This window comes from Streptomyces sp. Je 1-369 (assembly GCF_026810505.1).
Taxonomy (GTDB): Bacteria; Actinomycetota; Actinomycetes; order Streptomycetales; family Streptomycetaceae; genus Streptomyces.
In genome coordinates this window covers 680,716-796,058 of sequence record NZ_CP101750.1, presented here as the reverse complement: position 1 = coordinate 796,058, position 115,343 = coordinate 680,716, and the positions used below count along the sequence as shown (strand labels likewise).

The 115,343-nt window shown below is 69.4% G+C and carries 86 protein-coding genes and 2 pseudogenes (2 of these 88 only partly in view); 42 read left to right on the top strand and 46 right to left on the bottom strand.

The window, feature by feature from the left end; genetic code table 11:
* A protein-coding gene (locus NOO62_RS03550) for a hypothetical protein (protein WP_268769418.1) crosses the window boundary here: on the top strand, positions 1-545 show its final stretch. Its footprint begins 832 nt before the window's first position; the window shows 545 of its 1,377 coding nt (coding positions 833-1,377); its start codon lies beyond the left edge, outside the window; it ends in the stop codon at positions 543-545.
* Between the two features lie 443 nt (positions 546-988).
* Here NOO62_RS03550 and NOO62_RS03545 read toward each other — a convergent pair whose 3' ends face one another.
* The 3 genes from NOO62_RS03545 to NOO62_RS03535 form a co-directional block, all read right to left on the bottom strand.
* On the bottom strand, positions 989-1,369 hold the full coding sequence (locus NOO62_RS03545) for a glycosyltransferase family 2 protein (protein WP_268769417.1): 381 nt from the start codon (positions 1,367-1,369) through the stop codon (positions 989-991).
* 130 nt (positions 1,370-1,499) lie between these two features.
* Positions 1,500-1,676, bottom strand: a complete 177-nt coding sequence (locus tag NOO62_RS03540; protein ID WP_268769416.1) for a hypothetical protein — start codon at positions 1,674-1,676, stop codon at positions 1,500-1,502.
* A 386-nt stretch (positions 1,677-2,062) separates the two neighbouring features.
* Positions 2,063-3,082, bottom strand: coding sequence for a hypothetical protein (locus NOO62_RS03535; protein WP_268769415.1), 1,020 nt, complete (start codon positions 3,080-3,082; stop codon positions 2,063-2,065).
* 699 nt (positions 3,083-3,781) lie between these two features.
* Between NOO62_RS03535 and NOO62_RS03530 the strand changes: the two genes are divergently transcribed.
* The 7 genes from NOO62_RS03530 (at position 3,782) to NOO62_RS03500 (ending at position 17,664) form a co-directional block, all read left to right on the top strand.
* On the top strand, positions 3,782-5,749 hold the full coding sequence (locus NOO62_RS03530) for a hypothetical protein (protein ID WP_268769414.1): 1,968 nt from the start codon (positions 3,782-3,784) through the stop codon (positions 5,747-5,749).
* Positions 5,750-6,432: 683 nt separating this feature from the next.
* The gene (locus tag NOO62_RS03525; protein ID WP_268769413.1) at positions 6,433-7,251 is read left to right on the top strand and encodes a hypothetical protein; all 819 of its coding nucleotides are present in this window, start codon (positions 6,433-6,435) and stop codon (positions 7,249-7,251) included.
* A 797-nt stretch (positions 7,252-8,048) separates the two neighbouring features.
* On the top strand, positions 8,049-8,225 hold the full coding sequence (locus NOO62_RS03520) for a hypothetical protein (protein ID WP_268769412.1): 177 nt from the start codon (positions 8,049-8,051) through the stop codon (positions 8,223-8,225).
* 847 nt (positions 8,226-9,072) lie between these two features.
* Positions 9,073-10,659: a TIGR02677 family protein gene (locus NOO62_RS03515; RefSeq protein WP_268769411.1), complete on the top strand. Its 1,587-nt coding sequence runs from the start codon at positions 9,073-9,075 to the stop codon at positions 10,657-10,659.
* Complete coding sequence (locus NOO62_RS03510) at positions 10,659-12,095, top strand: DUF2398 family protein (RefSeq protein WP_268769410.1); 1,437 nt, start codon at positions 10,659-10,661, stop codon at positions 12,093-12,095. Before NOO62_RS03515 ends, NOO62_RS03510 begins: the two co-directional genes overlap by 1 nt.
* Entirely contained in the window at positions 12,095-16,402 is a 4,308-nt protein-coding gene (locus NOO62_RS03505) for a TIGR02680 family protein (RefSeq protein WP_268769409.1), read from the top strand. Before NOO62_RS03510 ends, NOO62_RS03505 begins: the two co-directional genes overlap by 1 nt.
* A complete protein-coding gene (locus NOO62_RS03500; protein ID WP_268769408.1) occupies positions 16,399-17,664 on the top strand; it encodes a TIGR02679 family protein in 1,266 nt (421 codons plus the stop codon). Before NOO62_RS03505 ends, NOO62_RS03500 begins: the two co-directional genes overlap by 4 nt.
* A gap of 195 nt (positions 17,665-17,859) precedes the next feature.
* On the opposite strand, the gene NOO62_RS03495 is transcribed toward NOO62_RS03500, so the two are convergent.
* On the bottom strand, positions 17,860-18,264 hold the full coding sequence (locus tag NOO62_RS03495) for a protein NO VEIN domain-containing protein (protein WP_268769407.1): 405 nt from the start codon (positions 18,262-18,264) through the stop codon (positions 17,860-17,862).
* Positions 18,182-23,107 (bottom strand): sacsin N-terminal ATP-binding-like domain-containing protein, encoded by a 4,926-nt coding sequence (locus tag NOO62_RS03490; RefSeq protein WP_268769406.1) that lies wholly within the window; start codon positions 23,105-23,107, stop codon positions 18,182-18,184. The genes NOO62_RS03495 and NOO62_RS03490 overlap by 83 nt, the downstream gene beginning before the upstream one ends.
* Before the next feature lie 533 nt (positions 23,108-23,640).
* On the opposite strand from NOO62_RS03490, the gene NOO62_RS03485 reads away from it, so the two are divergent.
* The 3 genes from NOO62_RS03485 to NOO62_RS03475 all read left to right on the top strand — a co-directional run bounded on the left by NOO62_RS03485 (position 23,641) and on the right by NOO62_RS03475 (position 30,792).
* The gene (locus tag NOO62_RS03485) at positions 23,641-26,814 is read left to right on the top strand and encodes a DEAD/DEAH box helicase (RefSeq protein ID WP_268769405.1); all 3,174 of its coding nucleotides are present in this window, start codon (positions 23,641-23,643) and stop codon (positions 26,812-26,814) included.
* 349 nt (positions 26,815-27,163) lie between these two features.
* A complete protein-coding gene (locus NOO62_RS03480; RefSeq protein ID WP_268769404.1) occupies positions 27,164-29,167 on the top strand; it encodes an ATP-dependent nuclease in 2,004 nt (667 codons plus the stop codon).
* Entirely contained in the window at positions 29,155-30,792 is a 1,638-nt protein-coding gene (locus NOO62_RS03475) for an ATP-dependent helicase (protein ID WP_268769403.1), read from the top strand. Before NOO62_RS03480 ends, NOO62_RS03475 begins: the two co-directional genes overlap by 13 nt.
* An 88-nt stretch (positions 30,793-30,880) precedes the next feature.
* Here NOO62_RS03475 and NOO62_RS03470 read toward each other — a convergent pair whose 3' ends face one another.
* The 8 genes and pseudogenes from NOO62_RS03470 to xylB form a co-directional block, all read right to left on the bottom strand.
* Entirely contained in the window at positions 30,881-31,627 is a 747-nt protein-coding gene (locus tag NOO62_RS03470) for a hypothetical protein (RefSeq protein WP_268769402.1), read from the bottom strand.
* Positions 31,628-31,667: 40 nt separating this feature from the next.
* Positions 31,668-33,149 (bottom strand): hypothetical protein, encoded by a 1,482-nt coding sequence (locus NOO62_RS03465; protein ID WP_268769401.1) that lies wholly within the window; start codon positions 33,147-33,149, stop codon positions 31,668-31,670.
* Between the two features lie 1,468 nt (positions 33,150-34,617).
* Positions 34,618-36,141: an aldehyde dehydrogenase family protein gene (locus NOO62_RS03460; protein WP_268769400.1), complete on the bottom strand. Its 1,524-nt coding sequence runs from the start codon at positions 36,139-36,141 to the stop codon at positions 34,618-34,620.
* 462 nt (positions 36,142-36,603) lie between these two features.
* A complete protein-coding gene (locus NOO62_RS03455; RefSeq protein WP_268769399.1) occupies positions 36,604-37,851 on the bottom strand; it encodes a GAF domain-containing protein in 1,248 nt (415 codons plus the stop codon).
* A gap of 148 nt (positions 37,852-37,999) precedes the next feature.
* Complete coding sequence (locus NOO62_RS03450; RefSeq protein ID WP_268769398.1) at positions 38,000-38,599, bottom strand: N-acetylmuramoyl-L-alanine amidase; 600 nt, start codon at positions 38,597-38,599, stop codon at positions 38,000-38,002.
* A 188-nt stretch (positions 38,600-38,787) separates the two neighbouring features.
* Positions 38,788-39,209: pseudogene (locus NOO62_RS03445) on the bottom strand (hypothetical protein).
* A gap of 292 nt (positions 39,210-39,501) precedes the next feature.
* Complete coding sequence (locus NOO62_RS03440) at positions 39,502-40,860, bottom strand: ROK family transcriptional regulator (RefSeq protein ID WP_268769397.1); 1,359 nt, start codon at positions 40,858-40,860, stop codon at positions 39,502-39,504.
* 14 nt (positions 40,861-40,874) lie between these two features.
* Positions 40,875-42,329, bottom strand: a complete 1,455-nt coding sequence (xylB, locus tag NOO62_RS03435; RefSeq protein WP_268769396.1) for a xylulokinase — start codon at positions 42,327-42,329, stop codon at positions 40,875-40,877.
* A 123-nt stretch (positions 42,330-42,452) separates the two neighbouring features.
* Here xylB and xylA point away from each other — a divergent pair, with 123 nt between their 5' ends.
* A complete protein-coding gene (gene xylA, locus NOO62_RS03430) occupies positions 42,453-43,619 on the top strand; it encodes a xylose isomerase (RefSeq protein ID WP_268769395.1) in 1,167 nt (388 codons plus the stop codon).
* 80 nt (positions 43,620-43,699) lie between these two features.
* Positions 43,700-44,494, top strand: coding sequence for a hypothetical protein (locus NOO62_RS03425; RefSeq protein ID WP_268769394.1), 795 nt, complete (start codon positions 43,700-43,702; stop codon positions 44,492-44,494).
* A gap of 5 nt (positions 44,495-44,499) precedes the next feature.
* Here the strand turns inward: NOO62_RS03425 and NOO62_RS03420 are convergent, their stop codons facing one another.
* The 3 genes from NOO62_RS03420 to NOO62_RS03410 all read right to left on the bottom strand — a co-directional run bounded on the left by NOO62_RS03420 (position 44,500) and on the right by NOO62_RS03410 (position 50,200).
* Entirely contained in the window at positions 44,500-45,849 is a 1,350-nt protein-coding gene (locus tag NOO62_RS03420) for an esterase-like activity of phytase family protein (RefSeq protein WP_268769393.1), read from the bottom strand.
* Positions 45,850-46,001: 152 nt separating this feature from the next.
* Positions 46,002-47,327 carry an SWF or SNF family helicase gene (locus tag NOO62_RS03415; RefSeq protein ID WP_268769392.1) on the bottom strand — a complete coding sequence of 442 codons (1,326 nt, stop codon included), beginning with the start codon at positions 47,325-47,327 and terminating at the stop codon, positions 46,002-46,004.
* Entirely contained in the window at positions 47,324-50,200 is a 2,877-nt protein-coding gene (locus tag NOO62_RS03410) for a DEAD/DEAH box helicase (protein ID WP_268769391.1), read from the bottom strand. Before NOO62_RS03410 ends, NOO62_RS03415 begins: the two co-directional genes overlap by 4 nt.
* 250 nt (positions 50,201-50,450) lie before the next feature.
* Between NOO62_RS03410 and NOO62_RS03405 the strand changes: the two genes are divergently transcribed.
* Positions 50,451-51,503 (top strand): fatty acid desaturase family protein, encoded by a 1,053-nt coding sequence (locus NOO62_RS03405; protein ID WP_268769390.1) that lies wholly within the window; start codon positions 50,451-50,453, stop codon positions 51,501-51,503.
* A gap of 119 nt (positions 51,504-51,622) precedes the next feature.
* A complete protein-coding gene (locus NOO62_RS03400; RefSeq protein WP_150164367.1) occupies positions 51,623-51,805 on the top strand; it encodes a hypothetical protein in 183 nt (60 codons plus the stop codon).
* Positions 51,806-51,869: 64 nt separating this feature from the next.
* Here the strand turns inward: NOO62_RS03400 and NOO62_RS03395 are convergent, their stop codons facing one another.
* Complete coding sequence (locus tag NOO62_RS03395; RefSeq protein ID WP_268769389.1) at positions 51,870-52,691, bottom strand: hypothetical protein; 822 nt, start codon at positions 52,689-52,691, stop codon at positions 51,870-51,872.
* 127 nt (positions 52,692-52,818) lie between these two features.
* Positions 52,819-53,124 carry a hypothetical protein gene (locus NOO62_RS03390; protein ID WP_268769388.1) on the bottom strand — a complete coding sequence of 102 codons (306 nt, stop codon included), beginning with the start codon at positions 53,122-53,124 and terminating at the stop codon, positions 52,819-52,821.
* Positions 53,125-53,225: 101 nt separating this feature from the next.
* Between NOO62_RS03390 and NOO62_RS03385 the strand changes: the two genes are divergently transcribed.
* Complete coding sequence (locus NOO62_RS03385; protein WP_268769387.1) at positions 53,226-54,131, top strand: oxygenase MpaB family protein; 906 nt, start codon at positions 53,226-53,228, stop codon at positions 54,129-54,131.
* On the opposite strand, the gene NOO62_RS03380 is transcribed toward NOO62_RS03385, so the two are convergent.
* Complete coding sequence (locus NOO62_RS03380) at positions 54,108-54,641, bottom strand: PadR family transcriptional regulator (protein WP_268769386.1); 534 nt, start codon at positions 54,639-54,641, stop codon at positions 54,108-54,110. The two genes, NOO62_RS03385 and NOO62_RS03380, sit on opposite strands and share 24 nt — an antisense overlap.
* 138 nt (positions 54,642-54,779) lie before the next feature.
* On the opposite strand from NOO62_RS03380, the gene NOO62_RS03375 reads away from it, so the two are divergent.
* On the top strand, positions 54,780-55,532 hold the full coding sequence (locus tag NOO62_RS03375) for an alpha/beta fold hydrolase (protein WP_268769385.1): 753 nt from the start codon (positions 54,780-54,782) through the stop codon (positions 55,530-55,532).
* Positions 55,533-55,570: 38 nt separating this feature from the next.
* On the opposite strand, the gene NOO62_RS03370 is transcribed toward NOO62_RS03375, so the two are convergent.
* Positions 55,571-56,170, bottom strand: a complete 600-nt coding sequence (locus NOO62_RS03370) for a class I SAM-dependent methyltransferase (protein ID WP_268769384.1) — start codon at positions 56,168-56,170, stop codon at positions 55,571-55,573.
* 152 nt (positions 56,171-56,322) lie between these two features.
* Here NOO62_RS03370 and NOO62_RS03365 point away from each other — a divergent pair, with 152 nt between their 5' ends.
* From NOO62_RS03365 to NOO62_RS03345, 5 genes are all read left to right on the top strand, one after another.
* On the top strand, positions 56,323-57,096 hold the full coding sequence (locus NOO62_RS03365) for an MHYT domain-containing protein (protein ID WP_268769383.1): 774 nt from the start codon (positions 56,323-56,325) through the stop codon (positions 57,094-57,096).
* 61 nt (positions 57,097-57,157) lie between these two features.
* Positions 57,158-59,803 carry a nitrate- and nitrite sensing domain-containing protein gene (locus NOO62_RS03360; protein WP_268769382.1) on the top strand — a complete coding sequence of 882 codons (2,646 nt, stop codon included), beginning with the start codon at positions 57,158-57,160 and terminating at the stop codon, positions 59,801-59,803.
* Complete coding sequence (locus NOO62_RS03355) at positions 59,800-60,234, top strand: roadblock/LC7 domain-containing protein (protein WP_268769381.1); 435 nt, start codon at positions 59,800-59,802, stop codon at positions 60,232-60,234. The genes NOO62_RS03360 and NOO62_RS03355 overlap by 4 nt, the downstream gene beginning before the upstream one ends.
* 18 nt (positions 60,235-60,252) lie before the next feature.
* Positions 60,253-60,666, top strand: a complete 414-nt coding sequence (locus NOO62_RS03350; protein WP_268769380.1) for a DUF742 domain-containing protein — start codon at positions 60,253-60,255, stop codon at positions 60,664-60,666.
* The gene (locus NOO62_RS03345; RefSeq protein ID WP_268769379.1) at positions 60,647-61,252 is read left to right on the top strand and encodes a GTP-binding protein; all 606 of its coding nucleotides are present in this window, start codon (positions 60,647-60,649) and stop codon (positions 61,250-61,252) included. The genes NOO62_RS03350 and NOO62_RS03345 overlap by 20 nt, the downstream gene beginning before the upstream one ends.
* A gap of 64 nt (positions 61,253-61,316) precedes the next feature.
* Here the strand turns inward: NOO62_RS03345 and NOO62_RS03340 are convergent, their stop codons facing one another.
* Positions 61,317-61,745 (bottom strand): PPOX class F420-dependent oxidoreductase, encoded by a 429-nt coding sequence (locus tag NOO62_RS03340; protein WP_268769378.1) that lies wholly within the window; start codon positions 61,743-61,745, stop codon positions 61,317-61,319.
* A gap of 103 nt (positions 61,746-61,848) precedes the next feature.
* On the opposite strand from NOO62_RS03340, the gene NOO62_RS03335 reads away from it, so the two are divergent.
* Positions 61,849-62,262 carry a roadblock/LC7 domain-containing protein gene (locus NOO62_RS03335; RefSeq protein WP_268769377.1) on the top strand — a complete coding sequence of 138 codons (414 nt, stop codon included), beginning with the start codon at positions 61,849-61,851 and terminating at the stop codon, positions 62,260-62,262.
* Between the two features lie 110 nt (positions 62,263-62,372).
* Entirely contained in the window at positions 62,373-63,368 is a 996-nt protein-coding gene (locus tag NOO62_RS03330; protein WP_268769376.1) for a DUF6397 family protein, read from the top strand.
* 36 nt (positions 63,369-63,404) lie between these two features.
* Here NOO62_RS03330 and NOO62_RS03325 read toward each other — a convergent pair whose 3' ends face one another.
* The 3 genes from NOO62_RS03325 to NOO62_RS03315 all read right to left on the bottom strand — a co-directional run bounded on the left by NOO62_RS03325 (position 63,405) and on the right by NOO62_RS03315 (position 67,608).
* The gene (locus tag NOO62_RS03325; RefSeq protein ID WP_321170552.1) at positions 63,405-63,869 is read right to left on the bottom strand and encodes a tetratricopeptide repeat protein; all 465 of its coding nucleotides are present in this window, start codon (positions 63,867-63,869) and stop codon (positions 63,405-63,407) included.
* A gap of 183 nt (positions 63,870-64,052) precedes the next feature.
* Positions 64,053-64,955 (bottom strand): acyl-CoA thioesterase, encoded by a 903-nt coding sequence (locus NOO62_RS03320; protein ID WP_268769374.1) that lies wholly within the window; start codon positions 64,953-64,955, stop codon positions 64,053-64,055.
* Between the two features lie 46 nt (positions 64,956-65,001).
* On the bottom strand, positions 65,002-67,608 hold the full coding sequence (locus tag NOO62_RS03315) for a DEAD/DEAH box helicase (RefSeq protein ID WP_398967978.1): 2,607 nt from the start codon (positions 67,606-67,608) through the stop codon (positions 65,002-65,004).
* Between the two features lie 28 nt (positions 67,609-67,636).
* Between NOO62_RS03315 and NOO62_RS03310 the strand changes: the two genes are divergently transcribed.
* Positions 67,637-68,431 carry a metal-dependent hydrolase gene (locus NOO62_RS03310; RefSeq protein WP_268769372.1) on the top strand — a complete coding sequence of 265 codons (795 nt, stop codon included), beginning with the start codon at positions 67,637-67,639 and terminating at the stop codon, positions 68,429-68,431.
* 59 nt (positions 68,432-68,490) lie between these two features.
* Here the strand turns inward: NOO62_RS03310 and NOO62_RS03305 are convergent, their stop codons facing one another.
* The 4 genes from NOO62_RS03305 to NOO62_RS03290 are packed head-to-tail and all read right to left on the bottom strand — an operon-like array spanning position 68,491 to position 75,877.
* Complete coding sequence (locus tag NOO62_RS03305; RefSeq protein ID WP_268769371.1) at positions 68,491-70,341, bottom strand: ABC transporter ATP-binding protein; 1,851 nt, start codon at positions 70,339-70,341, stop codon at positions 68,491-68,493.
* A complete protein-coding gene (locus NOO62_RS03300; protein ID WP_268769370.1) occupies positions 70,338-72,149 on the bottom strand; it encodes an ABC transporter ATP-binding protein in 1,812 nt (603 codons plus the stop codon). Before NOO62_RS03300 ends, NOO62_RS03305 begins: the two co-directional genes overlap by 4 nt.
* Positions 72,150-72,206: 57 nt before the next feature.
* The gene (locus NOO62_RS03295) at positions 72,207-73,988 is read right to left on the bottom strand and encodes an ABC transporter ATP-binding protein (RefSeq protein ID WP_268769369.1); all 1,782 of its coding nucleotides are present in this window, start codon (positions 73,986-73,988) and stop codon (positions 72,207-72,209) included.
* Positions 73,985-75,877 carry an ABC transporter transmembrane domain-containing protein gene (locus NOO62_RS03290; RefSeq protein ID WP_268769368.1) on the bottom strand — a complete coding sequence of 631 codons (1,893 nt, stop codon included), beginning with the start codon at positions 75,875-75,877 and terminating at the stop codon, positions 73,985-73,987. The genes NOO62_RS03295 and NOO62_RS03290 overlap by 4 nt, the downstream gene beginning before the upstream one ends.
* A 227-nt stretch (positions 75,878-76,104) precedes the next feature.
* On the opposite strand from NOO62_RS03290, the gene NOO62_RS03285 reads away from it, so the two are divergent.
* Both NOO62_RS03285 and NOO62_RS03280 read left to right on the top strand, forming a co-directional pair.
* Entirely contained in the window at positions 76,105-76,821 is a 717-nt protein-coding gene (locus NOO62_RS03285; protein ID WP_268775455.1) for a L,D-transpeptidase family protein, read from the top strand.
* Between the two features lie 80 nt (positions 76,822-76,901).
* A complete protein-coding gene (locus NOO62_RS03280; RefSeq protein WP_321170551.1) occupies positions 76,902-78,551 on the top strand; it encodes a peptide-N4-asparagine amidase in 1,650 nt (549 codons plus the stop codon).
* Positions 78,552-78,612: 61 nt separating this feature from the next.
* Here NOO62_RS03280 and NOO62_RS03275 read toward each other — a convergent pair whose 3' ends face one another.
* Positions 78,613-80,097, bottom strand: coding sequence for a Gfo/Idh/MocA family protein (locus NOO62_RS03275; RefSeq protein WP_268769366.1), 1,485 nt, complete (start codon positions 80,095-80,097; stop codon positions 78,613-78,615).
* 17 nt (positions 80,098-80,114) lie between these two features.
* Here NOO62_RS03275 and NOO62_RS39225 point away from each other — a divergent pair.
* Positions 80,115-80,315 (top strand): annotated as a pseudogene (locus NOO62_RS39225) (hypothetical protein); the annotation flags it as partial.
* Between the two features lie 13 nt (positions 80,316-80,328).
* On the opposite strand, the gene NOO62_RS03270 reads toward NOO62_RS39225, so the two are convergent.
* Both NOO62_RS03270 and NOO62_RS03265 read right to left on the bottom strand, forming a co-directional pair.
* On the bottom strand, positions 80,329-83,253 hold the full coding sequence (locus NOO62_RS03270; RefSeq protein WP_268769365.1) for an FAD-binding and (Fe-S)-binding domain-containing protein: 2,925 nt from the start codon (positions 83,251-83,253) through the stop codon (positions 80,329-80,331).
* Between the two features lie 75 nt (positions 83,254-83,328).
* Positions 83,329-83,772 carry a MarR family winged helix-turn-helix transcriptional regulator gene (locus NOO62_RS03265; RefSeq protein WP_268769364.1) on the bottom strand — a complete coding sequence of 148 codons (444 nt, stop codon included), beginning with the start codon at positions 83,770-83,772 and terminating at the stop codon, positions 83,329-83,331.
* A 94-nt stretch (positions 83,773-83,866) separates the two neighbouring features.
* Here NOO62_RS03265 and NOO62_RS03260 point away from each other — a divergent pair, with 94 nt between their 5' ends.
* The 4 genes from NOO62_RS03260 to NOO62_RS03245 all read left to right on the top strand — a co-directional run bounded on the left by NOO62_RS03260 (position 83,867) and on the right by NOO62_RS03245 (position 88,866).
* Complete coding sequence (locus tag NOO62_RS03260) at positions 83,867-85,675, top strand: ABC transporter ATP-binding protein (RefSeq protein ID WP_268769363.1); 1,809 nt, start codon at positions 83,867-83,869, stop codon at positions 85,673-85,675.
* A 43-nt stretch (positions 85,676-85,718) separates the two neighbouring features.
* Positions 85,719-86,531, top strand: coding sequence for an endolytic transglycosylase MltG (gene mltG / locus NOO62_RS03255; protein ID WP_268769362.1), 813 nt, complete (start codon positions 85,719-85,721; stop codon positions 86,529-86,531).
* Positions 86,532-86,665: 134 nt separating this feature from the next.
* On the top strand, positions 86,666-87,367 hold the full coding sequence (locus NOO62_RS03250; protein WP_268769361.1) for an antibiotic biosynthesis monooxygenase: 702 nt from the start codon (positions 86,666-86,668) through the stop codon (positions 87,365-87,367).
* Between the two features lie 245 nt (positions 87,368-87,612).
* Positions 87,613-88,866, top strand: a complete 1,254-nt coding sequence (locus tag NOO62_RS03245) for a S8 family peptidase (protein WP_414930969.1) — start codon at positions 87,613-87,615, stop codon at positions 88,864-88,866.
* Here the strand turns inward: NOO62_RS03245 and NOO62_RS03240 are convergent.
* The 6 genes from NOO62_RS03240 to NOO62_RS39220 all read right to left on the bottom strand — a co-directional run bounded on the left by NOO62_RS03240 (position 88,858) and on the right by NOO62_RS39220 (position 94,321).
* Complete coding sequence (locus tag NOO62_RS03240) at positions 88,858-89,946, bottom strand: NAD(P)-binding domain-containing protein (protein WP_268769359.1); 1,089 nt, start codon at positions 89,944-89,946, stop codon at positions 88,858-88,860. The two genes, NOO62_RS03245 and NOO62_RS03240, sit on opposite strands and share 9 nt — an antisense overlap.
* A gap of 80 nt (positions 89,947-90,026) precedes the next feature.
* On the bottom strand, positions 90,027-91,235 hold the full coding sequence (locus NOO62_RS03235) for an LLM class flavin-dependent oxidoreductase (protein ID WP_268769358.1): 1,209 nt from the start codon (positions 91,233-91,235) through the stop codon (positions 90,027-90,029).
* Between the two features lie 2 nt (positions 91,236-91,237).
* A complete protein-coding gene (locus NOO62_RS03230) occupies positions 91,238-92,287 on the bottom strand; it encodes an ABC transporter substrate-binding protein (RefSeq protein WP_268769357.1) in 1,050 nt (349 codons plus the stop codon).
* 86 nt (positions 92,288-92,373) lie between these two features.
* Positions 92,374-93,171: an ABC transporter ATP-binding protein gene (locus tag NOO62_RS03225; protein WP_268769356.1), complete on the bottom strand. Its 798-nt coding sequence runs from the start codon at positions 93,169-93,171 to the stop codon at positions 92,374-92,376.
* Complete coding sequence (locus NOO62_RS03220; RefSeq protein ID WP_268769355.1) at positions 93,144-94,031, bottom strand: ABC transporter permease; 888 nt, start codon at positions 94,029-94,031, stop codon at positions 93,144-93,146. Before NOO62_RS03220 ends, NOO62_RS03225 begins: the two co-directional genes overlap by 28 nt.
* A 206-nt stretch (positions 94,032-94,237) precedes the next feature.
* A complete protein-coding gene (locus NOO62_RS39220; RefSeq protein ID WP_355809829.1) occupies positions 94,238-94,321 on the bottom strand; it encodes a putative leader peptide in 84 nt (27 codons plus the stop codon).
* A gap of 102 nt (positions 94,322-94,423) precedes the next feature.
* Between NOO62_RS39220 and NOO62_RS03215 the strand changes: the two genes are divergently transcribed.
* A complete protein-coding gene (locus tag NOO62_RS03215; RefSeq protein WP_268769354.1) occupies positions 94,424-94,846 on the top strand; it encodes a secondary thiamine-phosphate synthase enzyme YjbQ in 423 nt (140 codons plus the stop codon).
* Between the two features lie 28 nt (positions 94,847-94,874).
* Here NOO62_RS03215 and NOO62_RS03210 read toward each other — a convergent pair whose 3' ends face one another.
* A complete protein-coding gene (locus NOO62_RS03210) occupies positions 94,875-95,291 on the bottom strand; it encodes a Fur family transcriptional regulator (protein ID WP_268769353.1) in 417 nt (138 codons plus the stop codon).
* A 253-nt stretch (positions 95,292-95,544) separates the two neighbouring features.
* On the opposite strand from NOO62_RS03210, the gene katG reads away from it, so the two are divergent.
* The gene (gene katG, locus NOO62_RS03205) at positions 95,545-97,770 is read left to right on the top strand and encodes a catalase/peroxidase HPI (RefSeq protein ID WP_268769352.1); all 2,226 of its coding nucleotides are present in this window, start codon (positions 95,545-95,547) and stop codon (positions 97,768-97,770) included.
* Between the two features lie 50 nt (positions 97,771-97,820).
* Here katG and NOO62_RS03200 read toward each other — a convergent pair whose 3' ends face one another.
* The 3 genes from NOO62_RS03200 to NOO62_RS03190 are packed head-to-tail and all read right to left on the bottom strand — an operon-like array spanning position 97,821 to position 101,668.
* Positions 97,821-99,056, bottom strand: coding sequence for a DUF2201 family putative metallopeptidase (locus NOO62_RS03200; protein ID WP_268769351.1), 1,236 nt, complete (start codon positions 99,054-99,056; stop codon positions 97,821-97,823).
* A complete protein-coding gene (locus NOO62_RS03195; protein ID WP_268769350.1) occupies positions 99,053-100,297 on the bottom strand; it encodes an AAA family ATPase in 1,245 nt (414 codons plus the stop codon). The genes NOO62_RS03200 and NOO62_RS03195 overlap by 4 nt, the downstream gene beginning before the upstream one ends.
* A 60-nt stretch (positions 100,298-100,357) precedes the next feature.
* Positions 100,358-101,668, bottom strand: a complete 1,311-nt coding sequence (locus NOO62_RS03190) for a hypothetical protein (RefSeq protein ID WP_268775454.1) — start codon at positions 101,666-101,668, stop codon at positions 100,358-100,360.
* Between the two features lie 324 nt (positions 101,669-101,992).
* Here NOO62_RS03190 and NOO62_RS03185 point away from each other — a divergent pair, with 324 nt between their 5' ends.
* The gene (locus NOO62_RS03185) at positions 101,993-102,625 is read left to right on the top strand and encodes a TOPRIM nucleotidyl transferase/hydrolase domain-containing protein (protein ID WP_268769349.1); all 633 of its coding nucleotides are present in this window, start codon (positions 101,993-101,995) and stop codon (positions 102,623-102,625) included.
* Positions 102,626-102,742: 117 nt separating this feature from the next.
* Positions 102,743-104,107, top strand: coding sequence for an FAD-dependent oxidoreductase (locus NOO62_RS03180; RefSeq protein WP_268769348.1), 1,365 nt, complete (start codon positions 102,743-102,745; stop codon positions 104,105-104,107).
* Positions 104,108-104,196: 89 nt separating this feature from the next.
* On the opposite strand, the gene NOO62_RS03175 is transcribed toward NOO62_RS03180, so the two are convergent.
* From NOO62_RS03175 to NOO62_RS03160, 4 genes are all read right to left on the bottom strand, one after another.
* The gene (locus NOO62_RS03175) at positions 104,197-105,540 is read right to left on the bottom strand and encodes an aldehyde dehydrogenase family protein (RefSeq protein ID WP_268769347.1); all 1,344 of its coding nucleotides are present in this window, start codon (positions 105,538-105,540) and stop codon (positions 104,197-104,199) included.
* Between the two features lie 122 nt (positions 105,541-105,662).
* Positions 105,663-106,229, bottom strand: coding sequence for a TetR/AcrR family transcriptional regulator (locus NOO62_RS03170; protein ID WP_268769346.1), 567 nt, complete (start codon positions 106,227-106,229; stop codon positions 105,663-105,665).
* A gap of 3 nt (positions 106,230-106,232) precedes the next feature.
* Positions 106,233-106,928 (bottom strand): type 1 glutamine amidotransferase domain-containing protein, encoded by a 696-nt coding sequence (locus tag NOO62_RS03165; RefSeq protein WP_268769345.1) that lies wholly within the window; start codon positions 106,926-106,928, stop codon positions 106,233-106,235.
* Positions 106,929-107,086: 158 nt separating this feature from the next.
* On the bottom strand, positions 107,087-107,674 hold the full coding sequence (locus NOO62_RS03160) for a TetR/AcrR family transcriptional regulator (RefSeq protein ID WP_268769344.1): 588 nt from the start codon (positions 107,672-107,674) through the stop codon (positions 107,087-107,089).
* 273 nt (positions 107,675-107,947) lie between these two features.
* Between NOO62_RS03160 and NOO62_RS03155 the strand changes: the two genes are divergently transcribed.
* The 6 genes from NOO62_RS03155 to NOO62_RS03130 are packed head-to-tail and all read left to right on the top strand — an operon-like array spanning position 107,948 to position 114,450.
* Complete coding sequence (locus NOO62_RS03155; protein ID WP_268769343.1) at positions 107,948-108,508, top strand: 2Fe-2S iron-sulfur cluster-binding protein; 561 nt, start codon at positions 107,948-107,950, stop codon at positions 108,506-108,508.
* Positions 108,505-109,497, top strand: a complete 993-nt coding sequence (locus tag NOO62_RS03150) for an FAD binding domain-containing protein (protein WP_268769342.1) — start codon at positions 108,505-108,507, stop codon at positions 109,495-109,497. The genes NOO62_RS03155 and NOO62_RS03150 overlap by 4 nt, the downstream gene beginning before the upstream one ends.
* The gene (locus NOO62_RS03145) at positions 109,494-111,632 is read left to right on the top strand and encodes a xanthine dehydrogenase family protein molybdopterin-binding subunit (protein WP_268769341.1); all 2,139 of its coding nucleotides are present in this window, start codon (positions 109,494-109,496) and stop codon (positions 111,630-111,632) included. Before NOO62_RS03150 ends, NOO62_RS03145 begins: the two co-directional genes overlap by 4 nt.
* Positions 111,625-112,791: an XdhC family protein gene (locus NOO62_RS03140; protein ID WP_268769340.1), complete on the top strand. Its 1,167-nt coding sequence runs from the start codon at positions 111,625-111,627 to the stop codon at positions 112,789-112,791. The genes NOO62_RS03145 and NOO62_RS03140 overlap by 8 nt, the downstream gene beginning before the upstream one ends.
* Positions 112,792-112,807: 16 nt before the next feature.
* Positions 112,808-113,182: a VOC family protein gene (locus NOO62_RS03135; protein ID WP_268769339.1), complete on the top strand. Its 375-nt coding sequence runs from the start codon at positions 112,808-112,810 to the stop codon at positions 113,180-113,182.
* 35 nt (positions 113,183-113,217) lie between these two features.
* Positions 113,218-114,450, top strand: a complete 1,233-nt coding sequence (locus tag NOO62_RS03130) for a carboxylesterase family protein (protein ID WP_268769338.1) — start codon at positions 113,218-113,220, stop codon at positions 114,448-114,450.
* Here the strand turns inward: NOO62_RS03130 and NOO62_RS03125 are convergent.
* On the bottom strand, positions 114,445-115,343 hold the 3' portion of the coding sequence (locus tag NOO62_RS03125) for an FAD-dependent oxidoreductase (protein WP_268769337.1). 652 nt of this gene lie beyond the right edge of the window; only the last 899 of its 1,551 coding nucleotides appear in the window; its start codon lies off the right edge, out of view; the stop codon is at positions 114,445-114,447. The two genes, NOO62_RS03130 and NOO62_RS03125, sit on opposite strands and share 6 nt — an antisense overlap.

The window sequence follows — 115,343 nt, the reverse complement described above, 5'->3', positions numbered from 1 at the left end:
GAGGTGCGGGCAGCACCCCGCTGCGGGTCAGCCAGCCCGCGGGCCTGAAGGTCGACGCGGTCCTGAACGTCACCGGGGCGAGCACGTTTGCCAACAGTGTCAGCCTCAGCAACACCGCCAAGGACCTGACGGTCGCCGGTTCGGTGCGAGGTGCGGGCAGCAACCCGCTGCGGGTCAGCCAGCCCGCGGGCCTGAAGGTCGACGCGGTCCTGAACGTCACCGGGGCAAGCACCTTCAACAACAGCATCACGACCATCAGAGACGTCACCGCCGCAGGCAATATCAAGGCCGGAGGAAATCGGGTGCTCCGGGAGGGCGACACGCTCCGCTTCGTAAGCCACACGAATAGGTACCTGCAGGAGGGTCCCGACTACGGTGGCGAAAAGGAGGTAGCCCAAACCTCTAGGACCCGCTACACAAACGCCCGTTGGAGGGCACAGCATTTCTCCTCTGCCAGCTCGTTTGGGGAGGAGCCGGAGGGAAAACAGGAGCCGGAAGACCGCGCACAGGATGAGCGGATTCTCACCGCAGACCCGGAACTCTGACCCGGCCGCTGGGGTGCGCCGGCGCAGCTCACGCATTGGCACCAGTCACCGTCACTTCTGCCGGCGCGGGCACCATTCTGGTCGGTGATGTGTAACAGTGGAGGCGTTCCGCCCCTCAGGCTATCGGCGCTCCTGGTCACAGGGCGTGCCGGGCTACAGCAACTGGTTCCTCGCGGACGCCCCCACTGACGGAATCCTGACCGGACACGTGAGGCGTGCGAGCGGCGTCTCCGGCACCAATGCCAGTCTGATTGTCGATAGCGTGGGCCGCTACAACTCCTTCACCCCTCCGGCGCTTCCCGGCATGGCATCGTTCTCGATTCCTCGAAGAGCAGGTCGTCGTCGAAGAGGACCGGCATCCGCTCACGGATCAACGGTTGAGGTGCCAGGTCCAACTTTCCCAACTGCGGACGAGAAGCTGATCATCTGCATGGCCGGAGGCCCTAGATATCCGACCGCAGATAGTGCAACAGGCTGTCACGGCCCACGCCCGGCCGGGATGAGGGAATGCGACACAGCCGTTGAGCGAAAACTTCGTCGTCGTCCATGTAGCACACCAGAGGGGTACGGACAGTGCGCAGGCCGAGGTTGCGGGCGGCGGCTGCGCCGACCGGGCGGGGCAGTTCGATCACGCGGATGCGGGCATCAGCGGCGAGAGGTTCCGGCAGCAGTGTGCGGTCGGCTCCGTCAAGGACGAGAACGGCCTCCCATAGCACGGTCTGCCGCATCAGGCTGGCGTGCAGTTCGACGAGGTAGCCCAGGCGTTCGGGCAGCAGCCGGGTGGCGATGACGACCGTGATGTCGGGGCGGGAGTGCGAGGACACAACGTTCTCCAGTGGCGAAAGGTGTGAGGGCTTCGGTGGGTGGTGGGCCGTGCGGCCGGGGAGGTGGGTGCCGGGGCGGCGGGCGCCAGTGTGGTGCGTGGCGGTCGTGTGGCGGGCACTGGAGCGCTGGTTACCGGCTGGGGGCCGACCCGGTGGGAGGGGAGTTCGAGGGAGCCGGGGGGAGAGCGGGCGCGGTGTTGGCCGGCGCCTCGGGCGCGGGCGCGGTGTCGTAGACGGTGCGCAGGATGGCCAGGTCGGCTCGGTGGGCGAGGACCAGCACGTCGAGGCTGCGGCTGGCTGCCGCCATCAGCATCTTGGGCGGCGACTGGGGCTCGGCTCCGGTTCTGGCCGCGCCATCGGGCTGCGGCCAGGAGGTAGTCGCTGATCGCCTGGAGCACGGGTTCGGCAGCGTCCAGGAGGTGCTGGGTAACGGCGCTGACCTGCACAGGTGTCTCGGCGGCGGCGAGTGCGCCGTGATACGGGGCGAGATCCGGGATTGGCAGAGGTGTGTCCGGCAGAGGGTGCTCGGCCACGAAGGGCTCGGCATCTCGCTTCGCCCAGCGCAGCAGGTCGCGGTCAGTGGCGATGCCGTAGCGGGCGGCGGCAATCTGGTCGGCGTCGCGGCCGGCGTTGTCGTACAGCTCGAAGTCGGGAGCGGGCAAAGAATGCTCCGGGGGGCGGGCGTGGGCTGCGCTACACGCGGGGCAGGGCCGCGGAGTTCACGGGCGGGCCGGAGGCGTCGGTGCGGGCGCAGGTGTAGGCCAGCAGCGTGGATGGTGCGGCCTTCGCGGGGACGGTGGCGGCGTCGTTGCAGACGAACGTGTACTGGATGTAGCGGCGGGGGATGTCGTGCAGCCAGGCGCGGTCACCCTTACCGGGGTTGAGCTGCAGCCCGGAGCGGGCGACCGCGTCGGTCTGGGTGTGAGTGTGGGAGAAGAAGACCAGCGCACCACCGGCGGTGGTCTTGAGCGCGTACGCGTCGCGGTAGCGGTTGGTGGCACCGGCGAACGTGCTGGTGCCCTGGCTGCCGTACTGCTTGCCGGTGTCACTGTGGATCTTGAGCTGCTGATTGCGCGCCTTGCTCGGAGCGAAGATCTTCTTCCCGGAGTTCTGGCCGTCGGTGGTGAAGTTGTCCAAGACACCGCTACGCAGCAGGTCGGCACCCGCCGCGACGTCCTTGTCGCCGTTGGCCGCGACGGCGGTGGCGTATCCGTCGGCGTCCAGGGCGACCTTGGGCAAGTCCTTGCCGTACATGTCGGCGACGGAGATCATCTCCCACCGCTTGTGCTGCGGCTGTTCGGCGAAGACGGCGAGCCGGTTGGGTGCCTTGCCCTTGGTGCCGGAGAGTGCAGCGGCGAACCAGCACGGCTGGCCGGGGGCGACCCGCGGGATGTACAGCTGGGAGTTCTGCGTGTCATACGCCCACGGCTTGTACGCCTTGCGTTCGGACTTGGTCAGGCCCTCGGTCTCCTTGTACTCGGAGAGCGACCTGGCATACAGCGGGCCGTCCTCGATGGTGTCGAGCAGGTCGCGGTCGCGGTCGGCGTTGGCATTGTTGTTGACGGTCGCGTACCGGTCGATCTCGGCGAGGGCCCGCTGCTTGGTGAGTGCGGGCGGCAGCTCCCGCTGCTTGTCGGCACTCGCGGCCGGAGCGGTGTTTTTGGCTTCGGGGCTGTCGTTGTCTCCGTTGCGGGCGGTGGCGGCCAGGGCCACGCAGGCGGTGGCTATGACCAGGGGGAGGCGATGGAGAGGGCGGCGGATGAGGTGCTCCTGAAAGAAGGGGGTGGTGGGTGATCCGCCTCTAGAGTCCGGGCAATCCCCGGTTTCGCTAACCGGGGATTGCCCGCTATTAAGCGGCCGGAGGAGTTGGCGCACGTTGGGCGCCGAGTGTCGATGCGATGAGCCGGTCGGCGTCCTGGTGCAGGTTGCCGGCCGCGCAGTTCAGGTGCGTATGGGCGCTGGCGAGCCTGTCGGTCAGGGGCGCGAGGGCGGTGCCGATCGCCATGGCCCGTTCGGGGGTTCGCGGACCGGAGCTGATTTCCTGGAGGTGGCCGATCTGCGCGACGGCTTCGCCCAGCTTGGCAAGAGCCCAGCCGAGGGGGTCTGCTGCACGCGCCGTCAGGGCGACCTTGCGGCGGGCTAGGTGTATGGACCCGCAGGGTTGTTGACGCGGCTGATCGGTGGGTGGCCGCCGAGTGCGGTGTGGCTGCGGTGATGGGTGCCGCTCTGCCATAAGGGTTGCCCATGGAGGCGGCACGCAATGCCACGGTTGGCGCCCTCTTGGCAGGGTCTCGCCGGGTTTTACTGTCCGTAAATGATCTATTGCGGTAGGTCACAGCGCTGGGAAGATCGCGGTGGCGTAGCTCGGTCCCGTGTGGAGGGCGGAGGCGTTTGTTGAGGGGGCTTTTCGTGGTGGCTGTGGTGTCTCAGGCGGAGCGTGTGGAGCGGTTGCGGGCGCAGCTGCAGGGGCGGCCCGCAACGGGCCGGGCCCGGCGGCTGGCGACGTCGTCGCGGGATTCGGGTCTGCTGTACGGGGTGGTGCTGCGGGCAGCGGCCCGGCGGGACGCGGGCCTGGAACTGACCGACCTGGAAGCGGGGTTGCTGCGCCCGCTGGAGTACGCACTGGACGAGCAGGAGATCCGTGAGCTGGGCCGGGTGTATGCCGAGGAGGCGTCCTCGCGCAGCCTGGAGGAGATATTCCCTGCGGCGCTGGCCGGGCGGCCGGTGGCCGAGGGGTACTCCGTGGCGGATCTGCTCAAGGACCTGCCGGAGATGGGCGACGCCTCCTCGCAGGCGAACGTGCACGTGGTGGACATCGGAACGGGCGAGGAGACGGAACCCTTCGACACCGAGGAGTTCCTCCAGGGGCAGAAGGAAGCCGGCTGGGGGATCACCCTGCTGACCTCCTCTGCGCATGCCCGGCAGACTGATGACCCGTTCTATGGGCGGATCATCCTGGACAAGTTCCACTGCGTGGACGACACCAACGAGGCCACCCGGGACGAGATCTACTGGGCCCTGAGCGCGGGCGCCGATGGTGGCGCAAGGACGTCGACCCGGACCAGGGAGTACGGCTCCATCACCCAGGACCACTGGGCGACCTTCCACTCCGATCAGAATGTCCTGTTCGACGGGACCATCCATCGCGCCGTGGGATTCCACATCGCCTGCTGGGAAGCCGACGACAGCACCACCGACTTCCTCATAGCGATGGACCGCAAGCTCCGCATCGTCTCCGACGAGCTGATGCATGCTGCCGACATCATCGGTGACTTTCCCGCAGGCCAGTGGGAAAACATGGAGCAGTGGATCCAGCTGGGTGCGATGATCGCGCGCCTCATCGCCGAGCTGCTCGCCTGGCTGCGCAACGAGGACGACTTCGTCCAGGAACGCACCGTCCTCCTCGACCGTGCGGCGCTCGCCCAGCTCGCCGCCCAGCCGGACCTGACCAACCCCTTCCGGTTCCAGGGCGACGGCGGCATCTTCGACCTTTACCTCAAGTGGGCCGGGGCCCGGCCCACCAACGCCGTGACCGCGGTCAAGAAGACCGCGACGGGCACCTGGGGTGCTCCCACCCGCCTCACTTCCACCGGCGCCACCCCCGACACCCCCGCCCTGGCCACCTTCAACGGCGTCCTGCACTGTGCCGTCCGCGGTGGGGCCTACGGCAACGAGATCTACATCAGCCGCCTCCAGGCGGGCCGGTGGAGCACCTTCTCCAAGGTGTCGCAGGTGACCACTCAGCACGCCCCGGCGCTGGCCGTTTTCAACAACACCCTGTACCTGGCCTACACCGGGCTGAACAACGAGCCGCTGCTGTGGTCCTCCACCAACGGCACCACCTGGTCCTCACGGATCCAGCTGCCCGGCAGCGCCTTCAGCGGTCCCGCCCTGGGCGTACGCGACGGCTACCTGCACTATGTCCGCAGTCTCATGGGGCATCTCTACTGCGACTTCTCCGCCGACGCCCGCACCTGGAACAACCTCCACCGGGTCCCCGGCGCAGTATCCGGCAGCTTCTTTCAGACCTTCAACCCTCCGGCGATGGCCACCCATCGCGGCAAGCTCTACCTGGCCTACCAGGACCACTCGTCAAACCGGGTCGTCATCATCCCCAACACATCCGCCGGCTGGGGCACCGCGTTCGTCCACAGCGGGACAACCCTCTCCGCGCCCTCCCTCAGCGTCAGCGGTGACACCCTCCACTGCACCGTCCGCGGCATGGGCAACGGGATCTATCACAGCACCCTCACCGGCGCCAGCACCACCTGGAGCCACTTCGTACGCATCGTCGAAGACCCCGCCACCCTCTCCGGCCCCGCCGTCGGCGCCCCCGACACCGGCGAACTCCACGTGGTCTACCGCGCCGTCGACTTCTGACCGAGGGCCCCAATCCCCCAGCCCGGGACACGCCGCGGCAGCACCCCCAGCGGAACCGAAGCAGAAGAAGACGAGGACATCGACTTCGGAGACATGTTCGGCTCACTAGGTGTCTTTGAACTCTGGCCGTGAGTCGGAGACGGCTGGATGATCTGTGGCGTGGGGGCTGGCGGGACGGCTCGGCGGTATTGCCGGGAGTGTGGTGATCCGTTGCCGGTGACGATGGCGGCGGCCGCGGCGGTGTTCTGCTCAAGTCGGTGCAGGTCGCGGCGGTGGCGGAGGATGCGGCGGACACGGTTGCGGGTGGCTGCGATACAGCGGGGTGAGCAGGCGGTGTGTCCGGTGTGCGGGCGGTCGTGGACGGTGGGGGTGGAGCCGGCGAGGTCGGCGGTGTACTGCTCCGAGCGGTGCCGGGTGCGGGCCTGCAGGCAGCGGCACGCGTCGCGTTTGGGCGTTGCGGAAACGCCGTAGGCGAACGCCTCGCCCGCGTCGTCAACGCCCATTGTTGTGCAGGGCAGTTGGGCCCCGGGGCAAGTGCTTCCAGTGCTCCCGGCTCGCGCTCTGTCTGCGCCGGGCGGGCCCGCGCGAGGGTGGTCGGTGACCGGGGCCGGTGCCCCTTTCGACCGGTCGCATTCTGGGTGGCCGGGCCGGGCCCCGGTGAGGGCGGTGGTCTCCATACCGAGGTGAAGGACCGGGTCGGGAACGTCACCCGGGAGCGTTACGAACAGCTCGTCTCACAGGCCAAGGACCTGATCGCACAGGTCGCCCGCGCCCAGTTCTCCCTCGGCGACATGGCCTTGGAGATCCAGCCGATGCGGCCGGTGGGCGGGTCGATGCCCAACGGCACGGACGACCTGTTCACCGTCTCGGAGTCGTTGCAGATCTTCGCTGACGACATCGGCGTGCAGCGGAGCACGGTGGAGGACTGGCGCTACACCGCCAACCGGTGGCCCAAGGACAAGCGCAAGGTCGCCCGCCTGCTCACGGCGGTCGCCGAGCTGCGTGGGCGCGGTCCTCACCTGGAGGCGTTCTTCGGCTGCATGTACTACGCGGCCATGCGACCGGCGGAGGTCATTCACCTTCGGCTCGAGCAGTGCCATCTGCCCGAGACCGGGTGGGGGATGCTTAACCTCGCACACATCGAACGTTTCGGTGTGGCGCCGGACGGGCGGCTGTTCCGGAACCAGGCTGGCAGCTACGTGGACGCCGCCGCGTACGGCACGACGTGGGCGCGGGCACGGAAGTGCGTCCTGACGCGCACGGAACTCGCCTCCGGGCTGGCCAAGCGGCCCTACGATCTGCGGCACGCCGGGATCTCGTTCTGGCTGTACTCCGGTGTGGACCCGGCCGAATGCGCTCGCCGCGCGGGTCAGAGCATCGAGGTCCTCTTCCGCCACTACGCCAAGTTCCTGGACGGCGTCCGGGAGCAGGCCAACCGCCTCATCGAGCAGTCCATGGCGGAGTGGGACCGCGTCAGCCAGGGCGGGGCGTCTGCCGGGTGAGCCGGGATCTGGACCGGAAATAGACCGGAAGAGCTGGTCAGGAACGCGATAGCAGAGGGAGAAACTGGGAGTTACAACGCAAACCGGGCTCCGCGCTGAGCGGGCCGAGTAGAAGGCGCCTGACGGGCAAACGTCCAGGTCAGGCGCCTTCTTTCGTCCTCCTAGAAGAAGCCGAGCTTCTTCGCCGAGTACGGCACCAACAGATTCTTCGTCTGCTGGTGGTACAGCCTTGCCAGGCTGCTGACCTGCCGAAAGCCTTGCGAAGGAGACAGTGAGTGGCTTCCTGGTCCGCGAATGGTCCGGATCTTGGATCGTCGGCCGCATTCGGAACAGGGGCTCCCGCGCCGGGGGCGGAGAAACGGCACGCCCCGGTTGCTCAGGGCGCTCGTCAGGGATGTCACTCGTGCCATCCGGGCCGCGCTGCCTCGGACAGAACCCGGCGTACAGCCCGACTCGTCTGCCGCTACCTGCGGCTTTGCCACGGAAAGGGCCTCTGAACTGCGTCGGAGGCCCTTTCCGGTCTTTCGGGGGCTTGCCGCGTTACGCGGCGGAAAGTCCCTCGGAAGTCCCTCAGGCAGGGCTGAAAGTCCCTGAAAAGTCCCTGGTGCAGAGGCGCGGGGGACGCCTCTGACCTGGACCAGATCATAGTTCCGTCGATCTGGGTGTGGGTCTCCGCGATGGCGGCGTGAGGCGGGAAGGGGCGTCCGTTGCAGTATGGGCCCGAAGGTGGCGGTTGCAGGCTCCCAATTCCGGGTGAACGCCAGCAGCGTCTTGCTGTGCCCAGTAGCCTCGGGCCCATGACTGAAGAGACGATCATCGCGCTGAAGAACTACGACTGGCTCGTTCGGAACAAGGGCTTGGACGAGGTTGAGTTGCACTGGGACAGCGACTCGCTCGTCTCGGGCGAAGGTGGCTACGAGATCTCGCTGTTGACCGATTCTGGGTTCACGCCGGCGACGCGGCAGGGATCCTGAAAAGCGATTTCGTTTGGCGTGGTCTTGCGATGAGCTGGCTTGGTGGTCACGCTTGATTGCTTCTGGCCCGTACGTTCAACGGCTTGTCCACCAGGCTGCCCCAGCTCCCGTGGCTGTGGTGACAGTTGTGACGAGCCACGTGCCTATCCGTCATATGAGCAAGTGCAGTCCACCGCAGCGGAGTTCGAACTGAGGCGGCGTGCTGGTCGTACTCTTCATCGGCGTCATGCATTCAGTGGAGTGCGAAGGGACGGCGGACAGTGGATCGTTTTCTCGGAGGTGTTGCGAGCTTCCTGTCATGCGCGTAGCAAAATATCCTTCCGGCACGGCGCATTGATCTTGGTGGATAATTCGGGGGTTGTGGATAATCAGTACTTGAATACCTTCCGCTTGCCGCGTGGGGCCCAGTGTGACGGCCATGACGACACCTCGTTCTTCGGTCCTGACGGCCGACTGTCGGGAGATGCATGTGAAACGTCGGCTTCAGCGGCGACAACGGCGAATCTTGGCCGTCAAGCGTGCGGCCTTCTCGCGCCAGCTTTGGACACCGCCCCGCCCGCCTGACCTGATCATCGACCGGTCGTCAATGGCGGACGCCACCGGGCCGCCGCAGCCAGCCCTCCAATGTGGCCGACGAGCGACGGCTATACGCGCTGTCGAGGATCCTCGAGTTCGATGTGCGACGGCCGACGGCCTGGAGCCCGAGTGGCGTCACGCGGCAGAAGGCCGGTCCGAAGCGGTTTGTGCTGCTCCGTTGAGGGCGAGTATCTGTCCGCCCGCTGTCGTAGGGGCGTGCCACAGTTGAAGCCGATGGTCGCCGGGGGCGCGGCTTGAGGGAGGGGCGCAGGTGCCGCAGTTAGATGGTTCCGGCACGCTGGGGTCATTCGATCTTGATGGCCTGGTAGTTGGCGATCGGCTAAGATTGTTCAATTTCACCCAGCGTGACGATGGTGCGTCGTATCTGTGGGTCTTGCGGGCGATGAACCAACTGCGGACGGTTCACCAGGTACAGGTGCACACGAGCGACGTGGCGGCAGTGCTGGGGGAGCTTGCTGCCAACCACGCTGATGTTCCTGCCATTGCGGATCTCAATTTGCGGGCGATGCTGGATGTCCTGTCCGGGGATCGGGACCGCGAGCGGGAGGGCGCCCGGGTGCTGTGCCGGGTGGAGGACGCCGCTCGGGCGGGAAGCCTGGCCGCGTATCGAAACCGGCAGTCTGTTTATCAGTTCACGGAGATCGGCTACCGGGCCTATATGGCGGTGGAGGATGTGCTCGGCGCGCGGGTGGAGGACGCGAATCTGTCCCGGCTGGTGTTCGCTGACATCCTGTCCGATCTGAAGGCCTTGGCCGCGGCGAACCTCAGTGCCGACCGGGAGGAGATCTACCGCAAGCTCTCCCGGCTGGACAGCGTGCTGGATGACATGGCCCGTCGGGCCGCACGGTTCTATCTGACGTTGAATGACGTGGCGCGGACTACGGACATCTCTCCGGAGACGTTCCTGCGGCACAAGCACGCCCTGCTGGCACACATGAGTGATTTCTCCGCCGAGCTGGAGCGGTACGCGCCGCGCCTGGCTGACGCGGTCCGCGCGGTGGAGGACAGCGGGATCGAGACGCTGCTGGAGCGGGCGGCGGAGGCGGATGAGCGGCCGATGATGCGGCCGGAGGCCCGCCAGGAGGACTGGCGGCGGCGCTGGGTGGGGCTTCACCAGTGGTTCTTGGCAAGTGAAGTGGCGGATTCGAAGGCGGAACAGTTGCAGGGGGCGACGCGTACGGCGATCTCGGGTGTGATCGCGTTGCTGCGGCAGGTCACCGAATCGCGGCGGAGCGGGGTGAGCCGCACGACGCAGCTGCGGCATCTGGCGGCCTGGGTCGCGGGGGCGCCGGACGAGCAGGCGGCGAACGCGCTGATCGCTGCGGCATTCGACCTGCGGTCGGCCCGGCATCTGGGCGGGGCCCATGACGATGGTGAGCAGATCTCGTCCCGTTCCACGTGGTGGGACGCTCCTGGCGTCGAGGTGAGCATCAGCTTGTTCCGGCATGGCAAGCGGCCCTCCCCTGGGGGGCCGCAGCCGATCCGTACGGAGCACGGGGCGCGCGCCCGGCTGCGGGAGAAACAGCGGGCAGTCCGGGCAGCTGAGCGGGCGGCGGCCGAGCAGCTGCTGGAGCACGGTCCCCATGAGCGGGTGCTGGACGAGGCCGAGACCCGGGCGGTGCTGAAGCTGCTCACCCGGGCGTTAGAGGCCCGGACCGCGGTCGCGGGGCAGCTGCGGTCGGCCACCGGGACGAGCGATGTGATGACGCTGCGGCTCATCCCCAGCCAGACCGGCAGTCGGCTGCGCACTGTGCACGGCACGCTGGTGCTGCCCGGCTTCACGCTGGAGCTCGCCCCCGCCGGACCAGTTCGGCGCGGCGCGGTAGAGGCGGGCTGATGGCCACCGTTCACCGGGTCGCTGCGGCGGTGGAGCCGGCGCAGCTGGGCTCGTACCAGGAGGCCGCCCGGCTGGTGTTGCTGCACAGTGTGATCAGCGAGGGCCACCCTCGCCCTGGGGCGCTGGCAGTCGTGCTGCGCTGGGCGGACGAGCTGGCTGAGGACTTCCGCTCGCTGTTCGGCTACACCCTGCACACCACCGCCCGGCACGCGAGGCTGATTCGGCGTCTGGATGTGTTCGATGGCAGCCAGGCGATCGTGGCGGCCAACAGCGGCCGGAGGCCGTTCGACCGGCGACGGTTGGCGTACCTGTGTCTGGTGCTGGCGTGCCTGCACGGTTCCCGAGTCGAGATCGCCCTCGCCGACCTGGTAAAGGACTTCAGTCCGCACGCCAACGCCATCGATCACCTCGGCTTCGACCCGACCGCCCCTGGGCACAAGGACGCCATCGTGGACGTCATCGACTGGCTGGTGCAGTACGGGGTGCTACGCGTCTCGGACGGTTCGACCCAAGCCTGGGCCCGCGATCCGGATCGCGGAGACGCCCTGTTCGACATCGACCATGAGCTGTGCAGCGCACTGTTCCGTCCCGGCAAGCCCCTGCAGCACCTGACGAGCGCCGCCGGATTGTTGGAGATCCCGGCCAGCGGTGTCGGCCGCGATGCCCGACGCCGGCACGGCGCGCAGCGGGCGCGCCGCGCCGTCATCGAGCATCCGGTGGTGTACTTCGCCGACGCCGATCCGGAGACCGCCGCCGCACTGCGGCAGCCCACACTGGCGGAGGATTTGGTGCGGCTGACGGGGTTGCAGATCGAGCGCCGGGCCGAGGGCATCATGCTCGTCGACACCACCGGTCACTTCACCGACAGGCGCTTCCCGGGCCGTGGCGGCGCGGTCAACCGTACGGCCGGGCTGCTCCTGGCCAAGATCGCCGACCTGCAGGAAGACCCCGACCGGTCCCGCGAGCTGAAGCGCATGCGACCGCCGGATCCCATGGAAGAGCACGCCGACCTGCTCGCCCGTATCGACCTGGCGCTGCCTCACGCCGGAACTCTGGACGCTCTCGCGCTGGACGCACCCACAGCCGACAGCGGCGCTTCGCCGGAAAGAGTCGAAGCCGATGACGCGGTGGCCGAGCCGCTCCGGGTCGTGGAGCTCCCCCTGGTCGAAGACGCCCGCCTGGTCGAGATGATCAACGCGCTTTATGAGGAGTTCGGTCCGGCCTCGTTCACCAACAAGTGGCAGGCCGACCCGCGTGGTCTGCTGACCGAGGCACTCGTCCTCCTCGCCGATCTGCGATTGGTGCACCCGGTGCCCGGCGGCGTGCTGGTCCGCCCGGCCGCCGGCCGCTACCGCAACATCACCGCCGTCCTGCCCCATCCGAAGAGCGACGGGCAGTTCGCATTCGACTTCTCCGCTGCGGAGGACACCTTCTGATGACGATGCTCGCCGAGCCCAGTCCGTCTGGCGACGCTCCGACCGTCCGCTTCAAGCCCACGCGCGCCGGGATCATCGGCCTGTGGGACTACCGGGACGAGGAGTTCGTCTTCGCCGACGGCCGTCTCGTCCTGCGCGGCCACAACGGGTCGGGCAAGACCAAGGCGCTGGAGGTGCTCTTCCCTCTGGTCCTCGACGGCAGCATCGACCCGCGCCGGCTGGATCCGTTCAGCGGCGAGGAACGCACGATGAAGTCCAACCTGCTCTACCGGGGCCAGGAATCGGCATACGGGTACGTGTGGATGGAGTTCACCCGAACCACCGCTGACGGCGAACTGCTGGAGGCGGTGACCGTCGGCCTCGGCTTGCTGGCTCAGAAGAGCAAGGAACGCCCGGGCCGCTTCTTCTTTGTCTCCGATGGCCGGATCGGCGTGGACTTCGGCCTGCTTACCGCCGACTCCCGCCCGCTTCGCAAGAAGGAACTGGAGAAGCTCCTCGGCCCGGACGCTGTCTGCAAGACGGCCACCGAGTACCGGGAGGCCATCGATGACCGCCTGTTCGGCCTGGGCCGTCAGCGCTATGCCCAGCTGATCAACCTGCTGCTCCAGCTGCGCCGCCCGTTGCTGGCCAAGGACCTCGACCCGGACAAGCTCTCCGACACCCTGACGGCCGGGCTGCGGCCAGTCGACGATGCCCTGATCGCGCAAGCCGCACGGGATTTCGAGAACCTCGCCGAAATCCAAGCCGTCCTGGACTCCCTGACCAAGGCCGACGGGGCCGTCCAGGACTTCCTGCGGGACTACACGGCCTACCTGCGGGCGCACGCCCGGGACCGCGTCGAGCAGATCAACGCACGCTGCGAAGCCACGACCGGTCACTGCGACAAGATCGCCACAGCTGCCCAGGACCGACGTGCGGCGGACGCGGCCCTCCAGGCCGCGAAGATAGACCGGGACGAGGCAGCGGCGAAGCGTAAGAAGCTCGGCGCCCACGTGGAAGGGCTGCGCAACCACGACGCGCTGAAGCAGGAGGTCGGGCTGCGAGAGCTCCGTGACCGCGTCCGTGGCGAGGGCAAGGACATCGCCGGCACCGAAAGTCGCCTGGAGAAGATGCGGCAGCGCGTGGCCCGTCTGACATCTGAGGCAGACGGGGTCGAGAAAGGGCTCGATCGGCTGCGTGGAGCTGCCGACCGGCACACGCAGACTCTGTTGTCGGCAGGGCAGGCCGCCAGTCTGGTCACCGACGACGACCCGCTGGACCTCACCGATGAGCTTCTGACCCACGTCGAGAGCCGGGCCACGGTACGCCGCCATGACATCGGTGAGGTACGCGGCTACCTGGACGCGGCCGAACGCGCTGCCCAGGACCAGCGCCGTGAACAGGACCGGTTCGACGCCGCCGACAAGGAGGTCACGGACTACGACATCGCCTGCACCCAGTCCGCCGACATTCTCGCCGCCGCCCGGTCCGATGCCGACGCCGAGCTGCGGAAGATGATCGACCGCTGGACGGGCACGGACCCGACCGCCGTCCTCATCCCCATGGACGCACCAACTCTCGTCGACGCGCTGGAAGCCGTCGGCGAGCCCGATGCGCCCGCGCTGCCCGAGGTCTTCCGTTCACTCACCGACGAACGCCGAACCAGCGCTCTTTCCCAGCAGGAATCCCTCAAGCGCCGCCATACCGAGACGCAGGGGCAGCTCGCGGCGGTCCGCGCCGAGCGCGCGCAAGTGGCCGCCGAACGAGATGACGCTCCTCCCGCCAGCGACTTGCGCCCGGCAGACCGTAGCGGTCGTGCCGGCGCCCCGCTGTGGCAACTCATCCGCTTCGCCGACCACGTGCCACAAGAGCAGGCCGCGGCGGTGGAAGGTGCCTTGTACGGGGCGGGGCTGCTCACAGCCTGGCTTCACCCCCACGCTGGCGCCACTGTGCAGGCCTTCACCGATAGCGAGTCCGACGGCTACCTGCTGCCACTGCCCGCTGCCCAGCGTCCCACCGGCCAGACCCTGGCGGATGTCCTCGTCCCTGAGGAACAGCCCCTCGTCCCGACCGAAGCCGTTGCCGCGGTCCTGGCCTCGATGCGTCTCACCGACGACCTTTCCCCCGACATCGGCGAGACTCCCGCGGTAAGCAGCCGAGCGCAGTTCACCCTGGGGATCCAGCTCGGCGCTCACCCGAAGGCTCGGCCCGAGTACATCGGCGCCACCGCTCGCGCCGCCCGGCGCCGCGAACGCCTGCACGCCTTGGACGAGACGATCAGCGCGCTGGAAGACGATCTCGCCGACCTGGTCGCCGCGCAGCAGGCCGCCGCCGAGACCGTGGCGGACTTCGACACTGCTCGCCAGCAACTGCCGCCCACGGCGTCGATCGCCAAAGCCGTTCGTGACGTCGAGGTCACCGCCGTCCAGCTCGCCGGCGCCCGGAAACGGAGGGACGCGGCACACCGGGCCCTCGATCTGGCCATCGCCAATACCCACGACAAAGAGCGCCAGTTGCGCCGCGCCGCCACAGCGACCGGCCTGCCCGCCCAGCGCGAAGCACTCGCCGACGTCGAACGCGCGGTCAACGATTTCGTCACCACCAGCAATGACCTCCACTCCACGCGATCCACCATCCGCGGCACCGAGAAAGATCTTGACGACCGCCGTGCGAGCATCGCCGAGCAAAGCCAGGACTATGCCGAACAAACAGAGGCGCTGAGCACTCGCAAAGCCGACCATGAGGCCTTGGTGGAACGCCTGCGCACCGAGGAAGCGCTACTGGACGCTCCCTTGCGCGATCTTCAAAGGCAGCTCGAGGAAGCCCAGAGCGCGCTGGAGGAAGCCAATACGGCCTACGACCAGGCCGACGCGGAGGCCCAGGCGCAGCAGACTCGCCTCACCACCGCCGAGAACGCCCTGGAGCACATCAGCGAAGCCCTCACCACAGCCCTGGACGAACAACTGCGCACCACGGCCGGCCTCAAGCCGTACACGCGCCCCGACCTGCTTCGGCTGCTGGAAGCCCCCACCGACACCCCCTGGACGCCCGTCAGCGCGTGGCCCACCGCCGAACAGGCCGCCGCCCAGGTGATCACCCTGCTCACCGCACACCCACCGCAGCTGTCCCCGGATGACGCCGCCCGCAGCGCCCTGCCGTCCACCACGGTCACGCTCCTGGACGCCGTCGATACCGCCACCCACGGCCGACGGGCCACCGAGAACGTTCTCAAGACCACCACCACGAAGATCTCGACCGCCCTGACCGACCTCGAAAACGCGCTCGCGGAATCCGATCAGGGCTACCACCTGGAGTGGGAACCGGACGGCGACATCATCCTCGCCCGCGTCTCCGACGCCGAAGGGCCCGACCCCGTCGCCGAGTTCGGTCGCCGCCTGGCCGAGCAGGTCGCCGACCAGCACATCCTGCTGGAAGACCGCGAACGCACCGTCATGGAAGACGCCCTGCTGACCGGACTGGCCCAGCAGATCCATTCCCGCACCATTGAGGCACGCAACCTGGTCAAGGCCATGGACGCCGACACCCGCGCCAAACCAATGTCCTCCGGCACCACCGTCGGCATCCGCTGGGTGCAGTCCGACGCGCTCACCGACGAACAGCGCGCCGTCAACCAGCTGCTGAAGAAGGACGCAGCCGCCCTGGGCCCCGCCGGACTGGCCGAACTGCGCTCCCTCCTACGCGCCCAGATCCGCGCCGGCAAAGCACGCGACCGCCGCAAGACGTACCAGCAGATCATCGCCGACGTCCTGGACTACCGCTCCTGGCGCACCTTCGAACTGCTGCTGTCCCGGCCCGGCGAGAAGGAGGAAAAACTCACCCGCTCCAAGCACAGCGAGATGTCCGGCGGCGAGAAATCCGCCTCCATCCACCTTCCGCTGTTCGCCGCCGCCCACGCCCAGTACGGCTCCGCCCACCCCACCTGCCCCCGACTGATCGCCCTCGACGAAGCCTTCGCTGGCATCGACGAGCAGTACCGCCCCGATCTGCTCGCCCTGACCGTCAAATTCGATCTCGACCTGTTCATGACCGGCCACGACCTGTGGGTCACCTATCCCACCGTTCCCCGTATCGCGCACTACGACATGAACTACGACAAGGCCAGCCACACCGTCTCCGCCATGCTCATGCTCTGGGACGGACAGCAGATCCTCGACGACCTCGGCTATCCCGGATCCGATGAACTGGCTGCCTCCCTTCTCGGCTTCACGCCCAGCCGGCATGCCCCCGCCGCTGACGGCCTGCTCGCCGGCCTGGACGACCACGCCGCCCCAGATGATCAGCCGGACGAAGAAGCGGACGAGGCATGACCACCCCTGTGACAGCCAGTGAGCGCTACCTGCAGCCCGAATACGCACGCCTGCTGGCAGCCGCACGCCGCTCACTGGAACGCACCGGCGGACGCCTCGACGGCACCATCAGCGTCAGCGCACCGAACGACGCCGAACGCGAAGCCCTCATCGGTCTCACCGGCACCTACCGCCCACCCGGCACCGCAAAGATCACTGTTCGGCTCGCCGGCCTCGACGCCGCCATCCGCACCGCCACCGAGGCCCCGCTCGCAGACCTTCTCACCCAGGCCGGCGGACCGCTGCGCAACCGCCCCGCTGAGAAGTCTGCCCTCCAGCACACCCGCACACAGATCCTCGCCCAAGCCGAGGCCAGCCCACTCCACGCCAGACACCCCTGGTACCGGGCCTGGTTGAGCGACCTGGCAACCGACGGAACAGTTACCACCCTGATCAACAAAGGCGACACACCAGCACTCGCCCGCGCCATCCGGGTCCTGGAACACCTCGATGCCCGCCCCGCCGACACCCCGCCGCTCATGCTGCCCGCCCTTGCCGAGACCGCTACCGGCGACACAAAAGCCCTCAACCACGGCCGCGGCCCTCTGCCCAACCTCGTCCTACGTGCCCTGACCCACGCCCACAGCGTCCCCCTACCGTCCACCGCCGAAGAACGCCGGGAACTCTGGGACGCCTTCGATGTCATCGTCGACGACCTCGCCAGCCGCGTCCTCGTCCTCAACCTCCCCGCCCACGGACAGGGTCTGGGCGAATGGCTCACCGGCGCCGCCACCTACGGAACCCCCTTCCACATCACCCTCCACCAACTGGTCACCCTGCCCATCACGGTCAACCTGCGCAGCGTCTACGCCTGCGAGAACCCAGCCGTCCTGCGCCGCGCCGCACAAGAACTCGGTCCCGACAGCCCGCCGCTAATCTGCGCAGAAGGCCGACCCTCCACCGCTTTTCATCGCCTCGCTCGCGCCATCACCTTCGGCGGCGGAACGCTGCTATACCACGGCGACTTCGACTGGCCCGGCATCGACATGACCAACCAGCTCATCACTCGCCACAACGCCCGCCCGTGGATGATGACCGCAGCCGACTACAACACCGGCATCGCCCAGGACGACGACCACATCCGGCTCCGGGGTAAGCCGCAGCCCACACCATGGGACCCGGAACTCGCAGCGGCCATGAAACACGCCGACCAGGCACTCTACGAAGAGGCGGTCGCCGATGCCCTACTCGATAGGCTGACTGTACGTAGGACTGGAAGGTGACCGTCGGCGTTACTGGTTCACTGGCAGGAGACACCAACGCCGGGGTCGTAGACGCCTTGGTGCCAAAGCGCGGTGATCACTCAGCACTGCCGCTCGTCTCGAGGCAGTCAGTGACCGGGCCTCGGGTGCCAGGCGCTGATCCGCCCGCTCTGCCTTTACCACACGAGGGCCCCGATTGTTCGTCCGCGCGTTCGCCTATGGGGATGGCACTAGTCGCCCAGGCGGCAGTTCGAACCGCAAGCGCATGGACGTGCCGACGACCCGGTAGCCGGCGAGGCCAGGGGCGCTGAACGGGTTGGGGAGAGGGGTGATGCGTCGGTGGGTGCTGTCGAGGACATGGGAGACGTAGACGATGGTGTACATCTCGTCCGGGCGGAGGTGACTTGCTCGTTCGACTTCGGACTCGCCAAGTTCGAACTCGCCCCGATCGCCGCTCGAGGCCTTCACCTCGTACAGGAGGGTGCGATCCCCGTCGTGGATGAGGAAGTCGTAGCCGAGGCTGTCGTCGCCCGAGCCGTCAGCGAAGACGTACTGGCGCAGCCCGGACTTCCAGGATTGCTCGCGAGGGACGCCGAACTGCCGCTCCAACCAGGCGGCCACAGCCACCTCTCCTGCGAGGCCAACGGCCCTGTCCTTCTGGGTGTCCCGGGGAACGGCCCGGTATCCCCCGCCGCGGCTGGCGTCCCCGGAGGTGGTTCGTTGTCTCGGCAGCGCGGGTGCCGACGGTGTGCCGGGCTCTGGGGAGGCGGCGAGTTGGTCGGGGGTGAGGTCGGCGGCGATCCGTCGAGCGAGATCGCGCAGGTCCTCTGGGCCGACCGGGAGCGCGCGGCCGTTGAGGAAAATCGACGGGCTCGGGGTGGTGGAGAGAGGTGTGCCGTCCCTGGGTGGTGTCGGTGTGAGCGGCGGGGGGGGCGTTCAGGCCCAGGTCGGCCGTCCGATCCGTCGCGGGCATACCCTCGGGCCAGTGGCCGTGGGTCTGAAGCCAGGCGATCAGCTTACGGACGCCGATCGGTTCGAAGTCGAGTAGGCCTTCGGCGTCCATCGCCGACGCGACTTCGGTGGCCGACGGCAGCGAGAGACCCTCGCGGCCCTGACGGTGGAGCCATGCCTCCATCCGGGCGCGCAGGCGGGGAAGGAGCGTGTGGACGGTGTCGACGCACTCCTCGTGGATCTCGGCCACCGGAAACTGCGGTTGCGATCGGGCCGGTGCCGCAGGCAGGCGGGTGGCGGCCCATGTCTCGGCGTGGGAGTCGAGCCGGTCGGGGGTGAGATCCCAGTGGGCGAGCCCCCAGCGGGGGTCTGGCTCCAGGCCGGGAAGCGACCTCAGCCGGACGTACTCCGTGAGGGGAGCGCCCGCCTTGTACGTCGTCACGTACGCGTCACGGACGCGGTCGGCCAGTTGGCCCCGGTTCTGCTGCAACCAGGCCTGGAACTGCCGTTGGTGGGTCTCCGAGTTGTCTACGGTCGGCAGGTCCAGCGTCTCCCAAGCCCGGTTGGCCTCGGACAGGGGCACTCCCAGGGCGGACAGCTTGCGCTGCCAGTCATTGTCGTCCACGAGTCCCAGGAGGTGATCAGCGCGGTCGAGATCGAGCTGGGACACGAGCCAGTCGTGGAGCTCTTTGCGGTCGTGGAGGTCTTCCTGTCCGCGCCGCAGTTCGTCGGCGAGGTCGGGGGCGACGCAGGCGAGCAGGGGGACGAGGCGGGCGCTGCCAGAGCGGATCGAGGCACGGTCGGCCAGGACGGCCTCCAGCCGCTGCGCTGGGACGCCAACCACGGCGGCGATGTCGGAGTCGGTGACGTCAGCGACGGAGCGGCCACGGCGCTCCAGTTCGATGAGTGCCAGCCGTACCGATGTGGCCAGGTACGAGGCGCCGGCCAAGGTGCTCAGGGCGGCGGAGGCGGTCTGGAGCACGTGCCAGTCGGAAGAGCCTGGTGCGCACACGATCACGACGCAGGGTTCCTCCTCGACGTGCAGGAGTGAGCGGTCGTCGCCGGGGTCGTCGAGGGTGTGTCCGGCTATGTGTGTGATGGCGGTCTGGGCGGACACCGCACTGCAGGTTTCCAACCGTCGTCGTACATGATGTGCCGTGGGGGCCTCGGGGCGGATGGAGCGATCGTCGTCGAATTCGACCAGCGCGGCCAGGAGGGTGTGCAGCCAGGGTCCGGCCAGGGTGAGCAATGGTGCGCGGGGGGCGTCAGCGATCGGCAGCAGGTCCACGCGGATGTCGACCTCTGCCTCGCTAGTTCCACGGACCGAGTGGTGTCCTTGTGCCGCCAGGTGGGCGTGGACGCGTTGGCCCAGCGCCCGGTCGTCGATGGGGAGGACGGGCACGGGCACCTGGTTGAGCAGCCTGCGGTTCTGGGTCCCTGCCACGTCGGGCACGTAGACCGGTTCGGTCTCGCGGCCGGTCGGGAAGGTGTCCAGAGTCCCGGTCCGGCTCACGAGGAGGTCGGGCAGGTCTCCGAGGTGACGGCCGGTTCCGGTCTCGTGCAGGGGCAGCAGATCAGACCAGGCCTGTTCGTAGGCCCTGCCGAGCAGATGCCCGAGGCGGCCCTGCCGGAGCCGCGGCATCCGGCGCAGCAGGGCGGGCAGGTGGCGCAGCCGCTCGCCAGCGGTCTCCGCGCTGTCCCAACGGCGTACTCCGAGCAGGCGCAGGCGCTTGAGGACGCGATCCGACTGCCGTCGGCGCAGCGCGGCGGAGGCGACGGAGAGGAAGGCGGGTGGCGCCTCTGCGGCAGCCCACCACCACGCCTGGCCGGCCGTGGTGAAGGCAGGGGCGTCCTCGTCGTCGCCCGTCTGGGGAATCCATGGCGCCTGGCTCAGGAAAGCCGCAAGAGGGGTGGGCCACGGTGTGCCCTGCCGGTCGGAGCCGCCCGCGAAGTGGAACTCAAGGGCGTTGGTGTGCCAGGTGTCCAGGCCGTGGACGATTAGTTCTGCGTAGAGTCGGCGGCTCTCTTCGTCGAACGCGGCGTACTCCCGTTGGCCGGGGAGCATGGCCACCTTCTTGCCGGTAGGGCGGTACTCGACGGTCTGGTACCGGACGCTGCGCCGGTTGGGCCAGCGCTCAGCGGTCGACCGCCACTGGGCCAGCTCGTCCGAGTTCAGGCTCAGTGCCCACAGTCTGGGAAAGACGTACGGGTGGTTGAGGAACTGCCCCTTCACGACCTGGGACGTTGCGGCGTAGGTCGGTAGCAGGCCATGGCGGACGCCCTGCTGATCGAGGAAGCGCCGCAGGGTCTGAGTGTCGGTCCGGGTGTCGGCGCAGATCTCCTGAGGGGGACGGACGACCCGGTCTGCGGCGGCTACCAGAGCCGTGGAAACCCCCTCGGTGTGATCGAGGAAGCGGGTCAGCGTCCGGTCGATCCCGCTGTGCGCGCCGGTCCAGCCGTCTCCGAACATGGCCTCGGTTGCGGGGACCCAGCCTTTGCGGCCTGGCACCAGAAGTCCCGTGATCACGGGTCCCTTGCCGTTCCGGTCCAGGGATGACGCCCACAGGGCGCAGGCGAACAGGAGGTGCTCGCGCAGGGCTTCGTCGTCGTCACGGTTCTCGCGCATCGCTTCGCCCAGCATGTCCAAGAGGGCTTGCGGACGGTAGTCACGCACCAGTCCCTGTTCCTCCAGCCAGGTGCGGCCGCGGGACCGCCGACTTGTCTTTCTTCCCATCCAGGCGATCTCCGCGTGGACGAAGGAGATGCTGTTCGCGAGTCCGGCCGGAAGGCCGGGCAGCGCTGCCCATGAACCGTCAGTGCCGCGGAAGAACAGTCCGGGACCTCCGGCCGGAGCCAGCTTCCCCTCGGCTGTGAGGACGATCTTTCTGCCCGTCAGCACCTCGCCGGTGCGGGGGAAGCAGAGCGAGAGGTCGTGGTAATAGTCCGCCCACTTCCCTGCGTCGAAATCCCGCTGGGCGTGGGCCGAAGCGACGCTCTCCGCCCAACCGGCGAGCACGGTGGCAGGCGGAAGGAGACTCAGTCCACGAGCCTCCCCCAGCGCGGTCAGCCGCGCGGCGCGCCGGGGATGGAGCTGTGGGTCGATGACATGCCGGACCCCGGCGGCTGCCACGGCCTCCGGTGTGAACACGCGAGCCTGGTCGGGGCCGCGCCACAGATAGCCGTAGCGGTACGAGGCGCGCGCGCCCGCGGGGTGCAGTACCGGCATGAACGGTACGTCGTCGAACTCACGGTCCTGTGCCTTGAAGGCCAGTTCCAGGCGCCGAACCTGGTCGTGCTCCCAGCACATCAGGTCGATGAGAGAGCCTGCGGGCAGCGCGACACGTCCCTCGTCGACCAGTACGGTCGCCTGTGCGCAGGCCTCGGCCGCGGTGTCGAGTAGCAGGTCGTTCCACTGCGTGGACTCCGCCATGGTGCGTCGGCCCACGTCCGTGTGGAAAGGGGCGTTGACGAACCCGCTTACCGGACAGGTCCGTTGTGCCCCCATGGGCAAGAACGTGTAGAGCCTGCCGCGCTCCAGAGGCTTGCCCGCGGGCACCGCCACGCTGACCACGGCCGAGTCGCCCAGTGCCTGCCAGCCGTCCTTCAACGGTCCCGATCCCAGGCCGGCGGCGATGGCCTCGTGTGCGCGCTCACTGTCCACGGCGGCCGTCACCATGATCAGGCGAGTGCGACGGCGCAGTGTGATCTGCTGGATCTTCAGGTCGCGAGAGGCGAAGAGGGTGTCCACTTTGCGCGTGTAGAGGCTGGGGCGCCCCCGGCCGCCCACTCGGTGTGTCACGGCCACCTTGCCGAGGCGCTCCAGAAAGAGTTCAAACGGCGCCCCGTCATCGGTCAGTTCGCGCAGCTGGCGCACCGCTTCCAGCCTCGCCTCGGCGGACCGCAGCGGGAGCCGGACCACAGTCACCAGCCCCCGCCGACGGAAGGACGCCACTGTGGCCGGGACGTCGTCCACCGGCACCGGGACCTTCAACGACGACAGGTTCGAGCGCAATTGGCCGGCGGCCTCCGGGCGGCCGGGCGCAACCTGGTCCGCCAACCAGTCGAAGTCGTCGTCCCGAGCGAAGCGGAAGCAGAACCCGTCGAAGGCCTTGGATGCGGAATCCCTGACGCTGTACATCTCCGGGGCGGAGGTGAGCTGAAGCACGCTCTTGAAGCCGACACCCTTGTGGCCGATGCCCTCATCGGGTCGCTTGCTCGACAGGCCGATGCTGCACAGCGCCTCGAAGTTCTTGTACCCGAGGGGCCTTCCTCCGTTCGCTACATAGAGGACGCCGTGTTCGCCCTCGTCCTCGTCGAGGACGACCTCGACGAGGCCGTCGGAGTGCCGGGCGAGGTGCGCGTCATGGGCGTTCTGAAGGAGCTCGACCAGTACGCGCCCCTTGTACTCGGGCGAGAGCATCTGCTCGGCGACTTCTTTGAGTTCCAGAGCGGCGCGGCGTCCGCGCTTCAAGTCGGCGAGACACCCTTCGGCCTCCATGACCGCCGTCGACACGACGCGCTTGCGCCTGGCTGAGCCGCCGGAACCCGTGGACCGCCTCGCTCGCCACTGCCCGTCGGTCACTGTTCCCCCTGGAGCCCTCTGAAGTTACTGGTGTCGACGATAGGGGTGACCGCTGACATTCGGATGCGCAACCCGAGGCGCCGACGAGGGCTAATTACCGCGCTGGTCGGTACGAGCCGCCCTCGAAGACCTCCTTTTCCGCCCGATCCACGAGGGTGTCGTTACATCCTCAAGCACGTCCCGCCGAGCGCTCGAATCGCCATCCGCTCCGCCTGCTACTTGGAGAGGTGAGAGCGCCTTCTATCGTCTAAGCGGTCTTGGCGACGTCACCGTAGCTTCCCCGGCGAGGGCCCGTCTCACCGAGGTCTGGAGCAGGTCGTCCGACATATGGGATGCGGTTACCGACTCGTGGGTGTATATCGGTTGAATCCATGCTGGCGTGCTGTGAGGGGCACGGGGGGTTGGGTGCGGGCACTGGGGCGACTGTGCTGCCAGTCCGGACTGGTGAAGGAACAGGAGCACGTGTGCACGTCGCGACCAGCAAGGTATGGGCCCAACAGATCGTCTTCGGCAACAATGCGGTGCGCCAACTACTGGTGCCGTCAGACACTTTGGATGTGGTGGAGGTTGCCACCGGACTGGAGGTGGCCAGCGTCCAGGGCCGATGGCCGGCGATACGAGCCGGAGGCAGCGAGCCTGAGCAGCTGACGGCTGTCATCCCCACCGTCAAATCAGGCGGGCGTGTGGGCTGGGTCGGCGACACGGCACTTCGCTCGCCGCAGACGGTGCTGGCGTCGTTCATCGACGGCATCGGGTTCCGCGACCACGCCGAAGCGCACGCGCTGCGGCGTCCCCAGATCGGTGCCCTGCACTCGGTGATCGGCTACTGGGCCTCGGGGGTGACCGCTCCAGGAATCGTCGTGATGCCCACCGGAACGGGTAAAACGGAGACAATGCTTGCGCTGCTCGTGGCCGCCCGACCCGAGCGGCTGCTCGTGCTGGTGCCGACCGCAACACTGCGTGATCAAATTGCGGCGAAGTTTGAGTCGCTCGGCATCCTGCACACACACCAGATTGTCACTCCGGGCGTGATGCGGCCCGTGGTGGGAAAACTCCAGCACGGGTTCCACTACGCCGCCGACGCTGAGGCATTCGCCTCTGCCTGCAACGTGGTGGTCGCGACCCCGCACGCTCTTCAGGCCTGCGAGCCGGAGTCTCGCCACGCGTTCCTGGCCGCGTTCAGTCACCTGGTGGTTGACGAGGCTCATCACGCGCCGGCGCCCACCTGGTCGCGCGTGGTCGATGCCTTCGCCGACCGGCGTGTCCTGCTGTTCACCGCCACTCCATTCAGAGAGGACGGGCGTCCTGTGCCCGGGCGGGCCATCTTTCGGTTCCCGTTGCGGGAGGCTCAACGGGATGGGTACTTCACTCCGATCAACTACCGAGCCGTGCTCAGTCTGGAGGACACTGACCGAGAGCTAGCGAAGCTGGCGGTTGGACGGCTGCGCGCGGACCGGGCTGCTGGGCTGGATCACATTGTGATGGTGCGGGCGAGGAGTATCGCGCGGGCCAAAGAGCTAGCTGAGCTATATCAGGCAATCGCGCCGGACCTGAATCCGGTGGTTCTGCACGAGAAGGTGGCGGCCAGAGCACGGCGTGCGGCGTTGGCCGCTCTGGAAGATCGGTCGTGCCGGATCGTGGTCTGCGTCGACATGCTCGGTGAAGGCTTCGACTTGCCGGCCCTGAAGATCGCCGCACTGCACGACGTGAAGAAGAGCCTGAGCCCGATGATCCAGTTCATCGGGCGGTTCACTCGGTCCACTTCCGCGGGCTCGACGATCGGGACAGCCTCCGTGTTTGTGGCCCGTGATCCGTCGGTAGCACTGTCGCCGCTGCGTGAACTGCTGCGCGAGGACGCTGACTGGGACACAATCATGCACGACATCACCGAACGTGCCACGGCGAGCGTGGAGGAGCTCAGCGACTTCGAGGCGTCCTTCACCGATGCCCCGGAAGAGGTGTCGGTCACGGTGCTGGAACCCAAGATGAGCGCTATCGCTCACCGTGCTCCCAGCCACACCTGGACTCCCGAGCGGGCCTTGGAGGTCTACGGCGAAGGACGGGTTCTGGACAGTACCATCGCGGTCAACACCACCTCCACCGTCGCCTGGTTCGTCGTGGAGAACCGCAGCGAAGTCCGCTGGGGCGCCCCGCAAGCCCTTGAGCAGGTCACGTACGAGCTGGTCGTCATGTACTTCAGCCGAATCCAAGGCCTGCTCTACATCCATGGATCGAACAACACCGGTGACTACCGGGAACTCGCACAGGCCGTCCTGGGCTTGGACTCCCGGCTGGTCACCGGTATGCCGACCTTCCGGGTGCTTGGTCACATGGAGCGCTTGATCCCCACCAATGTGGGCCTGCTGGATTCACGGGACCACTTCAACCGGTTCTCCATGCATGTGGGAAGCGATGTCTACGAGGCGCTTTCCACCGCCGACCGGCAGGGCAAGAGTCAGACCCACATCGCCGCCTCCGGATTCCGCAACGGGGAGAAGACCACCATCAGCGCCGCCTTGTCGGGACGGTTCTGGTCAATGCAGACCGCCCCCAATCTCAAGGCCTGGACCGACTGGTGTGACGAGCAGGGGGCCAAGCTCACCGACGCCAGCATCGACCTGGCCAGCGTCATGGACGGGTTCATCTTCCCGGAGGACCTCACCGAACGTCCCGAGGGCGTACTCATCGCTGCCGAATGGCCCTGGCCGCTGTTCACCGGCAACGGGCCCGGCCCGCAGATCACCTTCGCCGGCACCACCTACCCCGCCGTCGATGTCCCACTCCAGGTGGCAGACCACTCCACTACCGGCCCCTTCCGGATCCGCCTGACCACTCCTGCCTGGCATATCGGCTACAGCGCAGAATTCACCGACAACGGGCTGACCTACAGCCCCGACGCGTTGGACGGACATGTCCGCTCGGGAATCCACGAGTATTCGCTTGAGGAATGGATCAACCGGAACAAGCCCACCCTGTTCCTGGCAGGCGACAAGATGATCACCGCCGAGGATCGACTGCTTGCCCCTCGCAAAGACCTCGACCCCTTCGACCGCAGACGACTGACCATCCTCAACTGGGCCGGAGTGGACATCAAGAAGGAGTCACAGACCCCCACGCGTGAACCTGACTCCATCCAGGCCTACATCTCCGCCCACCTGCAACAGTCGCAGGAGTTCGACGTCCTCATCGACGACGACCGCGCTCGCCAAGCAGCCGACCTGGTCGGAATGAAGATCAACGGTGACGAACTCGTCGTCACCCTGGTGCACTGCAAGTACTCGTCCGAACCGACCCCCGGTGGCCGGGTGGCTGACTTGTACGAACTGTGCGGGCAGGCTGTCCGTGGCGCGAAGTGGCGGCAAGACCACCTGGGCCCGCTCCTGAACCATCTGGACCGACGCGCCAGAAGCTTCCGGGCCCGCACCGGAGTCTCACCCTTCGAAGTCGGCAGCATCGAGGAGCTCTACCAGGTCCGGGAACTTGCCCCGCAGTTGCGGCCTCGCGTCCATACTGTGCTCGCCCAGCCCGGGCTGTCCGCATCTGCGTGCACCGAGGAACACCTGCGGCTGCTGGCCGGCGCCGAGACCTACGTCCACGCCCTCACCCGCGGGACGTTCACCGTGTACTGCAGCGCCTGAACGCATGCAACGGGCCGACACCCTTGTCGCATCCGCACGAGCATGACCGGGCAGCCCCACCAACTGCCACTGCAGCCGCCCGCCACGCGGTGGCTTGTGTGTGCGGATCCCATGCCCCGGGCTGGGTAGGCAGTCCGGTCCACGCCGACTTCATCACCCGGCTTCTCGCGCGGGATCGATGACAGACGCTGATCAGCAATGATCGAAATGGACGCAACCCGTCACATCGCTGACCACTTGAGCCAAGTAGGCATCTCTGTCCCTTCCATATCAGATACTGCTCTGACTCTCGGTAGTCGCACGCGTATGCCGTCCCGGGAGCGGGGTTGGGGACGATGTCGGGAGTGAGATGCAGCTGACGCATGCCGAAGTGATCAACTTTCGTGCCCTGGAGAGGGTGGACGTCCGGGTTGATCCGAAGGCCACCCTCATCGTCGGGCGCAACAACAGCGGCAAGACGTCTTTCGTCAATCTCTTCGAGAAGTTTTTCGGTGAGGAGGACACGAGGTTCGTCCTGGAGGACTTCTCCACTTGCCGTATCGCCGACATCGAGCAGGCGCGGCAGATCTTCGGCGAGGCGCAGGCACATGCCGGCCGTGGAGACTCCGAGACGAGCGAGGACCTGCTGGCCAAGGCCTACGACCTCGTCCCAGCCATCCGGTTGGTCCTCACCATCGAGTACGCGGAAGACGACGACCTCGCTCCGCTCACGGGTGTGATCCTCGACCTGGACGACACCTGCTTCGAGGTCAAGATCGAGGCGGCACTTGAAGTTGCTCGCCCAAACGACTTCCTCAAGGACTTCTGGTCGGCCAGCCAGCGGGAGCAGTTCGATCGCATCAAGTGGCTGCGAAAGAACTTCTCGGACTACTTTGCCCCGGCTTATCGCGCGGTCAGTCCCTTGGACGAGGACGTCCGCAAGGAGATCAAGCGCGGTGCCGCCGAGTCCATCCTGTCGGTCAAGTTCGTCTACGCGCAGACCAAGATGGATGACACACCGAGCGACAAGGCCCGCACGTTGTCGAAGACGTTCGAGGCCTACTACAAGGTCAACAGTGGGCAGGAGGACCGTCATCAGAGCATCGAGCAGATCGAGACCGCATTGGCGTCCGCCTCGCAGCAGCTCGACGACAACTACGCCACGCTATTCGACCCGATCTTCGAGGACCTGCGTACCTTCGGGGTGGGCACGATCACTCCGGTCCAGAAGCCCCGCATCGTCTCCCTCATCGAGGCCTCCGGCATTCTCCGCGGCAGTACCCGTATCCAGTATCCGTCCGGGGATGACGACTTCCATCTGCCCGAAGGTCACAACGGGCTGGGCTACAGCAAGCTGATCTTTACGATCCTGCAGGTCATCAGCTTTCACCAGACCTACGAGCGCACCACGCCCAAGCCTGCGCTGCAGGTGCTGTTCATCGAGGAGCCCGAGGCCCATCTGCATCCCCAGATGCAGGAGACGTTCATCAAGAACATCCAGGACTTCATCGACCGTAAGACGGGCTGGAAGGTGCAGGTGGTCATCACCACGCACTCCTCTCACATCGTCGCCAGCAGTGGCTTCCACACAGTGCGCTACTTCGACCGTTCCGAGCCGCAGCTCACGGTCAAGGACCTCTCGACCTTCGAGGCCAATGTGAAGGCCACTCCGCAGGGTGACGAGACCCTGCGCTTCCTGCGCCAGTACATGGTCTTGCACCGGTGTGACATGTTCTTCGCCGACAAGGTGATCCTGATCGAGGGCACCGCGGAACGGCTGATCCTTCCGGAGATGGTCCGGCGGTGTGCCAAGGAGCTGCTGCACCAGTACGTATCGGTCATCGAGGTCGGCGACGCCTACGCCGTCCGGTTCCGGGAGCTGCTCGCCTTCCTGAACGTCAAGACCCTGATCATCACCGACATCGACTCCGTGTGCCCCAAGCACCGCAAAGCCTGCCCACCCGGCCAGGGGCAGACGGTCACCTCGAATACGACGCTCAAGACCTGGCTGCCCGCAAAGTCCAGCATCGCCGAGCTCCTCGCCACCGACCCGGCTGACAAGGAGCAAGGACACGTCCGCGTCGCCTACCAGATCCCGGAGACAGATTCGGGAGCCTGCGCGCGGAGCTTCGAGGACGCCTTCATCATCGCCAACGCAGAACCCCTCGTACGCGACTTCCGTCAACTCGCCTTGAAGGCAGCCTTCGTCAAAGAGGTCGGCGCTGACCCCACCACCGACGACATCGAAGCCAAGGCCTACGACATCGCACAGCAACTCAGCGACCACAAAACAGACTTCGCCTTCGACGTCATGCTCCTGGAGGACTGGGCCGTTCCCCGCTACATCGCCGAAGGACTGCAGTGGCTCGCCTAGACACGCTCGAAGCCGTCGCCACCGAACTGGAAGCCCGTCGCAGCTTCCTCGTCGAAGCAGGGGCCGGCGCCGGCAAGACGACCACCCTGGTACGCGCCCTGCAGCACCTCCTGACCCACCGCCGTGCAGACCTGGAAGCACACGGTCGCCGGATCGCCTGCATCACCTACACCAACGTCGCCAAGAAGAAGATCCACGAACGCATCGCCGCAGATCCGCTCGTAGATGTCGGCACCATCCACGAATTCCTGTGGAGCGTCATCCAGCCGTACCAGCATGAGCTCTGGCAGCAGATCCTCGACTACAACAAGGACCTGTCCAAACCGGAAGACCTTGATGACGTCACCGACCCTCCCGCCATCGAGTATTCCGACCGCGGGCGCAGGCTGCACGAGGGGCGCATCTCCCACGACGACGTCATCGCGCTGTCGCTGCGTCTCGTCACGGCTCACCCCAAACTCGTACGCATCATCACCAGCAAGTACCCGGTCATCTTTGTTGACGAGTACCAGGACACCTCGCCCAAGACGATCCAGCTACTGCTGGATCACCTGGCAGGCGCAGGCAGTGAGAGATGTGTGGTCGGTCTCTTCGGCGACTCCATGCAGAAGATCTACGAGTCGGGCGTCGGAGCGGTGAAACGAACCGGTCTCCTCACTGAGATCACCAAGCACGAGAACTTCCGGTGCTCGCCTCCGGTCGTCGAGGTGCTCAACCGGATGCGTCCCGAGCTCACCCAGGACGCCGTCGGCAAGCAGCAGACCGGCGAGGTCCACTTGTTCCTCAACGGCAGCATCCCGGCCGGCCCTGAGCGACTCACCGCCGCCGAGGCAGTCCTCGCCCGGAACGGCTGGACCCGGGAGAACTCCAAGTACCTGCTGCTCACCCACCGAGGGATAGCTGGCACCCTGGAGTACGCCAACCTCCTGGAGCAGTACCGAAAGCTGGGCCGCTACGGTCCCGACGACCTCATGGCACGCAACGAGCCGTACATCCAGTACCTCACCCGCGTCGAGGCCGTAAGCACCGCGTTCCACAACAGTGACTTCGCCGGGCTGACCGACCTGCTGGACGAGGGACGGACACGGATCACCCGTCACGCCCACAAACGCGCCATCAGTGACGCGATCCGTGTACTCGACGCCGTACGCACGACCGGAACCATCGGCGACGTGCTCGACCGGATGGCCGACGGCCTTCTCCTAGCCCTGCCGGGAAAACTCAAGGACCTCGAACGCCGCAGAACCGCAACGGACCTGGACGAGCGCGACCAGCGGCGAGCGGACTTCTCCAACAACCTCCGCACCGTGCCCTACCGGGAAGTCATCAGCGTCACGAACTTCATCGACGAACTCACCCCGTTCTCGACCCAGCACGGCGTCAAAGGCGACGAATTCGAGAACGTCTTGGTGGTGGTCGACGACCGCGCGTGGAACAGGTACAGCATCGGCAAAATGCTTGCCGGCACCGACAAACCCGACCGGACAGAACGGTCACGCAACCTGTTCTACGTGTGCTGTTCTCGAGCCCAGCGTGGCCTGGCTGTCGTGTTCGTCGACGATCTCCCAGACGGGGCGGAATCCACACTCCACAAGTGGTTCGCCTCAGGAACCATCCATCCATAAGAGAACGGTCCAAAGCCTCCATCAGACTCGGAGCGGTTCACTGCAAGCTCCCGCCGCACTGTCAATGACATCCGAGGAACTCTGCTGGTCACGCCTCGTGCGGCGGCTGGGGCCGCGCTGGGTTTGGAGTGATGAACACCGCGAGGCAGCGGAACTCGCTACTCGGGCCCTCCAACTGGGTGTATGGACGCCAGGCGAGCGTGTAGGCGCCTCGCAGTACTCGGGTGTTGTCCGGGAAGGAACCGCCGGCCCACAGCAAGGTGCCACTCAGTTCGCGGCCGGGGTGGATGCGGAACTCCTCGTCCCTGGTGGGCATCTTGCGTTGCCTGGGACGCCACAGGGCCGCCTCGTTGGTGATGAGCAGGGCGAGCCCGTTTTGGTCCTCGCGGTTGCAGAAGCGTTCCAGTCTTCCTATGTCCCGCAGGAAGTCCCTACGCGCGACGTCCGGCGCGTTGTGTCCGCGCAAGGCGTACTCCTCGGGCGGCGTCCCCGCTGTGCCCGACCACTGCCGGGTCACGTACTTGAACTCGATTGCCGTACGGCCCGTCGGCCCCAGGCACAGCAGGTCCAGGTACTCCGAGGTATCGCTCCCGCGCACCGGGACCTCGAGACGGCACCTGACCTCCGGCGCGACCTCGCCCACCGCGAGGGCGAAACTGTGCTGGAGATCGGCCTCGGAGTGGAACACTGGCCGCCGCGCGCGCAGGCACGCCAGGACTTCGTCCAGCGCAGCGCTACCCGCGATCGTCTTCGGGTTTGTGGGCGGGGGTATCTGCGTGGCCACCACGCCATTGAAGCCTGTGGGGCTGACCCTTGTCAGCTGGTAGTCGATCATCGTCGACAGGACGCGGCCACATCTCTGGAGGTCGAAGCGTTCATAGTCCGCCGAACGCCTCTGCAAAAGGGGGCTGATACCAGGATGCCTTCGGTAGGCCGCGGTCTCCTAGAGACGATTCGTGCGGTGACGCCCGGGCTTGCTCAACTACTGGGTGGCAGAAGCTCGTTGTGACCGATGGTTGCCGAGTCGCCCCTCGGGAGCACGCGCCGCACGCGGTACGGCCTCCTCTGATGTTGGTCAGGGTGAGTGTGATGTCCGTGCTGCACCTGCAACGGCAGCACCACCGGTCGGTGGTCTTCCCCGGATAGGGCTCCAACGGCTCGAACCCAGCGGCGCGTGCCTCCGCGGCGGCTGCCGCAGGATCGGTTCGGCCGCCGGCTCGGGGGCACTTGTTGCAGCCGGTGGTGCCCGACCGGATGGAGGACAGGCGCGTCGCCACTTCGTTTCCACAGGAACAGCGGCAGCGCCAATGGTCCGTGGTGCGGCCGGGGTACGGCTCCAGTGGCTCGAACCCGGCAGCTCGCACTTCGGCGGACGCCCGCTCGTGGGTTGCCGAGTTGAGGGCGCAGAACCGGCAGCCACTTGAACCGCTGTTGACGTTGGAGTAGGTGGGGCTGGTTTCGCGACCGCATATGGTGCAGCGGCATCGCCACGGTGTACTGCTGCCTGGGTAGGGTTCCAGCGGTTCGAATCCGGCCGCGCGCATTGTTTTGCCGGCCTTCGGCGCGTTCGTGGCGGCGCGTTTCGCCTGAGCCTCCTTCGCCCGGCAGATGCGACAGCGCTGGCCCGCGTTACGGACGGCGCTGAACGTCGGACGCCCCTCGTACCCGCAGGTCATGCAGCGCGAGGGCCAAGTCACGTTGGTGCGGCCGGGATACGGTACGAGTGGCTCGTATCCGCAGGCCCGCATTTCGGCGGCTGCGGCCTCCGCGTCGATGAGGACCGCGGTACGGGGTCGGTCGCCGACTCGGGGTGCATAGGGTTCCGTGGCGTTCCGGGTTTCCTCGTCGACCATGGCCCAGACTTCGGCCGCCGTGACGCGGGATGCGGAGCAGGTCTCGGTCCAGCCGTTCGGCATGATGCCGCTTGTGAGGAAGGGAATGAGCCCGGCCTGGCGCAGGCGGCCCAGCACGGCCTGCTCGACGTCGTAGGCAGCCGCGCCGGTGGCGTATTCACGGGCCTGATGCAGTTGCCAGCCCTGGCGTTCGTGTTGGATGAGGCGCGAGGTGTAGCCGGTGCAGGCACCGATGCCGATCTTGACGGCTTGCCACTCCCGGTGGGTGATCACGTAGACCTTCGACGGTCCTGCCAGATCGATGCCGTGGGTGGCGCAGAACTTGCATCCGCCACCAGTACGGATTTTCATGAAGGTCGGGGAGACCTCGTTCCCGCAGGTCGTGCAGCGGCACCGCCACTCCGTCGTTGAGGAGGCATAGGGCTCCAGCGGCTCCAGCCCGGCGGCACGCATGGCAGCCACCGCGATGTCCGGGTCGGTCCTTCTGCCCGCTGCCGCTTTCACGTCCGCGCAGTGCCGGCAGCCTCCCTGACCCGCCAGAATGCCGCCCAGACTCGGTGACGTCTCACGCCCGCAGCCGTTGCAGCGACACCGCCACGCCATGTCACGACGCCCCCCGTACGGTTCGAGCGGTTCCAGGCCGGCGGCGCGCATGAGAGCCTCTGCTTCGTCCGCAGGCCAGCGGCGTCGGCCACCCGGTGAGGGAGGACAGTACGGGCAGGCCCGAAGGCCGCGCCTGAGGTTGCTCAACCTGATCTCGACGTCTCGGCCGCACGCGAGGTGGCGGCAACGCCACAGGCCGCTCGGCCCCGGGTAGGACTCCAGCGGCTCCAGGTCGAAATCCTTCACCTCGACTGCGGCCTGGTCGTCGTCCGTGCGGGGCAGCTCGCGGCGACGCGACCATGAACGGCTGATGCCCCGCCCGGCGTTCTTGCGCCCGCACGGGCTGCAGCCCCCTTGTCCGCCCTTGACTGACCCATGAGTGGGCGTCCCGATCGTTCCGCAGGCTGTGCACCGGCACCGCCAGGGGACGTCGGTGCCGGGATAGGGGTCCAGTGGTTCCAGACCCACCGACCTCATGAGCGCGGCGGCCTGGTCGGGATCGACCGGAGCGTTCGGCGCGCACCATCGGCACGGTCCCCCTCCGCGCCTGATGTACGAGTAGCGCGGCTTGACCTCCCGACCGCACGGCACGTGCCGGCAGCGCCAAGGCGGTGTCGCACCAGGGTACGGCTCCAGCGGTTCCAAGCCTGCCGAGCGCATCAGCGCCACAGCCTCCTCTGGAGGAATTGGCGCCGTGCCTGAGCAGTAGTGGCAGCTGCCCTATCTGCCCGAAGCGATGTTGCCCAGCCGCGGTGTCACTCCTCTCCCGCACGTTTCATGCCGGCAACGCCCGGGCTTGTCACTGCCTGGATAGGGGTCCAGTGGTTCGAGCCCGGCATTCCGCATGATCAGCACCGGATCGCGTGGATCCTTCCGCGGACGTCGCGTCGCCACCCGGCCTCCTTCTGAAGTGCCCACTTCCGGGGTGAGGATCGCACGCGGTACTGACAACGGCCTTGTTTACGCCGCGAGCTTGGGACGGGCTTCCTCGCGGTGGCCTTCTTGCTTGGCACTTCCGGGCTGTCATGTTCGTGGTCTTCGGCAGCTCACGGACGTTGGCAGGCCCGTTCTCGCCGTGAGGAGCCTTCGCTCGCGATACGGATTCATCAGGGCGGTCATGAGGTCGAAGAGTTATCCCAGTGCTGCTGGCAGTTCGGGCGCTGATTACGGGTATCGGCGAGTCGCCGCGCTCGTGACCGGGCGGCTCGTGGGGTGATGTCCCTAGGCCCTACTTGGTCCGCGACTGGTCCGACGGGATCTCCGTTGGATGCCAGACAGTAACTCGAAGGACCCAATTAATTACAGTGGGTACCTGTAACGTCAGGTTGCCTGGAGCGTAAAATGCCTCCAGGCAGACCGACTTCAGGCTCTAGAAGAACCCAAGCTTCTGAGGGCTGTAAGAACAAAGAAGGTTCTTCGTCTGCTGGTAGTGCTCCAGCATCATCTTGTGCGTCTCGCGGCCGATGCCGGATTGCTTGTACCCACCGAACGCCGCATGCGCCGGATACGCGTGGTAACAGTTCGTCCAGACGCGCCCCGCCTGGATCGCGCGGCCCGCCCGGTACGCCGTGTTGATGTCACGCGTCCACACCCCGGCCCCCAGCCCGTACAGCGAGTCGTTGGCGATGTTGATGGCGTCGTCGAAGTCGTTGAACGACGCGACCGAGACCACCGGACCGAAGATCTCCTCCTGGAAGATCCGCATACGGTTGTCGCCCTCGAAGATCGTCGGCTGCACGTAGTACCCACCGGCCAGCTCGCCGTCGTACTCGACGCGCTGACCACCGGTCAGCACCTTGGCGCCCTCCTGCTGTCCGATGTCCAGGTAGGAGAGGATCTTCTCCAACTGGTCGTTGGACGCCTGCGCCCCGATCATGGTGTCGGTGTCGAGCGGGTGCCCGGCGGTGATCTGCTCGGTGCGGGCGATGGCCGCTTCGAGGAACTCGCTGTACTGCCCGCGCTGCACCAGCGCCCTCGACGGACAGGTGCACACCTCGCCCTGATTGAGCGCGAACATCGTGAAGCCCTCGAGCGCCTTGTCACGGAAGTCGTCATTCGCGGACCACACGTCGTCGAAGAAGATGTTCGGCGACTTGCCGCCCAGCTCCAACGTCACCGGCTTGATGTTCTCCGAGGCGTACTGCATGATCAACCGCCCCGTCGTGGTCTCCCCGGTGAAGGCGACCTTGGCGACACGCGGACTGGACGCCAGCGGCTTGCCCGCCTCGACGCCGAACCCGTTGACGATGTTGACCACTCCGGGCGGCAACAGATCGGCCACCAGACTCATCCAGTAATGGATGGACGCCGGGGTCTGTTCGGCAGGCTTCAGGACGACGGCGTTGCCCGCTGCGAGCGCGGGCGCCAGTTTCCACGTGGCCATGAGGATCGGGAAGTTCCACGGAATGATCTGCGCGACGACGCCGAGCGGCTCGTGGAAGTGGTATGCGATGGTGTCCTCGTCGACCTCGCTCAGCGACCCCTCCTGCGCACGGATGACACCCGCGAAGTACCGGAAGTGGTCGATGGCGAGCGGAATGTCGGCGGCCAGCGTCTCGCGGACCGGCTTGCCGTTCTCCCAGCTCTCGGCCACGGCCAGTTGTTCGAGGTTCGCCTCCATCCGGTCAGCGATCTTCAGCAGAACGTCCGCACGCCCGGTGACCGACGTACGTCCCCACGCGGGCGCCGCCGCATGCGCCGCGTCGAGGGCGCACTCGACGTCCTCCGCGGTACCTCGCGCCACCTCGGTGAAGGGCCGACCGTTGACCGGACTCGGGTTTTCGAAGTACTGACCACGGGCGGGCGCCACATACTCGCCGCCGATGAAATGGTCGTAGCGCGACTGGTAGGAGACGATCGCGCCCTCAGTGCCGGGCGCTGCGTAACGGGTCATCTTGGCTGGCCTCCCGAAGAAGGCTGCCCGCCCTCGGGCAGCTCACGTCCGGAGAGTAGAAGCGACGACGTTGCATAGACGTTGCGCCCCCAGACGCGCACGACTGTCCGAGTGCTAGGTCAGGCCCACGTGTGGCTATGCCAGTGCGGACTGCGGCCAGGTCAGTTCCTCGTTCGGTTCCGTCAGTGTGTCGCGTGGCCAGGGCAGTTCGGCGCCCGGGGACGCCGGGGCCCGCGTGGCCAGGGAAGTTCCGCGTCCGACGACGCCCGCGCGATGTGTGACTCGGTCGGGTCCGCGTCCGACAACACCAGCGAGGCGTGGCTAGAGCGGTTCCGTGTTCGGCGACGCCAGCGAGGCGTGGCTAGAGCGGTTCCGTGTTCGGCGACGCCAGCGAGGTGTGGCTAGGTCAGGTCCGCGGGGGCGACGCCAGTTCAGCGCATGCCAAGCCGCCTCCGCGTCGGCCTACCCCAGTTCCGCATCCAGCTCGCCCACGCGGGCCAGCACGGGAGCCGTCGGACGCAGTCCGGCCAGCGCCCGCCACACCGCCAGGTCCTCCTCGCCCCACGGAGCGTGTGCCCAGTCCGCGAGCAGGTCCGGGTCATTGCGTTCGATGAGTGCCGCCCGCATTTGGTCCGCGAGCCTGCGACGGAGCCGGACGAGAACGGGAGCCTGCGACTGCGGCAGCAACGGGCCCGCGTACGCCGCCGCAGCCGCCGCCACTGCCCCCGCACCCAGGCGACGTTCCACCGCGTCGACATCGCACTCGACAGGCACCGCCAGCCGGTACGGCCGCGACCGCAGCAACTCCGCCCCCAGCACCCGTCGCAGCCGCGCCATCTCGGCCCGCAACGTCACCTGTGACACCGACTCGTCCTCATACAACGCGCACAGCAACTCGTCCCCCGACAGCCCCTCCGGGTGCCGGGCCAGCAGCACGACGATCTCGCTGTGCCTACGACTCAACCGCACCTTGCGCCCCTCCGCGAGCAACAATGCCTCATCACGCCCGAGCACGGCCAGCTCGGCCTTCTCGTCCGACCTCACCGCCGGTGCGAGCAGAGCAAGTTGCGACTCCCCGGCCCGCGCGACCGCCTGCACGAAGGCGAGACTGTGCGGGTGCGCCAGACCATCCCCGCCGGTGATGTCGACCGCGCCGATCAGCCGTCCGGTCCGGGGGTCATGCACGGGAGCGGCCGCGCACGTCCACGGCTGCACCCGCCGCATGTAGTGCTCGGTGGCGAAGACCTGCACCGGCCGGCCCACGGCAACTGCCGTGCCCGGCGCATTCGTCCCCATGGCGGACTCCGCCCACCTGGCACCCGGGACGAAGTTCATCCGCTCCGCACGCTGCCGCGTCACCGCATGGCCCTCGACCCACAACAACCTGCCGTGCGCATCGCACACAGCGAGCAGATGCTCCCCGTCCGCCGCGAAGGTGCCCATCAACTCACGGAACAGCGGCATCACCCGCGCCAGCGGATGCTCCGACCGGTACGCCCCAAGGTCACCGTCGGTCAGTTCGACCGCCGCTCCGGCGCACTCCGGACTCACCCGTGCCCTGGCCGACCTCCGCCACGAGTCGGCCACCACCGAACGCACCGGACGGGTGATCGTCCCGGCATCGGTGAACCTCTCGTGGGCCGTGCGCACCACCCGCACCCGCTCGGCGGGATCCACACCGGGCTCCAAGGCCACCCACGGATCGGACAACTGGGCCTCCCAGGACGGCGATGCGGTGTCGCCATCGTCGCCCCAGGGACGGAAGCCGACAAGGAGGCAGTGGCCGACAAGAAGCCGGGAGCGGATAGGAACCCGGGAGCCGACGAGGGTTCGGGAGCCGACGAGGACGCGCTGTGACCTAGGCGAAGTTGACGAGGCGTAGATAGCGCGACCAGTCCCAGTACGGACCGGGATCCGTGTGGTCCGAACCCGGGACCTGATGGTGGCCGATGATGTGTTCGCGGTCCTTCGGTATGCCGTACTTCGAGCAGATGGCAGCCGTCAGCGCGGCGGACTGCTCGTACATCGCGTTCGTGAAGTACTCGGGTTTGTCGACCCACCCTTCGTGCTCGATTCCGATGCTTCGTGTGTTGTAGGTCCAGTTCCCGGCATGCCACCCGACGTTGCGCTCGCGGACGCACTGGGCGATGTGACCGTCCTTGGATCGCACGACGTAGTGGGCCGAGACCTTCTTCGCCGGGTTCTGGAAGATGGCGAGCGTGTCCGCGTACGTCTCCTGCGTGACATGGATGATCACGTAGTCGACGGGATACGTGGTGGGGCGGTTGGCCGCCGTGTAGTTGGAGGTGCTGGCCGGGACCCATTCGGCCAGGGGATAGTCGACCGCACGAGCCTGAGCGGTCGCATGGGCGGCGGGCAGGAGCGCACCGGGCAGGGCGGCTGCGAACGTTCCCTGCAGCAGTCGGCGCCGACTGGGGAACCGTCTCACTCGATCCATGACTGGCCTGCCTTTCGGTGGGGGCGTGGGGGGAACGACGGCTGGAATGGCGCTGAACCTGAAGGGCCACCGCGGCGGTGGCCCACTGGTCTCCTTCTGCGACGGCGAGGTTGTCGCTCGAGTGCGGCGTGCAGGCGCAGCGCCAGACTTCGGCGCAGGGGCACCGCCCTGGCGAGGGGCGATGAGGTCTACCTCTGTGGGGGGCGCGGGACCATGTCCCGTGGCAGTGCGGCCGCCGTCTCGCGCAGCCGCGTGTGCAGTCCCCGGTACGTCTCGCGCGGGCAGCCACTCTTTACGGATCTCGGCTACGCACGCGTAGTTGGTGGCGCAGACATTGGCGAGCGGAGACTCGACCGTTTGCGTCGTGAACTGGTAGGCATCCAGTTCACTGAATCCGTAGAACGGCCCGGTCTGCGGATTCAGGAACGGGAACTCGCAGACCTCGGAGACCAGGTCCTTCTCCGAGCGGACGTTCCCGGCGAAGCAGTCCTCCGTGAACAGGTCGAGGACCGTGCCGGGGGCAATGCGCGGCCACGGGCGGCACACCGCCGAAGGTCCAGGTGTACTCGCCCGGCTCGGGCCGTACTGTCAGGATCTGGGCATCATTCATCGCTGCACCGCTCCACTCTGGCCGGATGGGCCGTCGGTCCGACCGGGGTGGGCCGCGCAACTCGCTCGGGTCCCGATCCGCCAAGCCTCCACTGCCGCTGACGTGACGTCACCGCTGCGGGGCCTCACGTGAATTACGTTACGGCGACGGCTGGTTGAGGCGGAAGGGCCCGCGTCGGATCTGTGCACAGCAGCGTGATTGTGGATAACCCGGCCACTCGTACGGGGGAGCGGCAACTCACCAAACTCGTCCCGGCCGTCTGCTATGTCCGCTGCGCGGCCGCCCCCACCTGTTACGCCCGCGGAGCCGCCCCGCCCGCACTCGAAGCTACCCCGTCCGGACCCGGCGCCGCCCCGTCCGCACCCGAAGCCACTCCACCCGCACCCGAAGCTACCCCGTCCGGACGCGGCGCCACTCCACCCGCACCCGGAGCCGCCCCACCCGCACCAACACCCGCCGGATCGTCCAACACCGCCCGTGCCACCGAGTGCGCAGCCCCCAACAGCGGTCCGTCGGGACCGAGCCCGGACACCGTCACCCCACAGCCCCGGCCCGCGGTGCGCTCCGTCAACTCCTGCTCAAGAGCGGGCAACAGCCACGGCGCGAGGCGTGACAGCGCACCGCCCAGCACGACGGCCCGCGGATCCAACAGATTCACCGCGCCGGTCAGAGCGATGCCCAAAGCCGTTCCGGCTTCGCCGAGTGCTCGCCGCGCGGCTTCGTCGCCCGCGGCGGCGCGCTCGGCAAGCACTTCGCCGCGTTCCCCACCCGGGTCGCCCGAGTCCAGGCCCGCGGCGCGCAGGACCGCGCCTTCACCCGCGTACTGCTCCAGGCAGCCGCGGCCTCCGCACGGGCAGGCAGGGCCGTCGGGTCGGACGGGCACATGTCCCAGCTCGCCGGCGAACCCACGCGTCCCCCGCAGAAGCCGTCCGTCCACGACGAGCGCCGCACCGATGCCGATCTCCGCCGACACGTGGAGGAAGTCCTCGGGCGATTCCTCGCCGAGCCACAGTTCCGCGAGCGCGCCGAAGTTGGCCTCGTTGTCCACCGTCAGCGGCAGCTCACCGGACAGGTGCCGGCTCAGGTCGATGTCGTGCCAGCCGAGGTTGGGGGCGCGGACGACCGTCCGCGTGTCACGAGCGACCAGACCGGGCACGGCCACCGCCAGGCCCGCGGGGGACAGCCCTTCCTGTCGCGCCCGGGCGCACACCTGGCTCACCAGGACGGCGAGTTCCTTCAGCACGGGAGCGGGGGAGCGGTCACGGTTGGCGGACCGTCGCTGGACACGTGCGCGGATCGCGCCCCGCAGATCGACCGCGCATACCGCCAGATGATCGACGCCCACCTCGGCACCGATCCCGACGGGCCCCAGCGCGCTGACCGCCAGGGCCGAGCCGGGGCGCCCCACCCGGCCAGGACGCTCGGGGCCCAGCTCGTCCAGAAGCCCCGCCCGGATCAGTTCGTCCACCAGCGTGGAGACGGCGGCCCGTGTCAGCCCGATGCGGGAGGCCACCGCGGCACGGGACAGCGGGCCGTGTGTGGCCACCGCGTGCATCACCCGGGACAGATTCCGTCGGCGCATCCCCTGCTGGGTGTCGGGCAGCCGCGTGCCGGCAGGTCCCCGGCGCTGGTCGTGCAGAGGTGCGGTCATGCCTTGGTCAGTCCTCACTCCCCTTGGGGCGCCCTGTCCAGGAGCGGCGCCGCGTCGGAGAGTACCCCGGAGATCCGCGAAAGCGCCGCCTCGTCACGCTCCACAGGGTCGAGCACGGGCCCCCGAGCCGTGTCCCAACGCCTCGCGATGGCGCTCGGGTCCTCCTCGGTCAGCAGGCCGGCCGCCTGAGCCGCGGCCCCGAGCGCCACCAGTTCCTGGGCTTCCGGGACCTGCACGGGACGTCCGGACAGGCGCTGCACAGTGTGCTGCCACGTCTTGCCGCGCGCCCCGCCTCCGATGAGCAACAGCGGGGCCGACCGGTCGGCGTCGGCGTCCAGAACCAGGTCGAGGGCGCCGAGCAATGAGTGGACGGCGCCGTCGTATGCGGCCTGCAGCAACTGGCCGGGCGTCGTGTCGTGCCGAAGGCCGTGCAGCACTCCGGAGGAGTGCGGCAGGTTGGGTGTGCGCTCGCCGTCCAGGTAGGGCAAGAGGGTGACCGTGCCACCCGATTCCACCGCGTCACGCTCAAGGTGGAGCAGTTCGGCCACTCGGTCGACGGCCTGCGTGCAATTCAGCGTGCAGGCCAGTGGCAGCCATCCACCGCGCGCGTCGGCGAAGCCCGCCACGGTGCCGGTCGGATCCGCGGGACGGCGCTCCGAGACGGCGTACACCGTGCCCGACGTGCCGAGGCTCAGCACCGGTGTCCCGGGGCGCAGCCCGAGCCCCAGTGCTGCCGCCGCGTTGTCGCCGGTGCCGGGCCCGACCAGCGTGCCTTTGGAGAAGGGCAGTTCACCGCCGTCCCTGACCGTTCCGACGACCTCCCCGGGGCGCGCCACGCGGGGCAGAAGTGCAGGGTCGAGCCCCACCATGTCGAGAATGCCTTCGTCGTACTCCTCGGAGCCCGACGCCCACCAGCCTGTTCCGGAGACGTCGCCGCGGTCGGTCGTGCCGAGCCCGGTCAGCCGCTCCGTGAGGTAGTCGTGGGGCAGGCGCACGGCGGCGGTGGCTCGGGCCGCGGCGGGCTCGTGCTCGGCGAGCCAGGCCCACTTCGTCACCGTGAAGGAAGGCCCCGGTACGCTGCCGACCCGATCCGCCCAGACCTTGGGCCCGCCGAGACGCTCCACGAGGCTACGGGCCTGCGGGGCGGATCGCACGTCGTTCCAGAGCAGCGCCGGACGGACCGGGCAGCCGTCCTTGTCGAGGGTGACGAGCCCGTGCTGCTGCCCTCCGATGGACACGGCGGAGGCTTCCCTGGCCGCCTGCCCGCACTGTTCCAGGGCCGCGCACAGGGCGTCCCACCACTCCTGGGGATCGCTTTCGCGATGCTCACCGGCGCTGACGCGGTGCGGGGCCTGACCACGCGCGACCACCCGGCCGGTGGGCGCGTCGACGATCAGGACTTTGGTGGACTGTGTGGAGCTGTCCACCCCGACGACGAGGGGCCCCTGAGCGGTGGGCGCTGATGACATGACGGTCTCCGTTCCTGCGACTGTCCCCGGGTGCGCTCCGGAGTTCACTCCTCGACCTTCCCAGCAGCGCCCTCGGATACTAATTTGTAAAGCGCCATGACGAAATAGTCGAGGGAGCCGCACATGAACTATCAGCCCACCCCTGAGGACAAGTTCAGCTTCGGCCTGTGGACGGTCGGCTGGCAGGGCCGGGACCCGTTCGGAGACGCCACCAGGGCCGCGCTCGACCCTGCCGACTCGGTGCGGCACCTCGCCGAACTGGGCGCCTACGGAGTGACCTTCCACGACGACGACCTCATCCCCTTCGGATCCTCCGACTCGGAACGGGAGGGGCACATCAAGCGATTCCGGCAGGCACTGGACGCCACAGGCCTCGTCGTACCGATGGCCACCACGAACCTCTTCACCCACCCCGTCTTCAAGGACGGCGGGTTCACCGCCAACGACCGCGACGTGCGGCGGTACGCACTGCGGAAGACGATGCGCAACATCGACCTCGCGGCGGAGCTGGGCGCCCACACCTATGTGGCGTGGGGCGGCAGGGAGGGGGCGGAGTCCGGCGCCGCGAAGGAAGTGACGGATGCGCTCGACCGCATGAAGGAGGCCTTCGACCTGCTCGGCGAATACGTGACCACGCAGGGCTATGACCTTAGGTTCGCCATCGAGCCGAAGCCCAACGAGCCGCGTGGCGACATCCTGCTGCCCACCGTCGGTCACGCCCTCGCGTTCATCGAGCGCCTGGAGCGTCCGGAGCTGTACGGCGTCAACCCCGAGGTGGGGCACGAACAGATGGCGGGCCTCAACTTCCCGCACTCCATCGCGCAGGCGCTCTGGGCGGGCAAGCTCTTCCACATCGACCTCAATGGCCAGACCGGTATCAAGTACGACCAGGATCTGCGGTTCGGTGCCGGTGACCTGCGCAGCGCCTTCTGGCTGGTGGACCTCCTGGAACGGGGCGGTTACGACGGCCCCAGGCACTTCGACTTCAAGCCGCCGCGCACCGAGGACTTCGAGGGGGTCTGGGCCTCGGCTGCCGGGTGCATGCGCAACTATCTGATCCTGCGCGAGCGTGCGGCTGCCTTCCGGGCCGACCCCGAGGTGCGTGAGGCGCTGCGTGCCGCGCGCCTGGACGAGCTGGCGGTCCCCACGGCCGAGGACGGCCTTTCCGACCTGCTCGCCGACAGGAGCGCCTTCGAGGCCTTCGACGTGGCGGAGGCCGCAGCGCGCGGAATGGCCTTCGAGCGGCTCGACCAGCTGGCCATGGACCACCTGCTGGCAGCTCGGAGCTGACCGTCCCGGTCGGTGCTCGAGCAACCCGCGCAAGGGGCTCGCCATATGACCGGTACGAGGCGACTCTGGTGGGTATGGCCATGCCGCCCGTACCACCGCAGCCGCCTCCGCCACCGCCCAGTGGTCCGCCGCCCGGCGGGGGAGGGTTCGGGCCCCCGCCGGGCGGCGGGTACGGGCCGCCTCCAGGGAACGGCGGTTGGCAGCCGCCCCCGCCGCCCGGCGGCCCGCCAGGGCGGCGCAACGGCCTGTTCGTCCTGCTCGCGGTCATCGTGGCGCTGGGAGCGGTCGCCGCGGTGGTTCTGCTGACGACCGGCGACGACGGCGACGGCAAGAAGGAGCCCGTCGAGTCCGGCAGCAGCACGGGGCGCGACCCCACACCCTCCTTGAGTATCCCGTCCGAGGTACCGGACGAGTTGCCCACGGGCCTGCCGAGCGATGTCCCGTCGCTGCCGACGGACTTTCCTACGCTGCCCACTGAATTCCCGAGTGACCTCGACTCGGTCGTACCCTCGCCCGCCGATGATCCAGTCCCGTACTACCTCTTGCGGAGAGGTGACTGCTTCAACGTCGACAGCAGCCGACCCGGACAGGCCGCGAAGAGGTCGTGCAACGAACCGCACGACGCCGAAGTCGTAGAGTTCGCCGAACTGAAGGGCTCCTACGGGACGGACGCAGCCCTGAAGAAGGCGGCGGCCGCCCTCTGCGAACGACCGCTGGAACGCAAGGCGCGCAGCCAGCCGTCAGGCACGGTGCGCGGGACGCTGGTGCAATACCCGGACGCCACGGGCTACAAGGTGGGCATCGACAACGTCGCGTGCAGCCTGGCGGGGGACAGCGGCTCGGGCAAGCACAAACTCACCAAGCCGCTGTCCTGACCGAGTCAGTACCGCCGAGGGAGCCGCACGTACGTCACTGTGGTCTCCGCACCGCTGTCCACCAGCAGACCGTCCTTGTCGAAGGCCTCCGGGCCGTCGCTCATCCCGAAGTCGTTGTCATTGATGAGTGCCAGAGTGCGACCGTCGACCCGGGCGACGCCTTCGATCTTGTCGGGCACGCCGTCGACCGTGTTCAGGTCGACGACCAGGCGCTTGTCAAGGACGGGCACTCCGGAGGAAGCGGGGTCGTCGAGTTCCTCCAAGGACGGCCGCGTCGTGCTCTTGTCCCACTTGCCGTCCAGGATGTTCGCCCGACGATCCAGTCTGACGGCCTGGAGCCGCGCGGCCTTGTCGGTGCGCTCCTGGACGAGCAGCTTGTCGCGCCCTATGGCGACCACGGAAGAAATCTTCAGCTCGGACGTGTCGTCCTCACCGGGATCGACGAGGTCCACGGGATCGAACCGGTAGGCGTACTCGGCGATGACGGCCTGCTTCGCCGGTGAGAAGCGCAGAAGCCGTGCGGTGCGCGAGCCCTCGCCCGCGTCCTCGTCCGGTAGGGAGAGCGGACTCTGTACGGCCATCACCAGGTCTCCGCCCGGGAGTTGGGCTAGTCCTTCGAAGCCGCGGTTCGTCTTGCGGTGCAGGAGGACGTCGGGCAGCGCCTCGACCACCGGGTAGTCGGCGCCGCGCAGCTCCAAACCTCGCGGAACGTACCGCTTAATGACCTTCCCGCGCGCGGAGACATGGATCAGGGACGGCCCGTACTCGTCGACCAGCCAGAAAGTGCCGTCCGGGGCCCGCACGAGCCCTTCCGTGTCCAACCCGTTCGGGTCGTACGACACGGGGGTCTTCGCGTCGTACGAGTACGGGGCCTCGTCGTGCCCTTCCTGGTTGGGCAACCCGGTGACGGGCTTCCCGGAAGAGGTCGTCAGCGGCAGTGCGGAGACGACCTTGACCTTGTCCCCATGGACCCGGATCTTCACGATCGCCGGGTCGAAACCAGGGACAGGGAAGGTGCGGCGCTTCTTGCCGCCCACCTTGATCTGGCCGTTGGGTCCTCGGTCGGTCACCGTCCAGAACTCACCCTTGCGGCCCGTCGGGTAGAGATCGCTGCCGATGCCTCCCAGGTCGACACCCCGGTCGTCCTTCACCGTGCCCGGCAACAGCGCGTTGCTGAAGGTGCCGAGCGGAATGTCGCCGAGAGTCGCGGCAGCGGTCACGCGCGCCGCACCGTGTCCGCCGCCCGACCGGCCCGTTGCGGTGCCCGCCACCGCGAGGGCGGCGACCACGGCGAGCGGCAGGCCGATGGCTATGGAACGACGGACACGGCCCGTACGGGCGGTGTGCGGGGACATCGAGGGCCTCCTGGGGCACAGGGTTCGTGATGACAGCGGCCAGAATTCGCCGTCATCACGAACCCGTGGAGGCCTACGGGTGAACGGAAGGGGGCGTGCCGGCGGCGCCTACCGCGCGGGGCCGGAGGTGGCTCGGGCTCCCTAGGGCCGTGTCACTCGTCTCCGTCGGCCACGGCCACGGCCAGTGCCGTCGCCGGGTCCTGGGCCGCGGGCCCTGCGGGAGTCCAGCGGCCGTGTTCCTTACGGTAGGGCCACCAGCGGCCGTCGCGCCCGTGGCGCAGCTGTACATCCGTGCCGACCACCGTCCATCGGTTGTGCGAGGCGCGAAGCCGGGGCCGCTCGTCCTCGTCCCAGGCGGCATCCAGTGCGGCACGCGCGCGTGCCAGTGTCTCGTCCTCAGGCGTCCACGTCTCCTCGAGGACGTGGAGCGCGGCCCGGCCCCCGTACCCCCAGGCCTGGACGGCAAGGTCGAGGCCCTCCCGACCGCGCTCGGATGCTGCCGCGAGGCGCGCTTCGACTGCCAAACCGGGCCGCGCCGCCGCCAGACGGACGGCGTCCTCCTCAACCGTCAATTCGTCCCCGACAGGGGAGCGTTCATGGTCAGGTGAGAGCGCGTCCGTCAGAATCCGGTACGCCTCGACGGCGGCCTGAGCGGCCAGGAACTCGACCGCGGCCACATCGAGCCCCGGAGAGGGCTCGGCCTCCGTGTCGAGCGTCGGCGGCACACCGGGCTCCGCGGGCAGCAAAGGCAGCGCAGGGAGCGGCGGGAGGATGGCGCCGTCCGCGTACGCCTCCGCGGCGTCCACGCCCCCAGGACCGGCCTCCTGGGTGCCCTCTCGAACCTCTTGGGCTTCGGCCGTCGAGGCGCTGCGCGCCTGCAGCTCGTCGAGAAGCATCCGCTCCCCGCGTCCTCGCATCAGCAGCAGCACGAACGGGTCCTCGTCGAGAAGACGTGCCACCTGGTAGCAGAGAGCAGCCGTATGCCCGCAGTGGTCCCACGCCTCGCAGTCGCACTCGGGCTCGAGGTCACCGATGCCGGGCAGGAGTTCGATGCCCGCCGCCGCGGAATCCTCCACCAAGTGCGGCGGCATGTCACGGTCCAGGAGCGCGGCGATGTGCCCCGCCCTCTCGATGGCCATCTCCAGGAACCGGTCCCATGCCTCTGGGCTCAGTTCCTGCAGCAGCACATCGGAACGGTGCGGCGTACCGTCCCGGTCCTTGACCACTGCCGTGATGCGGCCAGGGCGTACGGACACGGCTCCCACCGCACCCGCGCGCGCGAGACGACGGCCGGCCTTCAGCTGCTGCAGATCCAAGGCGGTGTCTTCGAGAGCCTTCAACCAGGCCTGGCCCCACCAGCTCTGAGCGAACCCCCGCCCGTGTGCGGGTGGCAGCGCCGCGAACGTGCGCTCCTCCGACTGCCCGCCCGCGCGCGTGCCGTCCGCGTCGTCGTACGTCTCATCGTGGATGTCACTCATCGCGTGCCCCCTCGCAGCTCCACAAGATCCGACAGCTCGGCATCGGTCAGCTCGGTAAGAGCGGCCTCGCCGGATCCGAGGACGGCGTCCGCCAACTCCCGCTTGCGCAGCAGCATGTCGGCGATACGGTCCTCGATCGTTCCCTCAGCGATCAGCCGGTGCACCTGTACGGGCTGTGTCTGCCCGATGCGGTACGCGCGGTCGGTGGCCTGCGCCTCCACAGCGGGGTTCCACCAGCGGTCGTAGTGCACGACGTGCTCGGCACGGGTCAGGTTCAAGCCCGTCCCTGCCGCCTTCAAGGACAGCAGGAAGACAGGCACTTCACCGTCCTGGAAGCGCTGCACCATGGCCTCCCGCTGCGCTACAGGAGTACCCCCGTGCAGGAACTGCGAGGGAACACCACGCGCCGAGAGGTGCTGCTCGATGAGCCGCGCCATCTGGACGTACTGCGTGAAGACGAGCACGCCCGCCTCTTCCGCGAGGATCGTGTCGAGCAACTCGTCGAGCAGCTCCAGCTTTCCGGAGCGGCCCGGAATTCTGGGCTCGTCCTCCTTGAGATACTGCGCGGGGTGGTTGCAGATCTGCTTGAGCCCTGTGAGGAGCTTGACGATCAGCCCCCTGCGCGCGAACCCGTCGGCGCCGGAGATGTCAGCGAGCGTCTCCCGCACCACCGCTTCGTAGAGGCCCGCTTGCTCCGCGGTGAGCGAGACGGCACGGTCGGTCTCCGTCTTCGGGGGCAGCTCGGGAGCGATCCCCGGATCCGACTTGCGGCGACGCAGCAGAAACGGTCGCACGAGCTGTCCGAGACGCTCGGCAGCAGTCGGATCCGAGCCGCCCTCGACGGCCTGGGCATACCGCGTACGGAAGGTGCTGAGCCGACCGAGAAGACCGGGGGTCGTCCAGTCGAGGATGGCCCACAGTTCGGAGAGGTTGTTCTCCACAGGTGTGCCGGTGAGCGCCACGCGCGCGCGGGTACCGATGGTGCGCAGCTGCTTCGCTGTGGCCGAGTAAGGGTTTTTGACGTGCTGTGCCTCGTCGGCGACGACCATGCCCCAGGAGCTCTGGCCGAGCCTCTCCGCGTCGAGCCGCATCGTCCCGTAGGTGGTGAGGACGAACTCGCCGTCCGCCAGGTCATCGAGGTTGCGCTGGGAGCCGTGGAAACGGCGCACACGCGTGCCGGGCGCGAACTTCTCGACCTCCCGCTGCCAGTTGCCCATCAGCGACGTCGGACAGATCACGAGCGTGGGCCCGGCGGACTCCGCCTGTGTCTGACGGTGCAGATGCAAGGAGATCAGCGTGATCGTCTTGCCCAGACCCATGTCGTCGGCGAGGCAGGCACCCAAACCGAGGGACGTCATGCGTGCCAGCCAGTTCAGGCCGCGCAGCTGGTAGTCGCGCAGCTCGGCGGAGAGGGCCTCGGGTTGGCCGACGGGCTCCATGCCCTCCGGGTCGGCGAGCCGTTCGCGCACCGTGGCCAACCACCCCGTCGGCTCCACGTCGACCCGCTGCCCGCCGACCTCAGCGGTGCCTGTCAGTGCGGCGCCGAGCGCGTCGATCGGAGTGACCTTGTGATCCTGCTGGTCGCGGGCGCGGCGGAGCTCTGCCGGATCGACCAGTACCCACTGATCGCGCAGGCGCACCACCGGACGGTTCGACTCCGCGAGGCGGTCCAGCTCCGCCCGCGTCAGCTGCTGATCGCCGAGCGCAAAACGCCAGTTGAAGGCCAGGAGGGCATCGGCCGACAGGAAGGACGGTGTATCCGAGGAGAGCTTGTGCGGGCCCTTGTGGTCACTCTCGTCGTCATCCGCCGGGCCGATGACTGCGTGTGCGGTGAGATTGCGCGCCAGCTCTCTGGGCCAGTGCACGTCGACGCCCGCGGCAGCCAGCGTGCGGGCGCCGTCGCTCAGGAGCGCGGTGACGTCTTCGTCGGCCAGCTCGATCGCATCAGGAACGGTGGCAGAAAGCAGCGGAGCCAGCGGCGGCCACGCGCGCGTGGCCCGGCGCAACGCGAGCAGGGCATCCATACGCGCACGAGGCCCGAAAGCCTGGCCCGAGGCCCCGGAACCTGCCCACACCTCTGCGGCATCCGCGACGAGCGAGGGGTCGCTGACACTGTGCAACTGCAGCACGGCCCTAAAAGGCAGCCGTGTACCGTCATCGGCCACCGTGGCGAGGCCGGGAATCTCAAGACGCAGCGAGATGCGTACCCCGGCGTCGTGCCCGGCGGCGACGTCCAGCGCCCAGGCACGCTGCTCCGGCACGTGCTGGGGCTGGGAAGCGGCGAAGACGGGTCCGCCCGCGGCCAGCGGCGCGGCGGGGGAGCGCGGGAGCGTGTCGGCCACGGCATCGAGGAACTGGCGCAGGACATGCTCGGGCTCGGGCAGCCGCGGCGGCACACTGTCGTCCAGCGGCAGGGCGTGGGCGGCCGGTGGCATCGCCGCCGCCAGCTCGCGCAGCCGTTGCAGATCGTCGGCACTCAGCGGACCGGTGCGCCACGCATCGTGGTCGCTGACGGTCAGCCCCGGCAACAGCAGACCGCGCGCCGCCAGTTGCAGGGCCAACACTCCAGCCGTACCCCAGAAGGCGCCCGTCGGATGCGTCTCCGTAGCAGTACGCCCGCGCGTGAGGACGGGCAGCGCGGCGTGAACGGGAATGAGAGCTGCGGACACGGTCGCGAGTTCGACGCCCTCATCCCCCGGTACGACGAGGGCCAGCTCTTCGTGGACGCCGGCAGAGGTGTCCGGCGGCTCGGTGCCGTCGGCGTGCCAGAAGGCGACACGCCCGTGACGCGGCGGGTCGGCAGGCACGAAGAGAACGGAACAGCGCGACAGTTCGGAGATCTCGGAGGGGGACACGACAGGGAGCCTGTGCACAGCGATAGCGCATTCCTCAAACTTGACTACTGAGACCGGAGCGGCCGAGAGTACAGCACGTGGAGGACTTCAAGGGAGTCGCGGTGCGGTGATCCAGGTCACTTTCCCTTCAGGTGGGGTGTAGCCAGCCCCCCTGGCGGGCGGTGCTGACCCCCGGTTGGACACGGGTGGTGCCGCCATGGTTCCCCCAGGTCAGTGATCCGTACGTTCTATGAGGTCAACCCGTTGTCATGAAGACCGGAGACCCACCATGTCCCAGGCCGCCGCAGTAGCGGAACGCTCCCCCACCAGCACCCGCGGGCAGAGTGCCGGAAGTGATTTCGCGCCTCTCCTGCGCTCGGTCAAGGAACACGGTCTCCTGAACCGCCGCACTGGTTGGTACGCGCGAATGATCGCGATCAACGCCGGCGTGCTCACCGCTGTAGGCATTGGCATGTTCCTTCTTGGCACCTCATGGTGGGTCCTCCTGCTCGCCCCCGTGCTGTCCGTTCTATGCGCCCGGACGGCGTTCATCGGTCATGACGCGGGCCATTCGCAGATAACGGCCGACCGCTCTGCGAGTCGTGCCATCGGTCTCGTGCATGGCAATCTCCTGCTCGGAATGAGCTCGGCCTGGTGGAACGACAAGCACAACCGGCACCACGCCAACCCCAACCACATCGACAAGGACCCCGACGTCGCCGCGAACGTCCTCGTGTGGACCAGCAGGCAGGCGAAGCTCCGCAGCGGGTTCCGGCGTTGGCTCACTCGCAACCAGTCCTGGCTCTTCTTTCCGCTGACGCTCCTCCAGGGCGTCGCCATGAAGATCTACGGCTTCCAGGATCTGCGGCGGCAGGCTCCACGAGAACGCGTGGTGGAAGGCCTGCTGCTGGTCGCCCACCTTGTCGGCTACGTGACGTTGCTCCTGGCCGCCATGCCCCTCAGCCACGCGATCGCCTTCGCCACGGTCCACCAGGCTCTATTCGGTCTGCACCTCGGACTGGCCTTCGCGCCCAATCACAAGGGCATGGAAATGCCGGACCCGAACGGCGAGCGCTGGGGGCATCTGCGTCGCCAGGTGCTCACCTCGCGCAACGTCCGTGGTGGCCCGATGACCGACTGGTTCCTCGGCGGACTCAACTACCAGATCGAGCACCATCTGTTCCCCAGCATGCCCCGGCCCCATCTGCGGCTCGCCCAGCCCGTCGTGCGCGCCCACTGTGCCGCTGTGGGCATGTCCTACGCGGAGGCTGGATTTGTCGACTCCTACCGGCAGGTCCTGCGGCATATGTACGAAGTCGGGGAGCCGCTCCGGGTCGAGTAGGGGGGAACCAGTAGGGGCGGGACTCAGGGGTCTCTCAGGGTCGCGATCAGGAACCCTGGGAGAGCAGCTGCCGTTTTCCAAGACAGAGAGCGGCACACGCCGCGAAGGAGGCGACGCACATGTCGAAGAAGGCGAAGATCGCCGCAGGTGGTGTGGCGGCCGGGATCATCCTGTTGATCTGGTTGCCGTGGTGGGCCGCGCTTCTGATCGTGCTCGGAGTCCCCGCGGCGGCCTATCTCACGCTCGACTCCGGCCAGCGGCGCCGTCTGCGTCGCGTCACGCGCAAGGAGATAGGCCACTGAGGTCCACTTGCTCCGGCCGGTGGTGGTCCGGCAGGTGAATGACACCGGTATACCGCTTGCCGACTCAGGACGGACGCACCGCCATCTTGTCGAGCGCCTCCAGCAGTGCGGGAAGCTCGGGGCCACGACCCACCGGCAGTACCTCTCCCGGCTCGTCGTCCAAGAGCACGAAGGCGATGTCGTCGGTCCTGGCGACCAGTGACCAGCCAGGACCGTCGGCCCGCAGCGTGCGCGCGTCCCCCGACGCGAAAGCCGACCGCACCCGGCCGAGGGGCGGCGGCGTGTCCACGTAGGCACGGGCCTCAGCCAGGACGCGCCTGACACCGGTCAGAGGTGTCGCTTCGGCATCCGCCGAGGGGCCCTTTGCGGCCCCGGCTGTCTCGAAGTCACTGTCGTCGACCTGCGCCCGCCAGGCCGCCCATTGCAGCGCTATCTCGTCCGCACCCAGCCGCCGCTGTGCCGGGCCCCAGTCGCCGGCCTCCGGTGGTGCCAGCGGGGGTTGCTCTGCGTCGGGATCGGGTTCAGGGTCGTGTGGAGCTGGGATTCCGGGAGCCGCCACGGCGACCGCCAGTGGCCAGCCGGGCAGTGCGGTGACCACGGTGCGTTCATCGGGGGAGAGGTCGTACTCCATACCGCAGTCCCACGAGGCGATCGCCACGGCCACGAGCGACACATCGTCGACAACGACCGTCCAGCGTGCACCCGCGCCGTCCTGGCCGAGCACCAGCCCGTAACCGTCGGCCAGCGGCGGCAGGTCCAGCGTCGCGCAGGCCTCCGGATAGTCGTCGCCCAGCACGCTGGGGAACTTGGCGGGCGTCAGGAGTACCGCCGTCAGTACGTACAGCGCGTCGTCGTCGGCGGCGACAGCGTCGTCCGTCCCGGCCATGCCAGCCTCCCCATCGCTTCGTCCGTCGGCGCACCCTAACCACTGGCCCCAGAGATCGTCGAGGGGTGGATGACCAGGAAAATCACCGGGGGCCAGCCCCGCGGGACGGGCACGGGAGGGAAGTGGCTCAAGCGGCGGGGAGGCCAAGGAGCAAACGAGCCACGTCTCGTGGTGACTCGTCGCGTTCGCGCGCCAGGGCTATGACGGCGCGGCACGCGAGCTCGTTGACGCCGAAGGACAGTGCCTCCGGGGAGACCCATCCCGTCGCTTCATCCATCGCGGCCTGATCGTCCTCGGCGCATGCCGCGACGTATACGGCGGCTGCTTCGAAGAGGTTGTGCGGGCGCTCGTGTTTGTGGTGGCCGCGTGAAGTCCCGTTCCCGGCCTGTGGTGGCTTGTCGGCCCGCCAGAATTTGCGGAGTGCGTCAAACATGTGGTCTACCTTCCCCCGGTGTGTGCCACCACCGTTGTTCCCTGCATCTGCCCCACGTCAACGTAGAGTTAGTGCTCCGGTGACAGAAGGGGGACCGCGCGGTGAAGCGTTTCGAGCGGCTCGCGCAGATCAGGCGCCTGGACCCGGAGCGGGACTACCTCGAGATCTACCGCCTCACCACGACATTCGAGTTTCCCTGGGACTACACGCGCGCACTCGAACTCGCCCTCTATCGCACGTATGCGGTGCCCAGCATCGGCCGGCTGCTCGCACAGACAGCAGAGCTGACGGGCCGTACGCAGAAGAGGTACGACGACACGGCTCTCCTGCTCGACACCGTCGTGGAACACGGCTTCGTCAGTGACGAGGGCCGCACCGCCATCCGCCGCATCAACCAGATGCACCGCAGCTACGACATCAGCAACGACGACATGCGATACGTGCTGTGCACGTTCGTGGTGGTGCCGGGGCGGTGGATCGACACCTACGGCTGGCGCAGGCTCTCGCGTCACGAGAGGGTCGCAGCCGCCATGTACTACCGCACCCTTGGGCAGCACATGGGCATCAAGGAGATCCCTGGCTCCTACGAAGAGTTCGAGAACTTCCTCGATGAGTACGAGGAGGCGAACTTCGGCTGGGAGCAAGGCGGTCGTAGCGTCTCCGACGCGACTCTGGACCTGATGGCCTCGTGGTATCCGAGCCCTCTGGCGCCCATGCTGCGCAAGGCGACCATCGCGCTGCTGGACGAGTCCTTGCTGCGGGCGTTCCGCTACGAAGAGCCGGACGCGGTCACCCGCTCGCTGGTTCGTGGTGCGGTGCGACTGCGAGGGCGTGCCGTTCGCCTCATGCCGCCACGCAGGGCACCGCATTACGCGCGTCAGAACCGGGAGATCAAGGGCTACCCCGACGGGTACGAGGTTGCCGAGCTGGGCTCCTTCCCCGTGCCGGGCGTGCGCGGCTGCCCGGTGTCGCACAAGGGAACGTCAGCGAGCGCTCCCGTCGAGTGACGCCAAGGTGTCGCGCAGCCAGGCGAGTTCTGCCCGGCTCGTCGCGCGGGCGATCGTGAGGATTCCGCGCCGGAAGGGATCATCAAGCTCCTCGGCAGGCAGGGGCCGGTCCCCGTCGTAGAAGAAGCTTGCCGGCTCCTCCAGGAAGGTGAGGCGCCGCCGCAGTACCTCTGCTTGCGCTTGCGCGTCGTCGAGGTGGCGCAGGAAGGCGAGAAGCGTGAACCAGCGGTTCTCGTCGGTGATGTCCCCCCGTGCTGGGTCCGCGAGCCGCTTGTGCAGCTCCTGTCTGCCGACCGGAGTGAGCCTCAGGACGTGGCGCGGTGCGGCCGTGGCACCGGGCTGGGTCTCCCTGGCCAGCAGTCCAGCCTTCTCCAGCCTCTTGATGGCGGGATAGAGCGTGCTCTCTGCCACGGGGCGCACGTGCCCTGTCAGCGCGGTGATGCGCTTGCGCAGTTCGTAGCCGTGCAGGGCGGCGTCGTAGAGGAATCCGAGGATGGCCAGTTCGAGCATGGAAGGCATTCTGCCCCATCGCACCTATCCCACCGCTGTACCTCTTCTACGTAATACATCGTTGCCGATGCATGGTCTCTGGAGTCCACTCACAGTGGGCCGTGTGAATGACACGACGAAGGAAGCGGGGGTGCGGCGATGCGGGAGGCCCAGTTCGACGGGCAGGGCAGCCGGGTGCGGTGGACCGAGGTGGACGGGGCGAACCCGGCGCGGGTCTATGTCCATGGCCTCGGCGCGGCGTCCACGGTCTACCACGCGCACATAGCCGCCAGGCCCGAACTGGCGGGCAGGCGCTCCCTGTTCGTGGACCTGCCAGGGCACGGCCTCAGCGACCGACCCGCCGACTTCGCCTATGCCCTGGAGGATCACGCAGACGCGCTGGCCGCCGCCCTCGACGAGGCTCAGGTCGTCGGGGCGGAAATCGTCGCGCACAGCATGGGCGGTTCCGTGGCCATCGTGCTCGCACACAGGCGCCCCGAGCTGGTGACCAGACTGGTCCTCACAGAGGCCAACCTCGATCCGCACCCTCCCGCCACGGCAGGCAGCAGCGGCATCGCCACGTACACGGAGGAGGACTTCATCGCGGGCGGCTACGCGCGCGTACTGGAGAAGGTCGGCCCCACCTGGGCGGCCACCATGCGCCTCGCGGATCCCCTGGCACTCCACCGGACCGCGACCGGACTCGTCGCAGGCACCCGCCCGACGATGCGCCGGATGCTCATGGAACTGCCGGTCGACCGCGTCTACATGCAGGGCGATGCGAGCGGCGAGCTCGCCGGGCACGATGAACTGACGGCAGCAGGAGTGCGCGTGGTGACTGTGCCGGGAGCGGGGCACAACGTCATGTTCGACAACGCGGACGCTTTCGTCGCCGCGATCGCCGGATCATGACCCGACCGACCTTGACTGCTCGCTGCCTGGGGTCGGGTTCAGTCCCGGCGTACGGCCAGGGCGAGGAAGCGGGCATCTTCGTCGACGTACGAAGTCATGAGCCAGCCGGAGTCTGCGAGCAGCGGTCCCAGGTTGGCCTCCGCCCGTAGGTCGTCCGGAGTGATCTGCCGCCCCTGACGTGCCGCGAGCGCTGCCCTGCCGATGGGGTGAAAGAGGGCCAGCAGCCCTCCGGGGCGGACGGCCCGCCGCAACTCCCGGAGGTTCTCGGCGGGGTCAGCCAGATGGGAGATCAGCCCGGCGCCGAACACGGCGTCCAGCGACTGCGTGCGCACCGGCAGACGCGTCACGTCGGCGAGCAGGAGTTGCCCGGCAAGGTCCCTGCCCGCCCGCGTGGCGGCTTCCAACATGGCCGGCGTCAGATCGGCGCCCAGCACCACGCCCGAGGGCCCTACGGCGTCCCTGAGTGCCGTCAGCGCGCGTCCCGTACCGCACCCGGCGTCGAGCACGGCGGAGCCGGGGCTCAAGGCGAGTTCGGCAACGGCGGCTCGGTAGGCGGGCCCGTCGTCGGGAAAGCGTGTGTCCCAGTCGGCCGCGCGGGCCGTGAAGAACTCTTGGACCTGCGTGTGGTCGTCGCTCATACGACCCATGATCCCGCATAGTGCCGCACGCCCGTTGGGTGCACTCGTTCGAGCGTGACGCGATCGTTCAGGGCCGTCTCTCTGTCACATTCCAGCAGCTTTCGAAATGCGCCCCCGTTGTGCGCCCGCCCTCGGACTACCGTCCCGGGGCCATGGGACACCTGGACCACGCCACCTTCGGCTGGCTGACCCCCGTGCTGTCGTACGCGCTGGCCAGTATCGGCGCCGCTCTCGGGCTGTGCTGTACCGTCCGCGCCCTCGATGCCACGGGCAGGTCGCGGCGGAACTGGCTCATCACCGCCGCTTCCGCCATCGGAACCGGCATCTGGACGATGCATTTCGTCGCCATGCTCGGGTTCGGTGTCACCGGCACGGAGATTCACTACAACGTGCTCCTGACCTTCCTGAGCCTTCTGGTCGCGATGGCCGTCGTCGGCGCCGGAGTTTTCGCCGTGGGATACGGCCGCGATCGAGGGCGCGCCCTCGCGCTGGGTGGACTCACTACGGGGCTCGGCGTCGCCAGCATGCACTACCTCGGCATGGCGGCCCTGCGTCTGCACGGCGATGTCCGGTACGACCCTGTCATGGTCGGGCTCTCCGTGGTCATCGCCGTTGTCGCGGCAACCGCCGCTCTGTGGGCCGGTCTCAACATCAAGTCCCCGCTCGCGGTCGCCGTGGCTTCTCTGGTCATGGGCGGTGCGGTGACGAGCATGCACTACACCGGAATGCTCGCGGTCAGCGTGCGGGTGGCCCCCTCCGAAGCCGCCCTGCCCGGGGCCACCACGATGCAGTTCATCTTTCCCGTCGCCGTCGGCCTCGGGTCCTACCTGTTCCTCACCTCGGCCTTCGTCGCTCTGTCCCCGACCAAGGGCGAGCGCGAGGCCTCCGTGTCGGCCCAGCGACCGGTTGACGGTGTCGCCTCCTGAAGATGCATCCGGGGACGGCCGGGACACCGCACCCCACCCCACCCAACCGAGCGAGGAGGCCATGGAGACCACCGGAAGCACCCCCGATCCAGCCGCGGACGCGGCACCTCACCCCTGGCCTCCTGGGCAGCCGACGCGCGGCCGCCGCGCCCACGCAGGACCGCCCGCCGACGAACGCCCGGACGCAGAAGACCAATTCGTGGAGCCCTCGACGCACAGGGCGTCCACGCCCGCGGGCTGGTCGTGGCTGCGTCCCCGTACCGTCCGGGCCAAGATCGTGTGTCTGCTGATGGTGCCCGTCGTCTCACTGCTCGCCCTGTGGGGGTACGCGACCGTCAGTACCGCGCAGGATGTGGCTCGCTTGCGGCAGGTGCAGCGCGCCGACACCGACGTACGTGGCCCGGTCGAGGCAGCTGTCACCGCGCTCCAGGCCGAACGCGTCGCCGCCGTACGCTACGCGGTCGACCCCGGAGCCGACCGCAGGGGTGTGCTGGAACGCCGGGCCGAAAGGACCGACCGCGCGGTGGCCGAACTGCGTCTCGGCGATCAACGGACCGTGGCTGACGGAGCTGGCTTCCCCGAAGGGGTGGCCGCCCGCCTGAAGGCCTTCGTGACCGGAGCCGAAGGTCTCCCGGCACTGCGGGTGGACGTGTTGGGCCGACGCACGGGCTGGGATGTGACGTACGGCCAGTACACGCGGACCATCTCCCAGGCCTTTGCGGTGGGTGGAGCCCTCACCGGCATGCAGGACAGCACGCAGGGCTCCCACGCGCGCGTGCTGCTCGAATTCTCCAGGGCGGGGGAGATGCTGGCCCGTGAGGACGCCGTGCTCGCTGCGGCTCGGAAAGCCGGCGCTCTGGAAGGAGAGCGGCTCCGACTGTTCACCGGAGCCGTCGACACCCGCCGGACCCTGACCGAAACAGCGGTCGCGGACCTGCGCGGCCCTGAGCGCGCGGCGTGGCGCGGACTGGAGGGGGCCACGGCGTACGGGAACGTTCGGGCAGCCGAGGACAAGGTCCTGGTGGCCGCGCCCGGCCGCAACGCACTCGCCGCGGCTCCGGCGAAGACGTGGGACGAGGCCTACGCGACAGTGCGGGACGAGCTCCATGCGATCGAGGAGAAGGCGGATCGTAGCGCCGCAGATCGTTCCGACCCTCTGACCCATGGCGTGCTCACCCCAGCGGGCGCCGCGGTCCTGCTCGGACTGGTCGCCGTCGCCGCCTCACTCGTCGTCTCCGTACGCATCGGGCGAGGACTCGTGGTCGAGTTGGTGAGCCTCCGCAACGGAGCCCTGCAGATCGCACGACGCAAACTCCCGCAGGCCATGCGGCGGCTGCGGGCAGGCGAAGAGATCGAGACGCGCGCGGAGGCACCCCCGGGGCCACCGGCGGAGGATGAGATCGGCCAGGTCGCCGAAGCGCTCGACACCGTCCACAGAGCGGCCCTGCACGCCGCGATCGAGCGCGCGGAGCTCGCAAGCGGCATCTCCGGAGTATTCGTCAATCTGGCCCGCAGGACCCAGGTGCTCGTCCACCGCCAACTGAACCTGCTCGACACCATGGAGCGCAGGGCCGACGACCCCAACGAGCTCAGTGACCTCTTCCGACTGGATCACCTGACCACCAGGATGAGACGCCACGCGGAAAGCCTGATCATCCTCTCTGGAGCCGCGCCCGGCCGAGCCTGGCGGATGCCCGTCTCCTTGACGAACGTCGTGCGCGCCGCTGTCTCCGAAGTCGAGGACTACGCGCGCGTGGAGGTACGACAACTCCCAGCGACCTCGGTCCTTGGGACCGCGGTGGCCGACCTCACCCACCTTCTGGCCGAGCTCGTCGAGAACGCCGCCCAGTTCTCGCCCCCGCACACCAAGGTGCGCGTCAGCGGCGAACCCGTGGGCAACGGCTATGCCCTGGAGATCGAGGACCGAGGGCTGGGCATGGGCAAGGAGACGCTCCAGGAAGCCAACCGTCGTATCGAGCATTCCGAGGCGCTCGACCTGTTCGACAGCGACCAACTCGGCCTGTTCGTGGTCAGCAGGCTCGCGGCACACCACGACATCAAAGTGCACCTGCGCACCTCCCCCTACGGAGGGACCACAGCGGTCGTGCTGCTGCCGACCGTACTCCTGCACAGCGGCACGGCGGAAAGCCCGCAGCCTCGTTCGGAGGCCCGCCGGATGGCGCGCGGGGCCGGAGCCGGGGCTGACCTCGACAAGGAGCACGCACGCGTGCACGACGCAACAGGCCACGACATGAACGCCAACTCCGTCCCGGCCACGCCCTCCCGACCCGTCCTGGCCGCCGCGGTCGAGACCCCGTCGCCGCCCGGGGTCACCACGTTGCGCTTGCACCACGCCCGGGACGCAAGCGAAACGCCGGGCACCCCGCCCTCTCATGCGGATGCGCTCGACGTCGCCGGCCCCGACGCGACAAACGCAGCACAGGACACGTCGAGTGAACTACCGCGCCGTGTACGCCAGGCGAGCCTCGCACCCCAACTGCGCGAACCGCACCCCGTAAACAGTCGTGGCGACGCGACAGACGTCGGGAGAGACGAGCGCAACCCTGAAGAGGTACGCGATCGCATGACCGCCTACCGCAATGGCTGGGCACGCGGAGGCGGTCGGCCACCGGGCATCGGCGGTTCGGTTCCCACGCCTTCGGGGCCCGTACCGGCCAGTGATCGCAGCGAAGGAGATCCCGCATGATCCAGGACCAGAGCATCCCCACCGGTCGGGCCGGAGAACTCGACTGGCTGCTCGACGACTTGGTGCTACGAGTCGGCGAGGTGCGGCACGCCGTGGTGCTGTCCAACGACGGGCTCCCGGTCGGTGCGTCGACCGCCCTCACCCGAGAGGATGCCGAGCACCTCGCTGCCGTCGCCTCGGGCTTCCACAGCCTCGCCAAGGGCGCGGGTCGACACTTCGGCGCGGGCGGAGTGCGCCAGACCATGGTCGAGATGGATGACGCGTTCCTGTTCGTGGCAGCCGCGGGCGACGGCTCCTGTCTTGCCGTGCTCACCGTGGTGACGGCGGACATCGGCCTGGTGGCGTACGAGATGGCTCGCATGGTCAAACGCGTGGGCGAGCACCTCTACACTCCGGCGCGCTTCACCGAACAGCCACCGGCCGCCGGATGACCGGGAGTGGTGGTACCCATGATCGAGGACACGAGCGACGTCCCGGAGCAGCCGGGTAGCCAGTGGTACGACAACGAAGCCGGCCCTCTCGTCCGGCCGTACGCGATGACGGGCGGACGGACCAGCCCGGGACCACGTGGAGTCCGTTTCGATCTGATCGCCCTGGTGACGCTGGACGACAGCGCTCCAGGGCCCGGTGACAGCACGGCACTCGGGCCTGAACACCGGGCGCTCATCGAACTGTGCCACGCCGAGACGCAGTCCGTCGCCGAGCTCGCCGCGGGCGCGGACCTGCCAGTCGGCGTGGTCAGGGTGCTGCTGGGCGACCTGCTGGAGATGGGCTGCGTCAGGGTCAGCCGACCTGTGCCACCCGCACAGCTTCCCGATGAAAAGATCCTCCGAGAGGTGATCGATGGGCTCCGAGCACTCTGACACCATGGGCACCGACACGACGGCCCTGGCGCTGAAGATTCTGGTCGCGGGCGGTTTCGGGGTGGGGAAGACCACCTTGGTGGGCGCGGTCAGCGAGATCCGCCCGCTGCGCACCGAGGAACTGCTGAGTGAACTGGGCCAGTCGGTGGACGACACCGACGGAGTCGACCGGAAGACCACGACGACTGTGGCCATGGACTTCGGCCGCATCACCATCCGATCCGGCCTGTCGCTGTACCTGTTCGGCACTCCCGGCCAGGACCGGTTCTGGTTCCTGTGGGATGAGTTGTCACAAGGTGCCCTTGGTGCCGTGGTCCTCGCGGACACCCGGCGGCTCGAGGACTGCTTCCCCGCCGTGGACTACTTCGAGCACCGTCGCATTCCGTTCGTCGTGGCAGTCAACTGCTTCGCGAATACACGTACGTACGGTGCGCACGAAGTGTCACGAGCCTTGGACCTCGACCGCGGGACGCCCGTGGTGCTGTGTGACGCCCGGGATCGCGATTCGGGGAAGGAGGTGCTGATACGGCTGGTCGAGTACGCCGGGCGGGTTCATACCGCGCGGCTGCTCGACTCCGTCGGATGAGTCCTGGGTGCACCGGCAGTGAGCACGTCAGCTGTACCGGGGCGAACCCCGTGAGCCGGATGCGTCAGTCGGAGACCCCGGCGTACGCCAGCACTTTGTCGATGCGTACGCGGACCAGGAGTTCTCCCGGAACGCCGTTGCGCTGGGCGAACTCCTCGGCGCGGTCCTCACCCATGTAGCGGGCGCCGAGCCGTCCCGCCCAGTGCTGGACCTCGGCGATGTCCTCGCTCAGCTCCGCGCGCCCCTGCAGGACGACGAAGGCAAACGGTGGCTGATCGTCGTCGACGCACAGCGCCATCCGCCCGTCCCTCGCGAGGTTGCGACCCTTGACGGTTTCCTTCCCGGTGTTGAAGACGAGGTCGTCCCCGTCGAGAAGGAACCAGATCGGTGCGATGTGCGGGCCGCCGTCGGCCCGGACGGTCGAGAGCTTGCCGGTGCGAGTGCCGTGCGAGACGAAGGCCCGCCATTGGTCATCGGTCATCTTCTGTGCCATGTCCTCATCATGCTTGCCGGGGCGCCGGTCGTGGGGAAGGCTGGCAGGTCAGATCCTCCAGCCAAGGGGATTCGACGCGGAACGGACACGGGGAGACGGGAACATGGGGCAGAGCATGGGGCTCGGCTGGCTGCTGGACGACCTGACGCAGCGGGTGGAGCACGTACGACACGCGTTGGTGCTGTCCAACGACGGCTTGGTGACCGCGGCCAGTTCGGACCTGAAGCGGGAGGACGCCGAACACTTGGCTGCGGTCTCGTCGGGACTGCACAGCCTCGCCAAGGGGTCGGGCCGCCACTTCCATGCCGGAAACGTCCGGCAGACGATGATCGAGTTCGACGACGCGGTGCTCTTCGTCACCGCTGCCGGCGACGGCAGCTGCCTGTGCGTCCTCAGCTCGGCAGAGGCGGACATCGGTCAGGTCGCGTACGAGATGACGCTGCTCGTGAACCGGGTCGGCGAGCACCTCAGCGTGGACGCCCGGCAGCCGGAGCGCCCCCCGGTCGTAGACATCTGACCTGCGCTGACGCTGTCACGTCAAGGGTTATCCACAGGCCCAGCGAGAATCGTGGGATTCGGTCTACGGTTTTTCCCGAGAGCAATCACACCGCACGGGGGAGAACCACGATGACCGGTGACACCATCACGCAACAAGCCGGTGAAGTGACCGTCCGGCCGGCCGTCACGCCGAGCTGGGCAGCCAGGGAACTGGGGCTGAAGCGCGGAGAGTTCGACTTGGCCGTCATGCTCGGGCGCATCCGTACGGTCCGTACGGTCGGGGAGACGCCGGGCGAGCAGCGCCGCGTCACCCGTGAGGAGATCGACCGTGTGCGTGGGGGCGAGGGCTGTCTCGAAGCATTGCGCGAGGGGGTCAGAGCCGTGGGGACCACGGAGGGCGCCGAGCTCATGCAGATCACCACGGCGCGCTTCACCCGCCTTGCCCGCGCAGGCTTCCTGACGCCGGTGAAGTTCTATCTGAATCGGTACCGGACTGTCGTTTGGCTCTATCTCGCCGAGGAGCTACGACACTTCACCGCTTCCGAACTGAACACCGCACTCCTCAAGGGCCGGCTGCCCGAGACGCTGCGAGGGCGGCTCGAAGACGGTCAGGACCTGCGGGCACGCAACTGGCGGGGGCGGCACGCCGGATTCCTGCTCCGCCAGTCGGATGACGCGTGGGAGCGGGTGGCAGTCATGGCTTCGCTGCTCGACCCGGTACAGATCGCGGAGATCGTCAGGGACCCCTATGAACGCGCCTACATCAACCGGCTCAAGCCCGTGCCACGCAGCAGCCATGGGGGACCGGAGTCTCCGGGGGGACGCATCGTGGAGAGGATCACCACGGCGGACGACCCCGACGAGATCCGGTGGCTGCGTTCCAGTCTCCTGATCGGGCTCGTCCAGGCTCGCGCGCAGCGCCCCGCACCACGACCGGTACCGCGAGCCGACCATGCACCGAGCACCCACGCCACGGAATGGACGGCGCCAGGTGCTACCAAGGCCGCAGTCACAGCTACAGCCAAGACCACCGGCACGGTGATGAGCGTGCCTCTGTCCTCGAGTTCGGCAGGGGTGCAGGAGCCGCGGAGCCTGATGAAGTGGTTCGGCCGCCGAAAATCCTAGGCAGCGTGGGCCGTCCGGGTCCCTTTCGCGACGGTGTCATCCCATCGTCGCGTCCAGGTCCTTGGCGTACTCCTCGATGGCGGGACGGTAGGCCGCGAGCTCCCGGTCTCCGGTCGTGGTGACGAGCAGGGTCAGAAGCAGCTGCATGGCGTCATGCGTTCGACCGATGTTGTACAGGGCCATGGCCAGGAACGTCTTGAGGCCGTTGTCATCGGGGAACTCGGCTGCCCCTTCGCTGAGGGTGGTGACGGCTTCCTCGTGGCGCCCGAGGATGCGGTAAGTACTTCCCAAACCCAGAAGGGCTCCGCGGCGGTCGTCCTCTGCCAAGGCCGATCCGCTGAGCGCGCGCTCGTAGTACGGCACCGCCTCGGCCTCCAGGCCCAGCGTGTCGTGGACCCACGCAGCCTGGTACGCGACCTCCGCGTCCAGGGGCAAGGCGGATGAGAGAGCGACGAGTCGCTCTCTGGCCTCCTCGCGCCGCCCCGTCTCGCGAAGCCGCATGGCCTCCGACAAAAGGCGATCCCTGTCCGCGACCGAATGCCCACTCAATTCCCCGCCCCCCTCACACAGTCTTCGCAGCCCTGTCATGCCCGGACCCGTGATCGTGTCCAGAACCTAGCCCGAACGGAGGCACCGATGCGCGGCGCATCCCCCCGCTCCTTGTCTGCGCAGGCCACCCGCCGGTCAGGCGCCAGTTGTCGGGCTGTCCATGTGGCGCTCCCCGTACGGACGGAACAGGCCCTCCTGCACCACCGACACCAGGAGGCGCCCCTCAGTGTCGTAGATACGACCCCGGGCGAGGCCGCGGCCCCCCGTGACGATGGGGGACTCCTGGTCGTAGAGGAACCACTCGTCGGCGCGGAAGGGCCGGTGGAACCACATGGCGTGGTCGAGTGACGCCATGTCGAAGCCGCGGGGCCCCCAGAGCGGCTCGACCGGGATGCGGACCGCGTCGAGGAGCGTCATGTCGCTCGCGTAGGTGAGCGCGCAGGTGTGCACGAGCGGATCGTCGCCCAGCGGTCCCACGGCGCGCATCCACACCGCGCTGCGCGGCTCGGCGTCCTTGATCTCCTCGGCGGTCCAGCGCAGCCGGTCGACATAGCGGATGTCGAAGGGCTGGCGTCGGGCCATGCGCTCCAACTGCTCGGGGAGCGCGCCGAGGTGCTCCTTGATCTCCTCGGCGACCGTCGGCAGCGACTCCGGAGAGGGAGCCGTCAGGCGCGGCGGCAGCTGGTGTTCGAAGGCGCCCTGTTCGGGCTGATGGAAGGAGGCGGTGAGGTTGAAGATGGTGCGGCCCTGCTGGACAGCGGTGACGCGGCGCGTGGTGAAGGAGCGCCCGTCCCTGACTCGCTCGACCTGGTACACGATGGGCACGCCCGGGCGACCCGGGCGCAGGAAGTACGCGTGCAGGGAGTGCACGGGGCGGTCACCCTCGGTGGTGCGCCCCGCGGCCACCAGTGCCTGGCCGGCGACCTGCCCGCCGAACACGCGCTGCAGGGACTCGTTCGGGCTGCGGCCCCGGAAGATGTTGACCTCGATCTGCTCCAGGTCCAGCAGGTCGACCAACTTGTCGGCGGGATTGTTCATGGCAGTTCCTCGACTCCTGTCCGGGACACGCGGATCCTCGGGGCCCTCAGAGCTGACCGACGTCCGTGACCCGGATGACGGCGAGGCCCTCCTCGTCGGAAGCGGCGAGATCGACCTCCGCGCTGATGCCCCAGTCATGGTCGCCGTTCGGATCGGCGAACGTCTGGCGGACGCGCCACAGACCGTGCTCGGGATCCTCCTCGATGAGCAACAGCTTCGGGCCACGGGCGTCGGGACCGGTGCCGAGATCTTCGTACTCGTCCCAGTACTTGTCCATGGCCTCGCCCCAGGCGTCAGCGTCCCACCCGGACTCGGCGTCCAGCTCACCCAGCTCCTCGACGTGGTCGAGGGCGGCCAGCTCGACCCTGCGGAACAGCGCGTTGCGCACCAGGACGCGGAAGGCGCGGGCGTTGGCCGTGACCGGCCTGACCTGGTCCGCCTTCTCCTGCGCCTCCTCGGCCGTCATGACCTCGGGGTTGGCGAGCTGCTCCCACTCGTCGAGGAGGCTGGAGTCGACCTGCCGGACCATCTCGCCGAGCCAGGCGATCAGGTCTTCGAGATCCTCGGACTTCAGGTCGTCCGGGATGGTGTGCTCCAAGGCCTTGTACGCGCTCGCGAGGTAGCGCAGCACAATGCCCTCCGTGCGAGCGAGCTCGTAGAAGGAGGTGAACTCCGTGAAGGACAGCGCCCGTTCGTACATGTCGCGGATGACCGACTTCGGGGACAGCGGGTGGTCGCCGACCCACGGGTGACTCGTGCGGTACGTGTCGTACGCGTGGAAGAGCAGCTCCTCCAGGGGCTTGGGGTACGTGATGTCCTGGAGCCGTTCCATGCGGTCCTCGTACTCGACGCCGTCCGCCTTCATCAGCGCCACGGCTTCGCCCCGCGCCTTGTTCTGCTGGGCCGCGAGGATCTGACGCGGGTCGTCAAGGGTGGACTCGACGACGGACACCATGTCGAGAGCGTACGAGGGGGACTCGGGGTCCAGGATCTCGAAGGCGGCGAGAGCGAACGTCGACAACGGCTGGTTGAGCGCGAAGTCCTGCTGCAAGTCAACGGTCAGGCGCACGATGCGGCCCGTGGAGTCCGGCTCGTCGAGCTTCTCCACGACACCGCCGTCGAGCAGGGAGCGGTAGATCGCGATGGCCCGACGGATGTGCCGGAGCTGCTGCTTGCGCGGCTCGTGGTTGTCCTCGAGGAGATGACGCATCGCTTTGAAGGCGTTGCCCGGTCGGGCGATCACGGACAGCAGCATGGTGTGCGTGACCCGGAAGCGGGACGTCAGCGGCTCCGGCTCGGAAGCGATGAGCTTCTCGAAGGTGCTCTCGGACCAGGCGACGAAGCCCTCGGGCGCCTTCTTGCGGACCACCTTGCGGCGCTTCTTCGCGTCGTCGCCGGCCTTCGCCAGCGCCTTTTCGTTCTCGATGACGTGCTCGGGCGCCTGTGCCACCACGAAGCCCGCCGTGTCGAAGCCCGCACGCCCGGCGCGCCCGGCGATCTGGTGGAACTCCCGCGCGCGAAGCGTGCGGACACGGTTTCCGTCGTACTTGGTGAGCGCGGTGAACAGCACGGTGCGGATCGGAACGTTGACGCCGACGCCCAGGGTGTCGGTGCCGCAGATGACCTTGAGGAGACCCGCCTGCGCGAGCTTCTCCACCAGGCGGCGGTACTTGGGCAGCATGCCCGCGTGGTGCACGCCGATCCCGTGCCGCACGTAGCGCGAGAGGTTGCGGCCGAACTTGGTGGTGAAGCGGAAGCTGCCGATCAGGTCGGCGATCTTGTCCTTCTCCTCGCGCGTGCACATGTTGATGCTCATGAGCGACTGTGCGCGCTCGACCGCCTGGGCCTGGGTGAAGTGGACGATGTAGACCGGCGCCTGCTTGGTCTCCAGGAGCTCAGTGATCGTTTCGGTGATCGGCGTCAGACGGTACTCGTAGGAGAGCGGCACCGGGCGCGTCGCCGACCGCACGACCGAGGTGGGTCGGCCCGTGCGGCGCGTCAGGTCCTTCTCGAACATCGAGACGTCGCCGAGCGTCGCCGACATGAGGATGAACTGCGCCTGCGGAAGTTCGAGCAGTGGGATCTGCCAGGCCCAGCCGCGGTCCTGCTCGGCGTAGAAATGGAACTCGTCCATCACGACCTGGCCGATGTCGGCGTCCTTGCCGTCCCGCAACGCGATCGAGGCGAGGACCTCGGCCGTGCAGCAGATGACGGGAGCGTCGGAGTTGACGGACGCGTCGCCCGTCAGCATGCCGACGTTCTCGGTGCCGAAGAGTTTGCACAGGTCGAAGAACTTCTCCGACACCAGAGCCTTGATGGGCGCCGTGTAGAAGGTGACTTTGTCCTGGGCGAGCGCTGTGAAGTGCGCTCCCGCCGCGACCAGGCTCTTGCCGGAGCCGGTGGGCGTGGACAAGATCACGTTGGCTCCGGAGACCACCTCGATCAGCGCCTCCTCCTGGGCCGGGTAGAGAGTGATGCCCTGGTCCTCGGCCCACGACGAGAAGGCTTCGAAGAGGGCGTCGGGGTCGGCGTCGGGCGGCAGCTGATCGATAAGGGTCACACCCCCATCTTGCCTTCCTTCCCACCCGATCAGGGAACCGGAGGTCTGCACGAAGATCACGAACGCTACGCTGTGTCGCCGACGGGGCGTCAGACCAAGGGAAATGGGGCGGGCAACAGCGATGATGGGACCGGCACACTCACTGTCGGGAGCGGCGGCCTGGCTCGGGGTCGGCGCTGCCGCAGCGGCCGCAGGGCACACCATGCCCTGGCCGGTCCTGCTCGTAGGGGCGCTGATCTGCGCCGGAGCGGCGCTCGCGCCCGACCTGGACCACAAGTCGGCGACCATCTCGCGGGCCTTCGGGCCGGTCTCCCGGGGCTTGTGCGAGATCGTCGACAAGCTTTCCTACGCCGTCTACAAGGCGACCCGGAAGCAGGGGGACCCACGCCGTTCGGGCGGGCACCGTACGCTGACGCACACCTGGCTGTGGGCGGTGCTGATCGGAGCGGGCGCCTCGGCCCTGGCGATCTTCGGCGGGCGCTGGGCGGTCCTCGGCATCCTCTTCGTCCACATGGTGCTCGCCATCGAGGGCCTGCTGTGGCGGGCCGCCCGCGGGTCGAGCAGCGACGTACTCGTGTGGCTGCTGGCCGCGACGAGTGCGTGGATCCTCGCGGGCGTCCTGGACAAGTCGGGCAACGGCGCGGACTGGCTGTTCACCGAGCCCGGCCAGGAGTACCTGTGGCTCGGGCTGCCGATCGTGCTCGGTGCCCTGGTGCACGACATCGGGGACGCGCTGACCGTCTCCGGGTGCCCGATCCTGTGGCCCATCCCCATCGGGCGCAAGCGCTGGTACCCGATCGGGCCGCCGAAGGCGCTGCGGTTCCGGGCCGGCAGCTGGATCGAGCTCAAGGTGCTGATGCCGGTGTTCATGCTGCTCGGGGGAGTGGGCGGCGCGGCCGCGCTCAACTTCATCTGAGAGGGCTCCCCTGCTGGCAGGGGCACTTTCGTCCGGAGAACGGCCGCGTCGGCTGCGGATCACGCCCTGCCTGGTTGTTCACCGTGCCAGGCGTGCCAGAGCGCGGCGTAGGCGCCGTCGGCCTCGACGAGCTCCTCGTGGGGGCCCAGCTCGGTCACCCGGCCGTCCTGCATCACCGCCACGCGATCGGCGTCGTGGGCCGTCTGCAGACGGTGGGCGATGGCGATGACGGTGCGCCCCCGGAGGACCGCGGCCAGAGCTCGTTCCGTGTGGCGTGCTGTGGTCGGGTCCAGAAGCGCGGTGGCCTCGTCGAGGATCAGCGTGTGCGGGTCGGCAAGCACGACTCGGGCCAGCGCCAATTGCTGGGCCTGCGCTCCGTGCAGCTGGTGCCCGCCGGGGCCCAGCTCGGTGTCGAGACCGTCCGGCAGGCTGTCCGACCAGTCGGCGCCGACCGCGGTGAGGGCTGCTCCGAGTTCGGCGTCCGTGGCGGACTCCGCCGCTATCAGGAGGTTGTCCCGGACGGTGCCGAGGAACACGTGGTGTTCTTGGGTGACCAGGACGACCTGTCGGCGCAGCCGGTTCGGGGGCAGGTCGGCGATCGGTACACCGCCGACGGTCACCGTCCCGCTGGCGGGCGTGTCGATACCGGCCAGGAGGCGGCTCAGGGTGCTTTTACCCGCCCCCGAGGGCCCGACGATCGCGAGGCGCTCGCCGGGGTGTACGGACAGGGTGACTCCACGCAGGACATCGGCTCCGCTGTCGTAAGCGAAGCGCGCCTCCCGCACCTCGATGCGGTCGTCCTCGGGGGAGTCTGGGGAGCTTTCGGGAGAGGGAGAGGGAGAGGGGTCGGCAGATGTCGCAGGGAAGGTAACGGAGAGTTCGGAAGGCCCCTTGGGGGCGGCGGCCAGGCCTTCGACGCGCGCGAAGGAGGCGCCGCTGCTCTGGAGCTGTTCGACCTGCTGAAGGATCGTGTCCAAGGGCTGGGAGAGCTGCTGCAGGTACAGGGCCGCGGCGACCACGGTGCCGAGACTCATGGACCCCTGTTGGTGCAGCACGCCGCCGAGGAACAGCACGGCGACAACAGGGACGGCGTACGAAACGTCGATGGAAGGGAACAGGACGCTGCGCAGGAACAGCGTCCGGTCATGGGCGGCGACGCACCGCTCGATCTCCGCCTCGCTGTCCGCGACCCGGCGCTCGCGAAGACGCAGGGCCTCGACGGTGCGGGCTCCGGAAGCGGTGGCCGCGAGTACTTCCGCCAGTGTGGAGTGTGCCGCGCCCTGCTCGAGGTAGGCCGAACGGGCACGGCGCAGGTACCAGCGGGTGGCGAACCAGATCCCGGTCAGGCCGAGCACACCGCAGACGCCGAGCAGCGGGTCGAGAAGGAAGATCGCGGTCAGGATGAACAGCGCCTGCACCGCCGCGACGAACACATCGGGTCCGGTGTCGCGCAGCATCTGTCCGGCGGTCGCCACGTCGGTGGTGCCGCGGGCCGTCAGATCGCCGGCACCAGCTCGCTCCACGACCGAGGCGGGCAGCGCGAGTGCCCGGTCGACGAACTGCTCACGGATACGGGCGAGGGTCCGTTCGCCGAAGCGGTGGGCGAGGTAGCGGGCGTGGCGAGCCAGCAGGAGCTGGGCGAGGGCACCGGCCAGGATGCCGAGGGCGAGACGGTCCACCGCATCGACGCCACCGCCGTCCCTGACCGTGTTGATGATGCGCCCGAGGAGCCAGGGACCGGTGAGGCCCGCTGCCGCCGCGAGCGCGTTGAAAGCGATCATCGTGACGAACGCGCCGGTGTCCTGGCGGATGAGGTGGACGGCGGCGCGGCGGACCTGTCGGCGGTCGGCCACGGGCAGGGAGCCGGGTGCGAAGGTTGCGGCAGCCGGGCCGCGGTGGGACGACGTCATCGGAGGGCCTCGTGAGTCGGCTCGGTAGCAGGGTGAGGGCGGGTGCGGCGTGCTGCCGCGTTCTGCTCCTCCGCCTCGTGGTCTTCGTTTTCGGCGCCCTCACCGGTGCCGCGCGACACCAAGCGTCGGTAGTCCGGGTGCCGGGCGAAGAGGTCGGCGTGGCTGCCGGTCGCGGTCACCCGGCCGCCGACCAGGTAGTGGACGACATCGGCTTGGTCCAGGACGAGGGGGGACGTGGTCGTGACGAGAGTCGTGCGGCCCGCGCGGGCGGTGCGAAGCCGGGTCGCCATGTTCGCCTCGGTGTGGGAGTCGACCGCGGAGGTGGGTTCGACGGCCAGGAGGACTTCCGGTTCGGCGAGCAGGGCACGGGCCAGTCGGACACGCTGACGCTGGCCGCCGGACAGGTTGCGGCCTTGGGAGTCAAGCGTGGCATCGAGCCCGTCCGGCAGGCCGAGGACGATGTCGCGGGCCATGGCCGCGTCGACCGCGCGGGCGATGGCCTCCTCGTCCGGAGCGCAGCGGCCGGAGAGGGCCGCACGCAACGTACCGGCGAAGAGGTCGGCCTCGTTGTCCGCCACCAGGATCCGGGTGCGGACCTCGTCCAGGGCGACGGCGTCGAGGCGTACGGACCCCCAGGTGGCAAGGGAAGAAGTGAATCGGCCCAGGCGGTCGACGATGTCCGTGCCGTCCGAGGCACGAGCACTGACGAGGGCGGTGAGGAGACCGGGTTCGACCTCTACATCGGACAGCGGGTCACGCAGCACGGACGGCTCCTTCGGGCCGGGCACAGGCTCCGCGCGCGCGGAGGCCTTCCATGCCCCGGGCGCCAGGTTCAAGAAGTCCACCACCCTGCGCGCGGCGACCAGGCCTCGGCCGATGTCGTAGCTGCCTTCGATGAGGAACGTCACCGGCAGGACGAGCACGGCGACGTAGCCGTAGACGGCGACCAACTCGCCCACGGTGATGTCGCCCTGAGCGGCCATGCGCGCGGCGAGCCACGTCACGGCGGCCAGGAACAGGGTGGGCAGGCCGATGCTGAAGGCCTGGATCCAGCTCATGCTCGACCCGACCCGGTAGCCCTCGTCACGGAGCCGGTGCGAACCCTCGCGGTAGCGGGCCGCGAACACCGCCTTGCCCCCCAGACCGTTGAGAACACGGAGGCCGCCGGCGAGGTCGCCGAGTATCGCGGCGAGTGCGCCCTGACGCTCCCGGTAGGCCGACTCGGCCCCCTGCAGACGGCCGAGGAACGGGCCGATCAGCACCGCGAGCAGCGGCACGCCGACCAGCACCACGCCGGCGAGCAGCGGAGAGACGGACAACAGCAGCGCGGCCACCACGAAGTAGGCGATCACCGCGCCGACTCCGGGACCCGTCACGGTCAGGGTCTGGCTGATCACGCCCACGTCGGAGTGACCGATGGTGACGACCTCACCGGCCGAGACCCGGCGCGGCAGGGCAGCGCCGAGCCGGGTCGCGTGGTCGACCACGACACGCACGGTGCGGAAGTAGGCGTCGAGCCGGATCCGGGTCATGGTGCGATGCCGCATGATCGCCAGCCAGGCGTTGAGGAGTCCGATGCCGAACAGGGCCGCGCACCAACCGACGAGGGCGGAGCGGTCACCCGTTCGCAGACCGTCGTCGATGGCGCGCGACAGGACGTACGGGGGGAGGGTCAGGCAGACCATCCAGACCGTGCCCAACAGGGCTCCCAGGAGCACACGTTGCGGCTGGCTGACGATCACCCACCAGAGGTAGCGGGCAGGCCCGCGCCGGTCGGGGACGCCGGTATCCGTGGACGATGCAGCCATCGTCGTACCTTAACCACCCCCGGGCCAGCGGCATCAGGACACCCTGTGACACCGCCTCTATCCGTGCCAGGACCGCCACAGCGCCGCGTACGCGCCGTCCGCCGCCACCAGCTGATCGTGGCTGCCAAGTTCCGCGATCCGGCCGCTCTCGACGACCGCGATGACGTCCGCGTCATGCGCGGTGTGCAGCCGGTGGGCGATCGCCACGACCGTACGGCCGTCCAGCACGCGGGCGAGGGAACGCTCCAAGTGCCGTGCCGCGCGGGGGTCGAGGAGCGATGTCGCCTCGTCCAGAACCAACGTGTGCGGGTCGGCGAGGACGAGGCGCGCCAGAGCGATCTGCTGAGCCTGTGCGGGCGTCAGGGCGAAACCGCCCGAGCCGACCTCGGTGTCGAGGCCCTCGTCGAGGCCGCGCGCCCAGTCGGCGGCGTCCACCGCGCCGAGCGCCGCCCACAGTTCGGCGTCCCGGGCGCCGGTCCTGGCCAGGAGGAGGTTGTCGCGCAGAGAACCCACGAATACATGGTGTTCCTGGTTGACCAGGGCCACATGCGCACGTACCTGCTCGGCGGGCATCGCCGACAGTGCGGCGCCGCCGAGGGTGACGTGACCGGTGCGCGGACCGTAGATCCCGGCGAGGAGCCTGCCCAGCGTCGACTTTCCCGCACCCGACGGCCCGACCAGGGCGACACGCGAGCCGGGTTCGACGGCGAGGGAGACCTCGCGGAGCACGTCGACGCCCGCGCGGTAGCCGAAGTGCACATCGTCCGCACGGACATGACGCCCGTCCGGGATGACGGAGGGATCACCCGCGTCCGGCTCGATGTCACGCACCCCGACCAGCCGGGCCAGCGACACCTGGGCGACCTGCAGCTCGTCGTACCAGCGCAGGATGATGCCGAGCGGCTCGACGAGCATCTGGGCGATCAGGACTCCGGTGGTCAGCTGCCCCACTCCGATCCAGCCCTGGAGGACGAAGGCACCGCCGATCATCAGAGTCGAGCACAGCACGGTCGTGTGCGTGAGGTTGATGACAGGAAAGAGGACCGAGCGCAGATAGAGGGTGTACCGCTCCCACGCGGTCCATTGCTCGATGCGGCGCTCCGACAGCTCGATGCGGCGACGGCCGAGGCGGTGGGCCTCGACAGTGCGTCCCGCGTCGACGGTCTCGGTGAGGGCGGCGGCGACGGCTGCGTAACCGGCGGCCTCCGAGCGGTAGGCGGCGGGGGCCCGCTTGAAGTACCAGCGACAGCCCACCACGAGAAGCGGCACGGCGACGAGCACGGCGGGCGCCAGAGGAGGCGCCGTCACGATGAGTCCGCCGAGCAGCAGTACCACCCACACCACGCCGATGGCGAGCTGCGGCACCGCTTCGCGCATGGCGTTGGCGAGACGGTCGACGTCCGTGGTGATGCGCGAGAGCAGGTCGCCGGTACCGGCCCGCTCAAGGACGCCCGGCGGCAGCCCGACGGACCGGACGAGGAAGTCCTCGCGCAGGTCCGCCAGCATCCGTTCGCCGAGCATCGCGCCGCGCAGCCGCACCTCCCGTACGAAGAGGGCCTGCACGACGAGCGCGGCCGCGAACAGGGCGATCGTCAGCTCCAGATGGAGGTCGCGCGCACCGTCCGAGACCTTTTCGACCAGGTCGCCGAGGAGATAGGGACCGACCATCGAGGCGACGACGGCGAGTGTGTTCACCAGGATGAGCAGGAGAAAGGACCTGCGGTGGCGCTTGAACAGTTCGGTGACGTAGGCGCGTACGGTCGCGGCCGAGCCGACGGGCAGGGTCTCCGCCGTCGTGGGGGCCGCCGGATCGTAGGCCGGGGGCGCCAGGCCGATCATGCCGTCTCCTCGATGTCGAAATCGGTCAGGGTGTCCGTATCCGTGCGGGCGTCCGTGCGGGCGTCGGAGGCGACGCGTTCCGCGTCGGTCTCCCGGGTGACGACCGCGCGGTACCGCGGCTCGGTGTGCACCAGTTCGCGGTGCGCGCCCACCGCCGCGACCTCGCCGTCGGCAAGGAAGACGACGCGCTCGGCGCGGTCGAGGAGCAGCGGTGACGACGTGAGCACCACGGTGGTGCGTCCTCCGCGCAGCTGCCGGATGCCGTCGGCGACCCGGGCCTCGGTGTGCGAGTCGACGGCGGACGTCGGCTCGTCGAGTACCAGCGCCTCGGGGTCGGTGACCAGGGAGCGGGCGAGGGCCAGGCGTTGGCGCTGGCCCCCGGAGAGGGAGCGGCCGCGTTCCGTGAGGTGGGCGGCCATCGGGTCGTCGTCCATCGAAGCCTGTGCGAGGGCGTCCAGGACGTCGGAGCACTGGGCCGCGTCGAGAGCCTCCTCGGGGCTGACGGCTCCCGACGCCGGTACGTCGAGGAGCTGGCGGAGCGTTCCGGAGAGGAGGACGGGGTCCTTGTCCTGGACCAGGACGGCGGTGCGTGCGGTGGCCAGGGGCAGGTCGTCCAGCGGTACGTCGCCGAGGCGCACGGACGGCAGGCCAGCGGCCCCATCGAACGCGGGATGTCCGCCGAGCCGTTCGGCGAGGCGTCCTGCCTCGTCCGGATCGCCGCAGACCACCGCGGTGAGCCGTCCGGCCGGCGCGAGCAGCCCGGTCGCCGGGTCGTACAGGTCGCCGGTGGGCGTGCGTGCGTCGCCCGCCTGGGACCGTGCCTTCTCGGGGAGCGACTCGCCGACGGGACTGGACCCGTGCTCAGACCCGTCCCGCGATGCCGCGGCCTCGGTCGTGCGCTGGAGCGAGAGCACGCGTGCCGCCCTCTTCGCGGAGGGCCGCGAGAAGGAGTACGCCATGGCGATCTCTTCGAAGTGCCGCAGCGGGTAGTTGAGGATCATGATGGCGCTGTAGACGGTGACGAGCTCACCGACCGTGACACGGCCCTCGCGGGCGAGGTGCACGCCCTGCCAGACGACCGCGATCAGCAGCAGCCCGGGCATCAGGACCTGGATGGCCGAGATGACCGCCCACATGCGGGCGCTGCGCACGGCGGCGGTGCGGACCTCCTGCGAGGCGTCGCGGTACCGGTCGAGGAAGAGTTCCTCGCCACCGATGCCGCGCAGCACCCGCAGTCCGGCGACGGTGTCCGACGCCAGCTCGGTGGCCCGGCCCGCCTTCTCGCGCTGGTGGTCCGCCCGGCGGGTGGCGCGGGGCAGCAGCGGAAGGACGGCGAGGGCGAGCACCGGGATGCCGATGGCGACGATGATGCCGAGGGAGGGCTGGTACACGAGGAGGCCGACACAGACGAGGACGACCGTGAGCGCGGCCGCGGCGAACCGCGAAAGCGCCTCCACGAACCAGCCGATCTTCTCGACGTCGCCGGTGGAGACGGCGACGACCTCGCCCGCGGCGACGCGCCGGGTGAGTGCGGAGCCGAGCGCGGCGGTCTTGTGCGCGAGGAGCTGCTGCACGCGGGCCGCGGCAGTGATCCAGTTGGTGACCGCGGTGCGGTGCAGCATCGTGTCGCCCAGTGCGATGGCGATGCCGAGGAGGAGGATCAGCGCGCCCGAGAGGGCGAGCCGTCCGCCGGACCCGTCGAGCACGGCCTCGACGGCGATGCCGACCATGTACGGCAGGCCCGCGATGGAGCCGAAGTGCAGCAGGCCCCAGGCGAGGGACTTGAGTTGTCCGCCGAGCTGGTTGCGGCCCAGCCACAGCAGGAAGCGTGGCCCCGACCGGGCATCAGGGACGCCGGGGTCGGGATACGGAAGGTCGCGAATCTGCATGACGTCCCAGGAATCGGTGCGGCGGCCGTCGCCCGGGCGAAGTGGTGGTGGGAGCGCACGGCGGTTACAAACCGTGAAAGGTTCGCCTCGCGCGGTGGCTCGAGGCAAACGGTTTTCCGTTCCGAGGTAAAGAATCAGCCCGGTCACGGCGTGGGCCGCGGGGCTTGGCGAGGGTTCCGCGGACGGGGTGCGACCATGGGCGGATGCGAATAGCCGGTACGGTGCGAGTGGTGGTCGCGGCAGCGGCCTGCGGTGTTCTTCTGACGTCCTGCGCGAGCGGAAGCGACGGCGGCGCGAAGAAGGGCGACGCCGGCGCCGACCACGGGAAGAGTCCCCAGGCAGGGTCCGCCGACATGCGGCGCATCCCCGACGTGGGCAACCGGCTGCAGTCCAAGATCCCCGAGGAGTCCCGCCAGGTCGTCGCGGTCTACGGCGACGGCGAGGACTCGGCGAAGTCGACCGTCGTGCTCTACACGAAGTCGGGAGCCAAGGACACGACCTGGGAGAAGTCCCGCAGCTGGCCCGCACACAACGGCAAGAAGGGCTGGACGACCGACCACCGCGAGAACGACAAGCGCAGCCCGGTCGGCGTGTTCACGCTCACCGACGCGGGGGGTGTCCTGACGGATCCGGGCGCCAAGTTCCCGTACACGAGATCTTCGTCCATCCAGGCCCCGCACTACTGGCCCAGGACGCACTGGCACGATTTCGACTACGTCATCGCGATCGACTACAACCGCGCCAAGGGCACCCCGCCGAACGATCCGACGCGTCCGCAGGGTCAGGCCAAGGGCGGCAGCATCTGGCTGCACATGGACCACGGCAGCGGTACGTCCGGCTGCGTGAGCCTGGCAAAGCCGGCCATGGAGTACCTGCTGCGCACGCTCGACCCGAAGCAGCATCCGGTCGTGGTGATGGGTGACGAAGCAAACCTGGAGGCTTGAGGCTTGCGGTCGCAAGTGGTGGGTGTGACGTGCGGGGCGGCACCATTGCGGTGATCGGCAACTGCCCATAGAAATCACCCATGAGAAGACGCGTCATGTCCATGCTCATCGGAGCGGCCCTCGCGGCGAGCACCCTCCTCGGCACCGGACCAGCAGCAGCGGCCGACACACCACCGGTGGAATTCGGTGACGACTGGCACGACCCGATCACCGCCGCACCACCCGTGCCGAAACCGCACACCAAGTCCTGCGAAGTGACGGTCGCCGAGGCGCAGTTCAAGGACTTCACCCCGTACAAAGGCGACTACGCGCCTCCGGCGAAATGCGGCAAGGGCCAATGGGGCAAGGTGGTGCTGCGTCTGGACGGGAAGGTCAAGGGGCGCCAGTACGACCGCCTCGGGTACCTCCGGATAGGTGGGGTCGAAGTTCTGCGCACATCGACCCCTGAGCCGTCGGTCGACGGCATCACCTGGTCCGTGGAGAAGGACGTCACGCGCTACCGCGAGACGCTGAGCCGCGACCAGCAGGTCGAGATGCTCATCGGAAACGTCGTCAACGACACGTACACCGGCATCATCGACGTCAAGGCGACGCTGACGTTCTATGAGCCGGTGAAGGCGGCGAAGGCGGTGAGAGCGGCGCAGGCGCCCGATCGTGTCATTCCCCTCGGGGACGCCAGGGGCAGCAGTGGCATCAGTGGCAGCAGCGACGGCGCAACGCTCACCACCCCGCGCAACAGCGAACGCATCGTCGCCGAGGTGTACGCCACCGGGTCCGGCGGAGGCTGCGAGGAGTACTGGTATCTGACCGTGCCCGACGCCGCGCCCTACTCCTGCAAGGCCGACCACGGCCCCTACCGGGAGGTGCAGGTCAAGGTCGACGGACGACTGGCCGGCATCGCGGCGCCGTTCCCGACCGTCTGGACCGGCGGCTGGTCGAACCCGTTCCTCTGGTACGTGATCCCGGGGCCCCGCGCCTTCGACATCAAGCCCGTCGAGTACGACCTGACCCCCTTCGCGGGCATCCTCAACGACGGCCGCCCGCACCAGGTGGAGGTCTCCGTCGTCGGCGTCCCCGAGGCCCGGACAGGATGGAGCACACCGGTCAACGTGCTGGTCTGGCAGGACAAGAAGAGCGACCGCGTCACGGGCAGGCTGACCGGCCACAAGGAGAGCACCCCCGCCAACACGGCGAAGTACACGCCCGGAACGGGCGACGAGGCGCACCGGCTGGACACCGAGGGCGGTCACCGGCTCAGCGTGTCCGGGTACGTGAACACCTCGCACGGCCGCGTCGCCACGACCGTGACCCGCAGCCTCGCGAACACCTCCCTGCACCGCTGGACCGAGGGCGAGTCGCTGGACGCGCTCAAGGCCACGTGGACGGACCGTGAGACGGTCACCACGGGCCGCCGTGCCGTGCGCACCGACCGGACGTACACCATGGACGGCACCACGACCCTGGGCGCCGGTGACCGGCTGCGCACCGAGATCTCCCTCGGCGACCGCGCCGAGAGCGTCACGAGAACGGGAGGCCGGCGCACTGGCTGGTCCGTCCTTGACGACCGTTACGACGGCGATGCGACGTACACCGCGAACGTTCCCCGCGATCAGCGGCACGCAGTGGGCACCTCGCGCGAGCGCTACCGCCTGACCGGCGACACGGGCTGCTACGACCGGACGATCGCCACCGCGCAAGGAATCCTGACGCACGACCACCGGCGCTGCTGATCGCGAAGGGGTGGTGGGTGGCACATGTGCCACCCACCACCCCCCATCAGGCCCGGGTCCGTTACGCCTTGGGCTTCTCGGAGTCCACTCCCGGTCGCTCCTTCTGCCACAGACCGCGCGTGAAGTCGGGGATCGCCTGCGGCGCGCCCTTCGCCTTGATCGACAGATGGCTCAGCGGTACGGGGGCTGTCCACGTCGCGGCGTCGTACACGTCGAAGTCCGGTACCAGGCCGAGCTGCATGGTCTGCATCAGGCGGAAGATCATGATGTAGTCCATGCCGCCGTGCCCGCCGGGCGGGTTGGAGTGCTCCTTCCACAGCCAGTGATCGAAATCGGCGTACTTGGCGAAGTCGCCCCACTCGTCGTCCGTGTGGTCCGGCTCTATGTAGATGCGCTCGGGGTAGTCCTCGAAGACGCCTCGCGTGCCGCCGAGGCTGTTGATCCGGGAGTAGGGATGCGGGGTGCTGACGTCGTGTTCGAGGCGGATCACCCGGCCCTTCGCCGTCTGGACCAGGCTGATGGTGCGGTCGCTCTCGATGTACGTCTCCTTCCAGCTCGGGTCGCCCGCGGGCATGTGCTCCTTGCGGTACTCGGCGAGACCGAGAGAGGGCGTGCCGAAGCTGGATATGTGCGTGGCGCGGTCACCGCGATTGACGTCCATGTAGTTGGCGACCGGGCCGAAGCCGTGGTTGGGGTAGAGGTCGCCGCGCAGCCGGGTGTGCCAGAGGCGCCGCCACGGCCCTTCGTAGTAGTCCGGGTCGAACATCAGGCCGCGCAGGTCGTGGTTGTACGCCCCCGCGCCGTGCAGCAGGTCACCGAACTTGCCCGCGTGCGCCATCCGCAGGACGCGCATCTCGTTCTTGCCGTAACAGCAGTTCTCCAGCTGCATGCAGTGCCTGCGAGTGCGCTCGGAGAGGTCGACCAGCTCCCACAGCTCGTCGAGGCGCAGGGCGATGGGACACTCCACGCCCACGTGCTTGCCGTTCAGCATCGCCGACTTGGCCATGGCGAAGTGGAAGTCCCAGGGCGTCGCCACGTACACGAAGTCGATGTCGCCGCGCTTGCACAGGTTCTCGTAGTCGTGCTCGCCCTTGGTGTACGTCGCCGGGGCGGGCTGGCCCGCGGCCGTGACCTTCTTCGCGGCCGCGGCAGTCTTGTCCTTGACCGGGTCGCAGAGCGCGACGACACGTACGCCGGGGATCGCGAGGAACAGATCGATCATGCTGCCGCCGCGGTTGCCGAGTCCGATGATCCCGACCCGGACCGTCGAGCGGCGCTGGAACGGCACGCCGATCATCGTCCTGCCCTTGCGCGCGGGCGCCTCGGCCGTGTCCTTCGCGGCGACGGCCCCGGTGGCCGCCGATTCGGGGGTGTCGGCGTGCGCCGTGCCGCCGGCGAAGGCGCCGACTCCCAGCCCCGCGCCCGCGAGGCCCGCCGTGCGGAGCACCGTGCGACGGGAGTGGCCGTCACCACCCGCCCTGCTGCTCTCGGTGCCGTCGTCCGGGGTGGTGCCTTCAGGGTGCGGTGTGACGTTCTCGTCGTGCATCGGACCTCCGTAGCTGACTGGCGGCTGGTCTCTACCACTGGGGCGGAAGCCACCCTGGTAGGAGGTCCGCCCGGGGCGCAAGAGACAGGAGGTGCCGAAGAGTTGGATTTATCGCAGGCCCGCCCGTCGAAGGCCCGCCCTTCGCGGGCCCGCCGCTCACGGGCCCGCCGCTCACGGGCCCGCCGCTCACGGGCGCGTCGCTCACGGGCGCGTCGCTCACGGGCGCGTCGCTCACGGGCGCGTCGCGCGCTCCAGTTCCAGGAGTACGGAGTAGTAGCCGCGCCCCGTCGCGTGGTCCATGCCCACCTCGCACATGCGGTTCGCGGAGAGGTGTGCGTCGAAGGGGCGGGACGTGACCTCCGCGGCCTCCTTGCGCGTGGCCGACTCCGTGAGTTCCTTGTGGAGCATGCCCCGGTCGCCGGCGAAGGCGCAGCACCCGGCGTCGTCCGGGACGACCACCTCGTCCGCGCACGCCTCGGCGACGGCACGCAGCTGCGCCTCGTCGCCGAGGTGCTGCATGGAGCAGGTGGGGTGCAGGACGGCGGAGCCGACCGTGCGGTGCACCGTAAGTCCGGGGAGCAGTTCGTCGGCGGCCCAGACGACCGAGTCGACGACCGTGAGCTCCCGGTGCAACTCCCTGTTGTCCGCGGTCAGATACGGCGCGACCTCGCGGGCGATGCCGAGCGTGCAGGACGAGGCGTCGACGACCAGTGGCAGGCGGCCGCCCGCCGTCCAGCCCCAGGCCGCCTCGACGATGCGATTGGCCATGACCCTGTTGCCCGCTTCGTACCCCTTGGAGTGCCAGATCGTCGCGCAGCACGTCCCCGCGACGTCGTCCGGAATCCAGACCGGCTTCCCCGCGCGCGCGGAGACGGCGACGACGGCCTCCGCCAGGGAGCGGTCGCCGGGGGAGCCGAAGATGCGGTTGACGCACGCCGGGTAGTAGACGGCGGAGGCTCCCACGCGCGCGGTGCGCGGCAGTTTGCGCGCCGCGGCCCCGGGGATCTGCGGCAGCCACTCGGGGACGAGGTCCGGGCGCACGGCCTTGCGCGCGGTGCGGGTGACCGTGGTCAGCAGCCGGTCGCTGATCCGGTCGGCGGCGGCCACGGCGAGCCGTGCCGACGCCTCGACGGCCTTGAAGTTCTTCGCGGCGACAGCGGCCGCCCTCTCCTCGCGCGGTGAGTGCCGTGCGTGCCGGAACTCCTTCATCAGGGCGCCCGTGTCGATCCCCACGGGGCAGGCGATGCTGCAGGTGGAGTCGCCCGCGCAGGTGTCCACGGCGTCGTACCCGTACGCCTCGACGAGGCCGTCCTCCACCGGGGAGCCCGCGGGCTGGCGCATCATCTCGCGGCGCAGCACGATGCGCTGGCGCGGTGTCGTGGTCAAGTCTCCGCTGGGGCACGTCGGTTCGCAGAAGCCGCACTCGATGCACGGGTCGGCGATCGGCTCCACCCGGGGGATGGTCTTCAGGCCGCGCAGATGCGCCTTCGGGTCCCGGTCCAGGACGATGCGGGGCGCGAGCACCCCGTCCGGGTCGATGACCTGCTTCGTGCGCCACATCAGCTCGGTCGCCTTCGGACCCCACTCCATCTCCAGGAACGGCGCGATGTTGCGGCCCGTGGCGTGCTCCGCCTTCAGGGAGCCGTCGAAACGCTCCACGGTCAGGCGGCAGAACGCGTCCATGAACGCGGCATAGCGCTCGACGTCGGCGGGGAGCGCCGCGTCGAAGGCGAGCAGGAAGTGCAGGTTGCCGTGGGCCGCGTGGCCCGCGACGGCGGCATCGAAGCCGTGCCGCGTCTGGAGGTCGAGCAGCGCCTCGCAGGCCTCGGCGAGCCGGCCGGGCGGGACCGCGAAGTCCTCGGTGATCAGCGTCGTCCCCGAGGGGCGGGAGCCGCCGACGGCGGTGACGAACGCCTTGCGCGCCTTCCAGTAGCCGCCGATCGTCCTGGCGTCGCGCGTGAACGCGTTGGTCACCGACGGCGCGGGCGCGATCAGCTCCAGGCCTTCCAGAGCCTTCGCGGCCGCCGCTTCGTACGCCTCCTGTGCGGCCTCGTCCGGGGCCCGGAACTCGACGAGGAGCGCGGCCGTCGACTTCGGCAGCTGCGCCCAGTCGGCGGGCACCCCCTGGACGCTGACCGACGCCCGCAAGGTGTTGCCGTCCATCAGCTCGACGGCGAGAGCGCCCGCGGTGTTGAACAGCGGCACAGCGGCGGCGGCCGCGGGGAGCGAGGGGAAGAACAGCAGGGCGGTGCTCGTGTGCCGGTCCAGCGGCAGCGTGTCGAAGACGATCTCGGAGAGGAAGCCGAAGGTGCCCTCGGAGCCCACCATCAGGCCCCGCAGGATCTCCACGGGCGTCGTGCCGTCGAGGAACGCGTCGAGGCGGTAGCCGTTGGTGTTCTTGATCTCGTACTTCTCGCGGATACGGGCCGTCAGCTCCGGGTCGGCCTCGATCTCGCGCTTGATGGTCAGCAGGCCCGCGCACAGGGCGGGCTCCGCGTGCGCCAGTTGCTCGTCCGCGTCCGGTTCGGCCGTGTCCACGACCGTTCCGGAGGGGAGGACGACGGTGAGGGAGGCGACCGTGCGGTAGGAGTTGCGGGTGGTGCCCGCCGTCATGCCCGACGCGTTGTTCGCGACGACGCCGCCGACCGTGCAGGCGATCGCGCTGGCGGGGTCGGGGCCGAGCACGCGGCCGAACCGGGAGAGTGTCGCGTTGGCCCGCACGACCGTCGTGCCGGGGCCGATGCGCGCCCGCTCACCCGCGCCGAGCACCTCCACGCCCGACCAGTGCTTGCGCACGTCGACGAGGATGTCCTCGCCCTGTGCCTGGCCGTTCAGCGACGTACCGGCCGCGCGGAAGACGACTTCGCGGCTCTTGCCGTGCGCGTACGACAGGACGGCCGACACGTCGTCGATGTCCTCGGGGACCACCACGACCTGCGGCACGAAGCGGTAGGGGCTGGCGTCCGAGGCGTACCGCACCAGGTCCGAGACCTTCGTCAGGACCTTGTCCGCGCCGAGCAGCGCGATCAGTTCCGAGCGGAGCGGCTCCGGGGTGCCGCCGCCGCGCCGGTCCGGCACGCGGTCGTGGGAAGGGCCGTCCGAGCGCGACGCGGCACCGGGACGCAGGGCGTCCGGCTCGGGCTCCAGCAGCGGCATGAGCTCTCCTCGGCGGTTGCGGCGGCGTACGGTTTCGGCGGCGTACCTGCGGATCGGGGGTGCGGAGTCAGGCTCTCAGCAGCGGCGGACGTCCGGCACGTCGAACAGTGCGTTCAGCAGCACGCCCAACTGTGCCCGCTGTTCGGCGTCCAATGGGGCAAGGATGTCCTCCGCGGCGGCGCGGCGTGCGCCGCGCAGCTCACCCAGGGCCTTGAGTCCCGCGTCGGTGAGCTCGATGCGGATTACCCGGCGGTTGGTGAGGTCGGGCGCCCGGCGCACCAGATCGGCGGCCTCCAGGCCGTCGACCAGCGTGGTCACGGCGCGGGGCACGACTTCCAGGCGTTCGGCGAGGTCGGCCATGCGCGGCGGCGTCTCGTAGTGCGCGAGGGTGCGCAGGAGGCGGGACTGCGCGGGCGTGATGCCGGTCGGCACCAGGTGGCGCTTCTGGATCCGCTGCAGCCTGCGGGTCAGCCGCAGCAACTGTTCGGCGAGCAGGCCGTCGGGGTCCGGGGTCTTCATGCGGGAACTTTATCAGGACCTTGTTCATTGTGAGTATAGGTAACAGTGAGCTATGCTCCCTGAGTCATTGTCGTCCGAGATCCCGTAGGAGCCCATGCGTCACGACGAATCCACCTGGACGCCGCAGCCCCCTGCCCCCGGCGAGGAGCCGCAGCCGCGCCAGATGCGCCGCATCCTTCGCCTCTTCCGTCCCTACCGAGGCCGCCTCGCGATCGTGGGCCTGCTGGTCTGCGCCGCCTCGCTCGTCGGGGTCGCGACCCCGTTCCTGCTGAAGGAGATCCTCGACACCGCCCTGCCGCAGGGGCGCACGGGCCTGCTGAGCCTGCTCGCGCTCGGCATGATCCTCAGCGCGGTCGTCACGAGCGTCTTCGGCGTCCTGCAGACCCTGATCAGCACGTCCGTGGGGCAGCGCGTCATGCACGACCTGCGCACCGCGGTGTACGGCAGGTTGCAGAGCATGTCCCTGGCCTTCTTCACCCGCACCCGCACGGGCGAGGTCCAGTCCCGGATCGCCAACGACATCGGCGGCATGCAGGCGACCGTCACCTCCACCGCCACGTCCCTGGTCTCGAACCTCACCAGCGTCATCGCGACCGTCGTCGCGATGCTGGCCCTGGACTGGCGGCTCACCGTCGTCTCGCTCCTGCTGCTCCCGGTCTTCGTGTGGATCAGCCGCCGCGTCGGCCGCGAGCGCAAGAAGATCGCCACGCAGCGCCAGAAGCAGATGGCCGTCATGGCCGCGACCGTCACCGAATCGCTCTCCGTGAGCGGCATCCTCCTCGGCCGCACGATGGGGCGCGCCGACTCCCTCACCAAGTCGTTCTCCGCCGAGTCCGAGCAACTGGTCGACCTGGAGATCCGGTCCAACATGGCGGGCCGCTGGCGCATGGCCGTCATCACGATCGTGATGGCCGCCATGCCGGCCGTCATCTACTGGACGGCGGGCATCGCCTTCCAGGCGGGCGGCCCGACCGTCTCCATCGGCACGCTCGTCGCCTTCGTCTCGCTCCAGCAGGGCCTCTTCCGGCCGACCGTGAGCCTGCTCTCCACCGGCGTGCAGATCCAGACCTCGCTCGCGCTCTTCCAGCGCATCTTCGAGTACCTCGACCTGCCCATCGACATCACCGAGCCCGAGCAGCCGGTGCACCTCGACAAGATCAAGGGTGAGGTCCGCTTCGAAGACGTCGAGTTCCGTTACGACGAGAAGGCGGCGCCCACGCTCCAGGACATCGACATCGTCATACCCGCGGGCGGCAGCCTCGCCGTGGTCGGACCCACCGGCTCCGGCAAGTCGACACTGAGCCACCTCGTGCCCCGGCTCTACGACGTCACGGGCGGCCGCGTCACCCTCGACGGGGTCGACGTGCGCGACCTCGACTTCGACACCCTCGCGCGCGCCGTCGGCGTGGTCTCCCAGGAGACGTACCTCTTCCACGCCTCGGTCGCCGACAACCTCCGCTTCGCCAAGCCCGACGCCACCGACGAAGAGCTCTTCACCGCCGCCCGCGCCGCCCAGATCCACGACCACATCGCCTCCCTCCCGGAGGGGTACGACACGGTCGTCGGTGAGCGCGGCCACCGCTTCTCCGGCGGCGAGAAGCAGCGCCTCGCCATCGCCCGCACCATCCTGCGCGATCCGCCGGTGCTCATACTCGACGAGGCGACCAGCGCCCTCGACACCCGCACGGAGCGCGCCGTGCAGGAAGCCATCGACGCGCTGTCCGCCGGCCGGACCACCCTCACCATCGCCCACCGGCTCTCCACCGTCCGGGGCGCCGACCAGATCGTGGTCCTGGACGAGGGCCGGGCCGCCGAGCGCGGCACCCACGAGGAACTCCTGGAGCGCGACGGCCGTTACGCCGCCCTGGTTCGCAGAGACGCCCAACTGGAGCCCGCGAGATGAAGATATGCCAGGAATGTGACCATTTGCGGGTTACCGTGCCCGCATGCAGACCAAGACTCCGAGACGCGGAACGATTCGACTGACGCGACGGGGCCGGATCGCCCTGATCGCGACCGGAGCCGCCGCCGCGGCCGCCGCCGTGGCGGTGCCGCTGCTGCTTCCCGACGACGACAAACGGCCCGACACGCTGACCATCCCTGAGGGGTGGCGTTCCAGCCAGGTGTATACGGCCGTGGACAAGGCCCTCGACGTGCCCGCGGGCACCACGAAGAAGGCGCTCCCGAAGGCCGACCTCAAACTTCCCAAAGACGCGGACGGCAACCCCGAGGGCTACCTCTTTCCGGCGACGTATCCGCTCAGCTCAAAGTCGACTCCGGCATCCGTCCTGACGTACATGGTGAACACGGCCAACAAGAAGTTCGGTGCCGGCCAAGTCACCGCCGGTGCGGACCGGAATGCGCTGAACGTCTACCAGAGCGTCACCATTGCGAGCATGATCGAGGCGGAAGCCGGCTCCAAGGAGGACATGGGCAAGGTCGCCAGGGTCATCTACAACCGTCTCGACCGTGGCATGCCTCTGCAGATGGACTCCACCATCAACTACGCGCTCAACCGCTCGACGCTCGCCACCAGCGAACGCGACACGAAGATCAGCAGCCCGTACAACACCTATGCGCGCATGGGTCTGCCGCCCACGCCGATCGGCAACCCCGGGGAGGAAGCGATGCGGGCGGCGAACAACCCATCTCCGGGGGACTGGCTGTATTTCGTCACCGTGAAACCAGGAGACACGCGTTTCACATCCGACTTCCAGGAACACCAGAAGAACGTGGGGGAGTTCAACAAGGCGAAGTAGCGGGAGGACGAAAAGTGGCAAAGGGCCAGGGGGGTCCGCTCGGCCACCGCGTCTGCTCCGCCTTGACCTCAACCGTGGTTCAGGTACAACGCTTTTCTCTGAACGTACCGCTCAGTATGCAGGAGGAGCCGACCATGGCCGCACCAATAACCCGTGCCTTTCCCGACGTCCGGCGGGCGGACGCCGGGACGATCCTCGTCAGCTCCTGGACCCTGCCGGTTCCAGGGGTCCAGAAGCAGGCGGCGGACCTGGTGATCGAGGAGTGGGAACACCAGGAACGCCCGGACGCCATGCTCTCGTTCACGACCTTCCTCAGCGAGAACGGCCGCGAGGTCCTCAACTACGCGCAGTGGACGGACGACGATTCCCACCGCGAGTGGGCGCGCGCGGCCCGGTGTTCCGAGGACATCAGCAGGGTCGACCGCATGGTGCTCGGCATCGAACGGCCCGGCGAGGTGCGCTACTCGCTCTACCGCAGCTACGCCACCGATGAGGGAACGGAGAGCACCCCCGGCGCCCTGGTCACTCCCATCTTCGAGACCGAAGGGCCGGACAGCCAGCGCGCGTTCATCGACGGCGTCATCGCGATCCTGGAGCGGACCCGGCCGCCGGGGCTGCTCGCGGCCCACTTCCACACGAGCAAGGACGGCCGCAGGGTCCTCAACCACGCCGAGTGGCGCGACATGTCCGCCTGGCGGCGCTTCGCCGAGAGCGGCGGCACGGTCGAACTGGGCACGATGATCGAGGGCTTGGAGGGCGTCACTCCGGCTCCGACCCAGCCCAGCGTGCCGCGCTACCTCCCGTACAAGAGCCTGGTGAACGTCGCCGCGCCGTGAGTCGCGGGCCCGGCACTCCGTCGTAGCGCCCCGCCTCAGCACTGCCGCAGGGACCGTTCGGCCTCTTGTGCCGCGTTGAGCGGCGCGAGAGGCTGGCAGGCGCGCTCGACCGAACACGCGCAGACAGCACCCCCTTCACTCAGCACCCCCTTCGCTCAGCACCGCTTCACTCAGCACCGCACCGCACATGGCCCGACCCCCTCCCTGGTCAGTCGATGAAAGGTTCAGGTGCACCGGGAATGAGAATGCCCTCCCGTCGGCGGCAGACAGCGGTGCTGCTCTCCGCCGCGCTGACAGCCACCGGACTGCTCACCGTCACTCCCTCTTCCCACGCCGCGCCCGGCTCCGCCGGGGGAGAGCTGCGGCTCGCGGGCGGTTCCGAGGTCGCCGTGCCGGACGGCTGGATCGTCGTACTGAAGGACCAGAAGCGGCTGAGGGACTCCGCCGTGTCCGGCGTGGCGCGCGAGCTCGTCGGCCGGGCCGAAGGAGCGCGGCTCGGGCACGTGTACCGGGCGGCGTTGCACGGATTCTCCGCTCGGATGAGCCGGTCACAGGCGGCCGGACTCGCCGCCGATCCCCGTGTCGCGTACGTCCGCCAGGACACCCGGGTCCGGATCGACAGTGCGGACAGTGCGGACAGCGCGAAGGACCAGACCCAGCCCAACGCCCCCTGGGGCCTCGACCGCATCGACCAGCGCCGCCTCCCGCTGTCCACCACGTACACCTACCGCACCACCGCCCCCGGCGTGAGCATCTACATCATCGACACCGGGCTGCGCACCACCCACGCGGAGTTCGGCGGCCGCGCCTCCGTCGGGACCGACACGGTGGGCGACGGCCGGAACGGTGACGACTGCAACGGGCACGGCACGCATGTGGGCGGTATCGCGGCGGGGAAGACGTACGGCGTGGCCAAGCAGGCGCGGCCGGTCGCGGTGCGCGTCCTCGACTGCCAGGGCTCGGGCACCACCTCGGGGGTCGTCGCGGGCATCGACTGGGTGACGGCGAAGGCCGCGAAACCGGCGGTCGCGAACATGAGTCTGGGCGGGGCGGCCAGCGACGTCCTCGACAGCGCGGTGCGGCGCTCCATCCGCTCCGGCGTCACGTACACGGTCGCGGCGGGCAGCTCCGGCCAGGCCGGCGGGGCCTGCAACACGTCGCCGTCCCGGGTGCCGGAGACCATCAGCGTCGGCGCGAGCGACCGCGGCGACCGCCGGGCGTCCTCCTCCAACCACGGCTCGTGCGTGTCCCTGTTCGCACCGGGCGTGCAGATACCCTCCGCCTGGAAGGACAGCGACACCGCGACGGCCACCCTCAGCGGTACGTCGATGGCCACCGGGCACGCGGCGGGCGCGGCCGCGCTGCATCTGGGCGTCCGGCCCACGGACACCCCGGCGCAGGTCAAGAAGGGCCTCGTGGACAACGCCACCACAGGAGTGCTGCAAGGCAGCCCGCCCGTCACCCCGGACAAGCTGCTCTACACACTGTACCTAGGCTAGGGCCTGGACCGAGGTTCCGGCCAGGAGTCGCTGGACGTCGCGCACCGCCGCGCGCCCCGCGCGGTTGGCGCCGATCGTGCTGGCCGAGGGCCCGTAGCCGACGAGGTGGATACGGGGGTCCGCGGCCACCCTCGTGCCCTCAAGGCGGATGCCGCCGCCCGGGCCGCGCAGCCGCAGTGGCGCCAGGTGGTCGACGGCGGGGCGGAAACCGGTCGCCCAGAGGATCACGTCCGCGTCCACGCGGCGGCCGTCGTCCCACTCGACGCCCGTCGGTGTGATCCGGTCGAACATCGGCAGCCGGTCGAGGACGCCGTCGGCCCGCGCCCGCCGGATCGCGTCGTTCATGGGCAGCCCCGTCACGGACACCACACTCCGCGGCGGCAGCCCCTGACGTACGCGCTCCTCGACCATGGCGACGGCCGCGCGCCCCCAGTTCTCGTCGAACGGCCCCTCGCGGAACACCGGCTCGCTGCGGGTGACCCAGGTGGTCGACGCCGCGTACGGGGCGATCTCCATGAGGTGCTGCGTACCGGACGCGCCGCCGCCCACGACGATCACCCGCTGTCCCGCGAGGGCCTCGGGGCCCGGATAGACCGCCGTGTGTAACTGCCGTCCGCGGAACGTGTCCTGCCCCGGGTAGCGCGGCCAGAACGGCCGGTCCCAGGTCCCCGTCGCGCTGATCAGGGCCCGCGTCGACCACGTGCCCGCCGACGTCCCGACGAGCAGCCTGCCGTCCTCGCCCTCGCGGACTCCGTGGACGTCGACGGGGCGCCGTACGCGCAGGTCGAAGCGTCGCTCGTACGCCTCGAAGTACTCCCCGACGACCTCCGACGACGGGCGTGCGGGGTCCGCTCCTGTCAGTTCCATGCCGGGGAGCGCGTGCATGCCGTGCACCTTCCCGTACGTCAGGGAAGGCCACCGGAACTGCCAGGCGCCGCCGGGCCGGGGCGCGTGGTCGAGGACCACGAAGTCCCGGTCCGGCTCGAAGCCGACCCGCCGCAGGTGGTAGGCGCTGGACAGGCCGGCCTGCCCGGCGCCGACGACCACCACGTCCGCAATTCTTACCCCGGTGTCGTTCACGTTTCTACTAACTTCATCGGGGTCCAGGATCTTCCCGGCGGCCCGGCCCTTCTCACCGGCCGCCGGTGACCGGTCCCGTCTCAGCGACCGCCCGCGACCAGCAGCGGCGCGCCGCCCGGGGCGGAGGCGGGGCGGCCGTTCGCCGCGGGCACGCCGGACAGCGGCGACGCCGGGATCCGCGGCAGCAGCCCACGCGCGGCCAGCACGGGAATGACGCCCTCGCCGAACCAGTACGCCTCCTCCAGGTGCGGATAGCCGGAGAGTACGAAGTGCTCCACGCCGAGCGCGTGGTACTCCTCGATCCGGTCGGCGACATCGGCGTGGCTGCCGACCAGAGCCGTGCCCGCCCCGCCGCGCACCAGGCCGACACCGGCCCACAGGTTCGGCGAGATCTCCAGCTTGTCCCGCGAGCCGCCGTGCAGCGCGAGCATCCGCTGCTGCCCCACCGACTCACTGCGGCCGAGCGCCTCCTGGGCCGCGGCGATCGTGTCCGGGTCGAGGTCGTCGAGCAGCCGGTTCGCGGTCGCCCACGCGTCGGCGGACGAGTCGCGAGAAATGGTGTGCAGCCGGATGCCGAACCGGACCGTGCGGCCCTCCTTCTCGGCGAGCCCGCGAATCCAGTCGATCTTCTGCTTCACTTGCTCGGGCGGCTCACCCCAGGTCAGGTACACATCCGTGTGCCGTGCCGCGACAGGCCCCGCGGCGGCCGACGAGCCACCGAAGAAGATCTCCGGCAGCGGATCCGGCGGCAGCGCGGTGAGCCCGCCGTCCACCTGGAAGTGCTCGCCGAGGAAGTCGAACGGCTTGCCGCCCCACACTCCTCGTACGACCGAGAGGAACTCGTCGGTGCGGGAGTAGCGGCGGTCGTGGTCCAAGTGGTCGCCGAACCGTCGCTGCTCGGTCGAGTCGCCGCCCGTCACCACGTTCAGGAGCAGTCGGCCGCGGGTGATGCGCTGATACGTCGCCGCCATCTGCGCGGCCAGCACGGGGGAGATGACGCCGGGGCGGAACGCCACGAGGAACTTGAGCCGCTCCGTGTGTTGGGCGAGCGCGACCGTCGTCAGCCAGGCGTCCTCGCACCACGTACCGGTCGGGGTGAGCACGGCCTCGAACCCCAACTGCTCCGCGGCCTTGGCGATCTGGGCCAGGTACTCGATGTCGGGCGCGCGCACGCCGCTCACCGGGGTGACGCGGGAGCGTGCGATGCCCCCGTCCGTGTAGGCGTGCCGGTCGACGAGGGTGCGGCCGTCGCCGCCCGTCGGCAGGAACCAGTGCAGGTGGACGTTCATGGTCAGGACTCCTTGCGGTACGAGCGCGGCTCGGTGGTGGAGGGCGGCAGATCGCCGTTGAAGCGGGTGTCGACGAAGTCGCCGAAGTCGATGCGGCGCGGGATCAGCTTCAGATCGGTGAAGGTGTCCGCGATCTCCTGCTCGGACGCGATCACGTTCTTGTCCACGGCTACCTGGACCCGGGTGCCGTTGGTGCGCTTGACGGCGTCGAGCGCGACCTCGTAGGGGAGGCCGGTGTCCTGCGCCCAGACCTTCGCCCAGGCCTCGGGGTGCTTGTAGACCCAGTCCTGGGCCCTGCGGAGCCGGTCCAGGTAGTCGGAGATCGCCGCGGCCTTCTTCTTGTCGTCGAGGGCGCCGGGTGCCGCCGCCTGGAAGGCCAGCCCGTTCACAAGACCGTCGCCGTCGGTCAGGACACGGCCCGTCTTCGCGCGCAGGACCTGCGAGGTGTACGGGTCCCAGACGGCCCAGGCGTCCACCTTGCCGCTGGTGAACGCGGCGAGCGCATCGGCCGGCTGGAGATACTTGACCTGTACGTCCTTGAGGTCGAGCCCCGCCTTCTTCAGGGACGCGACCAGGTTGAAGTGCGCCGACGAACCCTGCGCCACGGCAACGGACTTGCCCTTCAGCTGCCGGGGCTTCTTCAGCGGTGAGTCGTCTGGCACGAGGATCGTGTCCCCGGTGGCCGCCCCGTGGCTCGCCGCCACCACGGAGATCTTCGAGCCCGCGCCCGCCGCGAAGACGGGCGGGGTGTTGCCGATGCCGCCGATGTCGACGGCCTTGGCGTTGATGGCCTCAAGGAGCGGCGGGCCGGAGCTGAAGGTCGACCAGCGGATCTTGTAATCGAGGTCGTCGAGCTCCCCGGCCGCGCGCAGCACGGCCTCCGAACCACCCTTCTGATCACCGACGTTCAGGGTCAACGAACCCTTTCCGTCGGTGCCGCCGCCCGACCCGCCGATGGAACTGTCGGCGGAGGAGGTGCCGGAGCAGGCGGCGAGCAGCAGGGCCAGGGGGAGGAGCAGGGCGGCGGCGGGTGCGGGGCGTGGTCGTCGCATGGTGGTTCGTTCCGTTCGCTTCGATACGTGGGGACGGGGGCGTGGGGAGGGGGAAGGGGCGGGGAGCGGCGGCGAGGGAGGAGTGCTCAGGCGGCGGCTTCGGTGGGCGCTTCAACGTTCGCTTCGGCGGGCGCTTCAGGGTTCGCTTCAACGGGCGCTTCGACGCCGAGCCGTTCGAGCAGCTCCGCGCGGAGCTTGCCGAAGCGGGGGTCGGAGATGCCGCGCGGCCGTTCCAGGTCGATCCGTGTCTCGTACGCGATGACGCCGCCGTCCATGACCAGGACCCGGTCGGCGAGGAGTACCGCCTCCTCGACGTCGTGCGTGACGAGGAGAACCGCGCATCCGCGCCGCTGCCACAACTCGTCGACGAGGCGCTGCGCCTTGATGCGGGTGAGCGCGTCGAGCGCGCCGAACGGCTCGTCGAGCAGCAGCAGGTCGGGCTCGCGCACCAGGGCACGGGCCAGCGAGGCGCGCTGGGCCTCGCCGCCGGAGAGCGTCTTGGGCCAGGCGTTCGTGCGGTGCTTCAGGCCCACCTCGGCCAGAGCCTGTTCGGCGACGTCCCGGTCGGGCTTGCCCGGCAGCCCGAGCAGCACATTGCGCCACACGCGTTTCCACGGCATCAGCCGGGGCGCCTGGAACGCGACGGCCTTGCGGCGCGGCACGAGCACGGTGCCCTCGATGTCGCGGTCGAGCCCGGCGAGGATGCGCAGCAGCGTCGACTTGCCGCAGCCGCTGCGGCCCAACAGCGCCACGAATTCGCCGGGACGCACGTCGAGGTGCAGGTCGTCGATGACGGCACGCCCGTCGAAGGTGCGGGTCAGCCCGTCGACGCGGACGGCGGAGGACACGGTCGTGGTCACCGGCCGGTGAACGTCGGTCGCCATTGCAGCAGCAGCCTTTCGAGGGTTCGGACGACGAAGTCGGCGGTCAGGCCGAGGAAGGCGTAGACGACCAGGCAGACGACGATCACGTCGGTGCGCAGGAAGTCGCGGGCCTGGACCATGAGGAAGCCGAGGCCTGCGTCGGCGTTGACCTGCTCGGCGAAGACGAGGGCGAGCCAGGAGATGCCCAGCGAGTAGCGCAGCCCCGTCATGGCGCCGGGCAGCGCGCCCGGCAGGATGACGTGCCGCACGAGTCCCCATCGCGACAGGCCGAGCGACTCCCCGGCCTCGATCAACTGGGCGTCGACGCCCCGGATCCCGGCGTACACGTTGAGGTAGAGCGGGAACGACACCCCGAGCGTGATGATCGCGATCTTCGGCGCCTCCCCGATGCCGAACCAGATGATGAACAGCGGGATCAGCCCGACGAACGGCACGGTGCGCAGCATCTGCACGCTGGCGTCCACGAGGTCCTCGCCGATGCGGAAGAGCCCGGAGACGAGGGCGAGAGCCGTCCCGACGACGGTGCCGAAGAGCAGCCCGAGGGCTACGCGCTGCAGCGAGACCCCCATGGCGTTCTGCAGGGACCCGTTCTCGATGAGATCGCCCGCGACCCGGGCTACGGTCCCGGGTGAGGCGAGCACGTCACCGGCCAGGACGCCGGTGGCGCTCAGGACCTGCCAGAGGGCGAGCAGCGTGAGCGGTCCCGAGGTGCGGCGCAGCCAGCGGGGGATGCGGGTGCGGCGGGTGGAGGAGGGGACGAGGGTTTGCAGTTCGGGTCCGGCGTCGGGGGATGGAGCCGAAGATGATTTAGGGGATATGTCGGGCGCGGCTGGGTGTGGTGGGGCATGGCTGATGCTCATGGGTGCTCCACGGGGGAGGGGGCGGCAGGAGGAGGGGAGGGGACGACCGGTTCACCGGCAGTCGGGGCGCGGACGGCCGGACGCCGTCAGCTCAAGGCGCGCACATGACGCACGTGCCTACGAGGGACAGCACGCAGCACAAACCAGCCGTAACCGGTGCACGGAAGAGGAGAAGAACAGAAGAACGCGAAAGCGCGGAAAAGGCGTCAGCAGCCGCGACGACACGCGGAGGAAGCCACCCGCAGCAGGTCGATGTGACCGCGCGTGGTGAGCAGGGCTGAACGCAACATGCCGCAGAACGTAGCCACTTCGGCCACGCACGGTCAATGGCGTCTCGAAAGGCGGACTTCCGGTATCAGCGGATGGAAGCCGACGTGGGGCAGGATGGACGTATGTCCGCTGCGTTCACCACCCGAGTCCTCCAGGTCACCACAGGATCGACCGAGGTCGTCCGCGACCTCACCGCCGATTGCGAGGCCTTCCTGCGCGAGGCGGCCGACGGCCGCGACGGCCTCCTCAACATCTTCGTCCCGCACGCCACGGCGGGCATCGCCGTGCTGGAGACGGGCGCGGGCAGCGACGACGACCTGCTCGCCGCGCTGCACACGCTGCTCCCCGCGGACGACCGCTGGCAGCACCGCCACGGCAGCCCGGGCCACGGCCGCGACCACGTGCTCCCCGCCCTGGTCCCGCCCCACGCGACCCTGCCGGTCGTCGACGGCCGTCTGGAGCTGGGGACGTGGCAATCGGTGTGCCTGGTCGACACGAACGTGGACAACCCGAACCGCAAGGTGCGCCTGTCGTTCCTCGGCTGACCACTGGCCCTCGTCGCAGGTCCGGGGCTCAGCCCCCCGCACACCCCGGACAGCGCCCCCGGTACGTCACCTCCGCCGCGGTGACCGCGTAGCCGAAGCGTTCCGAGGGCGGGAGGTCGGTCAGCGGGTCGCCCGTGGGGTGGACGTCGCGGATCGTGCCGCAGCCCGAGCACACCAAGTGCTGGTGCGGGCGGTGTGCGTTGGGGTCGTAGCGCTTGGCGCGGCCGTCGGTCGTCACCTCGATCACCTCGCCGAGCGAGACGAGTTCGCCGAGGGTGTTGTAGACGGTGGCGCGGGATATCTCCGGCAGCCTGACAGTGGCCTGGGCGAGTACCTCGTCGGCGGTCAGGTGGACGTGTTCACCGGCGAGCACCTCGGCGACCACGCGGCGCTGGGCGGTCAGCCGCCAGCCGCGTCCGCGGAGCCGTTGCAGCAGGTCACTCATGACCACCAACCCTCACTGTGCAGAGTCCTTACGAATGAATACGCCTGCGCCTGTCTTTCGTATTGACTTGGATTTCGTCCATCGTAGGATCGGTTCCGGCTGGCAGCCAAGGGTCAGGGCAACGGCAGGGAATTACACGTGACTTCACTGGATCGCCTCACTTCACCGGATCGCCTTCCGGCCCGCGCGTGCACCTGCTCCACCACCCTCAGCTCCTGAGCACCGCGATCCGCCCTCTCCGGAAGGATTTTCCATGACCGAGAACCACGACGCGATCGTCACCGACCCCAAACCGGAGGAGACGGGCGGCTGCCCGGTGGCGCACCGCGCGCCGCACCCGACGCAGGGCGGTGGGAACCGGCAGTGGTGGCCGGAGCGGCTCAACCTGAAGATCCTGGCGAAGAACCCCGCCGCGGCCAACCCGCTCGGTGAGGAGTTCGACTACGCCGAGGCGTTCAAGACCCTCGACCTCCCCACCGTGAAGCGGGACATCGCCGAGGCGCTCACGACCTCCCAGGACTGGTGGCCCGCCGACTTCGGCAACTACGGCCCGTTCATGATCCGCATGGCGTGGCACAGCGCGGGCACCTACCGGATCAGCGACGGCCGTGGCGGCGCAGGAGCGGGACAGCAGCGTTTCGCCCCGCTCAACAGCTGGCCGGACAACGCCAGCCTCGACAAGGCCCGCCGTCTGCTGTGGCCGGTCAAGAAGAAGTACGGTCAGTCGCTGTCGTGGGCCGACCTCCTCATCCTCACCGGCAACGTCGCCCTGGAGACGATGGGCCTCAAGACCTTCGGCTTCGGGGGCGGCCGCGCCGACGTGTGGGAGCCCGACGAGGACGTCTACTGGGGCCCCGAGACCGACTGGCTCGGCGACGAGCGCTACACCGGCGACCGCGAGCTGGAGAACCCGCTCGGCGCGGTCCAGATGGGCCTCATCTACGTCAACCCCGAAGGCCCGAACGGCAATCCGGACCCGATCGCCGCGGCCCGCGACATCCGTGAGACGTTCCGCCGGATGGCGATGAACGACGAGGAGACCGTCGCCCTCATCGCGGGCGGCCACACCTTCGGCAAAACCCACGGCGCGGGCCCGGCCGACGCGGTCGGCGACGACCCCGAGGCCGCCCCGATGGAGCAGATGGGCCTGGGCTGGCGCAGCACGCACGGCACGGGCGTCGGCGCCGACGCGATCACCAGCGGGCTCGAGGGCATCTGGACCGACACCCCCACCACGTGGGACAACAGCTTCTTCGAGATCCTCTTCGGCTACGAGTGGGAGCTGTTCAAGAGCCCCGCGGGCGCGCACCAGTGGCGGCCGAAGGACGGCGCGGGCGCGGGCACCGTCCCCGACGCCTTCGACGAGACGAAGAAGCACGCGCCGACGATGCTGACGACCGACCTGTCGCTCCGGCTCGACCCGGTCTACGAGCAGATCTCGCGCCGCTTCAAGGACGACCCCGACGCGTTCGCGGACGCGTTCGCCCGCGCCTGGTACAAGCTGACCCACCGCGACATGGGCCCGATCGTGCGTTACCTCGGCCCGGAGGTCCCGAGCGAGACGCTGGTGTGGCAGGACCCGCTGCCCGAGGTGACGTACGAGAGCATCGACGCCACCGACGTCACCGCTCTCAAGGAGCAGGTCCTCGCCTCGGACCTGTCGGTTTCGCAGCTCGTGTCCACCGCGTGGGCCGCCGCCTCCTCCTTCCGCGGCAGCGACAAGCGCGGCGGCGCCAACGGTGCGCGGATCCGCCTGGAGCCGCAGCGCGGCTGGGAGGTCAACAACCCCGACGAGCTGGCGACGGTCCTGCGCGCCCTCGAGGGCATCCAGGAGTCCTTCAACGCGTCGCGCACGGACGGCAAGCAGGTCTCGCTCGCCGACCTGATCGTGCTCGCGGGAAGCGCGGCCGTCGAGCAGGCCGCCAAGGACGCGGGCTTCGCCGTCGACGTGCCCTTCACCGCGGGCCGCGTCGACGCGTCGCAGGAACAGACCGACGTGGAGTCGTTCGCCGAGATCGAGCCCGTCGCCGACGGGTTCCGCAACCACGTCGGCAAGGGCAGCCGCCTGCCCGCCGAGTACCTGCTGCTCGACAAGGCGAACCTGCTCACCCTGAGCGCCCCGGAGATGACGGTCCTCGTCGGCGGTCTGCGCGTCCTCGGCGCGAACCACCAGGGCTCGAAGCACGGCGTCCTGACCACCAGGCCCGGCACCCTCACCAACGACTTCTACGTCAACCTGCTCGACCTGGGCACGGAGTGGAAGTCGACGTCCGAGGCGCAGGACACGTTCGAGGCCCGCGACGCCTCCGGCGCGGTCAAGTGGACGGGCACGCGGGCCGACCTGGTCTTCGGCTCCAACTCCGAGCTGCGCGCGCTCGCCGAGGTCTACGCGAGCGACGACGCGAAGGAGAAGTTCGTACGTGACTTCGTCGCGGCGTGGGTCAAGGTCATGAACCTCGACCGGTTCGACATCGCGTGACACACACCGGGTGACCGGCGCGTCCAGGTGAGCCGACCTGGACGCGCCGCCTACCCGATCTCCACCACGCGGGCCCAGTCGGGCGGCGTGTCCGGTACGTAGTCGGGGTCGTCCTCGTCCCAGGATCCGGCCGACCCCTGCCGGGGGAAGAGCCCGACCACCGTCCGGCACGCGGGCCGCGCGCTCGGCCACGGCGTCTGCCCGTCGGTCAGGACCACGACGACGTCGGGCGCGGGCCGCGCGCGCAGCGCCCTGGCGAAACCGGCCCGCAGATCCGTGCCCCCGCCGCCCACCAGCGGAATCCCCTCCGCCCGGCAGAGCGAGTGCACGGACGGGGCGGCCGCGTCGCACGGCAGCACCGAGACCAGGTCGCGACGGCCGCCCACCGCACGGGAGATCGCGGTCACTTCGAGGAGCGCGCTGCCCAGTTCGGCGTCGCTCACCGAACCGGACGTGTCGATGACCACGCAGACCCGCGGCGGCCTGCGCCGCAGACTCGGCAGGACGACGCCGGGCAGTCCGGCCGAACGCCGCGCCGGCCGCCCGTACGTGTAGTCCTCACCCGCACCGGGCCCCGACGCCGCGGAGCGGACCGCCGCACCCAGCAACTCCCGCCACGGCTGCGGCGGATGGAACGCCTCCTCCGCCCACCGCCGCCACCCTCTCGGCGCGCTGCCAGGCCGCGCGGTGATGCCCTGGGCCACCCGGAAGCGGACCGCGTCCCTCTCCTGCTCGCTGAGCCCGTGCGCCCCGTCCGGCCCGAGTTCCCACGCGCGCTCCAGCCCGTCGGCGCCGCTCCCGCAGTCCAGCCAGGACATGCTCTGCGTCCGCGGCCCGAGCCGGAACTGGCGCAGATAGTCCTCCAGGAGCTCCCCTTCGGGCAGCCCCAACGTCTCGGGTCGTATGGCGCCCTCGGGCCGCACGAGACCCTCCCCGAACACGTCGTCGTTGATCTCGCAGTCCGCTGCGATGTTCATCCGCAGCCGCTCGCCGGGGCCGTTCAGGTCACGCTCCCGGGCGACCCGGTCGCTGCGCCCGTGGTGGTCGCGCAGCAGGTGGGACACCTCGTGCACCCACACTCCGGCCAGCTCTTCCACCGGCGTACGGTCGACGAAGCCCGGCGAGACGTAGCACCGCCAGTGCCGGTCGACGGCCATCGTCGGCACCTGCCGTGACGCGACGGTGTGCAGGGCGAACAGGGCCGTCGCCAAGTAGGGGCGGGCGCGGGCCGCGTGAAGGCGGGCGGTGAAGAGCTTGTCCCGGTCCAGTGCGTCCGCCGCCGTCACAGGCCTGCCTTGGCGGCGCCGTCCGCCCTGCGCGTGGCGTGGGCCAGCGAACGGTCCGCACGCCGGGACAGGGCCACGGTCCCGGCCAGACGCTCGATCGAGGCCGGTACGTCCCAGTCCTCCCGGCGCAACGAGGCGAGTGTGGTGGCGGGCACGACGATCAGATCGGGTGCGCCGGTCTCGACGGCGCGGACCAGGAGCGCCCACGCCGCGTCCCACCGCGACCTCTCCGGCCGTTTCCTGACCGCCTCCACCACCGCGTCGAGCACGGCCTGGCGCAGATCGCCTCGCTGCGGCAGGTCGGCGTGCGCGGGGTCGGCGAGGAGCAGCTCGGGGTCGGGCAGGTCCATCCGGTCCAGCGCGGCCAGCAGCTCCAGCCCCGGGCCGTCGCCCACGGCGCCCCTGACCAGCAGAGAGAGGACGTCGCGCGAGGAGCCGGCGGCGGTCGCGAACGCGGTGAGGCGCAGCGCCGTCTCCCAGCTCCGCGGCGATGGCCAGGCGCCGCCGCGGCGCGCCTCGCCGCTGGGCAGCTGGTGGACGAGCCGGGGGCGGGCGGCCAGCAGCCCGCACACACCGCGACGGGCGAATTCCACGGCCTCCGTCAGCTTTTCGGGGGCGAGCCGGGGGAGCGTGGCTCGCGGCCAGGTCCCGCCGAGGCCGCGTACGACCACGTCGTGGTCGTGGGCCCACTGCAGATGGACGAACCGATTGGCGAGCGGCGGGCTGAGCTCCCAGCCGTCGGCTGCCGAGGATCGCGGGTTGGCGGCGGCCACGATCCGCACACCGGGCGGGAGTCGGAGAGCGCCGATGCGCCGTTCGAGGACCACGCGGAGCAGGGCGGCCTGGACGGCCGGGGGAGCGGTGGACAGCTCGTCGAGGAACAGCAGTCCGCGGCCTGCCCGGACCAGGCGGACGGCCCAGTCCGGGGGCGCCATCGGGACGCCCTGCACGGCCGGGTCGTCCCCGACGACGGGCAGCCCGGAGAAGTCGGACGGCTCGTGCACGCTGGCGATCACCGTGGTCAGCGGCAGGTCCAGGGCGGCGGCGAGCTGGGTCAGGGCCGCGGTCTTGCCGATGCCCGGCTCTCCCCACAGGAGTACGGGAAGGTCGGCGGCGACCGCGAGGGTGAGTGCTTCCAGCTGGGTGTCGGTGCGGGGTTCGGTGGTCGAGTCACGCAGGAGACCCAACAAGGTGTCTGCTACGTCGAGTTGGGTGGAGCGGTCCGTGATGTGCTGGGGCAAGTGTGATCACCTTTGGGTCGGTCGTGAGGGGTGTGTGCGGCGTCAGGGGTGTGTACGGCGTCAGAGGTGTGTACGGCGTGAGAGCTGTGAGCGGGGGGCGTTGCGGGCATCGGGGGCGGGATCGATCAACCCCGCCCTGTACAGCCCATGTGTGACGCGCCGGCGCGCGGCCGTCTCCAGCTCGTCCCGCAACGGGCCGTCCCGCAGCAGTGCTTCGGGACCCAGCAGGGCTGCTACGACGGCGAGGGCGCCGTCGATGTCGCCGTGGTCGAGACGTTCGCGGACGCCGGTGAGACAGTCCGGCCTGCGGTGGGCGTCGTCGATGACTCGCAGGCAGGGCAGCGGGGTGCCGGAGAGCGCGGCGAGGAGCTCCTCGCGGCGTATCTCGGCGGGGTCGTGGTCCAGCGGGGCCAGCGTTCCGTCGACCAGGCCGATGCGGTGCAGCGCGCCACGGCACTCGACGATGCGGGGATGGTCCGCGGGAGGAGTGCTCGACGGGCCGGGCGGGGTGAAGCCGGGTACCAACGCCGCGGCGACCAGGGGGTGCAGTTGCTCTGCCGCGAGGGTGCCGGTCCGGAGAAGCTCCAGGTCGGGCAGGACCCAGGTCGCGGCGTCGGGCAGGACGGGGAGCCCGGAAGTGTCGCCGACGGTGGCCGGAGCGACGAGCCGGAAGCCGGGGGAGTGCTCGCTTCCGACGGCGTCCGCATCCGCGTCCGGCCCCGGTCCCCGTCCCGGCTCCATGATCAAGCGGCGTCCGGCTCCCAGTCGCACGACGACGGGCCCGGAGGGCCGACTGACGGTGCGCGACAGGAGCGCGGCCTCGTCCGCCCATCGGTCGACGGCACAGTGGCGCCACTGCGGGTCCGGTACACCCGTGCCGGACCGTTCCCGCAACTCCCCGGCCCTGCGCGCGTCCCACAGGTGGCGGTGCAGGTCGAGACGGAACCGCCGGTGGGGGTGGGGGTGCGGGTGGTGGCGGGACGGGTCGGCGCGGGTCCGGGTGCCGTCCCACAGCGCGAGACTGATGCGCTGACCGGCGTCGGCCCAGGCGGGCGGAGTCCGGACGACGAGATACAGGGGACGCACGCCTGCCTGGTCCGCCGCTCCGTCCGTCGCTCGGTCCGTCGCTTCGTAGCGGGCGAGCGCGACGGTCAGTCCCGGGCGGAGCAACCCGTCGGGAGCGATCCTCGGCATGTGCCAGCGCAGCAGGTCAGGTGCCAAGTGGCGCAGGTCGGAACGGAGTCGGGCCGCCGCGTGTCGACCGTACGTACGTGCCACGGCGCGAAGGCTGAAGTCGACGTCGACGTTGGCGGCGGAACACGCCCCCGCCCAGTCGCCGACCGCCCGGCGGGCCGTCGCCGTCTCGATCATCGAGGGTGGCACGGCGAACTCTCGTACACGCGGCCAGAAAGAGACGGGCGGAGAAACAGGGGAGAGGAACGGAGAAACGGGAGGGAGGGGAGAGGGGGTGTCAGTGGTACGGAGGGTGCGACCGTTCGCGAACTGAGTGAGCATCAGCACTCACCTTGCGCGGACGGGACCCCCAATCTGCCTTCGGCATGGGTCGTCATCGCGCCGATCGTAACCTCCCCGCAGTGATCTGTCAGTGCGATAAACCAACCGCGAGCCCGGCGCGGCCGATTGTCCGGCGATATTCGGTGCCGTGCCGGGTGATGGACGTGCAGACTCGTGCCCATGGCGGACATGTGGGCGTTCCGGGACGCGGTCGGCAGCTGGGCGGCGGGCGCGCCCGGCGGGCCCGCGCGTGACCTGGCCGTGCGGCTCGGGCTGCGGACGGCCGTGCTTCTGGAGGGGCCGAGCGACCTCGCGGCCGTCGAGACGCTGGCCGCGAGGCGTGGCCGGGACCTGGCCGCCGAAGGGGTGTGCGTCGTGCCGATGGGTGGAGCGATGAGCGTCGGCCGGTACGCCGGGCTGCTCGGGCCGCCCGGTCTCGGCCTGCGCCTGACGGGGTTGTGCGATGTCCGCGAGCAGGGTTTCTACGATCGCGGTCTCGAGCGGGCCGGGGCGACGCGGCAGGACATCTACGTCTGTGCCGCCGACCTGGAGGACGAGCTCATCCGCGCGCTGGGCACGGCGCGGGTCGAGGAGATCATCCGGGACGAGGGCGACCTGCGCGCCTGGCAGACTCTTCAGCGGCAGCCCGCCCACCAGGGCACACCGCGCCATCAGCAGCTGCGACGCTTCCTCGGCACCAAGAAGGGGCGCAAGATCCGCTATGGCAGTCTTCTGACAGAGGCCCTCGCGCCCGGCGAAGTACCCGCTCCGCTGGACGCCCTGCTCGCGAGCGTAGGCCCCAAGCGCACATGATGGGAGTCATAAGACTGCCTTATGAGGTCATAAATATGACCCGCCTACTTACTTAGGCTTGCCTTAGCTTAGGCTTTCCCTCGAGTCACTCCATCACCGCTCGAAGGGAACCTGAACATGCCTCGCCCTCTGCGGGTAGCCATTGTCGGAGCCGGTCCCGCCGGAATCTATGCCGCCGACGCGCTGCTCAAGTCCGCAGTGGCGGTCGAGCCGGGTGTGTCGATCGACCTCTTCGAGCGGATGCCGGCGCCGTTCGGTCTGATCCGCTACGGCGTCGCCCCCGACCACCCCCGGATCAAGGGCATCATCACGGCCCTGCACCAGGTCCTCGACAAGCCCCAGATCCGCCTCTTCGGCAACGTCGACTACCCGCGCGACATCAGCCTGGACGACCTGCGCACCTTCTACGACGCGGTGATCTTCTCCACGGGTGCCACCGCCGACCGCGCGCTCGACATACCCGGCATCGACCTCGACGGCTCGTACGGAGCCGCGGACTTCGTGTCCTGGTACGACGGGCACCCCGACGTGCCGCGCACCTGGCCGCTGGAGGCCGAGAAGGTCGCCGTCCTCGGCGTCGGCAACGTAGCGCTCGACGTGGCCCGCATCCTCGCGAAGACCGCCGAGGAACTGCTGCCCACCGAGATCCCGGCGAACGTCCACGAAGGACTCAAGGCCAACAAGGCCCTGGAGGTCCACGTCTTCGGCCGCCGCGGCCCCGCGCAGGCGAAGTTCAGCCCGATGGAACTGCGCGAGCTGGACCACTCGCCGAACATCGAGGTCATCGTCGACCCCGAGGACATCGACTACGACGACGGATCGATCGCGACCCGGCGCGGCAACAAGCAGGCCGACATGGTCGCCAAGACCCTGGAGAACTGGGCGATCCGCGACGTCGGCGAACGCCCGCACAAGCTCTTCCTGCACTTCTTCGAGTCGCCCGTCGAGATCCTCGGCGAGGACGGCAAGGTCGTCGGCCTGCGCACCGAGCGCACCGCCCTCGACGGCACCGGCAACGTCAAGGGCACCGGCGAGTTCAAGGACTGGGACCTCGGGGCGGTCTACCGCGCCGTCGGCTACCTCTCCGACGAACTGCCCAAGCTGCCCTGGGACGTCACGTCCGGCACCGTTCCGGACGTGGCGGGCCGCGTGATCGAGGAGTCCGGCGAGCACCTCCAGTCGACGTACGTCACCGGGTGGATCCGCCGCGGCCCCGTCGGCCTCATCGGCCACACCAAGGGCGACGCCAACGAGACCGTCGCGAGCCTCCTCGACGACCGCGAGAACGGGCGGCTGCACGCGCCCGCCTCGCCCGAGCCCGAGGCCGTCGACGCCTTCCTGGGGGAGCGCAACGTCCGCTTCACCACGTGGGACGGCTGGTACCGCCTCGACGCGGCGGAGAAGGCGCTCGGCGAGCCGCACGGCCGCGAGCGCGTGAAGATCGTCGAGCGCGAGGACATGCTCAAGGCGAGCGGCGCGTAACGCGCAACGTTCACGGCTTGAGTCCCGCAGTGCGCGGGTGAGTCGGCGGGTGCGCCCCCGACTCACCCGCGCACAGCGCTGTCCGGCCGTTACGACCGGCTGCCGAGCGGCACGTCCAGGCGGGCGCGGCGGTGGCTGAACGCGGCGATGGAGTGCGGGCCGTGGTAGCTGCCCATGCCGCTCTCGCCGACGCCGCCGAACGGCAGCTCGGACACGCGCAGATGAGCCATCGGCAGTCCGAAGCCCAGGCCGCCGGACGAGGTCTCGGCGGCGAGTCGGCGCCGTGTCGTCTCGTTCTCCGTGAAGCCGTACAGAGCCAGCGGCTTGTCGCGGTCGTTGATGAACGCGATGGCCTCATCCAGGCCCGCGACCTCCACGATGGGCAGGACCGGGCCGAAGATCTCCTCGGCCATGACGGGGTCGTCCGCCGTCACACCCGTCAGGACGGTCGGTGCGATGTACACGTCGTCCCGGTCGGTCCGGCCGCCGAACGCCGTCGTACCGGAGTCGAGCAGGCCGCTCACGCGGTCGAAGTGCCGCTCGTTCACCATCCGCCCGTACGCCGGTGAGGACTGCGGATCGGCGCCGAAGAGACGCTCCACCGCCTCCGCGAGCGCGCCGGCGAGGGTGCGGGCGGTGTCCGGATCGGTCAGGACGTAGTCCGGCGCGACGCAGGTCTGCCCGGCGTTGCGGAACTTGGCGTCGGCAAGGCGGGCCGCAACGGTGGCGACATCGGCGTCCCGGTCCACGAACACCGGGGACTTGCCGCCCAGTTCGAGGGTCACGGGCGTGAGGTGCTCGGCGGCGGCGCGCATGACGATGCGGCCGACCGTGCCGTTGCCGGTGTAGAAGATGTGGTCGAAGCGCTCGGCGAGCAGCGCCGTGGTCTCGGGGATGCCGCCCTCGACGACGGCGACGGCCTCCGGGTCCAGGTACTGCGGCACGAGACGGGCGATCAACTCCGAGGTCGCCGGAGCGAGTTCACTCGGCTTGAGGATCACCGTGTTGCCGGCCGCGAGCGCTCCGGCGACCGGTACGAGGGAGAGCTGGACCGGGTAGTTCCACGGGGCGATGACCAGCACGGTGCCCAGCGGCTCGTACTGCGTGCCGGCCGTGGACCCCTCGGGCAGCCCGGCGAGGGAGGCCCGGTCGAGCCGCTCCGGCTCCAGCCACTGCGCGAGGTGCGCCAGCGTGTGGTCGATCTCGTGCACGGGCAGGTCGATCTCCGCGCCGTACGCCTCGGGGCGGGGCTTGTGCAGGTCGCTGTGGAGGGCGTCGGCGATGGCCTCGCGGTTCTCGGTGAACAGCGCGCGCAGCCGGGTCAGCTGCTCCTGGCGCCAGGCGAGGGGCCGGGTGCGGCCGGTGGCGAAGGTGGCGCGCAGCCGGGCGACCAGGGAGGCGGTCCGGTCGGTGAGGGCGACGTCGGTGGGCATGGGGGGAATCCTCAGGGTGCGGTGTGCGGTGTGCGGTGTGCGGTGTGCGGTGTTCTGTGTTCTGTGTTTTGTGTTTTGTGTTTTGTGTTCTCAGTGGTGCGTTCTGCGTTTTCAGCTGTGCGTTACGCGTTCTCACGAAGGGCCGCCGTGCCGAGCAGGCCTGTGGCGAGGGCGTCGGTGGCCGGGCCCAGCAGGCTCCGGGGATCGGGCGCCCCCTCCAGGCCGACGACCAGCGCGACGCAGATGTCGGCCGCCTCGGCGGGCGTCACGCCCGCGACCGTGCCCGACTCGGTGAACAGGCCGGTCAGGAGCTCGCGCAGCTCCGCCGTGAACGACGTACAGATGTCGCCGAACAGGCGGGTCCTGCCGTCGAGCAGCTCGGCGGCGTGCGGGGAGTCCCCGGCGAGCTGGAGCACGAGGCCGAGCTTGGCGGCCAGGACGCCGTGCAGTCTCTCCGCGTACGGCGCGTCAGCGGTGACCGCCTCCCTGGCTTGCCGGAGCGCCTGCTCGTGGAGGCGTCCGGCGAGCCTGCGGAAGGCGTCGTCCTTGCCGCGCACGTACTGGTAGACGGCGGACCGGGACACGCCCATGGCGGAGGCGATGTCGTCCATCGTGGTGCGCCGCGCGCCGTACCGCCTGAGGCAGTCGTAGGCGGCGTCGAGGGCCTCGTCGAGCCGGTCGGTGCCCATGGCTCAGGCCAGCTTCCCGAGCAGCTCGACGGCGAGCGGGGCGGAGGACGCGGGGTTCTGGCCGGTGACCAGGTTGCGGTCGACGACCACGTGCGGGGCCCACGGCTCGCCCTCCTGGAAGTCGGCGCCGCCCTGCACCAGACGGTCCTGGAGCAGCCACTTCGCCCGGTCGGCGAGGCCGGCCTGGGTCTCCTCGGCGTTGGTGAAGCCGGTGAGGCGGTAGCCCGCGAACGAGGGCAGGCCGTCGGCGGAGACGGCGGCGAGGAGCGCGGCCGGGGCGTGGCAGACGATGCCGAGCGGCTTGCCGGTCTCCAGGGCGGTGGTGAGCAGCTTGCCCGACTCGGCGTCGACGGCGAGGTCCTCCATGGGGCCGTGGCCGCCGGGGTAGAAGACGGCGGCGTAGTCGTCGAGGTTCACCTCGGCCAGCTTGACCGGGTGGAGGAGTTCGGTGAACGCGGCGAGGGAGGCGGCGACCTTCTCGGCACCTTCCTGACCGCCGTTGACCTCGGGGGCGAGGGAGCCGCCGTCGACGGTGGGGACGACGCCGCCGGGCGTGGCGACGACGATCTCGTGGCCTGCGGCCTTGAACGCCTCGTACGGCGCGACGGCCTCCTCGGCCCAGAAGCCGGTGGGGTGCCGGGTGCCGTCGGCCAGGGTCCAGTGGTCGACGCCGGTGACTACGAACAGGATCTTCGACATGCGGGGGCCTCCGGTGGACGGGGGGATCGGGCGGGCGTTCTGACGTTCTGGACGCAGAACGTCAGTACGGCGATGTCCCCAACGTAAATCCATCGGACATAGGTAGCCAATGAGGAAACCGATAGGAGGTATCGGAAAGCTGATGGCAGTGTGCCGAATCAGCCGCGCTCGCGGCCGGGCGCCCCGGCCCGCAGCCCGTCCATGACGAGGTCCATCAGCCGCCCCGCCCGGGACTCCCAGTCGCCCTGCGGGTCGATGTGCCAGAGCCCGGCGATGGCGAGCAGGAAGTCGTCGGGGGTCACCCCGGGCCGAATGGTTCCGGCCTCCTCGTTCGCCCGCAGCAGGTGGCCGACGGCCTCGACCAGCGGGCCGCGGCCGACCCCGGCCAGGCTGCCGAGCGTGCTCGTGGCCTTGCGGATCGCCTCGGCGAGACCCGCCTTCGCCATCGCGTACTGGACGAGGCGGTCCATCCACTCGCGCAGGGCACGGTCGGGTTCCCGGGTGGCCAGCAACTGGCAGGCGGCGTCGAAGACCTGCTGCACTTCGTAGCGGTACACCTCGAGGACGAGGGACTCGCGGTTCGGGAAGTTGCGGTAGAACGTGCCCTGGCCGACGCCCGCCTTCTTGGCGATCACGCTGAGCGGCGCGTCACTCGCCAGCGTCAGCTCCGTCAGGGCCACTTCGAGGATCCGCTCGCGATTGCGCTGCGCGTCCGAGCGCAGGGGCGGGGTCTTGTGCTCACCCATTCGCTCTCCTTCGGCGCGTCATGGCCTGTTCCGTGCGGCACGGCCTGAGGATGCCTTGCTGAGCGGACAACTGTCCGCTAAGTTCGACGGTGAGCGGACAGCTGTCCACTTAGGCTCACCATACCGCAGCCACGCCCACAGGCGACCCCAGCCGCCGAAGCGGCGACGTCTTCCTCCTCCTGTACAGCGCCATCTCCCCCGATCTTCCGAGCTCATCCCGTTCTTGCTGCCGGGACCGCCTCGTTCGACGCGATTCGCGAAAGAAGGCTGCTCATGGCTCCATCGACGTCCAGTGCCGTCACCCTGAACATCAACGGTGAGAAGCACACACTGTCCGTCGACCACCGCACCACCCTGCTCGACGCACTGCGCGAGCGGCTCGATCTGACCGGCACCAAGAAGGGGTGCGACCAGGGCCAGTGCGGGGCCTGCACGGTGCTGATCGACGGCCGAAGGGCCGTCTCCTGCCTCACCCTCGCGGTCGCCTCCGAAGGCCGCGAGATCACCACCATCGAGGGTGTCGCGGACGGCGACCGGCTGCACCCCGTCCAGCAGGCCTTCCTCGACCGCGACGGCTTCCAGTGCGGCTACTGCACGCCGGGCCAGATCTGTTCCGCCCTCGGCGCGATCGAGGAGCACGCGGCGGGCTGGCCGAGCGCCGCCACCGCCGACGTGCGCCCGGAAGCGGGCGTGCCCGAGCTCACCGCCGAGGAGATCCGCGAGCGGATGAGCGGCAACCTGTGTCGCTGCGGCGCGTACGTGTCGATCGTGCAGGCCGTCGCCGAGGCCGCCCGCGCGGAAGAGGGAGCAGCAGCGGAAGAGGGAGCAGCATGAGGGACTTCGGCTACCAGCGGGTCTACGACGTGTCCGGCGCGGTCGCCGTGCTCGGCACCGACCCCGACGCCCGCTACCTGGGCGGCGGCACCAACCTCGTCGACCTGATGAAGACCGGCGTCGAGCGGCCCGCGCTCCTCGTCGATGTACGCGAACTGCCCCTGGACTCCATCGAGACCACGGAGGACGGCGGGCTGCGTATCGGCGCGACCGTCACCAACAGCGACCTCGCCGCCCACCCGGACGTGCGCCGTCGCTACCCCGCACTGACCCAGGCCGTCCTCGCCGGAGCCTCCGGCCAGCTGCGCAACATGGCGACCGTCGGCGGAAACCTGCTCCAGCGCACCCGCTGCGGCTACTTCACCGATCTCGCCAAGCCCTGCAACAAGCGCGAGCCCGGCAGCGGCTGCTCGGCCGTCGGCGGCGAGCACCACAATCACGCGATCCTCGGCGCCACCGAGCACTGCGTGGCCGTCCACCCCTCCGACATGGGCGTGGCCCTCACCGCCTTCGACGCGGTCGTCCACTACGAGACGACCGAAGGCCCCGGCGAACTGCCGATAACCGAGTTCTACCTGCCCGTGGGCGACACCCCGCACCTGGAGACCGCGCTGCCGTCCGGCGCGCTGATCACCCACGTGACGCTGCCGCCCGCCCCCGTCGCCGCGCTCTCCCGCTACCGCAAGGTGCGCGAGCGAGCCTCCTACGCGTTCGCGATCGGTTCGATCGCCGCCGCCCTCGACGTACAGGACGGCGTCGTACGGGACGTGCGCATCGGCATCGGCGCGGTCGCGTCCCGTCCATGGCGGGCCCGGGCGGCCGAACAGGCGCTGACCGAGGGCCCGGCGACCGCCGAAGCCTTCGCCGCCGCGGCAGACGCCGAACTGGCCGCCGCCCGCGCACTGCCCGACAACGGCTACAAGGTGACGCTGACGCGCAACCTCGTCGTGGCCGTGCTGTCCGAACTCACCGAGGAGGCCGCCCGATGACCACGACCACCGCAACCACCGCGGTGACGGGCGCCGTCGGCACCGCGCACACCCGCATCGAAGGCCGCGAGAAGGTCACCGGAGCGGCCCGCTACGCCGGGGAGATCCCGTTCACGGACCTCGCCCACGGCTGGCTCGTCCTGTCCACCATCGCCCGCGGCCGGATCCGTTCGGTCGACGACGCGCCGGTCCTCGCGATGCCCGGCGTCCTCACCGTCCTGCACCACGGCAACGCGCCGCGGGTCGACGCGGACTACGTCGGCATGCTCGGCAAGCCGGACCCGGTCGTCGGGGTCCTCCAGCACGACCGGGTGCCCTTCGTGGGCTGGCCGGTGGCGTTGGTCGTGGCCGAGACGTCCGAACAGGCCAGGGAGGCCGCCGAAGCCCTCGTCGTCCACTACGACCAGGAGCCGCACGACGTCGACTTCTCCGCCGGACGCCCGGGGACGTACACGCCGGACGGCGACGCGATGCGCACGGCGGTGGGCGACCTGGAGTCCCGGCTCGGCGCGTCCACGCACGTCGTGGACGCCGAGTACACGACACCCGAAGAGCACCACAGCGCGATGGAGCCGCACGCCGCGACGGCACGCTGGGACGACGGACGGCTGGACATCGTCGACTCCAACCAGGGCAGCACCTGGGTCGCGGACGAGCTCGCGAAGCTCTTCTCCCTCGACCCGCCCTCGGTGCGGGTGCGCTCGGAGCACGTCGGCGGCGCCTTCGGATCCAAGGGACTGCGGGCCCACCAGGTGCTCGCCGTGATGGCGGCGACCGTTCTCGACCGGCCCGTCCGCGTCGTCATGACTCGCCGTCAGATGTTCTCGCTCATCGGCTACCGCAGCCCCACCACGCAACGCGTCCGGCTCGGCGCCGACCCGGACGGCCGGCTCCTCGCCTTCGACCACCAGGGCCAGAGCCTGTCGTCGACCGTCCACGAGTTCGTCGAGGAGAGCGCCGGATTCGGGCGGGCCATGTACGCCGCCGACGCGCACCACACCGTCAACCGTCTCGTACGCCTCGACGTGCCGACGCCGACCTGGGTGCGGGCACCGGGCGAGGCGCCCGGCTCCTTCGCCGTGGAGTCCGCGCTCGACGAACTCGCCGAGAAGTGCGGCATGGACCCGATCGTGCTGCGGGCCCGCAACGAACCGGCCGTGGGCCCCGTCTCCGGGTTGCCGTTCAGCAGCCGCAACCTCCTCGCCTGCTTCGAGGAGGGCGCCCGCAGGTTCGGCTGGGCGGACCGCGACCCGCGCCCGGGGGTGCGCCGCGAAGGACGCTGGCTGCTCGGCACCGGCACCGCCTCCGCCACCTTCCCGGTGCTCGTCGCCCCGAGCACGGCCGCGGTGACGGCGGAGGCCGACGGGACCTTCACCGTGCGCATCACCGCCGCGGACGTCGGCACCGGCGCGCGGACCGCGCTCACCCTGATCGCCGCGGACGCCCTCGAAGTGCCGACGGACCGGGTCCGCGTCCGCATCGCCGACAGCGACTTCGGCCCCGCGATGATCGCGGGCGGCTCCATGGGCACCCGGTCCTGGGGCTGGGCGGTCATGCTCGCCGCGCGTGAACTGCGCGAGAAGCTGGTCCCCGGCGGCGACATCCCGCCGGACGGCCTCACCGCACGCTCGGACACCAGTGACGTCATCGGCGAGCTCGCGCAGAAGGAACGGCACGCGTTCGGCGCCCAGTTCGCCGAGGTCGCCGTGGACATCACCACCGGCGAGGTGCGCGTACGGCGCATGCTCGGCATCTTCGCCGCGGGACGCATCGTCAACCCGCTCACCGCGCGCAGCCAGCTGGTCGGCGGCATGACCTGGGGCCTGTCGATGGCGCTGCACGAGGAAGCCGTCAGGGACCCGTCGACCGGCGGGCTCGTCGGACCCGACCTCGCGGGCTACCACATCGCCTCGCACGCGGACGTGCCGCACATCGAGGCGGACTGGGTCGACGACCCGGACGCGGAGGACCCCGTCGGCATCAAGGGCGTCGGCGAGATCGGCATCGTGGGCGCCGCGGCGGCGATCGCCAACGCGGTCCGGCACGCGACCGGCGTCCGTCACCGGTCCCTGCCCATCCGCCCCGACCGCGTCCTGCGGGCGGGAACCGTACCCGGGGAAGAGCACCGTGCTTGACATCGCCGTCGACCTGAACCGCTGGGTCGAGGAGGGCCGGGACTTCGCGGTCGCCACCGTCGTGAGCGTCGGCGGCAGCGCACCGCGCGGTCCCGGCGCCGCGCTGGCCGTCGACGGCGGGGGAACCGTCATCGGCTCGGTCTCCGGCGGCTGCGTGGAAGGGGCGGTCTACGACCTGTGCCTCCAGGCCCTCGACCAGGGCGAAGCCGTCGTCGAACGGTTCGGATACAGCGACGACGACGCCTTCGCGGTGGGGCTCACCTGCGGCGGCGTCATCGAGGTCCTGGTCGCGCCGGTCGCCGTGGACTCACCCGACAGGGCGGTGTACGCCGCCGCCCTGTCGGCCGCCGCCCGCGGCGAGGCCACGGCCCTGGCGCGGGTCTTCAGGGGCCCGGCCGAACTCCTCGGCAGGCCGCTCCTGGTGAACCCGGCCGGGGGTGGTGATGAGGGACGTGCTGATGAGGGAACTCTGGGCGGGCACCCCGACCTCGACCGCACCGCCGTGGGGGAGAGCCGCGCCCTCCTCGCGGCGGGCCGCACCGGGGAGTTCGTCGTCTCCGAGAGCGGCGCGCACTGCGGCACGGACGTGACGGTCCTCGTCGAGTCGAGCCAGCCGCCGCCCCGCATGATCGTCTTCGGTGCCGTCGACTTCGCCGCGGCGCTCGTCCGCGTGGGCAAGTTCCTCGGCTACCACGTGACGGTCTGCGACGCCCGCCCCGTCTTCGCGACCCGGGACCGCTTCCCGGACGCCGACGACATCGTGATCGAGTGGCCGCACCGCTACCTCCGCCGCACCGCGACGGACGCCCGCACCGTCCTGTGCGTCCTCACCCACGACGCCAAGTTCGACGTGCCGCTGCTCGCGGCCGCCCTGCGACTGCCCGTCGCGTTCGTCGGCGCCATGGGTTCCCGCCGCACCCACGAGGACCGCAACCGCAGGCTGCGCGAGGAGGGCGTCACCGCGGCGGAACTGGCCCGGCTCCGTTCCCCGATCGGCCTCGACCTCGGCGCCCGTACGCCGGAGGAGACGGCCCTCTCCATCGCGGCGGAGATCGTCGCGGTACGCCAGGGCGGCACGGGCCGCCCGCTGACCGGGGCGCGGACGCCGATCCACCACGACACGCCCGGTGGTCCTCCGCGGGCCGGCGCGTTGGTCTGATTTGGGAGGATCAACCATGGAGATCAAAGCCTTCATCATCGACGCCACCGATTCCGAGCGGGTCGCCGCCTTCTGGTCCGAGCTGCTCGACTGGCCCATCGCCGGCCGCACGGGCCCCTACATCTGGCTGCGGCGCGAGAACGGCCTGGTCCTCGGCATCCAGCGGGTCGACGAGCCCAAGACGGTGAAGAACCGCATGCACCTCGACCTCGCCGCGTCCGACTTCGCCGCCGAGCAGCGGCGCGTCGAGGCGCTCGGCGGGCGCAGGCTCGAGGGGTACGACGACGGCGGATTCCTCGTCATGGCCGACCCGGAGGGCAACGAGTTCTGCATCATCCCCGACGTGCCCTTCGATCTCGACGACGAAGGGCGCACGAACTACCAGGGCTAGGGCCTGTGCCGCGACAAGCCCTAGGGTGCGGACGCATGACCGACGACACGATGACGGCCCGTACGGAAGTCGTCCGTACGGGGCCGATCCGCTACGCCACCGCGGAACGCTTCGCACGGCCCCGGCCCGTACCGGACGACGACCCGCGCCCCGCCACCGGCGAGATCGGCCCGCAACCGCCCTCCAGGCTCGACTTCGCCATGGGCCCGCCCTCGGACACGCACCCCCAGGGCGAGGACTGCCTCAACCTGTCGATCGCCACCCCGGCACGGGACGCGGGGGCCAGGCCGGTGCTCGTGTGGCTGCACGGCGGCGGCTTCAGCAGCGGTGCCGGCCTCATGGACTGGTACGACGGAGGGGTGCTCGCCGCCGAGGGCGACGTGGTGGTCGTCAGCGTCAACTACCGCCTGGGAGCGCTCGGTTACCTCCTCCTCGACGGAGTGAGCGAGGGCAACCTCGGCCTGTACGACCAGGTGGAGGCGCTGCGCTGGGTCCAGACGCACATCGCCGCATACGGCGGCGACCCCTCGGACGTCACGGTCCTCGGACAGTCCGCCGGCGGAATCTCCGTACGCCTCCTCATGGAGATGCCCGAGGCCTGCGGCCTGTTCCGCCGTGCGATCCTCCAGAGCGCACCTCTGGAGATCACCGCCCGGCCCGCCGAGGAGTCGCAGGCGCTCGGCCGGTACTTCGCCGACACACTCGGTACCGACCCGCGCACGGCCGCGATCACCGACATCCTCGCCGCGCAGGGCGAGACGGCCCGCTTCCACCTGCGCACCGCGGGCCGACGCATGGAACCCGCGTTCATCCCGGTGGAGGGCGTCGGGCCCGCCCCCGCTCCCGGCGCCCCGCCCGGCGAGAGCGTCCGAGGACTCGACGTCCTGTACGGCTGGAACGCCGACGACATGACTGTCTTCGTGGGCGAGGGCGAGGACCCGGCCGTGCGCACCCGCGAGGTGTACGAGGAACCGCTCACCCGTTATGGCGAGCGGCTGGCCCGGGCCGGCGCCCGGGTCCACGCGTACCGCGTCGACTGGCGCCCCGCGGGATCCCCGCTCGGCGCCACCCACTGCCTCGAACTGCCCCTGCTCTTCGGCACCCATGACGCCTGGCGGTCGGCGCCGATGCTGGGCACCACGCCCCGGGAGGAGACCGAGGTCCTGGGCAGCACCCTGCGTTCCGCATGGCTGGCCTTCGCCCGCACCGGCACCTTCGCCACCCTGCCCGCACCTCTCACGGAAGGGCCGGTGCCGCTGCCCTCATGAGCCGGGCAGCTCCCGCGGCTCCAGCGGACGTGTCGCGGGGCCCTGGAGCACCGAGCCGTCGGTGGCGAAGCGGGAGCCGTGGCAGGGGCACTCCCACGTCGTCTCCGCCTCGTTGAACGCGACCAGGCACCCCAGGTGGGTGCAGCGGGCGGAGACGGCGTGCAGGGCGCCGGACTCGTCGCGGTGCACCGCGCAACGGCGGCCCTCGACGCGGACCACCGCTCCGGCGCCCACCGGGATGTCGTCGACGGAGTCCACGTGGGTCGTGCGCAGCCGGTCCCCGATGAAGTGCTTGGCGACCTCCGCCTGCTGGCTCAGCAAAGAGGGCATTTCCCGCACCGTGCTCCACAGCCGCCGCGGGTCGTACAGCTCGGCCCACGAGGACTTCTCCCCGGCGATGAGCCGGGCCAGGAGCCGGCCCGCCATGACGCCGCCGCTCATGCCCCAGCCGCCGAACCCCGTCGCCACGTAGGTGTGCCGGGCGCCGGGGTGGAAGGGCCCGACCATCGGGACGCCGTCCGTCACGTCGTTGTCCTGCGCCGCCCACCGGTAGGCCGTCGCGCCGACGTCGAAGCGCTCCCGCATCCACGTGTCCAGGGCCACGAAACCGGCGGCGGGGTCGCCCGTGCCCGGGGTGAAGCTGTCACCCGTGACGATGAGGAGGCGCCCGCCGTCGCCGCCGTAGGGCGCGGTCCGCACCGAGCGCTTGCCCTCCTCCTGTGTGATGTACATGCCGCCCGGATCCTGCCCGGCGGCGAGCGGCGCGGCGACGACCAGTTCGCGCCGCGGGGAGAGCCGGGCGAACAGCAGGGCGCGGTCGAAGACGGGGTAGTGCGTGGCGACGACGACCGACCGCGCGGTGACCGTGTGCCCGCCCTCGGTCGTCACGGTGC

Coding starts and splice junctions, on each gene's coding strand:
- NOO62_RS03345 (WP_268769379.1), top strand. CDS start 60,647: ATGGGCTCCGAGCACTCTGACACCATGGGCACCGACACGACGGCCCTG.
- NOO62_RS03245 (WP_414930969.1), top strand. CDS start 87,613: ATGCCCTCCCGTCGGCGGCAGACAGCGGTGCTGCTCTCCGCCGCGCTG.
- NOO62_RS03365 (WP_268769383.1), top strand. CDS start 56,323: ATGGGACACCTGGACCACGCCACCTTCGGCTGGCTGACCCCCGTGCTG.
- NOO62_RS03460 (WP_268769400.1), bottom strand. CDS start 36,141: ATGACCCGTTACGCAGCGCCCGGCACTGAGGGCGCGATCGTCTCCTAC.
- NOO62_RS03210 (WP_268769353.1), bottom strand. CDS start 95,291: ATGAGTGACCTGCTGCAACGGCTCCGCGGACGCGGCTGGCGGCTGACC.
- NOO62_RS03390 (WP_268769388.1), bottom strand. CDS start 53,124: ATGTTTGACGCACTCCGCAAATTCTGGCGGGCCGACAAGCCACCACAG.
- NOO62_RS03190 (WP_268775454.1), bottom strand. CDS start 101,668: ATGATCGAGACGGCGACGGCCCGCCGGGCGGTCGGCGACTGGGCGGGG.
- NOO62_RS03405 (WP_268769390.1), top strand. CDS start 50,451: ATGTCCCAGGCCGCCGCAGTAGCGGAACGCTCCCCCACCAGCACCCGC.
- NOO62_RS03185 (WP_268769349.1), top strand. CDS start 101,993: ATGGCGGACATGTGGGCGTTCCGGGACGCGGTCGGCAGCTGGGCGGCG.
- NOO62_RS03230 (WP_268769357.1), bottom strand. CDS start 92,287: ATGCGACGACCACGCCCCGCACCCGCCGCCGCCCTGCTCCTCCCCCTG.
- NOO62_RS03540 (WP_268769416.1), bottom strand. CDS start 1,676: ATGGCGGCAGCCAGCCGCAGCCTCGACGTGCTGGTCCTCGCCCACCGA.
- NOO62_RS03425 (WP_268769394.1), top strand. CDS start 43,700: ATGCCGCCCGTACCACCGCAGCCGCCTCCGCCACCGCCCAGTGGTCCG.
- NOO62_RS03505 (WP_268769409.1), top strand. CDS start 12,095: ATGACGATGCTCGCCGAGCCCAGTCCGTCTGGCGACGCTCCGACCGTC.
- NOO62_RS03340 (WP_268769378.1), bottom strand. CDS start 61,745: ATGGCACAGAAGATGACCGATGACCAATGGCGGGCCTTCGTCTCGCAC.
- NOO62_RS03520 (WP_268769412.1), top strand. CDS start 8,049: ATGACTGAAGAGACGATCATCGCGCTGAAGAACTACGACTGGCTCGTT.
- NOO62_RS03235 (WP_268769358.1), bottom strand. CDS start 91,235: ATGAACGTCCACCTGCACTGGTTCCTGCCGACGGGCGGCGACGGCCGC.
- NOO62_RS03250 (WP_268769361.1), top strand. CDS start 86,666: ATGGCCGCACCAATAACCCGTGCCTTTCCCGACGTCCGGCGGGCGGAC.
- NOO62_RS03165 (WP_268769345.1), bottom strand. CDS start 106,928: ATGTCGAAGATCCTGTTCGTAGTCACCGGCGTCGACCACTGGACCCTG.
- NOO62_RS03160 (WP_268769344.1), bottom strand. CDS start 107,674: ATGGGTGAGCACAAGACCCCGCCCCTGCGCTCGGACGCGCAGCGCAAT.
- NOO62_RS03470 (WP_268769402.1), bottom strand. CDS start 31,627: ATGATCGACTACCAGCTGACAAGGGTCAGCCCCACAGGCTTCAATGGC.
- NOO62_RS03510 (WP_268769410.1), top strand. CDS start 10,659: ATGGCCACCGTTCACCGGGTCGCTGCGGCGGTGGAGCCGGCGCAGCTG.
- NOO62_RS03440 (WP_268769397.1), bottom strand. CDS start 40,860: ATGACCGCACCTCTGCACGACCAGCGCCGGGGACCTGCCGGCACGCGG.
- NOO62_RS03330 (WP_268769376.1), top strand. CDS start 62,373: ATGACCGGTGACACCATCACGCAACAAGCCGGTGAAGTGACCGTCCGG.
- NOO62_RS03380 (WP_268769386.1), bottom strand. CDS start 54,641: ATGCTCGAACTGGCCATCCTCGGATTCCTCTACGACGCCGCCCTGCAC.
- NOO62_RS03130 (WP_268769338.1), top strand. CDS start 113,218: ATGACCGACGACACGATGACGGCCCGTACGGAAGTCGTCCGTACGGGG.
- NOO62_RS03275 (WP_268769366.1), bottom strand. CDS start 80,097: ATGCACGACGAGAACGTCACACCGCACCCTGAAGGCACCACCCCGGAC.
- NOO62_RS03325 (WP_321170552.1), bottom strand. CDS start 63,869: ATGCGGCTTCGCGAGACGGGGCGGCGCGAGGAGGCCAGAGAGCGACTC.
- NOO62_RS03395 (WP_268769389.1), bottom strand. CDS start 52,691: ATGGCCGGGACGGACGACGCTGTCGCCGCCGACGACGACGCGCTGTAC.
- mltG (WP_268769362.1), top strand. CDS start 85,719: ATGCAGACCAAGACTCCGAGACGCGGAACGATTCGACTGACGCGACGG.
- NOO62_RS03215 (WP_268769354.1), top strand. CDS start 94,424: ATGTCCGCTGCGTTCACCACCCGAGTCCTCCAGGTCACCACAGGATCG.
- NOO62_RS03295 (WP_268769369.1), bottom strand. CDS start 73,988: ATGATCGGCCTGGCGCCCCCGGCCTACGATCCGGCGGCCCCCACGACG.
- NOO62_RS03270 (WP_268769365.1), bottom strand. CDS start 83,253: ATGCCGCTGCTGGAGCCCGAGCCGGACGCCCTGCGTCCCGGTGCCGCG.
- NOO62_RS03225 (WP_268769356.1), bottom strand. CDS start 93,171: ATGGCGACCGACGTTCACCGGCCGGTGACCACGACCGTGTCCTCCGCC.
- NOO62_RS03355 (WP_268769381.1), top strand. CDS start 59,800: ATGATCCAGGACCAGAGCATCCCCACCGGTCGGGCCGGAGAACTCGAC.
- NOO62_RS03500 (WP_268769408.1), top strand. CDS start 16,399: ATGACCACCCCTGTGACAGCCAGTGAGCGCTACCTGCAGCCCGAATAC.
- NOO62_RS03400 (WP_150164367.1), top strand. CDS start 51,623: ATGTCGAAGAAGGCGAAGATCGCCGCAGGTGGTGTGGCGGCCGGGATC.
- NOO62_RS03135 (WP_268769339.1), top strand. CDS start 112,808: ATGGAGATCAAAGCCTTCATCATCGACGCCACCGATTCCGAGCGGGTC.
- NOO62_RS03480 (WP_268769404.1), top strand. CDS start 27,164: ATGCAGCTGACGCATGCCGAAGTGATCAACTTTCGTGCCCTGGAGAGG.
- NOO62_RS03310 (WP_268769372.1), top strand. CDS start 67,637: ATGATGGGACCGGCACACTCACTGTCGGGAGCGGCGGCCTGGCTCGGG.
- NOO62_RS03350 (WP_268769380.1), top strand. CDS start 60,253: ATGATCGAGGACACGAGCGACGTCCCGGAGCAGCCGGGTAGCCAGTGG.
- NOO62_RS03170 (WP_268769346.1), bottom strand. CDS start 106,229: ATGGGCACCGACCGGCTCGACGAGGCCCTCGACGCCGCCTACGACTGC.
- NOO62_RS03360 (WP_268769382.1), top strand. CDS start 57,158: ATGGAGACCACCGGAAGCACCCCCGATCCAGCCGCGGACGCGGCACCT.
- katG (WP_268769352.1), top strand. CDS start 95,545: ATGACCGAGAACCACGACGCGATCGTCACCGACCCCAAACCGGAGGAG.
- NOO62_RS03155 (WP_268769343.1), top strand. CDS start 107,948: ATGGCTCCATCGACGTCCAGTGCCGTCACCCTGAACATCAACGGTGAG.
- NOO62_RS03305 (WP_268769371.1), bottom strand. CDS start 70,341: ATGACGTCGTCCCACCGCGGCCCGGCTGCCGCAACCTTCGCACCCGGC.
- NOO62_RS03420 (WP_268769393.1), bottom strand. CDS start 45,849: ATGTCCCCGCACACCGCCCGTACGGGCCGTGTCCGTCGTTCCATAGCC.
- NOO62_RS03265 (WP_268769364.1), bottom strand. CDS start 83,772: ATGAAGACCCCGGACCCCGACGGCCTGCTCGCCGAACAGTTGCTGCGG.
- NOO62_RS03415 (WP_268769392.1), bottom strand. CDS start 47,327: ATGAGTGACATCCACGATGAGACGTACGACGACGCGGACGGCACGCGC.
- NOO62_RS03220 (WP_268769355.1), bottom strand. CDS start 94,031: ATGAGCATCAGCCATGCCCCACCACACCCAGCCGCGCCCGACATATCC.
- NOO62_RS03320 (WP_268769374.1), bottom strand. CDS start 64,955: ATGAACAATCCCGCCGACAAGTTGGTCGACCTGCTGGACCTGGAGCAG.
- NOO62_RS03280 (WP_321170551.1), top strand. CDS start 76,902: ATGAGAAGACGCGTCATGTCCATGCTCATCGGAGCGGCCCTCGCGGCG.
- xylB (WP_268769396.1), bottom strand. CDS start 42,329: ATGTCATCAGCGCCCACCGCTCAGGGGCCCCTCGTCGTCGGGGTGGAC.
- NOO62_RS03375 (WP_268769385.1), top strand. CDS start 54,780: ATGCGGGAGGCCCAGTTCGACGGGCAGGGCAGCCGGGTGCGGTGGACC.
- NOO62_RS03145 (WP_268769341.1), top strand. CDS start 109,494: ATGACCACGACCACCGCAACCACCGCGGTGACGGGCGCCGTCGGCACC.
- NOO62_RS03450 (WP_268769398.1), bottom strand. CDS start 38,599: ATGGATCGAGTGAGACGGTTCCCCAGTCGGCGCCGACTGCTGCAGGGA.
- NOO62_RS03370 (WP_268769384.1), bottom strand. CDS start 56,170: ATGAGCGACGACCACACGCAGGTCCAAGAGTTCTTCACGGCCCGCGCG.
- NOO62_RS03290 (WP_268769368.1), bottom strand. CDS start 75,877: ATGCAGATTCGCGACCTTCCGTATCCCGACCCCGGCGTCCCTGATGCC.
- xylA (WP_268769395.1), top strand. CDS start 42,453: ATGAACTATCAGCCCACCCCTGAGGACAAGTTCAGCTTCGGCCTGTGG.
- NOO62_RS03260 (WP_268769363.1), top strand. CDS start 83,867: ATGCGTCACGACGAATCCACCTGGACGCCGCAGCCCCCTGCCCCCGGC.
- NOO62_RS03175 (WP_268769347.1), bottom strand. CDS start 105,540: ATGCCCACCGACGTCGCCCTCACCGACCGGACCGCCTCCCTGGTCGCC.
- NOO62_RS03300 (WP_268769370.1), bottom strand. CDS start 72,149: ATGGCTGCATCGTCCACGGATACCGGCGTCCCCGACCGGCGCGGGCCT.
- NOO62_RS03335 (WP_268769377.1), top strand. CDS start 61,849: ATGGGGCAGAGCATGGGGCTCGGCTGGCTGCTGGACGACCTGACGCAG.
- NOO62_RS39220 (WP_355809829.1), bottom strand. CDS start 94,321: ATGTTGCGTTCAGCCCTGCTCACCACGCGCGGTCACATCGACCTGCTG.
- NOO62_RS03180 (WP_268769348.1), top strand. CDS start 102,743: ATGCCTCGCCCTCTGCGGGTAGCCATTGTCGGAGCCGGTCCCGCCGGA.
- NOO62_RS03150 (WP_268769342.1), top strand. CDS start 108,505: ATGAGGGACTTCGGCTACCAGCGGGTCTACGACGTGTCCGGCGCGGTC.